The sequence below is a fragment of the Streptomyces sp. NBC_01497 genome (genome assembly GCF_036250695.1).
Classification (GTDB): domain Bacteria; phylum Actinomycetota; class Actinomycetes; order Streptomycetales; family Streptomycetaceae; genus Streptomyces.
On record NZ_CP109427.1, the window covers coordinates 7,305,626 to 7,420,968 of the forward strand.

Genomic DNA, 115,343 nt, shown 5'->3' on the forward strand with positions numbered 1-115,343 from the left:
GCGCCCGCGATGGCCGAGGCCGGGGGCGGCGCGATCGTCAACATCGGTTCGTGGGTCGTGCGCCTCGGGCTGCCCGCCGGTGTCGCCTACGCGGCGAGCAAGGGCGCGCTGGAGACGCTCACGCGCTCCTGGGCCGCCGAGTTCGGCCCGCGGGGCGTACGGGTGAACACGGTGTCCCCCGGAGTGATCCGCGAACAGGACGGCGCGGCGGACGGGTCAGGAGTGCTGATGAACGGCACCCCGGCGGGCCGTTCGGGCGCTCCGGACGCCATCGCGCACGCCGTGGTCTATCTCGCCTCCGAGGAGGCGGTGTTCGTGCACGGCGCGATCCTCGACGTCGACGGCGGCCGGGTCTCCGCGGCCGTGATCGCCGCGTAGCCGCCGCGCGGGCGGCCGGCCCGCCGGGCGCCGGGTGCGCGCGGAGCCGGTCGCCCGCGCCGGGAGCGGGAGGTGAGGGCGGGCGTCATCGGCGCCCTACCCACCGGTATGGTGAGGCGGCGGGCGAGCGCGGACGCCCGCCGCTCCGGTGTGTCCTGGCCACGCACCGCGTTCCCGATCAGGAACCAACTTTTTTCAACAGGTGTCCGGTATGCCTCGAACGGGCGTGATGGGGCGGTCAGTTGGCTTCCGTCCGGCGGAAAACGGGCACACTTCGATATCGCAATCGTCTGAAGTCTTGACACCGGACCGGTGTATTGGTGACATCTGTCGGGTCACGTTCGTTTGTGTTTTATTCGGAGCCCCGCGGGAGGGGTCATGAAGCTTTTCTCGACTGACGGTCGACGATCGGGACCCGGCATACCCATACCCGACATGCCGTCCATGTCCCGGCGGTCCGTGCTTCGTGGCGCCGCTCTGGGCGCCGGAGTGGTCGCCGCAGGACCGCTTCTCACCGCTTGCGGTGGCAGCAGCGGAAGTTCGGGCGGATCGGGTGGCAAGACGGTCACGTTCGGTTCCAACGCCGCGGTGCCGCAGCCGAAGGGGGCGTATGTCAACGTCTTCGCCGCCGCCAAGAAGGCCACCGGCCTGACGGTCAAGCCAAACTGGGTCGACCACAACACCTTCCAGCAGAACATCTCCAGCTATCTGCAGGGAAACCCGGACGATGTGTTCAACTGGTTCGCCGGTGAGCGCATGCAGTTCTTCGCGGGCCAGGGCCTCGCCAGCAACGTCGACGACGTCTGGAAGAACATCGGTGCCAACTACACCGACGCGATGAAGGCCCAGAGCAAGGCGCCGGACGGGCACTACTACCTCGTGCCCTTCGACTACTACCCGTGGGCCGTCTTCTACAGCAAGAGCCTGTTCAAGGCCAAGGGGTACACCGTCCCCACCACCTGGGACGAGTACATCGCGCTGGCGAAGAAGATGAAGGGCGACGGCATCACCCCCATCGCCTTCACCAACAAGGACGGCTGGCCGTCCATGGGTACGTTCGACTACCTGAACATGCGCATCAACGGGTTCGACTTCCACATCGACCTGATGCGCAAGGGCGACAAGTGGAACACCCCCCAGGTCAAGGCCACTTTCGACCACTGGAAGCAGCTGATCCCGTACTACTCCCCGGGGTTCGCCGGCCAGACCTGGCAGGAGGGCGCCCAGTCCCTCGTCAACCAGAAGGCCGGCATGATGGTGCTCGGCCTCGACCAGATCGGCACGATCTTCACCGGTGACAAGGCCGCGGACCTCGGTCTGTTCGCCTTCCCGGAGATCGACCCGCAGTACGGCCAGACCGCCGTCGAGGCGCCCATCGACGGCTTCATGGTGTCCAAGTCGCCCAAGAACAAGGACGGCGCGAGCAAGCTCCTGAGCTACCTCGGCACCGCCAAGGCGCAGCAGCTGTGGCTCGGCACCAACCCGGCGGACGTCGCGACCGCCAACGGAGTCGACACCTCGAAGTACACACAGCCGCAGAACGACGCGGTCAAGCTGATCACCGGGGCCAAGAGCCTGTCGCAGTTCATGGACCGCGACACGCGGCCCGACTTCGCGGACCCGGTCATGATCCCGGCGATCCAGAAGTTCCTGAACAGCCCGGGTGACATCGCCTCGATCCTGTCGAACGTGGACAAGCAGGCCAAGACCATCTGGGCGAGCGGCAACTGACCTGCCTGCTCACCCCTTTGGGCCGGATGCGGCGCTCACGAAACCGTGGGCGCCGCACCCGGCCCGTACGGCAGTGCCCGGTGTGAAAACGACGAGGAACACATGACTGTTGTGGACGGCGCGGCGGCGCCGCGGACCACGCCCCCCAAGACCAAGCGGCGCCATCTCAAACAGCTCACCGCGCGGGACCGGGTGAGCCTCAGCCTGATGGCCGGCATCCCGACCCTGCTCACCGTGGCGTTCGTGTGGGTGCCCGCCCTGGCATCGATCGTCCTGTCGTTCTCCAGCTGGACCGGGTTCGGCGACTTCTCCACGATCCAGTGGGTCGGCACCGAGAACTACAAGAACATCTTCACGATCTACCCGCCCTTCGACCCGGCCATCGAGCACAACCTCATCTGGCTCGCGGTCTTCTTCGTGCTGCCCGCGCCGTTCGGCCTCTTCCTCGCGGTCCAGCTGGACAAGCAGATCCGGTTCTCCCGGATCTACCAGTCCGTCCTGTTCCTGCCCGTGGTGCTGTCCCTCGCGCTGATCGGCTTCATGACCGAGCTGATCTTCTCGCCCACCCAGGGGCTGATCAACAACCTGACGGGGCACGCGGACCACCACGTCATCGACTGGATGGGCAATCCCCACCTGAACATCTGGGCCGTCATGATCATGGCCTGCTGGCGCCAGGCCGGCTATGTGATGGTGCTCTTCCTCGCGGGCCTCAAGAGCGTCGACCCCTCGCAGAAGGAAGCGGCGGCACTCGACGGCGCGAACGGCTCCCAGACCTTCCGGCACGTGGTCTGGCCGGCGCTGCGCCCCATCAATGTCGTGGTGCTGGTCATCACGGTCATCGAGTCGCTGCGCGCCTTCGACATCGTCTACGTCATCAACAAGGGCACGAACGGCCTTGAACTGCTGTCCGTGCTGGTGACCGACAACATCGTCGGAGAGGCCAGCCGTATCGGCTTCGGCTCGGCACTGGCGACGATCCTCCTGGTGATCTCGCTGGCCTTCATCGTGCCGTACCTGATCAGCATGTTCCGGAAGGACGAGCGAGAATGACGACGCTGACGACCGAGCGCACCGGGCCCCGCACCGCCGCGCCCGCCCCCCGGGGCGAGCGCCCCCCGCGAGCCGGCCGTGTCGCCCTGCACGTCTTCCTGATCGGCACGTGCGTCGTCTGGCTGCTGCCGCTGCTGTACGCCTTCTACACGGCGCTGCGGCCGTACGCCGACACCCAGCGCCTCGGATACGTGTCCGTCGGCGGCCACTACGGGTTCGGCAACTTCACCGCCGCCTGGGACCAGGCGCAGCTCCTGCACTACTTCTGGAACTCGGTCATCATCACGGTGCCCGCGCTGGTGATCACACTCTGGCTGTCGAGCATGGTCGCCTTCGTCGTGGCGCGGTTCAACTTCAAGGTGAACATCGCGCTGCTGATGCTGTTCACCGCCGGCAACCTGCTGCCGCAACAGGCTCTGATCACGCCGCTGTTCAAGATGTACCAGCTGATACCGCTGCCCGAGTGGCTGGCGGCGTCCGGCAAACTGGACGACTCCTTCCTCGGCCTCATCCTGATCCACGTCGCGTTCCAGACCGGTTTCTGCGCCTTCGTGCTCTCCAACTACATGCGCACGATCCCCAAGGAACTGGGCGAGGCCGCGCTCGTGGACGGTGCCTCCGCCTGGCGGCAGTACTGGCAGCTCGTCCTGCCGCTGTGCCGTCCGGTGCTCGCGGCGCTGGCGACGCTCGAATTCACCTGGATCTACAACGACTTCTTCTGGGCGACGGTACTGATGCAGACCGGCAGCAACCGGCCCATCACCGCGGCGCTGAACAACCTCCAGGGGCAGTTCTTCGTCAACAACAACCTCATCTCGGCGGCCGCCCTGATCGTGGCGGTCCCCACCCTCGTGGTGTTCTTCGCCCTGCAGAAGCAGTTCGTCTCCGGACTGACCCTCGGCGCGAACAAGGGCTAGCAGGTCACTGACTTGATCGATGCATCGGGAGTGCCGCGCGGTGTCGCGTGGCACTCCCGATGCGCGTAGCAGGGGCAGGACCCCGGCGGCCCCGGCGGAGCCGGGTGGGGAAAAGTGGGGAAACCGGTGCCGCGTCAGGCAGGCTTCGCCCCGTGGTCACGCCTCCTCCGGTCGCCGCGTGTACCGGTGCCGCGTGCCGAGGACGGGCGCCTGCGCGAAGTCGCCCACCGGGGGGACATCGGCTGACGCGGCAGAGGCCGTATCCCGGCGGAACAGCGCGGTCCACAGGAACGGCACACCGAAGAGCGCCGACTCGGGCGGCTCCGCGCGCATGCGGCGCAGCTGGACCTGCGCCAGGTCGGAGAAGATCCAGCGCAGTGACGCGGGCGTGTAGGCGAGACCGCCGCCCAACGTGCGTTCGCGGTAGAGCTCCGCATCGGAGAGCTCGGAGCCCATCCCCCTCTCGCCTGCGGCGAAGCAGGTGAGGGCGAGATGGCCGCCGGGGGCCAGGACGCGGTCGAGGAGAGCGAGGTAACCGGCGCGGCGGTGCGGCGGCAGGTGGTGGAAACAGCCTGAGTCGACGACCAGGTCGTAGGGGCCGCTCAACTCGTCCGCGGGGAGGGCGAAAGCGTCACCGCACAGGAAGCGGACCTCGACGCCGGCCGCGCGAGCCCGTTCCCCGGCCCAGGCGACGGCCACCGGGGAGAGGTCGACGGCGTCGACGTCAAAACCGTTCGCGGCGAGGTACAGGGCATTGCGGCCCGCCCCGCATCCCAGGTCCAGGGCCGTGCCGGTGGCGACCAGACCCTGGTCGAGACAGGCAGCCAGGTTCTCGTCGGGCTTCTCCACGAAGAACGGGACCGGCTGTGACCGGTCCGCGTAGAAGCGGTCCCAGAAACCCTCCCGGTCGCCGGTCGTCGAGCGGCCGGTCGCCGCATCAGATGTGAACAGCCCGTCCAGGAGCGCGAGAACATCCTCGACAGTGCGTACGTTCCGGTCCATACGGCCCCCCTCTCGACCGGGATCGAGCATACGAGCGAGGCGGGTGAAGGGCCAGGTCGGACAGTGTTTCGAGACGTCGGGAGCGGGCTGCCGCGGGCCCAGGACGAGAACAGTGGGCAACCCCGCCCCGGACCCTGCGCCGGCGTCCGGTCAAGCACCCCTCCAGGGCCCGGACGGGGCCGTCCTCAGCCCCGCGCGGCAGACGATCTCAGGCAATCTCCCACGGCGCTACGGGTCGAACGTCGTCCGACGCGTCAGCAGGTCACGCGCCCGCCGGTCAAGCTCGTGGGGATCGACCGCCCGCGGGTGCCCACGAAGCGGGCCCGGCCCCCGTCCGAGCCGGCGCGTCCCGGGTCCCCCGCGAACGGTCCTCCAGGGCGTGCCGGTGGTTCAGGAGTTCCGCCGCGCACTCCTCGGCGCGATGGTCCTCGCCGCACTCGCGTGCCTGCGCGCACTGGCGTACCAGGGCGGCACACACGGCACAGCCCTTCCCCGCCTCCCCGGCCCCCTCGGCCGCGCCGTCGGGCGCGTCGGGCCCTTCGGCGCCAGGCGGCTTCGACCGGGTTCTCACGCGCTCAGCACCCCCGTACCGAGCAGTCCGAGCAGCAGCACTCCCACGACGATCCGGTAGATCACGAAGGCGTTGAACGAGTGGCGGGCGACGAACCGCAGGAGCCAGGCGATGGACCCGTACGCCACGACGAACGAGACCGCGGTGCCGACGGCCAGCGGGGCCGCGCCCACCCCCGTGCCGAGCGCGTCCTTGAGCTCGTAGATCCCGGCGCCGGTCAGGGCCGGGATGCCGAGGAAGAACGAGAGCCGGGTGGCCGCCATCCGGTCGAGGTCGAGGACGAGGGCGGTGGACATGGTGGCGCCGGAGCGGGAGAAGCCTGGGAAGAGGAGCGCCAGGATCTGTGAACAGCCCACCAGCATCGCGTCCTTGAAGGACGTGTCGTCCTCGCCGCGCTTGTGGCGGCCCATCTGGTCGGCCGCCCACATCACGCCGCTGCCGGCGATGAGGGAGCCCGCGACCACCCACAGGGAGGCGAGCGGCCCGTCGATCAGGGGTTTGGCCGCCAGGCCCACGACCACGATCGGGACCGTCGCCGCGATCACCCACCACGCGAACTTGTAGTCGTGGTGGTAGCGCTCCTCCTTGTGCAGCAGGCCCCGGCCCCAGGCGCCGATGATGCGCACGAGGTCCTTGAAGAAGTACACGATGCAGGCGGCGATCGCGCCGACCTGGATGACCGCGGAGAAGCCCACCACCGAAGCGTTCTCGACGGGGATGTTCATCAGGCCCTCGGTGATCTTCAGGTGTCCGGTGGAGGAGACCGGGAGGAACTCGGTCACCCCTTCCACGACACCGAGCACGGCGGCCTGGCCAACGCTGATAGCACTCACGGAGCTGTCCTGGTGGAGAGGGGGACGGAGGTGGGAGGGGCGTGTGACAGACTCGGAAAACACGGCAGCTTCTACACCGCCGTAGAAGTTCTACACGACTGTAGAAGACAGGCGAGGAAACGACAAACCGATGGATGCGGGCGTACACGGACGGGGCCGGAAGCGGGCCAACGGCGAGCGGGAAGCCGAAGTTCTCGGCCTCCTCCTGCGCGCGGGGGAGGCGCTGACGGCGGGCGACGTCGCGGAGCGCCTCGGCGGTGCCCTCGCGTACAGCACGGTGGTGACCATCCTCACCCGGCTGTACGCCAAACAGCTGCTGACGAGGATGCCGCGCGGACGCGCCTACGCGTACGCCCCGGTCACCGACGACCCCGGGTTCGCGGCCCGCAGGATGAGCACCGTCCTCGACGGACGCCCTGACCGGGCGGCCGTGCTGGCCCGTTTCGCCGACGGCCTCACCACCGACGACGCGGAGCTGCTCCGCCACCTCCTCGACCAGGACACCGGCCGCTGACCGGGGGCCCACATCACGCACAGCTCCTACGCCACGCACAGCTCCCACGCCACGCACAACCCCCACGTCACGCACAGCCCCACACCACCGCCTTCAGGCCGGTGCCGTCCTCGTGCGTGCGGCGCGGGTCCGTGCCCTCCGCGCCCATGGCTCCCGCGTCCGCACCCGCGAACGGCCGCCCGCCCCTCCGATGGATGCCGTCGAACCCGATGAAGGCGGCGCCCACGGTTCCTGATCGGACATCAGTTCTTGGCCAGACATCAGATCACTGCCGGGGTCGACGAGTTCAAGGGTGTGTCCCTGCGGCGCCCGTCCGTCAGGACGCTCTTCACCACCGATGTGACGCAACTCGGCGACTCCGCGCCCGGTCCTCGAAGACCCGGGCGCCGCCGTTGTCCGGGACCGCCTTGGCGTCCAGCTTCCGACGGGGCGCGATGCCGCGGCCACGGGACCCGGTCACCGGCGACACCACTGACGTCACCACGTCCCACCCCGCCTCCGCGCGCGCCGGGCCAGGGCGCCGTCAGGTACGGGACGCACCCCGCCGGGCCCCGCGACGTCCCGCGGGCGGCAGCACCGGCGGTGGCCCCGACCCGTCGCGCTACGCCCGCTGGGTGCCTGTACCCAGCAGCCAGTCGTACGCGGCCTCGGCCGTGAACTCGCCGTGCCCGCCCGGGAACAGCAGCTCCGCGGTGGCGAACGCCCCCTCCGGCTCCGCGCCCGGCGCGAGCGGCACGGACGGCACCGCCAGGCAGCGCATGCCCGCCGCGTGCGCCGCCGCGACCCCGGGCGCCGAGTCCTCGATCACGGCGCACGCGCCGGGCGGCACGCCGAGGCGCCGTGCCGCCTCCAGGAAGACGTCGGGTTCCGGCTTGCCCGCCGCGACCTCCTCCGCCGACGCGGTCACCGTGAAGAAGCCCTCAAGGCCGCCGTGCGCGAGGGCCGCGTCGATGGCCTCACCCGAGGAACCCGACGCCACGGCCATCGGGACACCCGCTGTGTGCAGCCTCTCGACGAACTTCCGCATCTGCGGGAACACCTCGGCCGACGAGCGCAGTAGCTCCAGATACCGCGTGTTCTCCTCGGCCAGCAGCGCGTCCACCGGGGCGGCGAGAGCGAACCGGGCCGCCAGCACCTCCAGCGTCTCGCGGGTCCCGACACCGATGAAGCCCGCGTGCTGCTCCCAGGTGAAGTCCGCCACGCCGTGGTGCGCGAGCAGCCGACGGGTCGCCTCGTAGTACAGGGGCTCGGTGTCGACCAGGGTGCCGTCGAGGTCGAAGAGGACGGCCGTGGTCCGCGAAGTGCTCATGCCCCCAGCATGCCAAGGACCGTTCCGGCGGTGCGGGCCGGGCCGCACCCGACCTGCCGGTCGCGGCGGCTCGGCACGCGGCTGCCGCGTCGGGCCCGCCCTGCACGGCGACAGCCCGGCACCACGGTGTACCAGCGCAAACGTCCCTGCTACCGTCGCCGGGACCGCGCCGCCCGGCGCCACGCGCGCACGGTGGCCCGGCGGCAGCCGTCACAGCGGGCAGGGGCGGCCGGGCACGGCCGGCAGCAACGAGGAACAAGGGGAGTTGAGCGTGAGCGAGCACCACGGCGGACGCGCCTTCATCGGGTCGTACACGGGAGCGGGGGGCCGCGGCATCGTCGTCGCGGACGTGGCGGCGGACACCGGGGCGCTGACCGAGCGCTCGGTGCAGGACGCCCTGCCCGAGCCGTCGTACCTGAAGCTTTCCGATGACGCGGCAGTCCTCTACGCGGTCTCCGAGACGGACCACGGACTCGCCGCCGCCTTCCGGGTCGGCGCGGACGCGACGCTGGCGCCGCTCGGGGAGTTCCGCGAGCTCGGAGCCGCCGCCCCGGCGCACCTGACGCTCGCCGAGGGCCACCTGCTCGTCGCCAACTACGTCTCCGGCAGCGTCACCGTGCTCCCGGTGGGCGAGGACGGGGCCCTGGGCGCCGCGAGCAGCGTCCACGCGCACGAGGGCAGCGGCCCGAACGCCGAGCGGCAGGAAGGCCCGCACGCCCACCAGGTGCTGCCCGACCCGAGCGGCCGGTGGATCGTCGGCGTCGACCTGGGCACCGACTCGGTGCGCGTGTACCGGCTCGACGCGGCGGCCGGCACGCTCGCCGCGCACTCCGAGACGGTGCTGACCCGGGGCCGGGGCCCCCGGCACCTCGTGTTCCACCCGGACGGCCGGCACGCGTACGTCCTGCATGAACTGCACCCGTCACTGACGGTGTGCCGCTGGGACGCGGAGGCCGGGACGCTGGAAGCGCTGGGGGAGGCGCCGCTGCTGCCGGAGTCGGCCCCGGGGCGCGAGGAGAGCAACGCGTCCGCGATCGTGATGGACCACGGGGGACGCTTCGTGTGGGCCGCGAACCGCGGCCCCGACTCGATCTCCGTGCTGGCGCTCGACGACTCGGGCGAGAAGGCGGAACTCGTCACCACCGTGCCGTGCGGCGGCCGGTGGCCGCGCGACCTCGCACTGGACCCGGCGGGCCGCCGCCTGTACGCCGCCAACGAGCACTCCGGCGACGTGACCTGGTTCGATATCGACCCGGCTACGGGAGTCCCGGTGAAGGCGGGCGCGCTGGAACTGCCCGCGCCGGCCTGCGTGGTCTTCGACTGACCGTGGTGTTGACGCGGGATCGCCGCTCGTAGCGGCCGGTCCCCGCGCCTACGGCGGGACCCGTGCCGGAACCATCGGTTCCGGCACGGGTCCCGCACGGACGGCCACGGTCCGCGTACGCCGCCCGTCCGAGCACGTACGCCCCACTGGGAGGTGCGTACGACCCGGGAGCCGGCCTGCGCACCGGCTTCCCGCCACCCGCCCGCCCGTGCACCGCACCGGTGGACCGGCGGTTCACGGTGCGGGTGACTCCTGCGTCTGCGGGACGACACCCGTCGCCGCCACGTACCGCGCGAGTACCAGCTTGCCGATCGCCGGGTAGGCGCCCAGCGGCTCGGCCGACGCGCAGTCCGCCTCCTTCACCGCAGCGTCGAGCAGCCCCTCGGGCAGCTCGGGGCCCACGGCGTAGGGGGCGAGCGAGAGCTGGGCGGAGCCCGCGTCCCGCAGCTGCTGGGCGACGGCGGCCACCGCGCCCTCCTCGTCCAGCGCGGCCGCCATCACCGGCACCGCGAGGCGCGCGGCGAGCAGCATGCCCGTGATTCCGGCCGTCTGCACGGCCTCCTTGCCGCCCACGGAGGCGAGGATGATGCCGTCCGCCGCCGTGGCGACGGTGAACAGCCGGGCGCGGTCCGCGCGGGCGAGCCCCGCCTCCGACAGACGCACGTGCAGCGCCTCCGCGAGCAGGGGGTGCGGGCCGAGCACGTCGGTGACCTCGGCCTGGGCGCCGCTTCCCGCGACGGCCTCGCGTATCCGCGTGATCAGTGCGGCGTCGGCTGCCGCGAGGAGCGGTACCACCACGGCGGCGGGGCCCTCGGGCTCCGCGACCTCCCGCCCGGCGGCCTTGGCCAGCTCATGGCGCTCGTCGCGCAGTGCGGCCGCCCGTGCCACCGCACCGCCGACCGTCGGGTACTCCTGGTCGTCGCCGTCCAGGTAGGCGGCCGCGGCCTCCAGTCCCGGCAGTTCGGACCGGGTGATGCTCGCGAGTTCGTCGGCCAGCGCGCGGACCGCGGGGCCGGGCGTGCCGGGCACGGCCAGGACCAGCGTGGGCGCGCCCTGGGGAGCGGCCACGGTGTCCGGGCGTCGGTGGCGCCCCGACTGACGGGGGCGCGGCATTCGTACGGGCAGGCCGGGTGCGGGCCCAGTGGGGGTGCTCATGGCGCCGAATGCTACTGGTTTTGCCGGTGCGACTGTTCGGGGAGGGGCGGTATCCGAGCGAGCCGTCCGTATTTGTCGTTTAGGTGGCTTTCCGGTTATGCGCCCGGCGGTATCCCCGCACGCGGGGGGCGCCGTGCACGCCCCCGGTGGCGCGCCGCGGCGTACGCCGCAGCCCGGGCGTCAGGGGTGCGTTACGGACAACAGGCGCGGATCGAGCGGCAGAAGCGGCGCCCCGGCGGCCAGCGCGGCGGCCAGAGTCAGAGCCCCCGCGAGCGGGTCGCCCGCCGCGTCCGCGAGCGAAGCGTGCGGCAGGCGTGCCGCCAACCGGGCCCGTACGGGGGCCAGGAGCGGTGCGCCGATGCCGAACAGGCCACCGGTGAGCGCGACACGGCAGGCGCCGGAGGCCGGGCAGACCGCCGCGGCACAGTCCACGATGTGCCCGGCCGCCTCAGCGAGGATGCCGTCAGCCACCGGGTCGTCCCCGGCGCAGGCCGCCACCTCGGGAGCGAACGAGGCCAGCACGGCCGCCCGGTCCGTGCGCGGGTAGAGCAGCCCCGGCAGTTCGGGCGCGGGTCCAAGGACCGCCTCGGCGCGGGCCAGCAGCGCGGGGGAGCCGCCGCGCCTGCCGTCGTACGCGCGCATCGCCGCGTCCAGGCCGGCGCGGCCGATCCAGGCGCCGCCCCCGCTGTCGCCGAGGAGATGGCCCCAGCCGTCGGCCCTGCGCCACCGCACCAGGTCCGTGCCGAGGGCGATCATGCCGGTGCCGGCCGCGACGACGGCACCGGGACGCCGGCCGAGCGCACCCGCGTACGCGGTGACCGCGTCGGCAGCCAGAACGAGCCGGGGGACCCCCAGGGCGTCGAGGAGCGCACCGGGCAGCCGGGCCCGCAGGTCGTCGCCGAGCGTCGCCATCCCGGCCGCGCCGACGGCCACAGCCGCGAGCCGCCCGACCCGCTGCCCGCCGGCCGCCGAGGAGGGGGACGCCGCGTCCGCGTCCGCCAGCAGCTTCCGCGCGGCCGGGACCACCTGTTCGAGCAGGTGCTCCGCGTCGATGCCGCCGGCCCCCGTACGCACCGGCTCGGCCGTGGTGACGACGCCGGCCGTCCGTACGGCCGTCTCACCCGGCCCGCCCCGCGCGAGACCCAGCGCGATCCTGAGCCCCGATCCGCCGGAGTCGACGCCCAGCACGCGGTTCACGGCCGCCGCCGGTCCACGGGCTGCGCGCCCTGGAGGAGATCGTTGGCGCGGATGAACGGCCGTGAGCCGAGGAAGCCGCCGTCGGCCGACATCGGGGACGGGTGAAGCGACTCGATCGCCGGGCGGTCGCCGAGCGGTGGACGCGAACTGCGGGCGTCGCGGCCCCCGAGGATCGACACCCATGGCTTCCCGCACACGGCCGGCTTCCCGCGCGCAGCGAGGGCGCGGACGGCCTGCCCGGTGACCTCCTGCCGGCCCCTGCCCCGGTGCGCGGCGGTCCTGCGCGGCGCGGTCGTCAACGCCTTGTTGAGGAGCAGGACGCCGTGCCGGGTCCAGGGCGTGAGGTCACCGGTGGACGGCCTCGGCAGAACCAGATCGCTGCCCGGCTCCCCGTGGATGCTCTCCGGGCGGCCGGGCAGCGGGCGCACGTCGGGCGCGACGGAGAAACCGACCCCCACGGCGTGTGCGGGAGTTCCGGGACGCAGGTATGCGGGGCGAGAGGATGTCCTGGCGTGACGACGGCGAGTGAACGGACTGATCACTGGACGCACCGGACTCCTCCCGTCCCTCCTGAGCCGCCGCGCGCTCTGCTCGCGGCTTGATGATCTCGACGACGACGAAGGGTAGCGCCTTCGAGGTCGCCCCGTCCGGGAGGGCAACTGCTCCACCCGGCCCGACTGCTCCACCCGGCCCAGTAGAGTGATCGGCCGTGGCACCACGACCTTTGCACGAGCTTGTTGAACCCGGGTGGGCGAAGGCCCTCGAACCTGTCGCCGAACGGGTCGGCGCCATGGGGGACTTCCTCCGGGCCGAGATCGCGGCCGGCCGGACGTACCTTCCGGCCGGGCCGAACGTCCTGCGCGCGTTCCAGCAGCCCTTCGAGGATGTCCGGGTCCTGATCGTCGGACAGGACCCGTATCCCACCCCGGGGATGCCCATCGGACTCAGCTTCGCCGTGGCTCCCGACGTACGCAACGTCCCTGGCAGCCTGGAGAACATCTTCCTGGAGATGCATCACGACGTCGGTACGCCACGACCCTCCAACGGTGATCTGACGCCCTGGACACAACAAGGCGTTCTCCTTTTGAACAGGGTCCTGACGACGGCGCCCCGCCAACCGGGATCACACCGCGGCAAGGGATGGGAAACGGTGACGGAGCAGGCGATCCGCGCCCTCGTGGCCCGGGAGAAGCCACTCGTGTCGATCCTCTGGGGAAACGACGCCCGCAGCCTGCGACCGCACCTCGGCCGCTGCCCGGTCATCGAGTCCGCCCACCCGTCGCCCCGGTCGGCGGACCGCGGGTTCTTCGGCTCACGGCCCTTCAGCAGGGCCAACGACCTGCTCACACAGCAAGGGGCCCAGCCGGTCGACTGGCAACTCCCGTAACAGACACGCATTCTGCCCGCCCGGACGCGCCCGTGGGGGCGGAGGCCTCGACGTCGGCTCCGGCCTCTTCAACCTGTTCTCGATGACCCACCATGTCGAGTGCGTCGCGATCCTTGAACCTGTCGCAAAGGGCCGCTGACCTGCGGCTTTGATGGGTGTGCGTGATGTGCGCTATGTGCGTTACAGGCGATATCTTGAGCTGAAATGACGCTCTCGGAGGTATCTTGACGCTCGTCCGGATGGGCCGTCAGGGGCATTGCAGTGCTGGTCGGCACCTGTGGAACGAGAGCGCGGCGGCCGAACTCTTCGGAGAGTTCCAGGACGTCTGGGGGAAGAAGTACCCGGCGATCATCCGGCTCTGGGAGAGCGCCTGGGCCGAGTCCCTTACCTTCCTCTCCTTCGACGTTGAGATCCGCACGGCCGTCAGCTCGACGAACGCCATCGAGTCCGTCCACGCCCGGATACGCAAGGCGGTCCGGGCCCGCGGGCACTTCCCCACTGAGGCCGCCGCACTGAAGTGCGTCTACCTTGCACTGATGAGCCTCGCCCCGACCGGCAAGGGCCGCAAACGCTGGACGATTCGCTGGAAGGCGCCACTTAGACCGTGTCCTAGGTGGTGAGGCGGGCGAGTCGCTTGTAGCAGCAGAGGGCGGCGGCGAGTCCGAGGAAGGCCAGGTAGTTGCGGGGGTGGCGTTCGTATCGGTGGTTGAGGCGGCGGTAGCCGGTCAGCCGTGACATCGTCCGCTCGATGACCCAACGTCGACGCCCTAACCGTTCGCTGGACTCGACTCCCTTGCGGGCGATGCGTACGCCGATGTGCTTGCCCCATAGCCATTTCCGCAGGTGAGGGACGTCACATGCGCTGTCTGCATGCAGGCGTTGGGCTTGAAGTAGCGGCCGCGGTGAGGGTCGTGTCTCGTTTGGCGACTCTGAACCATGGGCTTCAGCGCGAGGCTGTCGTGGGTGTTCGCTGCGGAGACGCCGACAAGGAGGGGCAGCCCGTTCGCGTCCGACAAGACGTGCATCTTGGAACCCGACTTGCCCCGGTCCACGGGGTTCGGACCTGTGAGTTCGCCCCTTTATTAGCCCTCACGTGCGCGGAGTCGAGCACCGCCCGGGACAGGTCGAGCAGGCCGGCGTTGTCCAGGCGGTGCAGGATCTCCTCGTGGAGCCGGCCCCAGACACCGGCCCTCGACCAGATCAAGAACCTGCGGTGGGCCGTCGACTTCGATATCCCGAAGCATGGCGGCAAGGCCCGCCAGGCACAGCCGCTGACCAGGACGTAGATGTTCGCCGCGAACAGCGTCTCATCAGGCGTGTCCTGCGTCCCGCCGCCCTGCGGCCGCACCTTCGACGGCGGGATCAACGGCTCCGCGATCTCCCACAGACCGTCCGGAACAATCCAACTCCACGTACCTCGCCCCATGTTCAGCTCAACGAGACGCTTCCACATAGGACACGGTCTTGGCAGTCCCAGACGACGGCGTCGTCACCTTCCTCGACGAATGGGCTGACGAATGGGCCTACGCCTCCTACCGCCCTGGGACCGAACGACGCCAAACCCTCCCCCGGCCGGCTGCACACCTACGATAAACAGCTCGGACACACCGCGCTGGAGGGCCGACCACCGCCAGCCGCGTCCCCAACGTCCCGTGGGTTCGGCAGCTGTCTTGAACATCTCGCCGGGGCGGGGCCACAGTGCCGATCGGCCTGATCGAGCAGGTGGTCACCGCAGCTCTGATCGTCGTGCTGTTCGACAGTGGGCTGGGCACGGGGTGGCGTCGTTTCCACGAGGCAGCCGTACCTTTCGTCGCTCTCAGTGGGATGATCGCGACTACCGGTGCGGTGATGCTCATGGCTCACTATGACTGTGGCCTGTCGTGGCGCACCCCGCTGCCGTTGGATCGATCCTGACCCGGCTCCAGGTTCCAGACGGGGATGCGCATGGCCACGGAACCGGGTAGGCACACGCCCGGGCTCCGCGGCCGTGGCGCTCGGACTCGGACCAGCAGGCGGCGGTCGCATGCGCGGGAGGCGGGACAGTGGAACGCCTCTGGACGGGACTACTTGTCCGTGGCGGTGTCCTTCTCGGCCTGGGCGGCCGCGGACTCCGCCGCGTCCAGCTTCTTCTCCATCTCGGCCGCGCTACCACTGCCGGCAGACGACGAAGCGGTCGGTGACGCCTTGGTCCCACTCGTGGATTCGTGTCCTGAGCAGCCTGCGGTCAGCCCTGCGAGCAGGGCGAGTGCCGGTACGGCCGAGAACAGGGCGAGGCGCCGTCGGCGCGGGCCGCCGGGCAGCATCAGCTGCTCGTGTCGCTGCTGCCGGACGGGCTGGGACTCCCGTCCTTGGTGTTCTTCTTGCCGTTGTCGTGGGCCCCGCACCACGTCTTGACGTCCTTCAGGTCGTCCTGGCGCTGCTTGACGGTGGCGAGGAGGGATGTGCGGGTCGTGAGCCGGTGGCCGAGGTAAGTCGCGATCGCGGTGTCGCCCTGAGACTTCGCGTTGTCCACCCGCTTGTCCAGGCGCTGCACCGATCCGGCGACCTCGGGGCCCCCGTCCAGGCGCTTGAGCGCACGGTCCAGCCGCTTGTCGACCTTCGGCAGGCGCTTGCAGATCTGCCGATCCCCATCGCTCTTGGGAGCGTGTCCTGACGCAGGGGCAGCCGCGAGAGCGGTGGTGGTTGAGCCGGCCAGCAGGGCGGCCGCTGCCAGGCCGACGATGGCAGCCCGCTTGCGGTGTGCGGTGATGGGGAGCATGGATGCCTCCGGGCGCAGGGTGCGGCCTCCGCAGGCGCGGTGACCGATCAGGAGGCTAGAGGCGCTTCTTGGGAAAATCCTGTGACGGTGAGGACGGCGGTTTCGCACGCGGGCCACGAGGCGGCACGGACGGCCGTTCCGGGTCGGCTCTCAACCAGTTGAACCGCGCCGGGGCCGAGGAGATGCCCTGGCTCGTCGGAAGGCGGACGGTGACGCGGCAGCCATGCCCGCCGGGCCGTTCACCGGCCTCCGCCGTTCCGCGATGCAGTGCCGCCTGCTGGGCCACGAGCGTCAGCCCGAGGCCACTGCCCGAACTGCCGGGGCCCCGCCTGAATCGAGCGAACATCTCCTCGCGTACCCCGCTGGGTATTCCCGGACCGCGGTCGTCCACGGTAAGGATCAGCTCGTCGGTGTTCCGTTCGAGGACGACGTCCACCTCGACGGCGCCCGCGGGATCGCAGCCGTGGATCAATGCGTTGGCCAACAGGTTGTCCAGCATGAGCCGCAGGCCCGGCTCCCAGGCGTTCATGACGGTATCCGTGCCGGTCCGTAGACGCACGACGGCCTCGGGGGCTCGCCTGCGGGCCTCGGCGACGGCAGACTCGGCGATCTCCGCAACGTCTGTGTCATGGAAGGCGTTCGACTCCACCAGATCGGCGCGGCCCAGTGCCCGCAACTCGTCCAACAGGTTCCGCAACCGAGCATGTTCGGCGCGTAGCTCTCCGACGATCTCCGCGCGGTCCTGCGCGGGCAGGTCGGAATGGGCTTCGATGATGTCGAGATTGGTTCCCATCGACATCAGCGGTGTCCGCATCTCGTGGGACGCGGCGGAGGAGAACGAGCGGGCCGTGTCCAGGGCCTGGGCGATGCGCGCGGCCTGCTCGTCATAACGGTCCAGCACTGTAGCCATGGTGTCCGCCAGGTCGTCCACCTCACTGGTACCGGTCGGACGATGCTGGAACCGCACCGAGCTCGTCCGCGGATCGAGCCCGTTGGTGGCCTGTTGGAGTCTTCGCAGGGGGCGCGTCGCGCCGGTGGCGATCCCCCAGCCGACAGCACCGCCAAGAGGCGCGGCCACAAGTGCCGCCATGGCTACGCGCCGACGTACGAGACCCAGTTGAGTGCGAGCCGCGGTGTCGGGGGAGAACACCCACAGCGTGCCGGTGACCGAGGCTCTGCCCATGGTGAGGGACCGGGAGAGTACTCGCCACTGCCGCCCCCGGTCGCGGACGGTGACAGGCTGCCGGGCCTTCGCGGGCAGCCGCACGTCAGGGCCCGGCTGGGGGCCACCCGCGAACGTACCGTCCGGTCCGGTGACCCTGACCCCCACATCGAGCGCGTCAGCGTACAGCCGACGAGCCCGCGCCTGCTCGACAGTGTCGGGACGGTCGGCCGCGGCGGCCTTCAGTACGGTACTGGCCTCGGGGACCACGGCAGCGACTCGGTCCCGCAGGTGCTGGTCCTGTTCCCGGGACAGGTCTCGCGACACGAACTGCAGCACCAGCCAACCTGAAGCGAGGACGAGCAAGGGCAGTGTGAGGCCGACCGCGAGACCCAGACGGGTGGACAGCCTCACGACACACCGCCGTCCTGCTCCCGCAGGACGAATCCGACCCCACGCACAGTGTGCAGCAGTCTGGGACGGCCTTCCGACTCCAGCTTGCGCCGCAGATAACTGACGAACGTGTCGACAGCGTCGCTGCGCACTTCGGCGTCGTATCCCCAGACGCGTTCCAGCAACTGGCCGCGAGTGAGGACCAGACCAGCGTTGCGCGCAAGGCACACAAGCAGTTCGAACTCGCGCCGGGTCAGGTCGAGGGTGTGGCCATCGCGCCGCACGGTGTGCGCCGCCGGGTCGAGCACGAGATCCGCGACCCGTACGATCTCCTGGTCCGAGGGCGGTCTGCGGCGCAGCAGGGCGCGAAGTCGCAGTACCAGTTCCTGCAGGGCGAACGGCTTCACCAGGTAGTCGTCCCCGCCGGCCTGAAGACCGGCGATCCGGTCGGCCGCCTCGTCCAGCGCCGAGAGCATCAGAACCGGCAGTTCGACCCCGTCTGCCCGGAGCACGGCACACACCTCGATGCCGGAGAGACCGGGCATGGAGACGTCCAGCACGAGGACGTCTGGCGGTGCGGCCCTGATCACGGCGAGGGCGGCTTCGCCGTCGGGTGCGGTCCGCGTGCGGAAACCGTTGAGTCGCAGCCCGCGCTCCAGGGACCTGCGAGTCGCCGGGTCGTCGTCGACCACCAATACACCGCCGGAGGCCCCTTGGCGATCCATCCGTTCTCTCCGATCTGGCGGCCGTCCAGCGGCAGCCGACTTCGGACCGTATACCTCGTCCATGTGAGACCAGGCTTCGCCGATCACCGCCCCGACACCGCCGAGTATCTGCCCCCACCATGTCGAAGGCTCGCCGCAGTCACGGCAGTCTCCGGGCCGATGCACGGGATGCCCGACGTCGTCGGCCTTCACGAGACACCCGCACCTCCTGGACAGGCCACGGCCACGGTGGGCACACTCGTGGACGGTGGGGGCCATCGGCTACGTCGCAATTCCGGCATCATCAGTGACGGTCAGCCCGGCTGGTGGGCGTCTCGCCTGCCGTCGCCCGCCTTCCGCACGCGTTCTCGGTATCCGACAGTCCATTACCACCACGACTACAGGCCATCGCGAGGTTTCCACCAGGCCTTCGTGCCACGCCCGGATTCTTCGGAGTCTGCCTCTGCGGGCGTCCAGGCAACCCCGACCACGACGAGTTCGCATGGATCCTTGCCGGAAGATTCGGCCCGCCGATGTCACGTGCCTCCCGCCGCACCGCAGAGCCTCGACTGAAAGCCATCCACCGGACGCGGTCTTGTCCATAGACCACGGAGCACTGGACAGCTACCTGCGGTTTCCACACCAGGCGTGGGCCTCAGGCGGTGGCGAGGCAGCGGACCCGTTCGATCATGGCGTTCAGCACGGTTTCAAGCGAAACTTTGTCACGGCGGGCCTGATCCATGATCAAACCACCTTGCACGGCCGTGAGTAGGGCGAGGGCAAAGTATGCGGGGTCGGCGTCCGCCGTCAATTCACCCCGGTCCTGCATGACCTGCAGCCCTACGTGCAGGCCGTCCTCCCACGCGCCGTAAGCTGCGGCGAGTCGGGCGTGGGCCTGCAGGTCGCGATCGGACAGCTCTGCGGACAACGCCCCGATCGGACAGCCGCCCTGGCACCCGACGGCCCGCTGGGCAGCGATGATGGCATCGCGCCAGGCTTCGAGTGCCCGCAGGGCGCGGTATTGGGAGAGAGGTCGCGATCGCGCTCGCGGACGGGGGCGTGACGTCGGCCCTTGTAGCGAGGTCCGAACACGAACTGTCCGAGACCGCCCGCCTGGTGGAAGGCCGCGGTGGCAAAACCCTGGCTCTGGTCGCGGACCTCGCCGATTCCGCGGCGCTCGCCACGACCGTGGACCGCGCGGTCTCCGCGCTCGGCCCGATCGGCATGCTCGTCAACAACGCCGCGACCGTCGAGCCGCTCGGCCGCAGCGCCGGAATGGATCCCGCCACATGGGCCCCCTCGCTCGGCATCAACGTGATCGCACCGGCATCCCCGCCTTCGCCGTCCTCCCCGCCATGATCGAGGCCGGGTGGGGAAGGATCGTCAACGTATCCAGCATCGTGGTGGCCCACCCCGCAGCGATGATCGGCGGCAACGCGTACGCCACAACGAAGGCAGCCCTCGAGGCGCACACCACCAACCTGGCGGCCGAACTGGCCGGCACCGGAGTCACGGCCAACATCTACCGCCCCGGATCCGTGGACACCGCCATGCAGGAACTCGTCCGCACCAAGGGCTCGGGACGGGTGAGTGAGGAGACCCACGCCCGCTTTCTTCGAAACCACGAGCAGAGAATGCTGATCACACCTCAGACTTCAGCTGTCCCCTGGTCGCACGGCTCACCTCGGACGCCTCCGGCCAGATCTGGGACGCCTCGGATCCGCTCTGAGCCACTTCCACAGGGGTTCGTCAGCAACGACACACCCGCTGACCTCTCCTGCGGCCACAGGACGCGGGGGGCCGGCCGGCTCCCGGGCGGGACGCAGCCTGCCGGAGCTGCCTCGCGCAAGTCGGTCTGCGAAGCGCGAGCGACGCTCTGCAGGGGCAGGGAGAGTGCCGTGGAGCTGTCCCACGCCGATGTTCGGCCCGGGGGTACGGCACGGCGCCGCAAGTGATTGCCCGCAGTTCGCTGTCCCGCACGACCACTTTGGCAGCCGGGGCGAGAAACGAGGGGAACTGGGTCGGTCGGCACTGCGGCGATTCGGCTCGTTCGGCTGCCCGTCCAGCATGCCCTCGACGGTGGAGCGTTTGATCATTCGGAGCGCCGTGGGCGCAATGACATCGAGGTGTGTCCCGGCTGCGCCGATGGCGGCGGACTTGCACGTGGCCCTTTTCCCCTCCTCCGGAGGCGGGCCAGAGCCGCCCGGTGGCTGGGAAAGCCCTTCGACGGCCTAGCATCGATCACTCCAACCCGCCGATGTCGCCTGCGCAGCAGGAGAAGCAACTGAACGCCCTCCTGACGGACATGGGCTGACGGACCTCGCTAGTACTCCAGCAGCGGATTGTGTCCTGAGCTGCGTCTTTTGTAGTGGCAGTGGCGAGCGACAGCTTGTCGGTGCCGTCTCCAGGTCGACCAGTTCAGTGTGTGGGTGACCTGTCGAGGTCGGCTCGCGGGTGGGGCAGGAAAGCGTCCAGGAGTCTGCGGATCTCTGCCAGGGTGAGTGGGGCGAGGGGTGATTCGTTTCTGCACCCCCCTTTTCGGTCTGGCCTGCCTGCGCCGCCAGTGCGGCCAGGACGGCGTGGGCGAGCACGGCGAGGGTGATGTGCCGATACCAGCCGACGTAGCGGCGGACCTCGTATTCGTCCATGCCGCACTCGTTCTTCGCCGACTGGAAGCATTCCTCGATCGCCCAGCGCGCACCGGCCACCCGCGCAAGGTCGGCGACCGTGCAACTGGTGGGTGCGTAGGCGAAGTAGTAGCCGATCTCCTCAGGCCGAGCCAGACTGCGCCAGGCCAGGACCCAACGGTGATGGGTCGGCTGGTCGCCGTCGAAGATGCTGATCGACGGCACCCTCGCCCTCGCCCAGTCGTAGATCCGCGGGCCCTTCGCGCCGTCTGGGCACGAGAGCCGCTGCCAGGCATCTTCCGGCGCCTGGGCAATGAGCTCGTCGATCCGCCAGAACCCGGCCAGACTTTTGACCTGCTGCGACTTCGGGACAGCGACGACATAGCCGACGCCGAGCTCCTCCAGCAGGCGACGAAACTTCCACTCCTGCCCATATGCCTCGTCCGCCGTCACCCACTGCGCGGGCAGACCCGCAGCAAGACAGCGGGTGACCATGGCTTTCGCCATCTCGCCTTTGGTCGCGAACTCCCGCTCCTCAGGGATCTTCGCCGCCCGGCAACGCTCCCGGTCACCCATCCACGCCTTCGGGAGACACAACTCCCGGTCCACCAGGGCACGTCCACGAGGTGTGGCGTAGGCGGCGAACACTCCGATCTGACAGTTGTCGATCTTGCCGGATGCCCCGGGTGTACTGCCGGCCCACCCCTGCCGACGAAGCCCCCTTCTTGATGAAGCCGGTGTCATCAATGATCAACACGCCACCCTGACCGAGCGTGTCGGCCACGTGCTCCCGCACTCCCGCACGTCGTCCCGAAGGGCATCCGCATCCCAGACGCTTGAGTGCAACAGCCTCTGGAAGCCGTCAGGAGTACGGTGACCTGCCCACTCCGCGAGCTGCCAGCCATTCTTGCGCGCCGCACGTCCCAGCAGGCCACGGACGTAATCCCGCATCCGCCACCGCAGATCCGCCCGAGCGAACCGACCCGCGACCCGAGCGAGCACCAACTCCAACTCCGCTGACCAGGCAGCGACGTTACTCATGCCCTCCATACCAGAATAACGACAACAACCAGCTCAGGACACGATCCGCTGCTGGTGGAGTACCAGGGCCTGACCTGTCGGGGATCTTGGTTTCCGGGGTTTTCGATCATGATGAAGATGCCGGGCGAGCGATCCGTTTCCACTGCTCAGAGGCTCAGCGAGTAGGCCGTCAGCTCGATGGAGAACGGGGTGGCGACCTGGTGACCGTTGGGCGAACGCATCGTTCGTGCTCTCTCGTGTTGGAGTTGCTGTCGTGACGGGTGTGTCGATGGCGTTCACTCGTTCGTGGTAGCCGCTCCAGGAACCATGGCCCCCGTGATCCGGGCTAGTGGGACGGTTGGCGCCCACGATTTCGGAGGTTCGAGATGTGTGTCCGCAAGCAACCGCCTGTGGAGCGATGAGGACTTCGAGGAGGGGTTCCCGCGGGACGGCAAGCCGGGCCTGTCACCTGCCCAGTTGGCGACCGTGTCGGTCCTGCAGTTCCTGCTGGAGCTGTCCGACCGGCAGGCCGCCGAGTCCGTGCGCAATCGCATCGACTTCAAGTGCGCCCTGGCCATGGATCTGGAGGACCCCGGCTTCCACCACAGCGTGCTGGCCGACTTCCGCGAGCGTCTGGCCGTGGAGGGCCGGGTAGACAAGCTGCGCGACCTGGCGCTGGAGAAGATCAGGCTGTCGGCCTGGTGCGGCAGCGCGGCCGGCAGCGCGCCGACTCCACCCACGTCCCGGCGAGCGGTCCGCGATCTGACCCGCCTGGAGCTGGTCACCGAGGCCATGCGCGCCGCCCTGGAAGAGCTCGCCCGGCGGGCGCCACACGAACTGGTCGGCCTGGTGACCGAGGACTGGGGCAAGCGCTACGGCCGTGCGGCCCGGCTCGGTAAGAAACCCCTCCAAGCCCAAGACCCGGATCAAGGACACCGGCGAGGACGCCCGCCTGCTCCTGCGCTACGTCCACCGCTACCTGCCCGCCCTGCGCGACGGCGAGCAGGTTCAGGCCCTACGTCAGATCTTCGTGCAGAACTACATCCTCGCAGGACCGGCCGAAGTGGCGCGAGCCCGAGGAGGCCGGCCCTCGCCCTCAGCTCTCGCCATCGTCTCGCCCTACGACGTGAGCGCCCGCTACGCACGCCGCGGTGAGACCAGCTGGAAAGGCATCCTCGCGCACGTCACCGAGACCAGCGACCCCGACACCCCCAGCGTGATCACCGACGTGACCACCACCAAGGCCCCCGTCCACGACACCAAGGCCCTGCCCGGCATCCTGGCCAACCTCGATGATCGGAACCTGCTGTCGAAGGAGCACTTCGTCGACGGCGGCTACCTCTCCGTCGCGCTCAAACAGCAGGTCGCCCGCGAGCACGGCCTCGGCCTGGTCGGAGCCATCCGAGCCAGAAGCGCCCGCCATTCCCGCAAGGGCACCGTCTTCCACCGCGAAGCATTCACCATCGACTGGGACGCCCAGCAGGTCACCTGCCCGCAGGGCAAGGTCAGCCGCCGGTGGTCAACACCGCCCTCCCTCGCGCCCTACGTCAACGCCGAGTTCGCCTCCAGCGACTGCCGGCAGTGCCCGGTGGGGCCGCCTGCACCGACGCCCGCAAGGTCTCCTTCCTGGACTTTTCAAGATCCTCGACAGCGTCAGGCACTCACCGCGGCGGTCCTCGGCGTGCAGGGGCTTCCTTGCGGATTCACTCGTCGATCGGAGCAAGTTCCTGGGATGTGTACTTCGGCGCTCCGTGAACACGAGCGCGGTGCCCAGAAGGACAGCAAGCACGAGCAACACCAGGGGGACAACTGCAGTGAAGCCCTGCTGCTGTCCTTGGCTCAGTTCGTATGCCAAAGCGGTCAGCATCGGCGGCGCGAGCAGCGCCCCGCTGCCGCGGCCTGTTCTGTCGCGACTGCCTGGTGTGGCTTGTCAGTGGCAGGGAATCTGCCGGGCGGTGAAGATCTGGGCCGTGCCGTTGCGGGTGTCCGTCCATACCGGATGGAAGGACTGATCCGGCCCGGTGGTGAGCCCTTGGTAGTTACCGAGCCAGGGACTGTCGCCGGTATCCACCGCTTGAAGGGGGTCGAACGGGGTTGAGGTGAGCCCGACTGGAGGTCGAAACCGAAGGTCGAAAGTGGCGGCTCGTGGTGCCGGAGCCTGAAAAAGCAGGACGTCCATGAGACGTGTGCTCAGGCTCAGCGCGTAGACGGTGATGGCGATGTGTTCGTTGTTGCTGGCGATCTGGGGTTGCAGGTAGATCGTGTCCGAGCTGGTGGCAACATCTACTGCCGTCTCCTGTGACCTGTTGTTCAGGCCGCGGAAGGGGATGGCCATCAGGCGAGAGACGCCCGTCGCTTCATCGAACGCGGTCGTCACCGCACAAAACGCCCCACGCTCGTCCAGTGCGGCAAGCGCGGGCACGCTGCGTGCCGACAGCGGGCTGAGGTTGGGCACGGTCTCCTGGATCTCCACCAGCGTCTGCGCTGGCTGGAAAGTCGCACCGCGATCATGGGAGGTGGTCGCGCACACTGCCAGCGCACCAGTGGGGGAGGGGGTGGTGTAAAGCACGCACAAGGTCCCGGACTCGCCCACGGCCAATACGGGGGCGGATGCGGCGGGCCCGGTGAAAGGCAACGTGTGCGTCTCCTGGAACGTCTGTCCGCCGTCGTCGGATCGGGTGATGACCAGTCCGTCGGCGGCGGTGCCGAACAGTCGTGCTACGACATGGAGCGTGGCCGGGGCGCCAGGTTGACGGCCTGCGACGACCATCGAGGGGTGGTCTGCGAGCCCATCACCGCCGCTCACCGCTGTGACGGGCTGGGCAAATCGGTTCCGCGCGGAGTCAAATCGCCAGACCAGTGCATCGCCCTGCCGGGACGCCGCGGTGGCCTGCACTGCGCAAACATATCCACGACCCTCCTGGTCGAAGCCGACCGTGGGGTTCCCGCAGGCATCCGGCACCAGATTGGGCAACAGGCCCAGAGCCTGCCAGCGGAGGCCACCGTCATCCGAGTGGTAAGTAGCCACGCCGATCCGTGAGCCGATGAACACCCTGCAGGCCGCGAGCAAATGACGCGGATCAATCGGGTCCACGGCAACCACAGGTTCGACATGAGCGGTGAACTCATCGGATGTCACCCTTCTGGAAGCAGGCGACCCGGCGGAAGCCGGCGCAGCCGAGGCCAGGTTCGCCAACGCCACACCGGCGAAGCCGACTACCGTGCGTCGTGCCACATCGCCTCCCTGACCAGAAGCCATCGCGTCCTCCCGTGCGCTCCTACCAGGACACCCACCCCATCGGTGCGGAGACAGGTCCCGGTTGTGGGGAATCCTCGTCGGCGCCCTCACTTCTGTCATCCGCATGGAGTCGGAGCAACCCTCCTCTTCGAGGTGCACAGTCTCGAAGGATGTCCCCTACACCCGTGGAAGCGTTGAGCGCCGGCGGCCCAGGGCAGATGATCTCGTCGAAGTTCACTGGCCGATTGCGGATGCTGCCGCGGGGCCGATGGGGGTAGCCGGGAAGACCGTCAGCCGAGCGATGTCCTCGGCCAGGGTGGGCTGGCGCAGCGCTACGGCCGTTTCGGCATCGGTATCGCACCGCTCATCAGCGGGCACGAGAAACAACGCGAGCTGGCCTCGCGACTGATCACCCTGCTCCTCGAAGGCATCACCACGTCCGCACCGCACCGGCCCGTAACGCGGCCGAGGCCCGACCGCACGGGAGGCAGGCGCACCCCCGAACCCGCCGATCCGCCGCACGTCCACAAGGCGAACGAGGAGGCCGGACACGCCCGCGACAACGCTCCGGCGGCGCACCCGTGCATCCGCCCCCGGCCACGCGCACAGCTACGCGCCACCCGCATCATCGTCCTCGACCAAGGAAACCTCACCGAAGAGGGCGCCCACCCCACCCTCCTCCAGCAGGACGGCACATACGCAGCCATATGGCGCGCGCAGGCAGACACGTACACATAGCGCATGCGCCGCACCCGCGGATAGCGGCTGCCAGGGGCGAACCTGGCCTCCTTGCCTTCCCGGCCGGCCAGGAAGGCACCTCCTGACCGGATGGGCGCCCCGACCCGGGGGAGGCGCCCCGACCCGGGAGGCGCCGCGAGCCGGATGGGGCCTTTCGGGCCCCGCGCGCGGGCCATCCGGACGGGGCCGGGCCTTCCGGCGGGGGCACGGAGGCGGCCCTGGGGGTGCAGGGGCCTTTCGGGTACGCGCCACGGGCCCTTCCGGGCGTGCTGCCCGAGGCGCCGTGACGCACTCACATGGAGGGGAGCCAGGCGGCCGCGCCCGCCTCCAGCACCGGGCCGACGGGCCGTCCGCTCGTGCTCACCAGCAGCGGCGCCGGCCCCTCGGGCAACGGCACGGGCCGGGAACCGGTGTTGAGGACACACCGCAGGGAGCCCGCGGTGAAGTCCAGCACGCCCTCGGGCACGGAGCCGGCCCACTCGAGCCGGTTGCCACCGCCGAGCTCCCGACGCAGGCGCAGGGCGCTGCGGTACAGCGTCAGCGTGCTGTCCGGGTCTCCGTCCTGGGCCTCGACGGACAGCGCGCCGAAGGTGTCGGGCTGCGGCAGCCAGCCTGGCCCCGCGCCGAACCCGAGGGAGGGACCGGCCGTGGACCAGGGCAGCGGCACCCGGCAGCCGTCGCGGCCCCTGCGCGCGCCCCCCGAGCGCAGGTGCACGGGGTCCTGGAGGACCGCGTCGGGCAGGTCGGCGACCTCGGGCAGCCCGAGCTCCTCTCCCTGGTAGACGTAGGCACAGCCGGGCAGGGCGAGCAGCAGCAGGGCCGCGGCGCCGGCCTGCCGGCGGACGGCCTCGGGCGCGATCACGGGCCGCGTACCGCCGCCGGCCAGCCACGTGTCGCCGTCGGTGCCCTCCGGGAGGCTGAGCCTGGAGGCGTGGCGCACGACGTCGTGGTTGGACAGCACCCAGGTCGGCGCGGTGCCGGAGGCGGCCGCGAGGGCCAGGGATCGGTCGATGGTCGCGCGCAGCGCACCGGCCTCCCAGCGCGTGCCCAGGAAGTCGAAGTTGAACGCCTGGTGCAGCTCGTCCGCACGCGTGTACAGCGCCCGGCGGTCGAGCGCCGCCCAGGACTCCGCGACCGTCATCCGGGGCGGGTCGTAGGCGTCCGTGACGCGCCGGAACCCCCGCAGGATCGCGTGCACCTCGTCGCGGTCCCAGAACGGGTGCCGGCCCTCCCAGCCCTCGCCGACGATGGCGTGGTGGACCTGGCCGGGCCCGAGGTCGCGCAGGGGCTCGGCGAGGTCCTTCGCCATGCCGTGCGCCACGTCGAAGCGGAAGCCGTCGACCCCCCGCTCGAGCCAGAAGCGCAGCACGTCGTGGAACTCCGCGACGACGTCGGGGTGCGACCAGTCGAGGTCCGGCTGCTCGGGTGCGAACAGGTGCAGGTACCACTGCCCGTCGGGCACCCGCTGCCACGCGGGCCCCCCGAACACCGAGCGCCAGTCGGTGGGCGGCGCCGTGCCGCCCTCCCGGCCGTCCCGGAAGACGTAGCGCCCGCGTGCCGGCCCGGCCGGGTCGGCGAGCGCCTCCCGGAACCAGGCGTGCTGGTCCGAGGTGTGGTTGGGGACGAGATCGACGACGACCCGCAGCCCCAGCTCGTGGGCGCGTGCGAGGAGCGCGTCGGCGTCCTCCAGGGTGCCGAATCGCGGATCCACCCCGCGGAAGTCCGCGACGTCGTAGCCGCCGTCGACCATGGGGGACGGATAGAACGGGGTGATCCACACGGCGTCCGCGCCGAGCCGGGCGATGTGGTCGAGACGGGCGGTCAGGCCCGGCAGGTCGCCGACCCCGTCACCGTTCCCGTCGGCATAACTGCGCACGTAGATCTGGTAGATGACGGCGGTGCGCCACCAGGCGCGCTCGTCGGGCATGAGTGTTCGTCCCTACTTCGTCTCGGGGGTGAGTTCGGCGCGCATGCGCTCCGTCAATGCCCGTACCGGGCCGCGCGCCCCGACGAGCAGGTGCAGGGCCGCGCTCTCCTCCAGCTCGACGGCCGCGTCGACCGCCTCGTCCAGGTCGCGCCCGGTGGTGACCTGGCCGTGGTTCGCGAGGAGGAAGGCCCGCGTTCCGGGCGGCAGTTCGGACGCGGCCGCCGCGAGCCGCGCGCTGCCGGGAGGTGCGTACGGCAGGAGCGGCACCCGGCCGAGCCGCAGCTGTGCGTACGGCGTCAGCGGCGGCAGGGTGTCCGCCGGGTCGGGCGGTTCGAGGCAGGCCACGGCGACCGCGTGCCGGGAGTGCAGGTGCACGACGGCCCGTGCGTGCGGGAGGAGGGCGTACACGGCCAGGTGCAGCGGGACCTCCTTGGTCGGGGGCGGCCCGCAGCGGTGGCGGCCCCGGGCGTCGAGGACGCTCAGCCTCTCGGGGGCGCAGGCTGCGAGCGAACCGCCGGTCGGCGTGGTCAGGAATCCGGTGGCCGTGCGGACGCTGAGGTTGCCCGACCGGCCGGGGCTCAGCCCCAGGGCCGCGAGCGCCCGCGCGGCGGCGCTCAGCGCGCCGGCCTCCTCGGCGGGCGCAGTGCCGGGCGCGGACGGCGTGCTCACAGGTGTTCCTCCGTTGTGGTGAAGAGATCCTCGCCGCCGAAGTTCCCGGACTTCAGCACGAGGTTGAGCGTCCGCCCGCGCCGCCGCGCGGCCGTCCAGGGGACGCCGGGCGCGATGGCGGGGCCGATGCGCAGCAGCCGCACGCCGAGGGCCTCGACGACGGCGCCGGACGTCTCCCCGCCCGCGACGACGAACCGGCGCACCCCCGCGTCGGCCAGGCCCCGCGCGCACCGGGCGAGGGCCCGCTCCATGGCCTCGCCGGCCCGGCCGGCCCCGAAGTCCGCCTGCGCGCGCACGACATCGGCCCGCTCCCCGGCGCTGTGGATCAGCACGGAGCGGCGCGTGGCCAGGTGCGCACGCGCCCAGGACACGGTGCGCGCCACCGCCTGCTCGGGGGCCGCCAGCACCTCGGCGGGGTCGAGCCTGCGGTGCGGCATGCGCTCCCTGGCGTGCGCGATCTGGGCCAGGGTCGCCTGCGAGACGCTGCCCGCGAGGACGGCCGTCGGTCCCGGCGCCGCCTCGATGTCCGTGGCCGTGGCCGCCGCGCGGGCCCGGGGCAGTGCGAGGGCCAGCCCGGATCCGCCCGTGAGGAGCGGCAGGTGACGGGTCGCCCGCTCGACGGCCGACAGGTCCTGAGTGTCCAGGGTGTCGGTGACGACGATCCGCACGCCGTCGCGCGCCAGCCCCTCCAGGTGCCGACGCACCGCGTCCCCGCCCGCGCGCAGCGCCGCGTACGGCAGCAGGCCCACGCGGTGGGACGTCTGGGCCCCGAGCACGCGCAGGAGGTCGGAGTCTGTCATCGGGGTGAGCGGGTGCTCGCGCATGCCGCTCTCGCTCAGCAGCCGGTCCCCGACGAACAGGTGCCCCTGGTAGACGGTGCGGCCGGCGGCCGGGAATGCGGGGCAGGCGACGGTCCACGGCGCCCCCGTCGCCGCGAGCAGCGCGTCGGTGACCGGCCCGATGTTGCCGAGCGGCGTGGAGTCGAACGTGGAGCAGTACTTGAACCAGAACCGCGTGCACCCGAGAGCGGCCAGGGCCCGGTGTGCCCCGAGCGCCGCGGCCACCGCCGCGTCCGCCGCGACGGTACGGGTCTTGAGCGCGACGACGACGGCGTCCGTGTCGGGGACGGGGGCGTCGGGCGGCCCGACCGTGACGACGGTCCTGCGGCCCGTGGCCACCAGATTACCCGCGAGGTCGGTGGCGCCGGTGAAGTCGTCCGCGATGCAGCCGAGTTCCGTCATGGGGCGGGCTCCCGGCGGCGGACCGAGGCCAGTTGGGCGGTGCCGCTGCGTGGAGAGGAGAGCACCGGCACCGCGAGCGCCCCCGGAGGCAGCAGGTCCAGCGCCCCGGCCATCGACGCCTGGGCCAGTACGAGTACGTCGTGGTCGGCCGCGAGCCGCAGGGCCTCCTCGGCGATCAGGGCGTCGTGCCGGGCGGTGTCGCCGGCCGCCCTGGCTGCCCGGCTGCCCGGGCACACCGACGTGGTCACGCTGACGTCGCGGCCCGCGGCCCTGCGGCGTACGAGGTCCGCGGTGGGCCCGAGTGTCGAGTCCAGCGTGGCGAGCACCGCGATGCGGCGCCCCGTACGGACTGCCTCGTCCGCCATGGGCTCGTCGACGCGCAGCACCGGGATGCCGACGAGCGGACGTGCCTGCTCGGCGGCCGGGCCGATGGACGAGCAGGTCACGAGGACGGCGTCCGCGCCCGCCGCCTCGGCCTGCGTGACGTAGGCGGCCAGCCGCGCCGCGGTGCGGGGCAGCGGGCCGTGGGCGACGGTGTCGGCGAGCAGGCTCTCGTCGACGACGTGGTAGGGCCGGACATCAGGGGCGAGTTCGCGCAGCAGCGGGTCGAAGACGGCCGGAAGTGCCGCGACGGTGTGCAGGACGCACACGCGCGGGCCGACGGGCGCGGCGCTCACGCCGGCACCCGCTCGCCCGCGGCGGCAGCGTCCCACCAGGGGCGGCCGTGGGTGTCGACGATGTCGCCGAGGCGTCGCAGCCGGTCGGTGCAGACGTCGCGCAGCGTAGCGTCCCGGTTCCCGGCGAGGGCGTCGGTCCACAGTGCCCTTCCGGCGAGGAAGCCGGAAGCGCCTGCCCGGCAGGCGGCCTCGACCGCGTCCGGGAAGTCCGCCGCCCGCACGCCCTGGGACAGCACCACCCACGGCACGCCGACGACGGCGTCGATCCGCTCGGCCTCCCGCGCCAGCGCGGCCACCGAGCCCACGCCGCCGTCGGGCACCTGACACTTGTACAGGGACGGGCGCAGCGGGGCCAGTTCGCGGGCCGCCTCGACGACGGAGTCGGTCAGCCGGAACGTGCCGGCCGCCTCCTCCTCGGCGGTCGCACGCGCGACCGGCTCCAGTACCGAGGCCAGGCCGGCCCGCCGGCACATCTCCACGAAGCGGGCCGCCAGTGCGACGCGCCGGTCGCGGTGGCCGTCCCGGCGCCAGATGACCAGGAGCTTCAGGCCCTTGGTGCCGTCGGCGACGATCGCGGCGGTGTCCGCCGTCTCGTCCAGGGCCGTGTCCTCCACGGGGCCGCCCGTCTCCTGCTCCAGCAGGTCGACGGCGAGGATCGGCGCGCAGCCCGCGGGCAGGACACGCTCGTCGACGAGCCGCCGGTAGCCGTAGTCGCTGTCGATGAGGAGTGCGGACGCGTGAGGCCCGAGCGCCCGCGCGACCGCGAGCTTGAAGTCGGTGAGCCGGCTGTCCGGGATGCTGCTGCCCTCGACCCCGGCCTGCTCGGCCATCATCGAGCGCAGCGAATCGCGCTGGTCGGCGGCGACCATGGCGAAGGTCCCCGATGGGCGGGCGAGCGCCGCGGGGGCGGGGGAACCGCCGGCGAGGACGTCGGAGTGGGTGGTCACGAAGGGTTCTCCTTGTGGTTCGAGGGGAGCGGCGAGGGTGCTGTGACGAGCGGCAGGAACCGGTCCTGGTGGAGGGCGCGGTGCGCCCGGGCCGTCGACGGTTCGGGGGAGCGGGGGGAGACGGGGGCGAGGACGGCCGCCGGGTCGAGGCCGAGCGCGGCGCCCGCCCAGCCGGCCGCGCCGAGGCCGGGCGCCTCGGGCTCCTCGCACAGCAGCACCGGCCAGGGGCTGACGGCGGCCTTCAACCGCGTCCAGGCCTCCAGCCGGGTCGAGCCGCCGAGCAGGGTGACGGCCGAGGGGGCGCACCCCGTCAGCGCGGCCTGTGTGTCCGTCATCCACCGGGCGTGGTGGGACGCGCCCTCCAGCAAGGCACGGGCCAGGTGCGCGGGACCGTGACCCGCGCCCAGGCCGTGCACGGCGAGGCGCGCGTCGGCATACGGACGGGGCGAGGCCCGGCCGGACAGGTAGGGCTCGACGACCAGGCCGGTCGGCTCGCCGGGCAGCGTCTCGACGAGACGGGCGAAGGCCGCGTAGCGCTCGGGACCCGGCGCGCCTGCCAGGCCGAGGAAGCGGTCGCAGAACCATTCCACGAGGGCTCCGGAGCCCTGCATGCCCGCCAGCGCGACCCAGTGGCGGCCGTCGGCGTGCCGGCCGAAGGACATGCCTTCGCTGGCCGCGCCGGCGGCATCCGGCGCCCCGGCGCACACGGTGAGCACCGCCTCCGCCGTGCCCATGGAGTCGGCGACCTGCCCTGTGCGGCGCACGCCGGCCGCCCACGCGCCGACGAGGTGGTCGTGGCCCGCCACCACGACCGGGATGCCGGGCCGCAGGCCGGTCGCCGCGGCAGCCCCCCGGGTCAGGGTGCCGACCGGCTCGCCCGGGGCGAGCACCCGCGGCATGCACTGCTCGCCGATCCCCGGCTCGGCCAGCAACTCGCCGACCCAGCTCCACCCGGCCGGATCCCAGGCCATGGTGCGCTGGGCGAGCGTGGCGTCGGTCCCGACCCGGCCGGTCAGGGCGTGTCCCACGAGGTCGGCGGCGCCGGCCCAGGTACGCATCCGGGCGAGCGTGCCGGGGGACTGCTCGGCCATCGCGCACCACTTGGCCAGCGGCACCTTCGCGCTCGGCAGCACGCCGGTGCGCGCGTGCAGGGCCGCCGCTCCGTACGTCTGTCCGAGCCGCGCGGCGTACGGGGCGGGGGCCGGGTCGGACCACGCCTGCACGGGGCCGAGCGGCCGTCCGTCCGCGTCGAGGCCGACACCCGCCTCAGCCATGCCCGTCAGGCCCACGGCGTCCGGTGCGCGCCCCGCCGCCCGTACGCAGTCGGACAGCACGCCCAGGGCGGCGGCGACCAGGTCGTCGGCGGGGTGGGTGCGGCCGTCGTGGCTTCGGGGCGTGGGTCGCTGGGCGCGTGCCACGACGGCGCCGGACGCACGGCACAGCACCGCCTTGCAGTGGGTGCTGCCGATGTCCACACCGGCGAGCAGCAGCGGTCGTCCGCTCACCGGAGCGCCACCCCCGTGACGGGTCGGCGGCCCGGTACGAAACCCGCCGGCACTGGGCGCAGCGCCACGCGCCGACCGGCCTCCCGGCCGGCGAGCAGCGGGCCGAGCAGCCCGGCACGTCCTGCGCCGCCCGGGACGGTGAGCCAGGGCCGGCCGGCCTCCGTGAGTTCGCCGCCCGGCGAGGCGCCCTCGTCGGCGAGCAGCACCCGGCGGCCCGCGTCCGCCAGCGTGATGGCGGCCGCGACGCCCGCCAGCCCCGCGCCCAGCACCACGGCGTCCCTCTCGTAGAGCACGGGCAGGTCCCGGCCCGACAGCAGGACACCGCTCAACGGTGCGCACCCCCACGGGGCGGCAGGACGCCCGACGCGGCGAGACGCCCGTACCACAGGCCGCTGTCCTTGACGGTGCGCCGCTGCGTCGCGCGGTCGATGTGGACGAGGCCGAACCGGGGGCGGTAGCCCATCGCCCACTCGAAGTTGTCGATCAGCGACCAGTGGTAGTAGCCCTCAACCGGGGCGCCCGCGGCGATCGCCCGGTGCACCGCCCGCAGGTGCCCGTCGAGGAAGGCGATGCGCCGCTCGTCGTGGACGGCGCCGTCGTCGCCCGGCCCGTCGTCGTACACGGCGCCGTTCTCGGTGATCAGGAGCGGCACGCCCGGATAGTCCCGGTGCAGGCGTACCAGCAGGCGTTCGAGGTCGTCGGGGACGATCTCCCAGCCCAGTCCGGTGCGTTCGACGTCGTCGCGCCCCGGGCGCACGCTCCAGGGCCAGGGGCCGTCGCCGCCGCCGGCGCCGATGATGCGGCGGGTGTAGTAGTTGACACCGATGAAGTCGCTGCGCGACGCGATGGTGCCGAGGTCCCCGTCGCGCACGAAGTCCAGTTCCCCGACGGCCCTTTCCCAGTGCTCGCGCATGTCCTCGGGGTACCCGCGGCCGTGCACCGGGTCGAGGAACCACCGGTTGACGTACCCGTCGGAGCCCGCGGCCGCGGCGACGTCGGCCGGGTCGGCCGGGTCGTCGGGGACGCTCGGGAAGAGGCTGTAGGCGATGCCGGCGCGGGCATCGTCCCGGCCGCGGGCGTGCAGTTCCCCGGCGGCGAGGCCGTGTGCCAGCAGCAGGTGGTGCATGACGGTCACGGACGCCTTCAGGTCCTCCTCTCCCGGGGCGTGCAGCCCGAGCTGGTGTCCGAGCAGGCCCACGATCCACGGTTCGTTGATGGTGACCCAGTCGCGCACCCGGTCGCCGAACGCGTCGAAGCAGACCGCCGCGTACTCGGCGAAGCGCTTCGCGGTGTCCCGCTCACGCCAGCCGCCGGCGTCCTGGAGCGCGCTCGGCAGGTCCCAGTGGTACAGGGTCACGAGCGGGGTGATGCCCTCGGCGAGCAGCCCGTCGATGAAGCGGTCGTAGTGGTCGATCCCCCGCTTCTCGACACGTCCGCGGCCGTCCGGCTGGATGCGCGGCCAGGCGAGCGAGAAGCGGTGGGCGCCGGTGCCGAGCCGGGCCATCAGGGCGATGTCCTCGGCGCCGCGCCGGTACTGGTCGCACGCCACGTCGCCGGTGTCGCCGTTCTCCACGGCCCCCGGCACCCGGCAGAAGCGGTCCCAGATCGACTCGCCCCGGCCGTCCGCCGAGACGGCGCCCTCGACCTGGTAGGACGAGGTGGAGGTGCCCCAGCGGAATCGGTCGGGAAAGCGCAACGCGTCCGAGTCGGCGGGGGTCACATGTCCTCCTGGAGTTCGGGCAGTTCGAGGGCGCGTTCGCTCGCGTACAGCAGCACGCCGGCCGACCAGGCGTGGGAGAGCGTCAGCAGCATGCCCTTCGCCTGGAAGCACTCGGTCTGGTAGAAGCGTTCGCTGACCATGCCGCGATAGGCGTTGAAGTCCCCGTCCGCGCGCGCCACGAACTGGCGGAAGCAGTCGAAGTTCTCGCGAGCCGAGCGCAGGTAGTAGGGATCGCCGAGGTGGCGCGCGAGCCGCACCGTCTCCGGCAGGCAGATCAGCCCGAAGGCGTGCAGATGCTGGTTGGAGGGCGACGCCTGGTCGCCCCCGCGGGTGCGGAAGCCGTAGTGGCCGAGCAGGGTGTGCGGGCCGAACGACACGTCGTAGGTGTAGCGGAAGGTCAGCGTCCAGTCGGCGGCCCTGCGGGCCAGGTCCAGCCAGGGGCCCGCGGGTTCGGCCTCGTGCAGCAGGGTGTACGCGATGATCGCGTTGTAGCCGTCCTCGGAGGTCGGCGCGAGCGACACGTCCTCCGGCGCCCCGCACAGGAACTCCGAGCGCACGTCGCCCGCGAACGCCTCACCCGCCCGCCGCGCGGCGGCCAGCAGGCGCGCGTCGCCGAAGGCCTCCGCGGCCTCCACGAGGGCCCCGATCCAGGCGATGCCCGCCGCGCCGATGTGGTCGAGCGCGGCGCCCGTCAGGCTGTCGTGGGCCGCGGCGAGCCGGCCCGTGGCCGGGTCCTGCCCGGCGAGCGCGGCCTCCAGGTTGGAGCGCACGGCGGCCTCCCACAGCGGGTGCCCGATGCCGTGCTCCCGCTCGGCGCGCCACGCCCGCAGCAGGAACAGTGTCGCGTCGCCCAGGGTGCGGGCGTGCAGGCGCCGCGCGTCGCCCGTCCACCCCGCGGACCAGCCGCCGCCCGCCGACCACTGCCCCCAGAAGGTGCCGCCCGGTGCGAGGTTCGCGCAGATGTGGTCCAGTACGGACACCGCGGCCCGGGCCTTCTCCGCGTCGCCGACCCGGCGGGCGTGCAGGAGCAGCGCGTGCGCGTACGGCGTGCCGCTGACCCAGGACACGTGCATGGCATGCCGGTCGCCGCGCCCGCCCAGCGCCTCCCGGTCGAAGGCCGCCGTCTCCAGCAGCACCGGCGGGTCGCTGCGGTAGTGCCAGCGGTGCAGCCCCTCGGCGGACAGGGCCGCCGCGGTCCGCGCACCGACCCACGCGGCGGGGGCCCTCGCGCCGGCGGCCTCGTGCAGGGCGCGCAGGACAGGCGCGTAGGCGTGCGGGTCGGTGTCGAGGAGGTGGACGCAGAAGAGCACCGTGTGCTCCTCTCCGGGCGCCCATCGGTGCAAAGGCGCCTGGGCCGGGCGGGGCTCGGCCGAGCCGTAGTAGGAGACCGGCTCCTCCCGGTAGGGCGCGTGCAGCCGCAGTGCCGGCCGGCCGCCGTCGGACAGCGCGAAGCCGACGCCCTGCTCGCCCAGCGTGCCCTGCTCGGCGGTGGCGAGCGCGGCGCCGCCCAGCCGGTCACGCGCGAACACGGCCGGTGTGGCGCACCGGTCCGCCCGGAACGACCAGGCGTCCGCGGTCATCGACGCCGGGTCGCTCGCGCCGGCGAGGTAGCGCGGGTAGGGGCGCGTACAGCCGGCCAGGCGGTTCTCGCCGTAGAAGACCCCGGGCACGAGCCAGCCCGGGTCGTCGCTCGGGCCGAGCAGCACCTCGATGCGCAGGCCCGCGTCGAACGGCTCGTCACCGGTGCGGCGCACGGTGAGGGCCCCCTCGTACGCCTTCTCACCGTCGGGCACGAGCCGCAGGTCGGCGCTGAACCCGTGCGCCGTACCGCCGGCGCGCAGAGAGCCGTCCTTCGCGCGCTCCGTCGCGCCGAGCGGCACGGGCAGGCAGGCCCCGTCGCCGGCCATGACGGTCACGGCGTGGGGAAAGGCCACGATCCCCTCGGCCTCCTCGCGCAGCACCAGCTCTCGCATGCGCTCAGCCACATTCGCGGGCATGGACGTTCCAGCCTTCCAGTAGTACGGCTCTGCCCCGCTCGGGGGCGTCGCGCCAGGTGACGGTGATCTCCGTGCTCTCGCCGGGCATCAGGTCGAGCATCGAGTCGCCGAAGACGGCCCAGCCGTCGGCCTCGACGGGGCGGGCGTCGCTCAGGCACAGGCCGAGCGCCGCGGGCCCGCCCGTGTGGACGAGGCGCAGGCCGCCCGGCATACCGTGTACGGCGACCTCGGCGGGCGGCAGGTCGAGAAGGGGCGCGAGGTCGCCCGTCGCCGAGTGCACATAGCGGTTCGAGGACCGCAACTCACCGACCGAGTCGCGCTGTTCGAGGTCGAGCAGGAACAGCTCACCGGGTACGGCGGACAGCGGCACGCGGAGCACCGGGCCGGTGGTCGCCGCGACCACCTCCCCGGCCGGCGTCAGGAGCCGGGCGGACATCACGTCGCCCCGGGCCCCGCCCCACACCCGGACCCGTGCCTCGAACAGTTCCCGGCCCGCCCATGCCTGGGTGGCGAAGGACGCGCACACATGGGCCCTGCGGTAGGCGCGGCGCACCCCGTAGTAGGCCGGTTTCGGATCGCCGCGGTGGTCGACGGCCGACGTGCACCAGGCGTTCGGGAAGGGCTCGTTGAACTGCCACGGGATGGTGCCCGCGGCGCGCGGGGCCCGCCGCAGCCCTGCTTCCACGGCATAGCGCAGCCCGTCGTACTGGAGCTGCTGGCTGGCGCGGCGCACGGTGTCCGGGTCGGCCGGCCTGCCGCCGAACGCAGAGAGCACCAGCGGTGTGTTGTTCCACCAGGCGCCGAGGTGCTCCATGACCGGGTTGTCCCGGCCGGTCGGCCAGCGGGCCCCTGCCGGGACGACGGCCTCCCACGTGCGCCGGTTGGCCATGCCCTCCACACCGAACTCGGAGTGGAGCAGGGACGTGCCGGCGTCGTAGAGCGCGTAGTGGTCCGCGAGTCCCTGGTGCTCCCAGGGGCCGTGCACGTCGTGCTGGCCGTCCGGGTCGGCGGCGATCACGTCGGCGCGGTGCAGGAAGGAGCGCCCCGAGGGGGAGCCGGGCAGCCAGCACCGGTCGGGGTCCAGGTCCGCGACGGCCCGGGCCAAGGCCGCGACGACCGGCGAGCCCGCCTCGTCGAGCGGTGTGGCGCTGGCAGTGTCGTGCAACTCGTTGCCGGGGCCCCAGAGCGCGAGGGAGGGGTGGTGGTGCAGCAGCGGCACGATCGCCCGGGCCTCGCGGTCCATCAGGCCGAGGTATTCGGGATCCGCCGCGGGAACGCTGTCGATGCCCGAGCTGGACAGGCTGAACTCCTGCCAGACGAGCAGCCCGAGGCGGTCGCACAGCTCGTAGAACGCCTCGGTCTCGATCAGCCCGCCTCCCCACACCCGCAGGAGCGTGACGTGTGCGCCTGCGGCGAGGTGCAGCAGATGCGCGAGGCGGCCCGGCCGGTCCGCCCCGTACAGGGCGTCCTGCGGCACCCAGTTCCAGCCCTTCGTCGGGACGCGCCGCCCGTTGACCTCCAGGGTGTAGGGGAGTGCTCCCTCGGGCGCCCCCTCGCCATGGACGAGCCGGACTCGGCGGAAGCCGGTCGTCCGCTCGTACGAGCCGGCCGGCCTGCCCGCCTCGTCGTACGCGCTCACCGCGACCCGGTAGAGGGGCTGCTCGCCATGGCCGTTGGGCCACCACAACCGGGGGTGTGCGACGGGCACGGCAGCCTCGGCGCTCGCGCAGCCGGCCTCGAACGGCACCCGGACCGATCCCGCCGCCTCGCCATCGGGACCGGTCACGGAGACCTCCAGGGTGCCGGGCCCGGCCGCCTCCAGGTCCGCGCGCACGCGGACGGTGCCACCGGAATCGAGGTGGGCACCCACCACCACAGCCCGCAGGCGCACCGGTCCGGCCTTCTCCAGCCACACCGGCTTCCAGATCCCCTGGTGCACCATGCGCGGGCAGAAGTCCCAGCCGTATCCCATCCGCGACTTGTGGACACGGACCCGGTCGGTTCGCCCGACCTGCGGCTCGTTCGACGGTGCCGGATGCACGACCACCGCGAGCACATGGCGGGCGCCGTCGCGCACCTGTTCCGTCACGTCCGCCTCGAAGGGCAGGAACATGCCGTCGTGGTGGGCGACTTCGTGCCCGTCGACGAGGACCGTGGCCTCGTGGTCGACCCCCTCGAAGCGCAGCAGCGCGCGCTCGCCCGCCGCGAGCTGCACCTGTAGCGCCCTGCGGTGGAGCCAGGCGCGCTGCGGCACCCACTCGGCCTCCAGGCTGCCGGTCGCGACATAGGGATCGCCGATCAGCCCCTGTCCGCGCAGGTCGTCCAGGACCGACCCGGGCACCCGGGCGGGGAACCAGCCGGCCTCCCCGTCCGGGCGGCCAAGGCCGCACAGCCAGCGCCAGGTGTCGCCCAGGCAGCCGCGCAGCTCCCAGCCGTCGTCGAGCATCTCCACGGTCAGGCCCCGCCCCGGCCTGCCGCACCCGCCGCGTGCGCGGGCAGCTCCAGCAGGTCCGTCTCAACGACGGGCGAACGCGGGTCGCGCGGCACCCGGAACGTCTTGATCTCGAACGCCCCGAACCTCGCCTCGACCACCCGGTCGCCGAGCATCGGCAGGGCGATGCGCGCCTCCGCCGCCCGCCCCTGCGACTCGTAGGCGCGCACGACGAAGTCGCCCGAACCGTCCTCGTCGCCCTTGACCACCGTCACCAGGACGCTTCCCGCGCCGTCGTCGGCGTGCGCGGCGCGCTGCGCCAGCGGGCCCACGTGGAACGTCTCCAGCAGCGCGAACACCGGCTGGTTGAGCTCGGCCGCGCGTCGCACCGGGTCCGCTTCCCGCCAGTCGGCGCCGTGCGGCACGAGCAGGTACCTGAACTCCTGGCGGCCCTGGTCGAGGTAGTCGTACACGCCGTCCTCGTCCAGGGTCCGCGGCTCGTGCCAGGCGTACACCGGGCTGCGCAGGGCGGTCATGCCGATCTCGCCCCCGCGCACGTCGTGACCGTGCTTGGAGTCGTTGACCACGGCGAGACCGGCGCGCGCACCGCCGGGGAGCGTACCGGTCACGTCGACCCAGGCCTGGGTGGCCTCCTCAGTGCCGTCGGCGGGGCGCTCCAGGTGGCCGTAAGGGATCTCGTGCGTGGCCGTGGTGTCGTCGAGGGCGGTGGGGAAGCGCAGCTTGAGCAACTTCAGCTTCTCGTGCCAGTCCACCACCGTGCGCACCTCGACGTGGCGGGAGCCCGAGGACAGCACGAGTTCCTCGGCCATCTCGGAGCGTCCGTAGGCGCTCTCGATCCTCAGCACGGCCCGCACCGGGCCGGACTCGACCAGGCGCACGCGGGTGGGCGCGAAGGAGCCCGCCGCCTTGTCGTACGCGCGCACGCGGTGTCCCCACGTGTCGCTCGCGTCGTCGACGACGACCGCGTGCGGACCGGCCCCCGGGCCCACCAGTTCCGCACCGGTGGCCTTGTCGCGCAGCGAGCTGAGCCAGCCGGTGGCGGGGTCCACCTCGATCCGAAGGTGCTCGTTCTCCAGCGACGTGTCCGTCGCGGTGACCGTTTCCCCGCGGTCCGCGTCGGCGCCCGGCAGCAGGTGGTAGACCCGGTGACCGAGCGGCGGCACGCTCGCGCGGAAGGCTATTCGCCCGCGCGCCCCGGCGAGCGTCGCCTCCGACCGGGTCAACTGGACGGGCACGGGCGCGCCCGCCTCGTCCGTGAGCCGCACCTCGCTCGCGCGGCCGAACTCGGCCTCGACGTCGCTCTCCAGCTCCCACGGGTGCGGGTTGACGACGACGAGCGGCACCGTGCCCTCCCGCAGCGGGATGTCGATGCGCCGCGTGACGGCCTGGACCGCCTGGTTGAAGACCTCGGCCGCGACGGAGCGGGCCCGGCCGTAGTCGTCGCGAGCGTCCTCGTAGGCCGAGCGGATAGCCGTGCCGGCCAGGATGTCGTGGAACTGGTTGAACAGCACCAGCCTCCACGCCTCCGCCAGCTTGTGCGCCGGATAGGGTTCCTCGGCCACGGCCGCGGCCACGGCGGCCCACTTCTCCGCACGCTGCAGGTCGTTCTCGGCGCGCCGGTTCCAGGCCTTCACGCCGGAGTGGGCGGAGTAGCAGCCGGGACCGTGGTGCTGGAGCTCCCCGGCGTGCACGGGCACGTCCTGGCGGTCCCGCACCCGCTCGAAGAAGCGTTCCGGGTGGCTGAGCTCCAGGGTGGGCAGCCCCCCCAGCGCGTCCAGACGGCGGATCGAGTCGAGGTTGGCCCTGGTGGGACCTCCGCCGTGATTGCCGACACCGTAGAAGACCATCAGCTCCGGCTCGTCCGGCGGCATCATCGCCAGCGACTTGTCGAGGTGGTTGCCGATGTCCTTGCCCGGTGTGCAGTACTCGTTGGGGAGCCGGTACGCGGTGACGCGGGAGCCGTCGGGAGCCTCCCAGTGGAAGAACTGCCCCGGCAGCACCTGCTCGTGCGGTCCCGGCCGAAGGAAGACGTAACTGTCCATGCCGGACTTGCGCAGCAGCTGGGGCAGCATCGCGTTGTGGCCGAACGGGTCGAGGTTGCAGCCGACCGTCGCGGCCCTGCCGAACTTCTCCAGCAGGTAGCGCTGGCCGTACAGCGCCTGGCGCACGAAGGACTCGCCCGACGGGACGTTGCAGTCGGGCTCCACCCACCAGCCGCCCACGACCTGCCAGCGGCCGTCCGCCACGCGCTTGCGGATCGTCTCGAACAGAGCCGGGTCGTGTCGCTCGATCCACTCCAGGTACATCACGGAATCGCAGGTGAACACGAAATCCGGGTACTCCTCCATGCGGTCGACGGCGGACTGGAAGGTGGCGCGGATCTCCTGCAGCCCCTCGGGCCAGCGCCACAGCCACACCGGGTCGATGTGGGCGTTGCCCACGAGGTGCAGTTTCCGGTCGCGGGAGGCCGGGTTCACAGTGGTCATACGGTCTTCTCCTGCGGGAGGTCGTCGGATGCGGAAGGGGTGGGCGCCGTCCCCGCGGCCCACGCGTCGACGTGCTCGCTGAGCAGATGGAGCAGCGTGAGGTGCATCTCCTGGATGCGCGCGGTCGTGGTGGCGGGGGCGATCAGCGTGTACTCGGCGTGCTGGGCCGCCGGCATGCCGCCCTGCTCGCCCCCCGTGAACAGGACGGTGACGGCGCCCGCCTTGCGGGCCGCCTCCAGGCCGAGGACGACATTGGGGGAGCGGCCGGAGGTGGTGAAGGCCACGACCATGTCGCCGGGGCGCGCCAGCGCTTCCACCTGGCGGGCGAAGACCTCGTCGTAGGAGTAGTCGTTGCCGATGCAGGACGTCACCGACGGGTCGGTGACGAGCGAGACGGCGGGCAGGGGGCGCCGCTCGCGCAGATAGCGGCCGATGAACTCGCCGGCCAGGTGCTGGGCGTCGGCGGCGCTGCCGCCGTTGCCGAAGGTGTAGAGCCGGCCGCCGCCGCGGTACACGTCGATCAGCCGCTCGCCGACGGTGGCGAGTTCGGGCAGGAGATCGTGCAGCCGCTGCGCGGCGGCGACATGGTCGGCGAGCTGGCCGGCGGGCGCGATGCGGCCGGACGGTGGGGCTGACATGGGGCTCCTGGCGAAGAGGGGAGGAACAGGGTCGAAGGGTCGTGCGGGCCGGTCGGGGGCGGCCTAGCGGACGGGCAGGGTCGGCGGGTGCGGAGCGTTCTGCGCCCCGCGCTGCGGACGGCGCCCGGCGTGCGCCGGCCGCACCGGCGGGGCCGCGCCCAGGCGCTCGAAGGCGATGGCGGCGGCGCCCCGCACCCCGGCCAGGTCGCCGGCCTCTGCGGGCACGATGCGCGCGGCCCGCGCGGCCGGCCCCATCGCCAGCCGCGCCACCTTCTCGCGCACCGGCACGAGGAGCTGGTCCCCGCTGCGCACCACGCCGCCGCCGAGCACAACGACCTCCGGCTCCCACAGGTTGACGATGGAGCTCAGCCCCCCGGCGAGGGCGTCCATGGTCTCGTCCCAGATCCGCACGGCGAGCGCGTCGCCCGCCCGCGCGGCCCGCGCGACGTCGGCCGCGGTGGGCTGTGCGAGGTGTGCGAGGACGGAGGCCGCCCTCTGCTCCGGCTCCTCCCGGAGCGCCTCCAGGGCGCGTTCCGCGATGGACGTGCCGGACGCGTACGCCTCCAGGCAGCCGGTGCGGCCGCACCCGCGACAGCGCCTGCCGTCGGAGCGGACCGTGACATGGCCGGGCTCCCCGCCGTTGCCCGCGGCGCCGCGGTAGGTGCGGCCGTCGATGACAGTGCCGCCCCCGATCCCCGTCGACACGGTCAGGTAGAGGAGGTGGCGGCTGCCGCGGCCGGCGCCGAAGCGCCACTCGCCGGCCGCTCCCGCCGTTCCGTCGTTGTCGAGGACCGCGGACAGCCCGAAGGTCTCCTCGGCCAGCGCGGTGACCGGGACGTCCACCCAGCCCGGCAGGTGCGGCGGGCAGAGCAGGACGCCCGCGGCCGAGTCGAGCGGGCCGCCGCAGCCGATTCCGCAGCCGAGCAGCCGGCGGGACGCATCGGCCGCCTCGGCGCCCGCGTCGCGCAGCGCGCGGGCGCCGAGGGACCACAGCCGGCCGAGGACCGCGTCGGGGCCCTCCCGCACCCCGGTCGGGCAGGACACGAAGGACAGGGCCGTGCCGTCCTCCCGCACCACACCGGCCGCGAGCTTCGTGCCGCCGATGTCCAGTGCCAGGACGGTCCTCTCGGACGGGTCCCCGTGTTCGTACGACGTCATGTGGTGCTCAACCCTTGTTCCCTGTGGTGGCGATGCCCTCGGTGAAGTACCGCTGGCAGACGAAGAAGGCGACGATCATGGGCACCGTGACGACCACGCTCGCGGCGCAGACGATCTCCCACCGCATTTCGCCCCCGTCCCCGAACTGGTCGAGCACGGCCTTGAGTCCGCGTGGCACGGTGTAGAGCTTCGGGTCCCGCAGGTAGATCAGCGGCCGGACCAGGTCCGTCCACGAGGCCTGCACCTCGAAGATGAAGGTGACGATGAGCGCGGGACGGCACAGCGGCGCGGCGATGCGCCAGAACAGCGTCCAGTAGCTCGCCCCGTCGACCCGCGCCGCCTCGAACAGCTCCCGGGGCAGGCCGAGGAAGAACTGGCGCAGCAGGAAGATGTAGAAGGCGCTGCCGAAGAGGTTGGGTGCCCACAGGGGCACCTGCGAACTCGCCAGGTGCAGCCAGTTCCAGATGAGGTACTGCGGCACCATCGTGACGACGGACGGCAGCATCATCGTGCCGATCACCAGCGCGAACAGCACGTTGCGGCCGGGGAAGCGGAAGTACGCGAAGCCGAAGGCCACCAGGGCGCTGCTCACCGTCACCGTGACCGCGGCGGCCAGCGTCACCATGACGCTGTTGCCGATCCAGTTCAGCAGCGGGACGGCCCGCCAGATCTCGGCGTAGTTCCCGAACTGCCACACGTGCGGCACGAGGGCGTTGTCGAAGACGTCCTGGGTCGGCTTGAGGGAGGCGCTGACCAGCCAGAAGAACGGGTACAGGAAGACGACGGAGGCGAGCACCAGGCACACCAGCCGCACGGCGCGGTTCGCAGGCGTGGCAGCCCGGTGCGGGCCCGTCGGGCGGCGGTGCGGGCCATGGGCCCGCACCGGCGGCCCGGGTGGGGGAGCGTCGCGCTCCGTCCGGGCGCCGCCTGCGGGTGGTACGGAGAGCTGCGTCATCGCTGGTCTCCCTCGTAGTAGACGAACCGCTTGCTGACCTTGGCCTGGATGACGGTGATGAGCAGCACCACCAGGAAGAGCAGCCAGGCGAGAGCGGAGGCGTAGCCCATGTGCATGTACTGGAAGGCCTGCTGGAAGAGGTAGACGACGTAGAACAGGGCCGCGTCGTTGCTGTACGTCTGCGAGTTGGAGCTGCCGAAGAAGGCGGTGTACGCCTCGGTGAACGTCTGGAGCGACGCGATCGTGTTGACGATCAGTGTGAAGAACAGCGTGCCGGAGATCTGCGGGAAGGTGACGTGGCGGAAGGAGTTCCAGCGGCCGACCCCGTCGAGTTCTGCCGCCTCGTACAGGTCCTTCGGCACGTTCTTCAGCGCGGCCAGGTAGATGATGACGGTCGATCCCACGGACCACAGGCTGGTCAGGACGAGGCCAGGTTTGATCCACAGGCTGTCCGTGGTCCACGCGGGCCCCTGCACACCGAACAGCCCCAGCACGTGGTTGATCAGGCCGACGTTGCCGTTGAACAGCAGCAGGAAGAGGATGCCGACGGCCACCGACGGTGTCATCACCGGCAGGTAGAAGAGGGTGCGGAAGAAGCCCGACGCCCGGCCCACGCGCAGCAGGAGCATGGCGAGCAGCAGTGCGAGCGCCATCGACAGCGGCACCCGCATCACCGTGAACAGCAGGGTGTTCGCCAGTGACTTGGCGACGGCCGGATCCTGGAAGAGATGGCGGTAGTTGTCGAGCCCCACCGAGTGGGAGGCCCCGATCCCGTCGTAGTCGGTGAACGACAGCACGAAGCTGGCGATCATCGGGCCCGCGGTGAAGACGAGGAAACCCACGATCCACGGCGAGATGAAGCCGTAGGCGGCCCAGGTCTCGTGCCGGCGCCACCGGCCCGGCACCTTCGCGGAGCGACGGCGCGTGCTGTCGCCCAGCCGCGCGTGCTGTGTGGTGGTCATCGCGCTCATCCCCTGCCCTCGTTCGCGAGATCGAGGGCGCTCTGCGCCTCGTGCTGCGCCTGGTCGAGTGCCTGCTGCGGGGTCTGTTCACCGGACAGCACGCGGTTGATCGCGTTCTGCCAGGCGTCCTTGAACTCCGTGCCGGCCGCGTTGGAGGTGACGATGAACCCCTTGTTGGAGACGGAGTAGAGCATCCGGGTGGCCTTGTCGTAGGCGGCGTTGCCCGTCGGCTTCCACACGTCGCGCTCGATGATCCGGTCGGCCACGGCGTTGCCGGTGACGTCGCCGGTGTAGGGGCCGCCGGCCTTGCGCACCTGCGCCGCCTTGGCGCGGGCGGCGTGGACCCAGGTCTTCGTGGCGGTCATCGTCTTGATGAAGGTGCAGGCCGCTTCCGGGTGCGGGGAGCCCTTGGGGATCGCCCAGCCGTAGCCGGACGTCCAGTTCAGCGGTTTCCCGTCGCGCGCCTTGAACGTCTGCGTACCGAGGTCGAGGTGCGGGGAGAGTCCGGCGAGCGCGTTCACGTACCAGTCCTCCATGGGGTACATGCCGACCTGGTCGCGGGCGAACTGGTTCTTGGCGCCGAACGTGTCGAAGGAGTCGCGCAGGGACTTGAACTTCCCCCAGCCTCCCTGCTCGTTGACCAGGCTCACCGCGTAGGTCAGGGCCTCGACGACGCGTGGGTCGTTCAGGTGGGCCATGCGGCCGTCCGCGCTGATCAGGTCGGCCCCGTTGGCCTTGGCCCACAGCGGGAAGAACTCGGGGATCTTCGGGTCGAAGCCGATGCGGGTGAGCTTCCCGCCCTGCTGGCGCTGGAGCTTCTTCGTGAGGCTCTTGAGGCTCGTCCAGTCGGACGTGTTCACCGAGGAGGGCCGGACGCCGGCGTTCCTCAGCACGGTGTCGTCCATCAGCAGCAGCCGGCTGTCGTACGAGTCGGGCAGCGCGTAGACCGCGCCGTTCAGCGAACCCTCGTCGATGGCCGTCTTGTAGAAGTCACCCGTGTCGACGTGTGCCTGGCTCAGGCAGGAGGTGAGCGGCAGGAGGGCGCCCTGCGCGGCGTAGCCGCCGATCAGGGAGCGGTCCATGTGCACGACGTCCGGCGGGTCTCCGGCGGCTACGGCGGAAAGGAACTGCTGCTGGTCGAAGGCGCCTTCGGTGACGTTGATGTGCAGCGAGGGCAGCGCTGCCTTCGCCGTGTCGATCCGGTCGGTGGCGAGCGCGTCCCCCATGCCGTAGCCCATGGTGGTGAACGTGTCCGGGGCGCTTCCCGTCACGCTCACACCGCCGCAGCCCGTGAGCAGCAGCGGAAACAGTGCGAGGGCCGACGCGAGGGCCGTTGTGCGCCGGCGTGTTCGCCGAGGTGGTGGTGCCGCCATGGTCTCTCCTTCGAGCAGCTGGCTACGCAGGCGACCGACGCTGCTGACACATCCGGACAGGGGTGGGGGAATGTCTCGTCCCGCGTGTGGCATCGATCCCACGTGAGAACGTAACCACGTTGCGGGGACGCGTCAACGGGTTGAACGGACCGTTGTGCGAGGAGCGGCGGCACCGCGGCCTGCCCGGGGGTCGATCAGGAGAAAATTCGCAGGTGAGAGGCGTGCAGACGGAGGGCCGGCGTGCACATCGACCGGTTTCCTGGCAAGGCCACGGATCCCACCGGCCTCACGGTGGGCCGGGGTTGCGCAGCCGGACCCGCTTCCCGCGGAACATCGACGACGGGCGGACACAACGGTCCACGGGGCCTCGTACACCTGGTGGGACGGCGACAGACCGGGGGGTGGGTCCGCGAGACGCCGAACGTCCGGGCACACGGGCGCGCCACCTGTGGGCCGACGCTCCGCGCGGCGCCACGCCCCCACACCGACTCCGGCGCACGCCACGCCGGATGCCCGGCAGGCTGGTCGGTCGTGCGCGGACAGCCGGACGCCCGCAAGGCCGGAAGGAGGGAGGGCCCGGATGCCAGGAGCGAGGGCTCCGATCCCCCAATACCCGGGAAGTCCAGGCCAGGTCCGGAGCCGGGCTCCTCAGTGCCGGGGGGCCGCCGACGAGCCGCGCACCACCAGTTCTGGCTGGAGGACCTCGGTTCCCGTACGCCCGCCGCCGCGCCCCACGCGCTCCAGCAGCAACTCGGCCCCGCGGCTGCCCATCTCGAAGACGGGCTGGCGCACCGCGGTGACTCCCGGCTCGACCATCTTCATCCATCCGAGGTCGTCGAAGGAGACGACGGAGCAGTCAGCGGGCACGCGTCGGCCCCGCCGCTTGAGTTCCTGCCAGAGCAGCTGGGCGACGACGTTGTTCGCGGCGAAGACCGCCGTCACACCGGTGGCCCGGTCCAGGAAGCGGGCCAGCTCCTCCTCGGGGGCGGAGGTGCTCAGGCCCAGGTCGAGCACGTGCCGACGGATCGCGGGCAGGCCGGCCGCGCGCAGGGCGACCCGGTAGCCCTTGAGTCGCCCCCTGCCCGTCTCCCACTTGGTCTCGTCGATGACCACCGCGATCTCCCGGTGGCCCAGGGAGATCAGGTGCTCCACCGCGACCCTGGCCCCGTGCTCGCTGTCGATGGCGACGGCGTCGCAGCCGCGCACCCCCGATCTGCGGTCCACCTCCACCACCGGTGTGCCGTGTTCCACGAGGAGTTCGGTGGCCGCCCTCCCGACCGGCGCGAGCAGGACGCCGTCGGCGCGCATCGCGAGGAAGGCGCGCGCGCCGCTCTCGGCCAGGTGTTCGTCACCGTGGTCGTCGGCCAGCACCACCTGGTACCCGGCGGCGGACAGGGTGTGCTCGACCCCGGCCGCCAATTCCGCGTAGAACTGGTTGCGCAGGTCGGAGACGAGGAGCCCGACGAGTCCGCTGGAGCTGCCCTTCAGGGTGCGGGCCGACGCGTCCGGCACGTATCCGAGGCGGTCCGCCGCGGCGCGCACCCTCTCCTTGATGTGCTCGGCGACGTAGCCGTGCCCGCTGAGTGCCCGGGAGGCGGTGGAGCGGGAGGTCTGGGCCGCCTCGGCGACATCGCGCAGTGTCGCCCGGGCGCGTCTGTTCCTGGGAACGCGGACTCCGGCCTCTTCCTTGCCCATTCAGGTCTTCCCATCCCTGTCCCTGGTGCTCCCGCGCCCACGCCAGTGGGACCACAGCCGCCGTATCGAAGCGTAGTCGAACTCCTCCAGGGGTTCGCCCGTGCGGTCCAGGTGGGTCGCCAGATACAGGGCGGGGACGCCGAGTTCGTCCTTCATCGCCGTGTACGCGCGCCACTGCTCCCGGTCCGGGGCACACCAGTCGTCGGTGTCCACGGGCAGGCCCGGACAGCCGGCCGCGGCGACGGCGGCGCGCATCCGCATCTGCGGCACGACCTGCGCGTAGGGGTCGGGGTCGTCGAGCCGCAGCATGTCGTTGAGGCGGATCATGTCGGTGACGTCGGCGAACGCCGGATGCGGGGTGTGGGTCACGATGAGCGCGTCCGCCTTGGCGTCCTTGGCCGCCCGGTGGACCACCGCCAGGTACTCGTGCAGCAGGGCTATGCCCCACGCGCCGCCGTGGGATCGCAGACCCTCGCCTGTCGGTGTGTCCGCGGTGAAGTCGATCTTCAGCCCGTCGGCGTCCAGGCCGGCCGGGGAGAGCATCCGCCGGATGTTGTCGGCCAGCAGGTCACGGGCGCCCGGGTGACCGGGGTCGAGAGTGACCGGCCGTCCCGTGGCGGTGCGGACGCAGAACTCCTCCGGCACGCCGTCGGTGGCCCACGCCTTCCACCACAGCAGGACACGCTGCCCGCGCGCGTGGCGGTCCGCGATCCAGCCGCGCAGATCCGGCCACCTCTCCTCGTCCGGCTCCCAGCGACCGTACGCACGCTGCCAGTTGTCGTCCACCACCACGGTGCCCGGTACGATCCGCTGCCCGTGCAGATGCGCGAGATGGGCGTCGTACTCGGCGCGGCTTGAGAGCTGCGGCGCGGGACGCCCGGTGTCCCGCGCCCGGGCCATCTGCGCGCCCCAGCCGCAGAACATCGGTTCCGTCCACCACCGCGGGTGCGGGTCCCCGGCCGTGGCGGGCGCCCAGCCGCGCTCCTGCAGCCACTGCCGGTGGGCGCGCAGGCCGGAGTAGGGGTCCGGGTGGCCCGGCGAGACGAGGACCGAGGGCGTGCGGTAGATGCCGTCGACCCGGGTGTGGCCCTCGTGCGCGAAGAGGAGGTGGAAGCCTGAGTCCGAGGGCACGTACGCCATCTCGGTGAAGGTCAGTGCCGCGACCGGGGCGCCTGCCGACAGGGTCCACCAGCCGTGCGGCGCGGAGGCGGTGCCGGGGTCGGCGTCGTCGGGTAGCCGGTCCTCGGTGAGGGCGAGGCACAGCGGTCCGGGGGTGAAGAACCAGTGGCCGCGGCCCGGCCGCGCGTCACCGCAGGCACCGACGACGGCGCTTTCGCCGGCGCCGCGGGTGAGCCTTCGGGGCGGCCCCGGGTTGGGGGAGAACAGGGTCTGCCACGCGTGCCCGCTCGGGCGCAGCCCGCCGCCGCGGCCCCCGAGGGCCGCGCGTGCGGCCAGCGCGAGCGTCTGCCTCAGGTTGCCCTGTCCGCGCACCTCCCAGCTGATCTCGGGCCCCTGTGCCGTGCACGCGACACGGGTCAGTGCTCCGCTCCAGGCGCTGCTGCGGCGGCGCACGACGACGACGGGCCGATCGCCGGCGGTGTCGAGCTCGGGAGGATCGACGCCCAGCGTCTCGTCGGTCGTGTCGGTGCGATCCAGCGCCCCGGGAAGCTGGAGCAGGAGCGGACGGTGGCCGGCATCAGGGTGGCTCAGCAGCGCGCTCACACCGTCCGCGGCGATCGTCATCCGCCAGGTGTCCGCAGCCAACTCGACCGTGCCGTCGGGGCGCAGGGTCGCGCTCGGCCTTGTCATCGCACACTCACCAGGGCCTCCGCCTGCTGGCCGAAGGCCATGCCGCCGACCGTCGTCTCCACTGCCACGCGCTCCCTCACGACCGGTGTGGCGCCCGCCGGTATCCGCACCACGAACTCCACGTCGGCGGCCTGGCCCGCGCCGATCTCGGTCTTCACAACCGGCGGCTCGGCGCTCCAGCCCGGGGGCGCGACAAGGCTGAGCACCGCCTGTTCCGGCCGCGGGAAGGGGTTGCGCACCTCCACGCTCATCCGCACGGTGCCGCCGGGGCGGGCGGCGCTCCTGTAAGGGGTGATCCGCGCGCCGAAGCCCTCCGCGCCGAAGTCGACTCCGCGCGGCAGGACTGCGCGGTGCAGCTCGGCGAGGCGGGTTCCCTGGGCGAGGAGCATGTCCAGGTAGGCATTGGTGACGACGAGGGGCGGCCAGTGACCGCTGATCATCATCTCGGGCGCGAGGCTCCGGTAGAGCTCGGCGCTGCGGACGAAGTCGTCGATACGAAACCGGTTGCGGTACTGGTAGTTGAGCACTTCCGGCTCACCCGTCTCCGGGCTCCACTTGGTGTTCTGCTGGTCGCCCGTGGCGATGACCCGGCGGCCGTCCGCCACGAACGAGTACGCGGCGGCGTACAGCGTGTGCCCGGGCAGGTGGTGCACGCCGATCTCGTACTCGTGCCAGGTGAGCGTGGTCCGCGCCGGCAGAACCCGGTCGACCGGCACCGGGTCGTACCACAGGCACGGAAGGTCGTGGCTGGTGGGAGCGGTGAGGATGTCCGCGATGTGGTCGGGGGACCAGACCTGGGTGCCGTGCACCTCGCGGAGCAGGTTGAAGCCGGCGACGTGGTCGTCGTGGTAGTGGGTGGGCAGGGCCACTTCGACCCGGTCGACGCCGTGGTGGCGGCGCAGGGCGTCGATCGACGCGAGCAGCGGTCGACGGGAGGAGCGGTCGTGACCGCCCGGCAGGCCCGTCGTGAGGTCGTACCCGAAGTCGAACAGCAGCGCGCTGCCGCTGTCCGACAGCAGTGCGTAGGAGTTGGCCATGCTCGTGACGTTGCGCAGGAGGTGCGGGGTGACCTGCGTCCAGGGTTCCTGGAGGAGGCGGTCGGGATTCCACGGGGTGCGGCGGCGGCTGTCGAGGAGTTCCTGGAGGTGCGTGCGCAACCGTGCCACGGCGGCCGGCGGGTCGCTGACGGCCGCTCCGTGGGAGGGGTGCAGCACGTCGGGTTCCAGATCCAGCAGTTGCGCGCACGACAGGACGGTCGCCGCCACCCCCTCCATCCCGGCGTTCTCGTGGAAGCCGCTGTACGCCCACTGGGTGGCGGCGAGCGACCACACGCGGCCCTCCCCGTGGATGAGGTCGCCGGTGAACGCGAGGCGGCTGCCGTCGAGTTCGACGAGGTAGCCGACGGAACCGACAGTGTGTCCCGGCAGCGGGAGCGTGCGGACGTCGAAGGCGCCGTAGCGCGCGGTGCGGTACTCGGCGACCGTGCCGGTGACGGGGACCTGGCGCAGAAGCGAGTAGCGGTCCTGCCGCACGTCGTAGTCGTTGTCGAACGCCCGGGTGCGCCAGTGCTCGTCGACGGCGTCGATCAACTCGCGCTCGACGGGCGGCACCCAGATGCGGATGCCTGCCTCGGCGGCACGGGCGAGGCCCTGCACCTGGTCGCGGTGGTGGTGGGTGACGAGGACATCGGTGACGCGGTAGACGCCGATTTCCCCGAGATGGTCGAGGACGTCCCCCGAACCGAAGTCGATGAGGACCGCCTCGCGTCCGTGGCGCAGGACGTAGACGTGACAGGTGTCCTCGTAGCGGAAGGCGTCGGCGGCTATCGGGTGGCAGTGCACTGCCGCTCCTCGCTGAGCAGGCCGGGGCGGCGGTGTGGCATCGGTCCCATGTGGGAACGGTGCCATGCGCGGGGCGAGCACGTCAATGACCATGCACCGGGTCCTTGGGACGTCCCCGGCCCGTGGGCGCGCATGAGGGGCGCGCGGGGGCGGCCCGCCGTCGACGGCGTGGGTGCGAGGTCCGGCCGCGGGGCGGCGGACCGCCGGGGCCGTGCGCGAGCGGCCGCCGTACGGCGGCGCGTCCGGGGATCGTCCGGCGCGGAGGCCGTACGGCGGCGAACGCGGGGGCGTCCGGCAGGACGAGGAACCACCGGCGACCGCGCCGGTGTCGAGTGGGCGGGCTCGACCGAGCGGGCCGGGGCGACCGGTCGGACCCGGGGCGCGCCCGGCGTCAGGGGTGCCACGCCACCGGGGGCCGTTGCGCGTGCGCCCGCGCGAGACCTACGTGCGGGCCCCGCCGCGCTGGGCCGGCACTGCGCCGTGGTCCGTCCAGGCCGGAGCCGTCCCGGCGAGCCGGCAGACCATGAGGTAGAAGGGGATCGGTGGCGCGTACGGCGTCCGGTCGTCCGGCCAGTGGATCAGGCGCGGCCGTATCGCGTATGAGGCCCCGTCCTGGCATGCCCCAGCTCCCTCTCGCGCCCGCACTCAATGCCGTCGGGCAACCCGACCACCACGCCCTCCCAACTCAACCTCGGCTCCCATGTCCCTCGCGACCGCCAGTGGCAGGGCCCCGATTGAGGCCGGCTGGTCGACCACGACGAGCACGGCGTGCCCAGCGGATACTCGAAGAACTTCCGTCCTGGATCGCTCGTTCGACATCGAGTTCGCAGTCGAATCCAACGTGAGCGGCTCGGCTACAGGCCGGCGAAGAAAGCGGCGGTGTTCCGTGCCAGCGGAACGGGTTGCTCGGTCGCGGCGAAGTGGCCGCCGACGGGCATGGGCCACCAACACCGGACGTCGTAGGTGCGCTCCGCCCATTCGCGGGGCGGTGCGCCGTCGTCAAGGAACTGGTTGGCGAAGACGGACACCGCGGTCGGTACATCGACCCGGTCCTCAGGGCCCAGAGACTCGTGCGAGCGGTTGTCCACGTAGTCGCGCATGGACGGTGTGATGGTCTCGGTGCACCAGTAGAGCGTGACGACGGTGAGCAGGAAGTCCCGGGAGAAGCAACGTTCGATATCGCCCTCGCAGTCGGACCATGCCCGCCACTTCTCCAGCAGCCACGCGGCCAGTCCGGCCGGTGAGTCGTTCAGCGCGTAGCCGAGGGTCTGAGGCCGGGTGGACTGGATCGCACCGTAGCCACGGTCGTCCGAGCACCAACGACGATACTGGGCGAGGTAGGCGCGCTCCGCCGCGGACAGTGGGCGGGTGCCGGGACCGGTGTGGGGATGCAGGTCGAGGTTGCTCAGATGGATCCCGATCAGGCTTTCCGGGTGGTCGAGGGCCAGGTAGGTGGTGACCGCCGACCCGAAGTCGGCCCCTTGAGCGCCGTAGCGCCCGTACCCGAGGCGGCCCATGAGTTCATGCCACAGTCCGGCGACATAACGGGTGTTCACTCCCGTGCGGTCGGGGCGTTCCGAAAAGCCGTATCCGGGCAGTGAGGGAATGACGACGTCGAAGGCCGGGCCGTCGATGCCGTGCGCGGCCGGATCGGTCAGCAACGGTACCAACGGCAGATATTCGACGAACGAACTCGGCCAGCCATGAGTGAGGACCAAGGGGATGCCCTGTCCATTGACGGCCTTTTCCTGCACGTAGTGGATCTTCAGTCCATCGACCTCGGTACGGAACTGTTGGAAGCCGTTGAGCCGGCGCTCCTGTGCACGCCAGTCGAAGTCATCCGCCCAATAGGCCAGCACCTGCCGCAGGTAGTCCGCGTCCGTGCCCTGTTGCCAGGCGGGCGCCGGGGACCGCTGGGGCCACCGGGTGCGGTGAATACGGTCCCGCAGATCACCGAGAACCTCCTCAGCCACCGAGACGGTGAATGGCTCGATGGACGGCGTCGGACGCCGACCTCCTTTCGGAGTCTTCTCCTGGCACATGGCCCTCGGCCTCCTGATCTGTATGTCGCGGATTCGGCCGGCGGTGTCGCTGCCTCAGTCCGGTTCGGCCTCCCTCGGAAGCAACCTCACACCAGACAAGCACAGGCGCAAACGATTGACAACCGTTCTCTTGCTCGGGTGTGGCGAAGCTCGTCAGCCTTCTCCGGAAGTGGGGTATCCGATCATGTGACCGCGAGCAGGGGTGTTCACGGGCATCCTGGCCCAGGCGGTGTCCCTGCCGAAAGTCACAGGTGGATCGCCGCGTTCGAGGAGTTCGCCCGCCGCTGGATCGACCTGGTCAAGGGGCACGCAGGCACACGCCACGGCTCCTTCCTGCCCGGTGAGGGCGCCGGCGACAAGGCCCTCCCACTGTTCGGCTCCCCGGACGCCGCCTCCTACGAGCAGTACCGCTATCTGTTCGGCGGCGAACCGGAGTTCGTCGCCGCCGACTCCGTCCGCGACGACAGCGCATACGTCGTGCGGTACGAAGGCCCTTCATGCGGCCACTCCTGCCCGCAGATCGGCACCACGGGCGACGAGGGCCGTCGGCACAGCACGGCCGGCGCGGTCCCCGGCCGCTGCAGCCGCCCGGCCGGGCGTCTCAGCCCGCTTCGGGATCCGGCCACGCCGCAGCGCTTGACGCGCGCACTCGCAGGGTGGGCGCGAGCCGTGCCGACGCCACCTCTTCGCCCGCCATCCGACGCAGCAACATCCCCGCGGCGTGCCGGCCCACCTCCTGAAGTGGTGAGTGGACGCTGGTGAGCGGGATGCTGAGCTGCGCCGAGGTCGCCAGGTCGTGGTAGCCGACCAGCGCGAAATCCCGACCCACCGTCAATCCTCGGTCCCGACACGCACCGATCACGCCTATGGCGGAGTAGTCGGTCATCGCGAAGACTCCGGTCGGCGGCCGAGGGCTGTCCATCAACATCCTCGCTGCCGTGCCGCCGGCCTCTACGTCGAAGCCGCACCTGACCACCAGTTCCTCGGGGAGCGGCATGCCCGCCTCGGCGCAGGCGCGGGCGAAGCCCCGCTCACGATCGCGGCTGGTGCTGGTGAACCGAGGGCCCGCCACCACGGCGATCCGCCGGTGCCCCCGCTCGATCAGATGCCGCGCGGCCAAGTAGCCCCCCCATTCGTCGTCGACGGTCACCGCCGGGTGCTCGCCACAACTCCGCAGCGTCAGGACGTAGGGAACGTCCTGCTCCGCGAGTTGGCCGAGGAACGGGTCGTCGAGCCGTGACGCGCCCAGCAGCAACCCGTCGACCCGGCGGCCCAGCAGTCCGTCGACCCTGCGCTTCTGCGCCTCGGGTGTGTCGTTCGCGCCCACCAGCAGGGACTGCAGTCCGTTTTCGCTGAGGGTCTGCTCAATGGCTTCAAAGACCGCTGCCACGACCACGTCGCTCAGCCGGGACATCACCACGCCGACAGTGCGGGTACGGCCCGAACGTAGGCTCGCCGCCCACTGATCGGGCTCGAAACCCATCTCCTTGGCGATCTTACGGACTCGGACAGCCGTAGGGGTGCGGCTGGACGTCAGTGCCGGCTGGCTGAGCACGCGCGAGACGGTGGACATGTGCACACCCGCACGTTTCGCGATATCACGCATCGTGACCCGGCCGCCCGGCCCACCACGCGCCGCGGCCGGCCCGGTGCCTCCGTCGGCTTCCTGCATCCGGGGCCTCTCCTTGCTTCCATCCCTGACGGTTGCCTTGTGACTTCGCAGTATAAGCTTTCCTGCCGATTGCCAATCGATTGCATGCCGGATGGGGAGTGCGTCCGCAGACTGCGTGAGAACGGTGTCGCCGCCGCCTGACGCCACCGAACATCTCGTGTCGCGCCACGGGCGGGCCGGCAGGGCCGACGGACCGAAGGCCAGCTGTGCGGACGGTGGCGGCCACCGCCGTCGCGCGGTCCGGCGTGGTCGCGCATCCGATCCGATGCGGTCGGATCGGATGCCACCTCGATGGTGTTGCGCCATTCCGTGCCACCTGCGGGCAAATGCACTCTGCCGTGGCACATTGTGCCGTGACGCCGCTTTGGAGAGGTGAGCGCTGCGCCGGCAGGCAACTGCTTGCGGATGAGTCGAAATGCTGCCCGTACACGCGGGCTGGAGCGGAGGTGCGCTGCCGTGCCCGAGGGCGATGTAGTCATGCGAATTGCCGCCGACGGGCGGGTGATCGAGTGGTCTGCCCGAGCCCAGGAAGCCTTTGGCTGGTCTCCGCAGGAGGCGGCGGCCAGTTCCCTCGGGGCGTTGATGAGGCACATCGGCACCGCAGACACCTCTTCGGCCCTGCCGGCCGCCCTGGGCCCGGTGACGGTGCGACCGGTGCTTTCCGACGCGCTAATGGTGTGGGAGGTGCGGGCGAGCGCCGCCGACAGTCCTTCGGGGCGGGACCTGGCAGTCTTGCGGGCGCTGTTCACCCACTCGCCGGTGGACCTGCACATCCTCGACGAGGACCTGCGCATCATCCGGGTCAATGATGACGCCCGCGGGTCGCACCATCCTGCCGGTTCTCTTCTTGGCGGGGTGTTCCCGGGTGCCTTTGGGCTGGCCGCACCGGATGTGGAGGCGACAGCCGCGCGCCGCGTACTCGAGACCGGTGAACCTGCCCTCCGCCGGGTAGTGCGATCAACGCCGGATCCCGGCAGTTCCAGGCGCAGAATTTACTCGATCTCTTACGTACGCCTGGAAGACGAAGGGGGAGAAGTACTGGGTCTGGTCGCCTCAGCTCTGGACGTCACCGACAGTGAGCGGGCCATTCAACGTCTGCGGGTTCTCGAAGAGGTCCGCAGACGCGTGGGCGGCCTGCTGGAGGTCATGGCCGTATGCCAGGAACTGGCCGATGCTGTGGTGCCCGCGTTCACGGGCATCGTGGTGGTTGAGGTGATCGAGGATGTCGTCCGCGGCGAGGACCCGCCCCTCGCACCCGTGGACCGGCATGTGCCTCTACGTCGTGCCGCTTTCCGGGGGCAGGTGTCGGCGCATCCGGTGGGTGAAGCGCGACGACTGCCCGAGGGGACCCCCTTCTCACGGGTCCTGAGCGATCTGCGTCCACGGCTTGTCCCCATTGAGAGGGACAGCCTGTGGCTGTCGGCCGATCCGGCACGAGCGGAGGCGATCAGGGAATCGGCCGCCCACTCCCTGATCGTCGCTCCTTTGACCGTGCGAGGGCAGGCCCTCGGTGTCGTCAGCTTCTACCGCCACATGGACGAGGAGCCCTTCGACGAAGACGACATCGCACTGACGTCCGATGTGTGCGCGCATGCGGCGCTGTGTATTGAGAACGCCCGGCGCTACACCCGTGAGCGCACCATCTCCGCGACTCTCAAACGCAGACTGCTACCGCAGCGGCCGACAACACCGTCCACGGTCGATATCGCGCATCTCCACATCCCTGGTCCCGGCGGCGGAGGCGCATGGTTCGACGTGATCGAACTGGCCGGCGCCCGGACCGCGCTGATCCTTGGCGATGTCGCAGGACGGGGCCTGGTCACAGCCACCACGATGGGGCAGCTGCGGACCGTCATTCACTCCTTGGCCGCCCTGGATCTGGAACCGGATGAGCTGATGGCACGACTGGGCGACACCGCTGCGAGGCTGGCCGCCGAGCGGGCGTCCTTGCCCCTCGGAGACCCGCTGAACCAGGAGCCTCTCACCGCCAGTTGCCTGATCGCGGTCTACGACGCAGTGAACCAGATGTGCACCGTGGTGCGTGCGGGACTGGCGGAACCGTACGTGGTCCTCACCAACGGCAACTCGATGCTGATGCCCGTTCCGGCGGGTCCCGTCCTTGCCGGGGCCGATCATGCCCCGTTTCCCGCCACCACGTTTCCGCTGCCCGCCGACAGCATGCTGGCGGTCAGCAACGAAGGTCTGCTGGAGACATCAGCCCAGTTGCGTTCGCTCCTGGATGCCGGCGCCGACCGGCCTTTGGACGACGTGTGCGACACCGTCGCCTACGCGATGAGAGACCGCAACGAGAGGGAGATGATGCTGCTGCTGGCCCGCACCAAAGCGCTCCCCGCCGACAGAGTGCTGACTTTGCCGCTACCCGCCGAGCCACAAGCCGCATCCATGGCGCGGGAGGCGAGCCGCGCCCAGCTTGAGGCCTGGAACATCGACGAGGAGGTGGCGTTCACCACTCAGCTCATCGTCAGTGAGCTCGTCAGCAATGCGGTGCGCTACGGCGCCCCGCCCATTCGGTTGCGGCTCATCCTGGACAAACGCCTGACGGTGGAGGTCGGTGATACGGCCAACAGCGCACCGCACCTCAAGCATGCCCGCACCATCGATGAGGACGGGCGGGGGCTGTTCATCGTCGCCAGCATCGCCGATGACTGGGGGACCAGATACGTTCCCGACGGCAAGACCGTCTGGGCTCAGCTGCTCGCGGACACAACGTCAACTGACCTTCAACGCTTGGGCGGAGCCCGCGAGCGCAGCCGCTGAGACGGCCGCAGCGACGACCATGTCGTCCACGCGGACGCGGCCCTCACCGTCGCGGCCCTCCTTCTCTGCCCGTCGTCGGCCGGGCCGGCTCGCTGCCGTTGCCGCGTTGTGGAGAGCGGCCGGGTCAGGTCGCGCAGAGAGCCCGCTCCCCGTTGAAAGCGCTGGGCCGCCACGGCGGCAACTGACGGCCGCCTCGGATGCGTCGGCGGCCGGTCAGGCCCCGGATGTTGTACAGCAGGGTGAAATACGGCACCGCCAACGTGCCGGTGCTCGGGGTGAGCGTCACAGCGATGCGGGCCGAGGTGCGCGTGGGCGGAGCCCGGCAGTCACAGCATCAGCGCCTTCGGTGGGAACCTCCAACCCCGCGTCGCCGCCCGAGGACCACATGCTGCCACCGCTGAAGGCCAACGATCGCCCCTTCGCGGTGAGCGGAAGAGGGCGGTCACGGCCTGTCCCGTCGCGTCCTGATCGCAACCTCCGGCCGTGCGGGACGACGGGCACGATGAAGGCTTCGCCACGTCATATCGGTGTGTAACACGGATTTCGGCGTCTCCCGTAGGTAGTTTCGGACCGCCCTGACTGCCGACGTCCCTGTTCGTCCGTGCCCAGGGATTGCCGGACCGCTGGCGTGGGAGGTCTTCCGTGGTTGACGTGCCGTTCTGGCTGTGGGCAGCGTTTGCCGTCACGGTGGTGGTAGCGCTGGCGGTGGACCTGCTGGCGCACCGTGACGCGCATGTCATCGGGTTCCGGGAAGCCGCAGCCTGGAGCGGAGCGTGGGTCGGTCTCGCCGTCGTCTTCGGTGCGGTCGTCTTCCTCGTTCTGGGCACGACGCCGGGGGTGGAGTACACCACCGCGTGGCTGCTGGAGAAGAGCCTGTCCGTCGACAACCTCTTCGTCTTCGCGTTGATCTTCGCCTACTTCAAGGTGGAGCGTGCTCACCAGCACCGCGTGCTGTTCTTCGGAGTCATGGGCGCACTGGTGTTCCGCGGCCTCTTCCTGGCTGCCGGGGTGGCCGTGGTCAGCCGGTTCACCGCGGTGCTGTTCGTCTTCGCGGCCATCCTCTTCTACAGCACCTACAAGATCCTCAAGGGAGAGGACGAGAGCTTCGACCCGGGCAAGAGCATCGCCGTGCGGTTGCTGCGCAAGATCGTGCCTGTTCGGGACGAGTACGCGGGGATGAAGTTCTTCGTCAGGGAAGCCGGCAAACGGGTTGCCACTCCGCTGCTTGCGGTCGTTGCCGCGATCGAGGCGGCCGACCTGGTCTTCGCGGTGGACAGCGTGCCCGCCGTCCTCGCCGTCAGCGACAGCGCCTTCATCGTCTACACCAGCAACGCCTTCGCGATCCTCGGCCTGCGGGCGCTGTACTTCCTGCTCGCCGGGCTGCTGGACCGCTTCCAGTACCTCAGCAAGGGTCTTGCGGTGATCCTCTCCTTCATCGGCCTCAAGCTGATCCTTCAGGCGTCTCACAAGCTGTTCAGCACCAGCATTCCCGAGATCCCCTCGCCGCTCAGCCTGGCCGTCATCGTGCTTGTCCTGGCCCTCTCCGTCGTACTGAGTGTCCGGCATCCCCCGCCGGTCACCGGCGAAGGCAGCGCTCCCGGCGTACGGGACGAGAGCGGCGCGGGCCCGGGCCGGCCCGGCGAACAGCCCTCCATCCAGGAGACGCGGGAGACCCAGGACCGGGCCGACCCGCCGAGGGGCACCTGACCTGCCCACACTTCCCCGTTGTGTGCGGCCGCCCTCGAATGTCCCCGTCCCCGACCGCGGGATCGGCAGATGGCAAGGACCGGGACCGAACACCATCCCGTCTCACGCTGCTCGCGCCGAGGCGGCCGGGCTTCCCACGGCGAGCTCTCTCCGCTCGTCCCTCCGCCGTGATCGGCGAGGCAGGTGGCACGCGCTGCTACGCCTCTTGGCGCCGCCGGCGCAGTTGGCCGAGGACCACCCTGATGGGGACCAGAACGAGCCGGCACCACTTGGCGCCTGAGGGGGAGACGAAGGCCAGCGGGACGGAGGCGAGGAAGACGAGGGCCGTCGTGCCGAAGTCAGTGGCCAGCAACCGCACGCTGGGGGCCGACAGGGGACTGCTGACCAACTGGGGGCGGCGGGCGACATACAGCAGCAGGAACAGGTGCACGGCGTCGACCGCACCGACGGCGCCCGCGTAGATGCCGCCGCGCGGTACCTTTCGATGCCCTCAGTGGCGAGGGCTCCGCGACTGCTGCCGCACCTGGACAGCGAGTTGCTACCTCTCGCTCGCCCGCCGGCATCTGGGGCGGACGCGTGACTGCGCCGCCTTTGCACCAGCGCAGGACGGATCGCGAAGGAGATCGGTGGGTTGCGCGCGACGCCCGTACAACGGTCGGATGAGCCGGCCCGCGAGCTTTGCCGAGCAACTGCAGTGCGAGAGCGCGGAGTTATCGGATCTGTGGCCGCGTACGAGGTGGAGACGTGCGGCGCGGGGGGCGGGCGGGCGATGCCTGCGGCTTCGACGGGCGGTGGCCGGGCATGCCGACGGGGCGGCGTACGCCGGACACGGTGTCGGCGTACGCCGCCCCGAGGCGGGACGAGTGCGAAAGGCAGCCCGGCTTCAGGCGGTTACCTCGGGTCCCGGTTGAACTTCGAGGTCGACCAGAAGTAGCCGAGCACCGCGAGCCCCACGCACCACCCGATGGCGAGCCACCCGTTGTGGCCGATCGCACTGCCGAGCAGCAGGCCCCGCAGGGTCTCGATGGCGGGGGTGAACGGCTGGTACTCGGCGAACGGCTGGAACCAGCCGGGCATGGAGTGGATCGGTGTGAAGGCGCTGGACAGGAGCGGCAGCAGGATCAGGGGCAGCGCGTTGTTGCTGGCGGCCTCGGCGTTGGGGCTGATCAGGCCCATGCCGACCGCGATCCAGGTGAGCGCGGTGGCGAAGAGCACGAGCAGTCCGATGGCCGCGAGCCACTCCAGGACGGTGGCGTCCGTGGACCGGAAGCCGATGGCCACGCCGACGGCTCCGACGAGGACCACGCTCACGATCGACTGCAGCACACTGCCGATGACGTGCCCGACCAGCACCGAGGAGCGGTGGATCGCCATCGTGCGGAAGCGGGCGATGATGCCCTCGCTCATGTCGTTGGACACGGACACCGCGGTGCCGATCACGGTGCTGCCGACGGTCATCAGCAGCAGGCCGGGCACCACGTACGCGATGTACGCGGAGCGGTCCGGAGAGCCGCCGATGCCGGAGCTCATGGTGTCGCCGAAGATGTAGACGAAGAGCAACAGCAGCATGATCGGGGTGAGCAGCAGGTTCAGTGTGAGGGACGGATAGCGCCGCGCGTGCAGGAGGTTGCGGCGCAACATGGTGGACGAGTCACGTACGGCGAGGGCGAGGGCGCTCATCGGGAGGTCTCCTTCGGCTGGTGGGGGACGGTGGCGTCGCCGGTCAGGGCGAAGAACACGTCGTCGAGGTCGGGGGTGTGCACGGTCAGCTCGTCCGCCTCCACGCCGGCGGCGTCCAGCGCGTCCAGGACGGAACGCAACTCGCGCTGGCTGCCGCCGCTGGGGATCCGCAGCGACAGTGCCTCGTCGTCCCTGGTGCCCTGGCTCAGGGCGTCGGCGGCGGACCGGTAGGCGGCGGGGTCGGTGAAGCGCAGTCGCACGTGGCCGCCGGGGACGTGCCGCTTCAGCTCCTCGGCGGTGCCCTCGGCGGCGATCCTGCCGTCGTTGAGCACGGCGATGCGGTCGGCGAGTTCGTCGGCCTCGTCCAGGTACTGCGTGGTGAGGAACACGGTGACGCCGCCCGTGACCAGTTCGCGGATGATCTGCCACATGGTGTGGCGGCTGCGCGGGTCGAGGCCGGTGGTCGGCTCGTCGAGGAAGATGATCCGGGGGCCCCCGACGAGGGTCATGGCGATGTCGAGCCGCCGCTTCATGCCACCGGAGTAGGTGGAGGCGGGCTTCTTCGCCGCCTCCACGAGGTCGAAGCGCTGCAGCAGTTCGGCGGTGGTGCGGCGGCCCTCGCGCCGGTCGAGGTGGTGCAGATCCGCCATGAGCAGCATGTTCTCCTCACCGGTGATCAGGCCGTCGACGGCCGAGAACTGCCCGGTGACACCGATCGCGGCGCGCACGGCCTGCGGGTCGGCGGTGAGGTCGTGGCCGCCGACGTGGATGTCACCGGAGCCGGCGCCGGCGGAGACGAGGGTGGAGAGGATGTTCACGACGGTGGTCTTCCCGGCGCCGTTCGGGCCGAGCAGCGCGAAGACGGTGCCTGCCGGGATGCGCAGGTCGATTCCGTCGAGGACGAGCTGGTCGCCGTAGGACTTGCGCAGCCCGACGGCGGAGATCGCCGCGGGTGGCTGCTGGACGATGCCAGTCTTGGATGTGGGCATGACAGATGAAGGCACGGGGTACTCCCGGACGAGGATGCGGATGGCGCGAACGGTTGGGTGGTCAGGCGCGGGCGCGGCGGATGTCGATGTTGCCCCAGCGGGTCCGGGCGCGGACCTCGACCGTGTCCTCGCTCTGTCCGGGGGCCTCGGAGGCGTCGAGCGTGTTGCGTACCTGCCCGTGCTCGGAGCTGACGTCGAGCCAGGTGGCGACGCCCTCGCGGATGCCGACCTCGATGGCACCGTAGGAGGTCTCCAACTGGACTGTTCCACCGCTTACTTCGGAGACACGCAGCGCGCCGTGGGCCGTGGTGGCGACCACCGAACCCCCGGCGTCCGCGATGGTGATGTCGCCGTTGGCGCCACTCACCCGCAGGTCGCCGGTCGTGGCGCCGACGGTGGTGGTGCCGTGCGAGTTCTTCAGGACGGCGGGGCCGTCCACCGTGCCGACACGCAGGCTGCCGAAGCTGGAGGTGATCTCGGCTCTGCCCTCGACCCGGTCCACGGTGATCGAGCCGTGGGAGGCGGTCAGTTGGAGTGGCCCGGTCGTGTCAAGGCGGACATCGCCACCCGAGGTCTTGACCCGGACATCGCCGAGCCGGCCCTCGCCGAGCACCTGGGTCCAGGAGCCGGTGGCGTCGACGCGCGATCCCGTGGGCAGCTCGACCGTCACGTCGACCAGCCCGGTGGGCCCGAAGAGATAGCGCTCCTTGGTCCTGACCGTCAGGACGCCGTTGGTGCACGTGACCTCGGTCTGCTCGGCGGCACGCAGGTCCTTGTCCCGCTTCGGGTCGCGGGGCCGCACCTCCACGACGGTGTCGGGGCGGTCGGCCGCGACGAGGCGGACGGAACCGGCGCCCACGTGGGCGGTGACCGAAATCGGTTCGGGAGTGTCGAAAGAAGGCATGACTGTACCGTCCTCATGGGTCCGTTGCGCGTCCCCGCTGGTGGGACGTGGTGTGGGTGAAGTGGCGCAGATGGCGTGAGGTGGGGCGGGTGAAGCGGTGCGTGTGCGGTGGTACGGGTGAAGCGGTGTGCGTACGGGGCTGCTAGCGCACCCAGCCCGCGAAGCTCTGTCCGATGGTGCGGGTCTTCTCCGGCGTGCGCGGCTGCGTGCCGCCGTCGACCGCGGCCGACACGGCCCGCACCAGCCACGCGTTGACCGACAGGCCCTCACGGCTCGCGGCCTCCTCGGCGCGCGCCTTGAGGTGGGCCGGCAGGCGGAGATTGACCCGGGCGGTGCCGCCGTCGTCGCCCTCGGCCGGAGCCTGCGCCGTGAGCGGTTCGGCCGGCCCGGCGGGCGTCTGCTCCGGGACGGGGCCGGGCCCGCCGGGTGGCAGCGTCACCACGAAGTCGGGGTCCAGCCCGCGCAGCCGCACGTCCACCGAGCCGGGGGCGAGTTCACGGGTGACCTCGTCCATCGCGGCGGACAGCACATTGAGCAGGGTCAGACGCGTCGCCGACTCCAGTGGTGCGGTCAGCCGCGCCGCGAGCTCGCGGGCTTCGTCGCCCCCGGCTTCGGCGGCCACCGCCAGTTCCCTGTGGAGTGTTTCGACATACGGCGTGAGGTCCATGACGCCATAGTGGCACCACTATGGCGCCATTGGCAAGCGAACAGATGCGATCCCTGGTGCGAAGTGAGACTGTGGCCCGGCGATGAACTTGTTATGCCAGGTCAGAGCCCTAGGCGCAATCTGGCACCGTCGTGGTGTCGGGGTGTCGTGAGGTGGCGCCACGGTGATGCCGCTCGGATGGCGCGGGGTGGCTCACGGCTCGCGACGGTCCCCCGGGGTCGAATCCCCTCCACGGAACCGGATCCTCCGCCACGGTGTTCTGGCAGCATGAAAAACCTGTGGCGTCAGAAGGGGGTTCGCGTATGGGCCGGATGCGGATCAGGGCCGGGCGCGCGACATGGCCGGCGCCGCCGGTGCCGTTGTGGGGCGCCACCCGCACGGCGCTGCTCGCGCTCGGGATCGCCGTGGGTCTGGGCCTGGGAACGCTCGGCTGTTCCCACCCGGCGACCCCATCCGGTGGTTCCACCCCTTCCGATGGTTTAGCCGGGGGTGCCCGGAGCGCCACCCGTGCGCCGGGCTCCGGCTCTGCCTCCCCCACCTCCAGGGCTCTCCCCGCGACGCAGGTCACCGGGGACTGGCGCTCCTGGACGCAGTCGCTCTCCGGCCCGGTCGCGAGTGGTGCCTGCGATGCCACGGCGCACCAGGTCGTGTGCGGTGCCGGAGCCGACGGGTTCGCCGGACGATCCCGCGTCACCGGCGCCGTGACCTGGCAGATCCCCTCACTCGCCGCCGGCAGGTCCGTGGGCCTGGTCCTCTCGGCGTCCGACGAGCGCGCCGTGGCGGCGGGCGCCGACGCCCTGCACGCGGCGAACCTGCGGACGGGAACGAGCGCCTGGAGTCACCGGCTCCCCCCGGGGCGGACGTACGTCGCCCTCGCGCAGGGCGCGGGCACCGTGTACGCGACCGACGCGGCGGCGGGTTCCCCGGGAGGGAACAGCACGGTCGAACTCACCGCGTACCGTGCCGCCGACGGCACCGTCCTGTGGCACCGGGGCGGCGTCACCGCCGATCCGGCGGAGCCGCCCCGCGCGTCCGGTGGCCGGGTCTACACCACCGACGGATCGGTGGTGACGGCCCGCGACGCCCGTACCGGCGATGTCGTGGCCACCAGCCGCGCCGGGACCGAGTGCCCGCAACTCGTCGCGGGCGGCGGCTATCTGGTCTGCACCGGCGACGGGCTCTCCGCCTCCGACACCTTCCCGCCCGTCGTGCGGCTCGATCCGGTGACACTGCGGCCGCTGCGCACCCTGCGGGACAGCGGGATGAAGCCGGTGCGCGCACTGTTCTCGGACGACGGCGTGCTCGTCCTGTACGAGGAGAACGCGGAGGACGGCAGTACGGGCGACTGGACCGCGTTCGACCTGGACAGCGGCGCGGCGCTGTGGAGTTACCCGGCGACGAGCGAGCAGGGAGCCCTGGACGGCGGCAGGTTCGTCACGTTCACCCCCGGGAACGACAGCCACCAGGGCCGGCTGATCAGCATGGGCCTGCGCGCCGGGCCCGCAGGCAAGGGCACCGCCGCACCGCGCTTGTCCCCCGCGTACCCGGAGACGAGCGGCAGCAGATACCCGGCGGTGATCGTTCCCGGTGGGGGCGGGGGGCACCTGGTCGTACGGACCACGGTGCGCGGAGCGCTGCGGTCCGTTCCGGCTCCCTGAGGGCGGCGGGCCACCGACGGGGCGTGAGCGGATCCGGCGCGCCGCGGGCCGCGCGAGCCCCGTGCCTGAGTCGGTCCCGGCGGTGGCCCGGTGCCGCGCCGAGGAGTTCCCTCGCCCGGCCCGTGTGGGGCCCGAGCGGCTCCGTGGCAACGGCGCGCGCGTCCTGTCCGGCAGGTCGCTGTCCCGTCTTCCCGGCACGCCCGGCGCTCGCCCGGCCGAGCGCTGTTTCCGGTCCGGTCCGATCCGGACGTACGCCGAGATCGCCGTGTGGTGCACGCCTGCCGTGGCGGGGCCCCGCCCGGAACACACCGCTTCCATGATGGAAGTGCCATACTGTCCCGGCCGGACGATCGTGAGGACACCATGAAACACACCAGCTTCGCCGACATGCAGTGCCCGATCGCGCGCGCACTGGAACACGCCGGGGAGTGGTGGAGCATGCTCATCCTGCGCGACGCCTTCCTCGGGATGACCACCTTCGGCGAGTTCACCCGAAGTCTGGGTATCTCGGAGAACTCGCTGGCCCGCAGGCTGAACGCCCTGGTCGACACCGGCCTGCTGGAGCGTCGGCCGTACCAGGAGCGACCCGCCAGGTACGAGTACCTACTCACGGACGCCGGTCGCGACTTCCTCCCCGTCCTCGTTTCCCTCGCGCAGTGGGGGGAGAAGCACGACCGTCCCGAGCTCCCGTCGCCACGCGTCGCCGATGCCGCCAGCGGCCGGACGCTCAGGACGGTCCTCGTCGACCGGGCGACGGGCCGGGAGGTCACAGGACACAACGCGACCCTCGTACGCGAGGCAGGAGACACAGAGGAGGCAGGCGTGGAGGCGTGAAACGCGCCCGGGGCCTCCCACGACGGACGGCCGCCCCCGGCCGGACGGTCCGGCGGGGGCGGCCGACGTGACGCGGTGCTCGGTGTGGTCCGCTCGCCTCGGCGCCGTGCCCGGGGCGCCGGGCTGTCGTGTCCCGGGTCAGAACGCGCGCGCGTACTGCTGCGGCACGTGCGCCGTGTCGCCCAGCTCGGCCGCCGCGCGCTGCGCCCATGACGGGTTGCGCAGCAGTTCGCGGGCGAGCAGGACGGCATCCGCCTCGCCGTTCGCGAGGATCTTCTCGGCCTGCCCGGGCTCGGTGATCAGGCCCACGGCGGCCACCGGCATCCGCGTCGCCGCCTTGACCTGCGCGGCGAACGGCACCTGGTAGCCGGGACGGAGCGGAATGCGCGCGCCCGAGACATTGCCGCCGGTGGAGATGTCCATGAGGTCCACGCCGTGGGCGAGCAGCACGTCGGCGAGGCGCACGGTCTCCTCGGCCGTCCAGCCGTTCTCCTCCAGCCAGTCGGTGGCGGAGATCCGGAAGAACACCGGCAGGTCCTCGGGCCAGACGGAGCGCACCGCGTCGACGACCTCCAGTGCGAACCTGGCGCGGTTCTCGAACGAGCCGCCGTACGCGTCCGTGCGGTGGTTGCTGTGCGGCGAGAGGAACTGGTGGACCAGGTAGCCGTGCGCGCCGTGGACCTCCGCGACCTTGAACCCGGCGTCGAGCGCCCTGCGGGCCGCGTCGGCGAACTGCCCGACGATCTCGGCGATGCCGTCGGTCGTCAGCTCGGTGGGCACCGGGTGCCCGTCGGCGAACGGTACGGCGCTGGGCCCGACGACCTGCCAGCCGCCGTCCTCGGGGGCGACCGGGCCGCCGCCCGCCCACGGCACGTGGGTGCTCGCCTTGCGCCCCGCGTGCGCGATCTGGATGCCGGGGACGGAGCCCTGGGACGAGATGAAACGGGTGATCCGGCGGAACGCCTCCACCTGGGTGTCGTTCCAGATGCCGAGGTCGTTCGGGCTGATGCGGCCCTCCGGGCTGACGGCCGTGGCCTCGGTGATGATGAGCCCCGTGCCGCCGGCGGCGCGGGCCGCGAGGTGCGAGAAGTGCCAGTCTCCGGGGACACCCGCGCCGGGCCCCGTGGCATCGGCCGAGTACTGGCACATGGCTGCCATCCATACCCGGTTGGGAAGGGTGAGGGACCGAAGGGTGCAGGGCTCGAAGAGGGCGCTCACAGGAGCTCCAATCAGTGCGCGGTTCGACGGTCGACGTACGCTGGTACGGTACCTGTCGTACTACGGCATGTGTCAAACAACGGTCTCTCGTACTATGGGAGCCCTTCCTTCCCGCAGGCATCCAGACGAGGTTGGTGTCGCTGTGGCCGCCCCGACGAACCCACGTGAGCTCGCTCACCCCACCCGCGCCGAGATCCGCCTCGAAGCCGTGCTCCACGCCCTGTCCGATCCGCAGCGCCTGCGGATCGTCCGCGAGGTCGCGGAGATGGAGGGGGAGGAGATCGCATGCTCGCGCGTGGGCCTGCCGGTGTCCAAGTCGACCCTCACCCATCACTTCCGGGTGCTGCGGGAGAGCGGCGTGCTGCAGCAGGTGTATCGCGGGACGGCCAAGATGAACCGGCTGCGCCGCGAGGACCTGGACGCCCTTTTCCCCGGACTGCTGGACGGCGTCCTGCGGGCGGCGGAGGCGCAGGCGGTGCGCTGCGCCCCCTGAGGGCGGGCCCGGAGTCTCCCGTGGGTGCCGGCGGTGTCGCCCCATGGTGTGCCATGACGGCGCGTCATGACAATAAGGGCGGATTGCCTGATTAAGTTGTGAATGTGTCGGAACACAAGCTGATGACCGCCCGCACATGTGACGAGTACACCGTGCAGGGCCTGCCCGTCTGGGAAGTGCAGGGGTACGGAACGGTGACCGACGCCGGGCGCGATGTCCGTCCGCCGTGGCTCGACGTCCGCCTCACCCTGCCGGACGGGGCACGGGTGGACGTGCTGGCCGTGGTCCAGGGCGACACGATCGCCATCGAGGACGCCCAGGCGGATCCTCCGCTGCCCCTCGCGGGCCTCGCCGCTCTCGCCTCCGCCCTGGACGCACCCCTCCAGGCGGCCTGCGCCTCGGTGACGGGTTCCGTCCCGGTTCCGCCCGATGGGCCCACGGCCCCGATCGTGGACGGCGCGGGGGCCGGGGCGTTCGTGGCCCGGGCCGAGGAGCCGCCCGCCGCCGGGCAGGGGGCCCTCGCCGGGACGGCCGATGCGCCCCCTGAGCCGTCGTTCCTCCCCGCGGGGCCCGGCCCCTTCGCGGTGGGGCCCGCGCCGGACGCGCGGCAGGAGGCATCTCGGGAGGCTCCCGCGGACCGTCGCGCCGAGACGGCTGGACCGACGTTTCCCGGATCCTTGCCCGAGTCCGTCGCCCAGGGGTGCGATGCCGTCCGTCCGGAGGCGCCGCGCACGGCCGGGGCCGCACCGCCCCCGGCCGCCGGGCAGGGCGCCCTGACGAACGCTGGGCCCGAACCGGCTCCCGGCCCCGAACCGAGCCCCGACCCCGACCGGGCGCGGACGGCGGCGGAGGTATCGGCCGGCGCCACGGGACGCCATCGCGGCCGCGCGGTCGCCCCGTGGGGTGCCGCGCGGCGCCGGGACGTCGTCGGTGTCTACCGGGCAGCCCAGTCCCGTGGCCAGGACCCGGTCCTCGCCGTGATGGCGGCTACCGGATTCAGCAGGCGCCGCTCCCTGCGGCTGATCGCGGGCGCGCGCGACGAGGGGCAGTTGCCCTCCCGGCGCAGGCGCGCCTGACGCGCCGGCCCGCTCAGCCGGGTACGCGCGTTTCGCCCGGTGTCCCGTCCGGCGCTTTCCCGTCCGGGGCTTCCCCGGCCGGCGGGACGCCGAGCCGCCACTCCAGGCCGTAGCGCTGGAACAGGTCGGTCCGCAGTCGGACCAGGGGCATGGGCGCGCCGGGTATGAGGATCGCGAACACCGCACCCATCAACTGCGCCCGCAGCAGCGGGTAGTCCGAGTCCGGGTCGGGCGACCCGTAGCGGACGACGGTCTCGCGCAGCAGCTGTGCGAGCCGCTGCTGCTCGGGGCACCGCACGAACCCCTCGGCCTGAAGGATCCCCGCCATGTGGGTGCGCATGAGCGTCGGGTTGGACACCGTGAGCCCGAGGACGGCGTCCACCGCACGGGCCATCAGCTCGCGGCCGTCGTCCGTGCGCGGTTCCCGCTCCAGGCCGGCCTGCAGCGTACGGTGCATCAGCCGGTGCACGGCCGACTGGAGAAGCTGCCGTTTCCCGGGGAAGTAGTACGAGACCAGGCCGCGCGCGGATCCGGCCCGGTCGGCGATGCCCGCCAGCGTCGTCGCCTCGTACCCTGCCTCGGAGACCAGCTCGACGGTCGCGTCGAGGAGCCGCTCGCGGGAGCGTCTCCGCATTTCCTCGTTGACCTCTGGGCTTCGGGGGGACATGCTGTGACTCCTGCGTTGACTGGCTCTTGGCCAATATACTCAGTGCGTCCTGCCGCGTGCCCGTACGGGTCCGTTCGGCGGGGCTCGTCTGCCTTGGGCGACGCGGGGGATCGTCCAAGGCAGACACATACGCATATCCGCTCCGCGGCGGCGGAGCCGTCCGGCACGCCCGCCGTGGCGGGAGCGCCGGACGGGGACGGGTACCTACGGGTGCGCTCCGACGCCCGCGAGTGCGAGCACGGGCCGCAGCCCGGCCGGTCGCTCCTCCACCGGCAGGTGATCCACGAAGAAGACCCCGCAGCCGAGCGCCGCCGCCCCGCCGTCCGCCTCCCGGCTGTCGCCGACCATCAGCACGTCGTGCGGGTCCTGGCCGAGTTCGTCGCACGCCGCCTGGAACAGCCGGGCGTCCGGTTTCTGGATGCCGTGCTCGAACGACAGGACGTACGCGTCGATCAGCTCGTCCACCCCGTGCGCGCGGAACACCGGCCGCAGGTCCCAGCCGATGTTGCTGACCACCCCGACCGCGATCCCGGCGCGCCGCAGTCCGCCCAGCACCTCGGTCACGTCGGCGTACGGCCGCCAGGCGGCGGGCGCCATGTGACGTTCGTACAGGGCGTCGTAGAGACCGGGGTGCGGCAGCTCCACCTGGCGGGCGACCCCCGTGAAGGCGACCCGGTGCAGTTCGGCGCTCTCGTCCCGGGCCGCCCACGCGTGCGACAGGTGGGCCGGCACGCGTTCCGGTAGCGGTCCGCCGGGCAGCGCGCCCGCCACGGCGAGTCGCATCGCGCTCCGGCGCATCTCGTCGGCGGGCATGTCGACACCGCTCTGGGCGAGCGCCGCGCTCAGCCACGACTTGGCGGATTCGATACGGAACAGGGTCCCTGAGAAGTCGAAGAGGACTGCCTTGAACGTCATGGCACCGATCCTCGCGGGCTCACCGCCCCCGGGACAAGGCCAAACGCCCGTAACAGGCGACGGACCACGCCACAAGGAAGATCCCGAGCAGCCAGCCCCCCAGTACGTCGGACGCCCAGTGCACGCCCAGCCACAGCCGGGTGAACCCCACGCCGACGACGGACACCGCCGCCACCGCGCACGCCGCGGCCCAGCCGCCGCCCCGCACGCCGTAGCGGCGCAGCACCCACAGCAGCAGCCCGCACGCGACCGTGGCCGACATCGCGTGCCCCGACGGGAACGCCGCGAAGCGCGCCGAGTCCACCGGGTGCGTCCAGTGCGGCCGGCTCCGGTCCACCGCGGCCTTCACCGCCTGCTGGAGCCCCCAGCTCACCAGCGTCACGGCGACCAGCCCGCCCGCGAGCCACCGGTCGCGGCGGACCCATAGGACGATCACCGCCGCGGCCGTCAGCGCCCGCATCGTAGAGGGAGCCCACACCCGGTCCGTGAACACCCGGATCACGTGGGTGGGACCCGGTTCCGCCAGGGCGCGCCGGTGCAGCGCGACCGCCACCGTACGGTCGAACGACAGCAGCGGTCCCCAGCCGGCCGCCACGAGGGCGAGCAGCACCACAAAGGCGGCCGCCGTCACCACGGCGGTCCTGGCGGAGGGTGTCAGCGGTACGCGCATACGCCTGATCCTTGCCGAGAACATGGCGGGCACGACGCATCCGGCCGTGCGGCGGGGCAGCGGACCCGGTGGAGCGGCGCCCGGAAGGGCCCGGCCGGTGGCCCGTACGCGGTACGGGGTGTCTCAGCCCAGGGCGTGCAGTCCCGGCACCAGCGCCACGATCAGCGGCACTGCGGGGACCAGCGCCGCGGCGGCCGTCAGGCGCAGGCGACGGCCCGGCGCGAGCCTCGGCACCGGGGACAGCAGCCGGTTCACGCGCTGCGGCAGCTCCGCGTCCGCGGCCGGAGCCGGCCCGAACACGCCGCGCTCCTCGTTCAGTTCGACCAGGGCGAGAGCGATCGCCCGGTGCCCGTAGCGCCGCGAGGCCGAGTCGTCCGCCGCCAGCTCCACCAGCCGGTGGATCTCGTCGCGGAACGCGGCGAACACCGGGATCTGCGGGAACCCGTTCGCCAGCGCGCCGGAGCAGTGCCGCAACCAGTCGTGGCGGGCGCGCGCGTGGCCCTCCTCGTGCGCGAGGACGGCGTCGAGCTGGCGGTCCTTGAGCCGGCGCAGCGCCGCCGTCGTGATCACCAGCTGCGGCGCCGCGCCCGGCAGCCACCAGGCGTCCGGCTTGTCGCCCTCCAGGACCACGAGGGGCTCCTCACCCGGCACCTCGCCGGGCAGCACGGGGGAGCGGACCAGCAGCTCCCGGCGGCGCTGCACGCGCCGCCTGCGGGACCGGTGGATCTCCCGGGTCAGCATCGCGGCCGTCCACACCCCGCCGCTCGCCAGCACGATCGCGAGCGCCGCGGACCAGGGCCGGTGCCCGTCCAGCGCATAGGCCCTGGCCACACCCTCCGGAGCCGTCGCGAAGACATGTCCTCTGACGGAAGCCCAGGTGGCGGCGGCGCTGAAGAGCATCGACAGGGCGAAACTCAGCAGGACGGCGGCGACGACGCACTGCCAGACCCACAGCGCCACCACCGGCTCGCGCTCGCGCCAGTCGGCCCGCGACAGCAGCCGCGGTGCCACGACGGCGGCGAGCGCCCCGAGCAGCAACAGCGCCAGCGAGACCATCATGGCCCCAGCCTATGAGGATCAAGGCACCCCGGATAAGGGCCCGGAGGGCACGTGACGCAGGACACTCCGCCCGCCGTCGGTCAGCGGCGGCCCGGCAACTCCCCTCATGTGCGGGCCTGTCGGCCCCCGTACGGACCTCGCGGCCCGGTCGCGGACGAGGTCCGGCGGGGCCCGGCGCACGGGAGCAGGGGAAGGGGGGGCGGGATGACCCGGCGGACGGGGCGGGGGACCGGAAGGTGTTCCGCGCGGCCGGGACGGCCGTCCGGAGCCGGCCTCACAGCGTGAGGAGCATGGCCAGCATCGCCGTCCCCATGGAGAGCCGGCACGCGAGCGCCAGCTCAGGACGGTCGCCCCAGCGCACCCCCCGCACCGGGCCGGGGCCGCCGGACGTCCCGGCGCTCCCGGCGCCGGCGGTGAGCGTCCCCGGCATGAGCCGCGCACCCGCCCACAGCACGTAGCCCGCGAAGTAGAGCAGCAGCAGTCCGGTGACCGCCGGCGACCCGGCCGCGCGCTCCGCGCCCATCCCGGCCATGCCGCTCATCCCCGCGTGGCCGGCCGGGGCGGCCGCCATCACCCACGCCATGTAGACCATCGCCAGCATGCCGAGCAGATGGTGCAGGTGGTGGCCGGGACCCCCCCGGCGCAGCGCCATCGCCCCGCCCGCCGCGAGCGCGCCCGTCGCGAACACCGCCGCGTACGCCGTCCAGACCCAGCCGGGCGGGGCGATCACCGCGGCCGGCACCGCCATCGCGGCCATGCCGAAACCCATGAGGGCCTCGCCGCGCGCGGTGGCGCGCCGCTCCGGCGTCCTGCTGCGCGCGCGGAGCACGCAGTACGCCCCGGACGCCGCGCACAGCGCGACGAGCAGCCAACTCACCAACAACGGTGCGTGCATGGCGCGGCACTCTCCCCCGACGTGTCGGTACGGCCCAGCGGCGGCCTGCGCGGGGCAGTCGTTCCCAGGAAAGGGCTGCCCGGCCTGCTCGGCGCGCATACGAGCGCACGGGGACATCAGGGGGCGTGCCGGGCGGCGCTCGCGCCCCCGACGCTCTTTCCGTACCGGCGGTCAGGCTGCGAAGCCCGGCTCGTCCCGGGGCCTGGCGAGTGTCGACCCAGGCTTCCCGTGGACGCAGCGGAACAGCCTCGACACGGCGGTCTGCCGCGGTTCGACCCCCGCGACGCCGAGGGTTCCACGCGTGGCGGCACACACCGGGCTCGGCCCGGCGCGAGGGGCCCGCACGAGGCACGCGGCGCCGCCGCCGCCGGCCCTACCCGGAGGGAAGAACGGTGGGGAGGCATCGGCTCCCCACCGTTCCCGGGCCGCCCGCCCCAAGCGTTCACGCGGTACGTACGGGCTCCGGACGCTCGCAGGTACTGCTGACCCGCAGAGTGCGTTCTTGTTCCGCCGCGTCGAGCAGCGTGAGCATCACATCCAGTACGTGGCGCGCGAGTTCGGCGGACGCGCGGTGCGGCCGCCCGGCCGCGAGGGCGTCCGACAGGTCGGCGAGGCCCGTCCCGCGGCCGCCGCCGGGGCAGCCGGCCGACACTGGAAGCGTCTCCCAGTCGCCGCCCGCCGCGAACAGGTCGACGGGCCCCTCGAAGCCGTTCGGGTCCGGGACGGACAGGGACCCCTCGGTGCCGTGCACCTCGATGCGCGGCAGCCGGGCGGCGTGGATGTCGAAGCTCATCACCAGGGTCGACAGGGCGCCGTCCGCGTGCTCCAGCACCCCGGTGACGTGGGTCTCCACCTCGACCGGGAAGACCGATCCCGCACGCGGCCCGCTGCCGACGACACGCTCCGCGCGCGGTCGCGAGGAGGCGCCGGTCACCCTGGTGACCGGGCCCAGCAGATGGACGAGCGCCGAGAGGTAGTAGGGACCCATGTCGAGTAGCGGGCCGCCGCCCGGCCGGTAGTAGAACTCCGGGTCCGGGTGCCAGTGTTCGTGCCCTGCCGTGGTCATGAACGCGGTCGCGGCGACGGGCCTGCCGATGCGCCCGTCGTCCACGGCCCTGCGCGCGGTCTGGGTGCCGGTGCCGAGCACCGTGTCGGGCGCGCAGCCGACCCGCAGGCCGGCCGCCGCGGCGGTGCGCAGTATCGCGTCCGCCTCCTCACGGGTCGCGGCGAGGGGCTTCTCGCCGTACACGTGCTTGCCCGCGGCCAGTGCGGCGGTCGCGACCTCGGCGTGCACGGCGGGGATCGTCAGGTTGAGCACGGCGTCGACGTCGTCCCGTACGAGCAGGTCGGCGAGCGAGTCGGCGACCGCGGCACCGGGGGCCCGGTCGGCCACGGATGTCGCGCGGGCCGCGTCCAGATCCGTGACCGCCCTGAGGACGACGTTGTCCAGACGGGCCAGCGTGTCGAGGTAGGCGCCGCTGATCTTGCCCGCGCCCACCATGCCGATCCTCAGCGGCCGGCCCACAGCAACCCCCTCTCCGTGAGGGTGCGTACCTCGGGCACGTCGAAGTCGTCCGGTTTGTGGCCGATGGTGGAGACGAAGACGCGCCCCGCCTCGACCGTCCTGGTCCACACGGCGGGCATGGTGACCGCGTGCGGACGCCGCTCGTCCGGCTCGAACTCGGTGGTCGCGAGCACGTCGATGTCCCCGTCGGTGGCCATCCAGTACTTCTCGGTGTGCACCCGGAAGTCACTGAGCCCGGCGATCACGGGGTGCTCGGAGCGCTCCTTGACCAGCTTCACCGTGTGGTCCGAGAAGCCGGAGGGGTGCATCAGGAACTGGCCGCCCGTCAGCAGGGTGTAGTCGACGTCGCCGCGGAACGCGTCCACGATCCCGCCGTGCCATCCGGCGAAACCGGTGCCGGCGCGCACAGCCGTGACCAGCCCCTCGCGCTGTTGCGGCGTGATCTCACCCATCGTCCAGCACTGGATGATCAGGTCGGACGCGGCGAGGCGCCCGGCGTCCTCGTAGACGGCGAGGGTGTCGCTGACCTCGACCTCGTAGCCGTTGTCGCGGAGGAAGGGCAGGAACAGGTCGGTGATCGCCACCGGCTCGTGTCCCGGCCAGCCGCCACGGACGACCAGGGCACGTTTCTGTTCGCTCGTCATGCGCGTTGCACGCTCCCATCGGTGTTGCGCGGCAGGGCCCAGCAGTCGTGCTGGAGCGGTTCGGGCACGGGGTACTTCGCGGCGGAGGCCCCGTCGAAGTCCACTCCGTGCCCCGGTTTCTCGTGGGGGGCGGGACCGCCCTCCGAAGCGATGATCGTACCGGGAAAGACCTCGTGGACGGGGGGTTGGCCGACGGTGGTCTCCTTCCCCCCGAAGGCGAGCGAGCTGGCGTCCCGCGCGTGGGGCGCCCGGGGGAGGCTCGCATGTCCCGGGGGCCGGAGCCCCGGAGGCGGGCTCGCACCGGGCGGGCCGGGCGGGGCGTTGTCAGCTGTGCGGCGCGGTACACCGTTCGCAGCGTCGTCAACGCACGGGCCCCGCCGTCCCTCCTGTTGATGGCCGGGGCCTTGCGGCCCGGCCCGTGGGGGCCGCGGGATCGCGCGTGAGCGGACGGCGCGGGCGGTCCGCGCGTCAGGGCCCGGGCCATCTCCCCTTCGCCCGAACCCCGTTGATCGCGACGACGCCGCTCACGGCGTTTGCCGGCCCGGAGCGAACTCCGGCCGGCCATCGCCCGCCGGAGGACCGGTCGGACTTCACCCCGCCACTGGGTCCGCGGGCCCCGCCGTCGGAGAATGGGCCGCACTACAACAACCGGATGGCGGGTGCTCTGATCGTGGTGAACGCGGTGATGGATCTCTTCCAGTGCGTCCAGAGGTACTGCGCGGGCAGCCCGGCCGGGGCGGTGGGGGTCTGATGCGTGTCCTGGTCACCGGCGCCGCGGGCCACATCGGCGGGCATGTGCTCGACGAACTCCTCGGCGCGGGCCACGACGTGGTCGCCACCGACCTCGTACCCGTCGAGGACCCGCGCCCGGAGCGCGTGCACACCGGAGACCTCCGGGACGCGGAGCTTGTCGCCCGGGCCATGGAGGGTGCCGAGGCCGTCGTGCACCTGGGAGCGATCCCGCACCCCCATCTGCCCGACGCGGGGGCGCTGTTCGCCAACAACTGCCTCACCGCGTACCGGGTGCTGGACGAGGCGGGCCGCACAGGGGTGCGCCGGGTGGTCGCCGCCTCCAGTCTGTCCGCGCTCGGATTCGCCTGGGCGCCCACCCCGCAGTCCCCGAGCCATGTGCCCGTCGACGAGGAACACCCCCTCGTCGTCCAGGACCCCTACGGGCTGTCGAAGGTCGTGCTGGAGGAGATCGCGCGCGCCACCCACCGGCGTTACGGCACCGGCATCGTGTGCATGCGCTTCCCGTTCGTCGGGGCGGGCGAGCGCCTCGCGGACCACCTCGCCGCTGTCGCGGCCGACCCCGGTGGCCGGCACTCCGCCGAGCTGTGGGGCTGGCTCGACACCAGGGACGCCGCGGAGGCCGTACGGCACGCCCTGGAGGCGGATATCCACGGCTGCCACGTCGTCAACGTCGCCGCGAAGGACACCTCGTCCCCGGTGCCCACCGCCGAGCTCCTGACCCGGCACCACCCCGGTGTCCCGGCGCTCACCGAACTCCCCGGGCACGCGGGCCTGTTCGACGTCAGTGCCTGCGCCGAGCTGATCGGCTTCACCGCGCGGCGCGGGTGGCGCGAAGCGTAAGGCCGCGTCGCCGCACGGGGCCACGGCCCGCCGGAGGCACGCGAGGATCCGGCCCTGCGCCCGTCGGAAGGCGGGACGGCCGTGGAGCTTTGGCGCAGGCACGTGGCCAGGACCGGGTGCCCCGGCCGCCGCGTCCGGGAGCGGCCGGGGGCCGCGTTACGCTCGGACTCCCGCCGTATCCCGCCCGCAGGAAGGACCCCGCCGTATGGACCCGCAGACCGGCCCGCTCACCTACCGCGACGCCACGCCGGCCGACGTGGACGCCCTGGTCGATCTGGTGCAGTCCGCCTACCGCGGCGATGCGAGCCGGGGCGGCTGGACCACCGAGGCGGACATCCTCGAAGGGCAGCGGACCGACCCGCGGGGTGTCCTCGACGTGATCGAGGCGCCGGACAGCCGCCTGATCGTCGCGGAGCGCGACGGAGGCATCGTCGCCTGCTGCCAGCTGGAGGACCGGGGCGAGGCCGCCGCCTACTTCGGCATGTTCGCGGTGCGTCCCGGCCTGCAGGGAGCGGGTGTCGGCCGGCGGGTCATCACCGACGTGGAGCGCATCGCCCGTGACGAACTGGGCGCGCGCGAGATGCAGATGACGGTCATCTCCGTACGGGAGGAGCTGATCGCCTGGTACGAGCGGCGCGGTTACCGGCGCACGGGCGTGATGACGCCCTTCCCGTACGGGGACGAGCGGTTCGGCAAGCCCACCAGGGACGATCTGCGCTTCGAGCTGCTCGTCAAGGGGCTCACCGACGCCGCGCCGCTCTCCGACGCCGCGACGGAGGGCCGGCCGAGCCCGGCGGACGCGTTCCCCGCGAACCGCTGAGCGACGGCGCGTCGCCGGTGAAGCGCTGACGGGGAGCCCCGCCCGGCGGGCGCGGCCCCGCTCGCGTCGTGGCGGGGACGCGGGCCCCGCCGGGTCCAGGCCCTGGGGCGGCGGTCACGGCCGGGCCCGCCGCGAGGCACGGACCGTTCTCCGAACCTCATGCCCGATGCCCGATGCCCGATGCGCGGGGCCCGGTGCCCGGGCCCGATGCGCCCGGTGCCGTCAGGCGCCGGTGCGGGTGGCCTCGCGGATCTCCGGCCGGTCCGTGGTCACCCCGTCCAGCCGGAACGCCCGCGCGAGCCGCAGGTGGTCCTCCGTGTTGACGACCCAGCCGAGCACCCGCAGCCCCTCGGCGTGCGCGCGCTCCACCACCTCCAGGGTCAGCCGCCGGATGTTGAGTGCGAGGGTCGCGACGCCCGCGGCCTTCGCCCGGTCGACGATGTCCCCGCCCCAGCGGCTCGCGATCAGCACCGTCCGCACGCCGGGCACCAGCCGGGCGATCTCGGCGACCGCCTCGTCGTGGAACGAGGACACCTCCACCCGCTCCACCAGAGAACGCTCGTGCATCACCGCCGCCAGCGCCCGCGCCGCCGCGGCGTCCTTGATCTCGGCCTGGATCGGCGAGGCGACAGCGTCCAGCACCTCCTCGAAGACGGGCACGCGCTCGCCGCCGCCGGCGTCCAGTTCCTTCAGTTCGGCGAGGGTCAGCTCCGCGATCGGGCCGCTCCCGTCCGTGGTGCGGTCCACGGCCGTGTCGTGCATGACGACGAGTGCGCCGTCCTTGCTGAGGTGGAGGTCCAGTTCGATCGCGTCCATCCCCGCCCGCTCGGCGTGCCGGAACGACCGCAGGGTGTTCTCGGGCTCGACGCCCATCACACCCCGGTGACCAATCGTGGGGATCGTCAAGGCTCTCTCGCTTCCGTCGAGGGTGCCGCGCCCCGCTCCGGCCGGGGCCGCGTGATCGGCAGCCTAACGGGCACATGCCCTTTGTTCGATCGTTTCCGCTCGCAGGCCCCCGAATGAACGCCTCTGCGGCCCCGCAGGCCGCAAAATCCACGGCGAGAAGGGGGGTCGGGCAGGATAATTTGCGAGGCTGGCCTTGTGGTGGAGAACCGTTCACTTATACGCTGTCTTTACGCGAGGTTCTCCCGTGGAGGAAGTGACATGACGGAAATTCTTGTGCCGGGCACCGCCCAGACGACCACATCCGACGCAGCGAGGGTGGTCGATCACCCGGCGTGGCCCGAACTCAAGAGCGCCGTCGAAGAGATCAGGCCCTGGCAGTCCAAGGACGGCTCCATCGACTTCGACGCCGAGGGCGCCCCCGCCCGGGAGGCCGCCGAGACGGCACTCCAGCGTGTCGTGGCGGCCGTCGAGCGGCTCTCGCCGCTCCTGCCGCACGACGCCGCGTACCACCGGGCGCTCGTCGCCGACCTGCGCAAGTGGGCCGACGGCGCGTTCGACGTGCCGGACTTCCTCGACTCCCTGCTCGCCTTCCAGCCCGCGGCGCACCGCGCCGACGGCCTGCAGCACCTCGCGGTCTTCCCCATGTACACGCAGAACGGCAACCCCGACCGCAACCTCGAAGCCGTGGTGCTGCGCATGGTCTGGCCCGAGTGGCTGGCCGAGCTGGAGCGCACCCGCTACGACAACCCGCTGTTCTGCGGGATCACCTTCGAGGGCTTCACGGCCGGCTACGACACGAACTCCGCGGTGTTCTTCCCGGAGACGATCGCCGTGCGCGAGGTCCCCGACCGCTTCAGCTGGGGCGGCATCTTCTGCGACCGTGAGGCCGCCCGCTTCCGCCGCGTGTCCACCGCGGCCGTCGACCTGCTCGGCATCGAGCTGCCGGACGACGTGCGCGCCATGCTCTCGGACCAGGAGCGCTGCATGCAGGCGTTCGTCCTGTGGGACATGGTCCACGACCGTACGCACAGCCATGGCGACCTGCCGTTCGACCCCTTCATGATCAAGCAGCGCCAGCCGTTCTGGATGTACGGCCTGGAGGAGCTGCGCTGCGACCTCAACGCGTTCCGCGAGGCGGTCGCCCTGGAGGCAGAGGGCCTCCCGCAGGGACGCGACGTGCAGATCGCGGTCCTCTTCGACCGGCTGTTCCGCTTCCCCGTCACCGGTTCGCGCGTCAAGAACTACGACGGTCTCGGCGGCCAGCTCCTCTTCGCGTACCTGCACAAGCACGACGTCGTGCGCTGGACGGACAACACACTGCGCATCGACTGGGACCGCGCCCCCGAGGTCACCAAGATGCTGTGCACCGAGATCGAGGACCTGTACCGCGCCGGCATCGACCGCCCCAAGCTGGTCCACTGGTTCGCCGCGTACGAGCTGGTCTCCACGTACCTCTCCCCGCACCCCGGCTCGCGCTGGAACAAGGGTCCCGACGCGCTCGACCTCACCCAGCCGCCGCGCAAACTCGTCGACGAGGTGCTGCCGGACGAGTTTCCGCTCAGCATGTTCTACGAGGCCCTCTCCAAGAAGCTGAAGAACGTGGTGGCGTCCACGAGGGGCATCACGGCAACGACGCCGGAGCACGACACGGCCGGCCAGGACGAGCGGGCCGCCGCGTGAGCGACGGCGCCCGGGCGGCGGCGGACAGCGGCACGGACGGCGAGAACCAGGGGAGCGCGCGATGACCAGCGAGAGCACACCGGCCGGCGAGAACGCGGGCCCGGCGGCGGAGAGCGTCGACGCTCCGCACGTCCCCTCACTCGACGGCACGGTGATCGCGGTCGCGGGGGCGGCGGGTCCCGCGGGGCGCGCCGCCGTGCTGCGGCTCGCGGTCGCCGGCGCGACGGTGGTGGCGGCGGACGCCGACCAAAAACGCCTCGACGAGGTCGTCGAGGCCGCCGCGTACGCGGGCAGCACCAAGGTCACCGGCGCGACGGTGGACCTGCTCGACGCCGCAGCGACCCGCGCCTGGGCCGAGCGCGTCGAGAAGGAGCACGGCGGTGTCGACGGCCTTGTCCACCTCGTGGGCGGCTGGCGCGGCGCCGCGTCCTTCGCCGAGAGCGACCTCGCCGACTGGGACCTGCTGGACAAACTCCTCATCCGAACCGTCCAGCACACCAGCCTCGCCTTCCACGACGGCCTCCTGCGCAGTGGCAGAGGACGGTTCGCCCTGGTCAGCGCCTCGGGCGCGACCAAGCCCACGGCGGGAAACGCGGCCTACGGCGCGGCCAAGGCCGCCGCTGAGGCCTGGACGCTGGCCCTTGGCGACTCCTTCCGCAGGGCCGCCAAGGCGGGGGGCGACGCCGAGCCGCGCGCGGCGGCTGCGATCCTGGTGATCAAGGCACTGGTGCACGACGCGCTGCGCGCCGAGCGCCCGGATGCGAAGTTCGCGGGCTACACGGACGTCAGGGATCTGGCCGAGGCCATCGCCGGGCTCTGGGACCGGCCCGCACAGGAAGTGAATGGACACCGTCTGTGGCTGACGCCCGAACCGAATCGACCCTGAACCCGGCGACGGCGGGCGGCACCGACGCCCGCCGGCACCACGACCCCGCGGTGCGGGGCTTCGCCAGCGACAACTACGCCGGCGCCCACCCGGAGGTCCTCGCGGCCCTCACCCTCGCCAACGGCGGCCACCAGGTCGCCTACGGCGAGGACGACTACACCGCCCACCTCCAGGACCTCGTGCGCGGCCACTTCGGCCCGGCGGCGGAGACCTTCCCGGTCTTCAACGGCACCGGCTCCAACGTCGTCGCCCTGCAGTCCATGGTGGACCGGTGGGGCGGTGTCATCTGCGCCGAGAGCGCCCACATCAACACCGACGAGGGCGGCGCCCCCGAACGGGTCGGCGCGCTCAAGCTCCTCACGGTGCCGACGCCCGACGGCAAGCTCACCCCCGCGCTCGTGGACCGGCAGGCGTTCGGCTTCGACGACGAGCACCGCGCCATGCCGCAGGTCGTGTCGATCACCCAGTCCACCGAGTACGGCACGCTCTACACGCCCGACGAGATCAGGGCGCTGTGCGCGCACGCCCATGAGCGCGGCATGACGGTCCACCTCGACGGCGCCCGCATCGCCAACGCCGCCGCCGCACTCGGTGTACCGGTCCGGGAGTTCACCACCGACGCGGGCGTGGACGTCGTCTCCTTCGGCGGCACGAAGAACGGCATGGTCTTCGGCGAGGCCGTCATCGTGCTCAACCCGGACGCGGCGCGGGCCGTGAAGCGACTGCGCAAGCTGTCGCTGCAGCTGCCCTCCAAGATGCGGTTCGTCTCCGTGCAGTTGGAGGCGCTGCTCGCCGGCGATCTCTGGCTGCGCGGTGCGCGGCACGCCAACGCGATGGCGCAGCGCCTCGCGGACGGGGTGCGGGCCGTGGACGGGGTGGAGATCATCTACCCGGTGCAGGCCAACGGCGTCTTCGCGCGACTGCCGCACGACGTGGCCCTGCGGCTGCAGAAGCAGTTCCGGTTCTACTTCTGGGACGAGGCCGCCTGCGAGGTCCGCTGGATGTGTTCCTTCGATACCAGTGAGGACGACATCGACGCGTTCGTGCGGGCGATCACCGAGGAGATGGCCCGCGAGGCCTGATCCGGCTCGACCGCGTCCCGCCGTGCCCGCGGGCGGCCCGTCCGCGGGCACGGCGGGACGCGTCGGCAGCACCTCGGGGCCCTCCCGTGGCGGGCCGACGCCCGCGTCCCGCCACCGGGCCCCCGGCGCGGTGTGCGGGGCGTACGCAGGACACGTGGGGAACGCACGCACGCGGCACGAAAGCCATGACAGGGGGGCGGCGGACCACTCGGTCCGCCGCCCCCCTGCCATGCCGTGCCGCTGTCATGCCGTGCCGCGCGGGCGATCCTCCCGGCGGCGCCCGCTCAGGCGCCGGCTTCGCGCACCTCGGCGGCGGTCGGCGCGGTGCCGCCCAGATGGGCGGGCAGCCACCATGTGTCGCCCGCGTCCTTGGGACGGCCGGGGTAGGCGCGCTGCGCCGCCTCCAGCATCTCCTGGACGCGCTCCCGCAGCCGTCGGGTGATCGGCCCCGCGTACTGGCCCTCGGGCGCCTCCAGACGCTCACCCACGCGCACGGTCACCGGAATGTGGCTGCGCCGGAAGTTGCGGGGCCTGCCCTTGGTCCAGATTCGCTGGGAGCCCCACAGCCCCATCGGGATCAGCGGCACCCCTGCCTCCTGCGCCATGCGCACCGCGCCGGTCTTGAAGCTCTTGAGCGTGAACGACGGCGAGATGGTGGACTCGGGGAAGATCCCGATGATCTCGCCGGCCCGCAGACACGCCAGCGCGTCCGCGTACGCCTTCTCGCCCTGGTCACGGTCGACGGGGATGTGTTTCATGCCGCGCATCAGCGGGCCCGACACCCTGTGCCGGAAGACCGAGTCCTTCGCCATGAAGCGCACGAGGCGCTTCTGCGGCAGCGCGGTCAGACCCGCGAAGACGAAGTCGAGGTAGCTGATGTGATTGCTGACCAGGACGGCGCCGCCGGTACGCGGGATGTTTTCGCTGCCCTCCAGGTCGATCTTCACATCCAGCGCAGCGAAAACCGACCGGACGAAGCCGATGACCGGCCGATAGACGAGCTCTGGCATGTGGTGGGACCCTTCATTCTTCGGCATGTCGGCCCGATCGTGCCCGATGTGCGGGGTCATGACCAGCCTCCTCGGTGGCGGGGCGGGAGATACTTGTCACGTCCGCCCCATGACTGCCCCCTACACGGAATAATCGCAGGCCGCGTGCGCGCTGCGGTGCGGTGGGTAGGTATCTGCCGTCCGGGTGGGCCGGGCGGCGATCAGCTTCGGGCGGGAGGCCACGGTGGACGGGCAGCACGGCGTACGGGCGCTCGGCGCCGCCGAGCTCGGCGCCGGGCTGGGGGAGCGGGCCACCCTCGTGCACTTCTCCAGCGCCTTCTGCCGCCCCTGTGTCGCGACGCGGCGCACCCTCGCCGAGGTCGCGGACATGGTCGACGGTGTGCGGCACGTGGAGGTCGACGCGGAGCGCAACCTCGCCCTCGTGCGGGAGCTGGAGGTGCGGTCCACCCCGACCGTGCTGGTGCTCGACGCCCGGGGCCGTATCGTCCGCCGGGCGGTGGGTCTGCCCCGCCGGGTCGATGTGATCGCCGCGATCGGCGAGGCCGTCAGGTGAGCGCCGCGTACGGTCTCGGCGCGCCGCGCGCGGAACAGCGGCCCGCCTCCGGGGAGCTTCTGAGAGCGGTCTTCCGGCGGCACGCGGCCGGCGTCGCCGTGATCACGGCGCACCGCTCGGGACGGCCCGTGGGATTCACCGCCACCTCCCTCACCTCGGTGGCCGCCGACCCCCCGATGGTCTCCTTCGGTGTGTCCTCCACGTCGTCGTGCTGGCCGGTGCTCGCCGAGACCACGTACGTCGGCGTGCATGTCCTCGGCGAGCACCAGCGCGAACTGGCGGCGACCTTCGCGCGCAGCGGCGCTGACCGCTTCGCCCCGCCGACCTCCTGGCGCCCGGGGCCCGAGGGGGTGCCGCTGCTCGACGGTGTGCTCGCCTGGCTGGTGTGCCGGGTGGAGGCCCGGGTGCCCGCGGGCGACCACCGGATCGTCGTCGCACGCGTCGTGACGGGGGATCCGGCCGGCTCGGGTACCCCGCTGCTGTACCACCAGGGCGGCTTCCACAGCCTCGGTCCTGTACGCGACTGAGGTCACAGTCACCAGTGCTTGCCCAGCGGGAACGAGGTGGGTGAGCATGGCTCGTACTGGCGAGTAATATTTACGCCGTGGCGGCCGGTCGCCGAGGCCGGACCACGGTGTGAACGGGCGCCTATGGTTGTCTTCAACCAAGGCAGCCCGTTAAGGACGACGGACAGACGTGCAAGGGAGCTGGCGTGAGCTTGAGGATCGTTGTCTGTGTGAAGTACGTGCCCGACGCCGCCGGCGACCGGCATTTCGCGGACGACCTCACGGTCGACCGCGAGGATGCGGACGGTCTGCTGTCGGAGCTGGACGAGTATGCCGTCGAGCAGGCGCTGCAGATCGCCGATGATGCCGACGACGCCGAGATCACCGTGGTGACGGTCGGTCCCGAGGATGCCAAGGACGCGCTGCGCAAGGCCCTTTCGATGGGTGCGGACAAGGCCGTCCACGTCGAGGACGACGACCTGCACGGCACCGACGTGGTCGGTACCTCGCTGGTCCTCGCCAAGGCGATCGAGAAGACCGGCTACGACCTCGTCGTGTGCGGCATGGCCTCCACCGACGGCACCATGGGCGTCCTGCCCGCGATGCTCGCGGAGCGCCTGGGCGTCCCGCAGGTGACGCTGCTGTCCGAGGTTTCCGTCGAGGGCGGCACCGTCAAGGGCCGCAGGGACGGCGACGCGGCCACCGAGCGGCTTGAAGCCTCGCTGCCCGCCGTCGTGTCGGTGACGGACCAGTCGGGCGAGGCCCGCTACCCGTCCTTCAAGGGCATCATGGCGGCGAAGAAGAAGCCGGTCGAGTCGCTGGACCTGGGCGACCTCGACATCGACGCGGACGAGGTCGGTCTCGGCGGCGCCTGGACCGCCGTCGACGCGGTGACCGAGCGCCCCGCCCGCACGCAGGGCACGATCGTCAAGGACGAGGGCGAGGGCGGCAAGCAGCTCGCTGCCTACCTGGCGGAGCAGAAGTTCATCTGACCCCGCCCCGTGGCCGCCGGGCCCACTGTCCGGCGCCGCGGTCCCCACGCGCCCACCAGCCCCCGTACTTCACTTTCGCAGGAGAGCAGTCCCATGGCTGAAGTTCTCGTCTATGTCGACCACGTGGACGGTGCCGTCCGCAAGCCCACCCTCGAACTGCTGACGCTGGCCCGCCGCCTCGGCGAGCCCGTCGCCCTCGCGCTGGGTGCCGGCGCCGAGGCCACCGCCGCGACGCTGGGCGAGCACGGTGCGGTACGCGTTCTGACCGCCGACGCCCCCGAGTTCACCGACTACCTCGTCGTGCCGAAGGTGGACGCGCTGCAGGCCGCGTACGACAGTGTGTCGCCCGTGGCCGTGCTGCTGCCCTCGTCGGGCGAGGCCAAGGAGATCGCCGCGCGGCTCGCCGTGCGCATCGGCTCCGGCCTGATCACGGACGCCGTCGACCTGGAGGCAGGCGACCAGGGCCCGGTGGCCACCCAGTCCGCCTTCGCCGCCGCGTACTCCACCAAGTCCCGTATCTCCAAGGGGACTCCGGTCATCACCGTGAAGCCGAACTCGGCCCCGGTCGAGCCGTCGGCGGCCGCCGGTACGGTCGAGGCGCTGGCGGTGTCCTTCGGCGACACCGCCACCGGCACCAAGGTCGTCTCGCGGGAGCCCCGCGAGTCGACGGGCCGCCCGGAGCTGACGGAGGCCGCCATCGTGGTCTCCGGCGGCCGCGGTGTGAACGGCGCGGAGAACTTCGCGGTCATCGAGGCGCTCGCCGACTCGCTCGGCGCGGCCGTCGGCGCCTCGCGCGCCGCCGTGGACGCCGGCTGGTACCCGCACTCCAACCAGGTCGGCCAGACCGGCAAGTCGGTCTCCCCGCAGCTCTACATCGCCTCCGGCATCTCGGGCGCGATCCAGCACCGGGCCGGCATGCAGACCTCGAAGACGATCGTGGCCGTCAACAAGGACGCCGAGGCGCCGATCTTCGACCTGGTCGACTTCGGCATCGTCGGCGACCTGTTCGCCGTCGTGCCGCAGCTGACCGACGAGGTCAAGGCCCGCAAGGGCTGACCGTTTCGCCGATCCCAGGGGCCCGGGGCCGCGCGGTGCACGTACCGCGCGGTCCCGGGCCCCTGTCGTGCGCGGGCGCACCGTTGACGGGTGCGCCCGCCGCGCACTACCGTCGGAGCGTTGTTCAACAGAATGTTGAAGTCGGGCGCGGCGGCGACACAGGGAGCGGGTTCATGGCACAGCAGGCGGAGCACGTCGTCACCAGCCTTCCGGACACCGTGCGCGGGGAGATCGACACCGCCCTCGCACCCGTCGACGCGGAACTCGCCCACCGCTACCCCGGCGACCCCGGCACCCGCAGGCCCGTGCACACCGTCTACGTGCCCGCCGACGTGCTCACGGCCGCCACACCGCGCGCATGGGGCGACGCCGCGCTGGCCGCGCTCGACGAACACGCCCCGGACGCCGACGCGTTCGCGCGCGCCGTCGGCCTTGGCGAGGACCTCGCGCAGCCGGTGTACGACCGCGTCCGGGCCAAACTCGCCCGCGAACCCGTCGAGGACCTGCGCGTCGACTTCGAGGACGGCTACGGCACCCGGGCCGACGCCGAGGAGGACCAGGCCGCCGCCCGCGCCGCGCGCCTCGTCCAGGAGGCGTACGGCACGGGCGGGGCCGCGCCGTGGACGGGCATCCGGATGAAGTGCCTGGAGGCGCCGGTACGCGACCGGGCCCTGCGCACCCTCGACATCTTCCTCAGCGGGCTGATGGCGGCCGGCGCGCTGCCCGACGGCCTGTGCCTCACCCTGCCCAAGGTGACCTACCCCGAACAGGTCACCGCGATGGCGCGTGTCCTCGCCGCCTTCGAGGAGGCCCACGGACTCCCCGCGCGCCGGCTCGGGTTCGAGATCCAGATCGAGACCAGCCAGTCCATCCTGGCCGCCGACGGCACCGCCACCGTCGCCCGGATGATCCACGCGGCGGACGGCCGCGCCACCGGGCTCCACTACGGCACCTTCGACTACAGCGCCTGCCTCGGCGTCAGCGCAGCCGACCAGTCGAGCGACCACCCCGCCGCCGACCACGCCAAGGCGGTCATGCAGGTGGCCGCCGCGGGCACCGGCGTCCGGGTCTGCGACGGCTCCACCAACGTCCTGCCCGTCGGCACCCGCGCCCAGGTCCACGAGGCCTGGCGGCTGCACTACGAACTGACCCGGCGCGCGCTGTCCCGGGCGTACTACCAGGGCTGGGACATGCACCCCGGCCACCTGCCCACCCGGTACGCGGCCGTGTTCGCCTTCTACCGCGAGGGCATGGCGGCCGCCGCCGCGCGGCTCGCGGCCTACGCCGCGCGCACGACGGGCGGTGTGCTGGACGAACCCGCCACCGCGAAGGCCCTCAGCGGCCACCTGCTGCGCGGCCTGGACTGCGGGGCGCTCGACCTCGCCGAGGTCACGACGGCGACCGGGCTGGACCGCGCCCGTCTGGAGGGTTACGCGGCACCCCGGCGCGGCGACCTCACCGGCGTGGCGCCCTGAGCAAGGGGCCGCGCCGCCGGGCGCCAGGGCTCGAACGCTCAGTCGGACGGCGTCAGTTCGCCCGATCCGCGGGTGATCAGCCGGGTCGGCAGCACCACTCTCGACGGCGCTTCGGCCGCGCCGTCAAGGCGCTGGAACAGCCGCTCCGCCGCCGTGCGCCCGAGGGCCGCCGCGTCCTGTGCGACCACCGTCACGCCCGGGTCGAGCAGGTCGGCGAGCTCGATGTCGTCGAAGCCGACCAGTGCCACCGAACGGGAGCGCCCCGCCAGTACCCGTACGGCCGTCACCGTCACACGGTTGTTGCCCGCGAAGATCGCGGTGACGGGGTCGGGGGCGTCGAGCATCGTCACGACCGCCTCCCGTACCCGGTCGGGGTCGGTGGTGCCGAGCGAGATCCAGCCGGGCTCGATGACGAGACCCGCGTCCGCCATCGCCGCACGGTAGCCGCGCAGCCGTTCGGCGGCGGTGTGGATGGTCGACTGGTCGCCGATGAAACCGATCCGGCGGTGTCCGTGTTCCACCAGGTGCGTGGTGCCCGAGCGGGAGCCGCCGAAGCTGTCGGACAGCACGGTGTCCACGTCGATCCGGCCGGCCGGGCGGTCCACGAAGACCGTGGCGACGCCCGCTTTGATCTCCGGCTCCAGATAGCGGTGGTCGTGCCCCGCGGGCACCAGGATCAGGCCGTCGACCCGGCGCGCGCACAGGGCGAGCACCAGTTCCTGCTCGCGCTCGGGATCCTCGGCGCTCGACCCGTTGATGAGCAGCGCGCCGTGTGCGCGGGCGACCTCCTCGACCGCGCGGTTCAGCGGCCCGTAGAAGGGGTCGGCCAGGTCCTCGATCACCAGTCCGATGCTCGCGGTGCGGCCCTTGCGCAGCACCCGCGCGGAGTCGTTGCGCCGGAAGCCCAGCGCCTCGATGGCCTCCTGCACACGCCGCTCGGTGTCGGGGGTGACACCGGGCTCGCCGTTGACGACGCGGGACACCGTCTTGAGTCCCACACCGGCGCGGGCCGCGACATCCTTCATGGTGGGCCTGGTGCCGTAGCGCGGTTCAGGGCGGGGTCGGCGGGAGGATTCGGCCACAGTGTGCTGTCCTGTCGTCGGGTCGGTTTGCCTTGAACGGCTGTGGCGACGAGCATAGGCCCTGGACAACGTTGTCAGGTGAATGGAGACTGTTCACCTGAGTTTGCAGGTCTACCCCCGTCCCCCAAGCGGCGGGACCCGTATCGATCCCTGGAGACCACACACCGATGCATACCGACCACGTCGCCGCGCTCGACATCGGCGGCACCAAGATCGCCGGCGCGTTGGTGGACGGCCAGGGCGGCATCCTCGTGCGCGCGCAGCGGCCGACCCCCGCGACGGAGAGCGGCGAGCGGATCATGGGCGCGGTCGAGGAGGTCTTCCACGAGCTGATGGCCCACCCGCTCTGGGGCAGGGCCACGGCGGTCGGTATCGGCAGCGCGGGCCCCGTCGACGCGGCGGCGGGCACCGTCAGCCCCGTCAACGTGCCGGGCTGGCGCGGCTTCCCCCTCGTCGAGCGGGTGCGCGCGGTCGCGGGCGGCCTGCCGGTGACCCTCGTCGGTGACGGCGTCGCCATCGCGGCGGCCGAGCACTGGCAGGGCGCGGCACGCGGCCACGACAACGCGCTGTGCATGGTGGTCTCCACCGGCGTCGGGGGCGGACTCATCCTGGGCGGAGCGCTGCACCCCGGCCCGACCGGCAACGCGGGCCACATCGGCCACATCAGCGTCGACCTCGACGGCGACCTCTGCCCGTGCGGCTGCCGGGGCTGCGTGGAGCGGATCGCGAGCGGGCCCAACATCGCACGCTGGGCCGCCGGTGCGGGCTGGCGGCCGGGCCCGGACGGCGACACGACCGCCGCCGCCGTGGCCGCCGCCGCGACGGCCGGGCATCCGATCGCGATCGCCGCGTTCGAACGGGCCGCGCAGGCCCTCGCCGCGGGCATCGCAGCGACCGCCACGCTGGTCGAGATCGACATCGTGGTGATCGGCGGCGGGGTCGGCAAGGCGGGCGACGTGCTGTTCGGCCCGCTGCGCCGCCGGCTGCGTGAGTACGCGACGCTCTCCTTCGTCCAGGGCATCCAGGTCGTGCCCGCGATGACCGGCACGGACGCGGGCCTCGTGGGCGCCGCCGCCGCGACGGGCCTCGGCAGCAGCAGGGACGACGACACGGCGGTGGTCGCCGGCTGAAGCGGCTCGGGGCCGCACCGGTCCCGGCCGCGGAGCCCGGGCCCGGTTTTCGGGCCCCGGCTCCCCGGGCGCGGCTTTCGTGGACCGGGGTCCCGGGCTCGGCCTGTCCGGTTCCCGCGGTGAGGGACCTCGCCGCGGGGGGCCTCGCCGTGCGGACCCCGCCGTACGCATCCCGCGCTACGGATCCCGCCGTACGGACCCCGCCCCACGGACCCCGCCCCACGGACCCCGTCCTACGGATCCCGACGTACGGGCGGTCCGGGCGGCGGTCCGCGACGGCGACACGCTGCTCCGGCTGCTTCAGCCGGTCGTCTGGCACGCCGCTCGGGCGCTGCCGCGGAACGTCACGCACACCCTCGTGCCGCTGCCGAGGTTCCGGGTCGGCCAGGTGTGGATGAGGGCCTTTCCCGAGAGGGTGGCCGTGGCCGTGGACACGAGCCGGCCGCCGAGGTGGAGCGAGACGGTCCTGGACGTCGTCCCGGCGGGCGGGTTGGTCCAGATACCGGTGACCGCGTTCGTGGCGCCCTGGCCGTCGAGCCGTACGCAGATCTGCGGCCCGGAGAAGTCATGGGTGCAGGCGCTGCTGTCGGCGGTCGCGGGCACGGCCGTCACCGACAGCGCGCCGCCCGCCAGTGCCACGACGAGAGCGGCGGGCACGCCTCTCACGCGTCCACCCCGGCGCCGGACGCCCGCCGCGGTACGACCACGAGGAACAGATCGTGGTCGAGGTCCATCACGACCTCGGCCGGGGTCCCCTCGTCACGGCGGGCGCGCGCGAACTCCTCGGCGGGCAGGCTGCCGCGCGGTCCGCCTGCGGGAAACCTCTGCAGCACCGTTCTGGGGGCCCTGCGAGCCCTTGTCACACTTGTCACATCGGTATCCAACGACGCCCCAGGGCAAAGCGTTACGGTGCGCGTTGGTGTGTGAGGTTCGGGCCAAGGGTTTCCGTGGGAGGTAGTTGGGGGGAATCCACTGGGGGTTACGCAGCGGGCAACCGGCTGAGAAAGAGGGGGATCGATCCGTGATCGTATGGATCAACGGAGCGTTCGGAGCGGGCAAGACCTCCGTGGCGCGCGAACTGGTCGACCTGATTCCGAACAGCACCCTGTACGACCCCGACGTGGTCGGCGCGGGACTCGGCCGTCTGCTGCCGCAGAAGCGGCTCGCGGAGGTTGACGACTACCAGGACCTGCCGATCTGGCGGCGGTTGGTGGTCGACGCGGCGGCCGCCCTGCTGGCGGAGGTGGGCGGCGTGCTCGTGGTGCCGATGACCCTGCTGAGACAGGACTACCGCGACGAGATGTTCGGCGGGCTCGCGGCGCGGCGCATACCCGTCCGGCATGTGCTGCTGACGGCGGATGAAACGATCCTGCGCGAGCGGATAGCGCGGCGTGAGGAGTACGGGGACGACCCCGGCCGGGGCAGGAGCACACGGCGCTGGTGCTACGAGCACATCGAGCCCTACCGCTCGGCCCTGGGCGGCTGGCTGGCGCAGGACGCGCACCAGGTCGACACGACGGAGCTGACACCGGGACAGGCGGCGGCGCGGCTCGCGGAGGCCGTCCACACCGGTGCCGCCCCCGTCCGCGACATCGTGATGACGCCGGAACCCACGGGGGAGACCCTCGCGTCCGGCGTGCTGCTCTTCGACGACGCGGGCCGCGTACTGCTGGTCGACCCGACGTACAAGCCGGGCTGGGAGTTCCCGGGCGGCGTCGTGGAGCGCGGCGAGGCACCGGCCCGGGCCGGCATCCGGGAGGTCGCGGAGGAGATCGGCATCGAGCTCGGCGAGGTCCCCCGCCTGCTGGTGGTGGACTGGGAACCGCCCCGGCCGCCCGGCTACGGGGGCCTGCGGCTGCTGTTCGACGGGGGGGTCCTGCCCGCCGGCTCGCGGATCCTGCTGCCGGGTTCGGAGTTGCGGGCCTGGCGCTTCGTCACGGAGGCGGAGGCGGCGGAGCTGCTGCCGCCCGCGCGTTTCGCCCGCCTGCGCTGGGCGCTGCGGGCTCGGGAGCGGGGCGGGGTGCTGAACCTGGAGTCGGGTGTGCCGGTCGGCTGAGGCCCCCTCCGGGGCCTTCCTGGGCGTCGCGTGGGAGCCCGGCCCGGTCGCTGGGCGGACGATCCGGCGGCCGCGGGGGTGCGACCGGGGCTGAACGCCCCTGCGCCGCCGCCGTGTTCGCGCGCGCCGCCGTTGCCGTAGCGCTGCCGTACAGCCGCCCCGGTCCCGCCGTACGCCCTCCCGGCCGCGTCGCCCGGTCGCCGGGCGACCCGTCGGGCGGAGGGCCGGGAGTGGGGTGGGTCGGCCGTCGTCGTCGGTGGCGGACGGGGCGGTCGGGTGGCCGGTACGCGGGGCATGCGCGTACCGATGCCTGGGGACCACGTACGGGACGGGCCGGCACGTGGGCCTCTACGCGGCCGTGCGGGCGGGAGCGGACCACAAGCGGCCGCCCGCACGCTGGTGACCGCCGTGCGGGCCAGGTGACGCGGCCCGCACGGCGGCCGATGCGTCAGGCCTGCCGGGACGCCGTGTACCGGCGCAGGAAGTGGGCCTCCGCCACCGAAAGGCGGCGCATCTCCTCGGGATCCACGCTCTCGTTCACCGCGTGGATGCGGGCCTCCGGCTCGCTCAGGCCGATCAGCAGGATCTCCGCCTGCGGGTACAGGCCCGCCAGCGTGTTCGTCAGGGGGATCGAACCGCCCTGCCCCGCCGTCTGCATCTCCTGGCCCGGGTACGCCACCGCCATCGCCTCGGACATGGCGGTGTACGCGGGACTCGACGTGTCCGCGCTGAACGCCTGGCCCCGGCCCATGTCCTCGATCGCGACCCGTGCGCCCCACGGGACGTGCCGCTCGATGTGGGCCGTCAGCAGCTTCGTGGCCTCCACGGCGTCCTGGCCCGGCGGCACCCGCAGGCTGATCAGCGCACGGGCGCCGGCCTGGACCGACGGGGTCGCGCCGACGACCGGCGGGCAGTCGATGCCGAGCACCGTCACGGCGGGACGGGCCCAGATGCGGTCGCCGACCGAACCGGAGCCGATCAGAGCGACCCCGTCCAGTACCCCGGCGTCGGCCCGAAAATCGGCTTCCTCGTAGGTGAGTCCCGGCCAGTCCGCCTCCGCCGCGAGGCCGTCGACGGTCGTCGAACCGTCCTCGGCGCGCAGCGAGTCCAGCACCCTGACGAGCGCGGCGAGCGCGTCCGGCGCGGCACCGCCGAACTGGCCGGAGTGCAGGTTGCCCGCCAGCGTGTCGACGCGGACGGCGAGCATCGTCATGCCGCGCAGCGTCGCCGTGACCGTGGGGACACCCGCGCGGAAGTTGCCCGTGTCGCCGATCACGACGGCGTCCGCCGCGAGCAGTTCGGGGTGCTGCTCCGCGTACCGTTCGAGCCCGGCCCCGCCCTGCTCCTCGGAGCCCTCGGCGATGAACTTCACCGTCACCGGCACCCCACCGTCGGCCTTGAGCGCGCGGAGCGCGAGCAGGTGCATCAGCACACCGCCCTTGCAGTCGGCCGTGCCGCGCCCGTACCAGCGTCCGTTCCGCTCGGTCAGGGTGAACGGCGGCGAGATCCAGGCCGCCTCGTCCAGCGGCGGCTGTACGTCGTAGTGCGCGTACAGCAGGACCGTCGGTGCGCCCTCCGGGCCGGCGAGCCGGCCGTACACCGACTGGGTGCCGTCCGGCGTGTCCAGCAGCGCGACATCCTCGAAACCCTCCGCGCGCAACGCCTCCGCGATCCAGCCGGCGGCCGCCTCGCACTCGCTCACCGGGTACTGCTCGGGGTCGGCGACCGAGGCGAACGCGACGAGTTCCGCCAGTTCCGCCTTCGCCTTCGGCATGAGGGAAGCGACTGTCTGTGCGATCGGATCGATTTCCGGGATCGGATCCGTGGTCATGGGCACGCTCCTGAGAGATGACACGTTGTACTGGTGGCTGCGGTCGGTTCACATGGGCCGATGGCAGGATGATCCTCCCACAGCGGGTCCGGAGCGCCCGCGCCGTAGGATGCCGTTCGTCAACAGTGCAACACGCCAAGTCGGGAGCAGAAGCACACCGTGAGCAGCGAGAACGCAGACGCCGGCCTGGAGAACGACGAAACGGTCTGGGATGTCGTCGTGGTCGGCGCAGGACCTGGCGGAGCATCCGCGGCCTACGCCGCCGCGGTCGCGGGCCGACGGGTGCTGCTCCTGGACAAGGCGGAGTTCCCCCGTTACAAGACCTGCGGCGGCGGAATCATCGGACCTTCGCGCGACGCACTGCCCCCCGGCTTCGAACTGCCGTTCAAGGACCGGGTGCACGCGGTGACGTTCTCACTGAACGGCCGGCTGACCCGCACGCGCCGTTCCAAGCGCATGCTCTTCGGGCTCATCAACCGTCCCGAGTTCGACGCGGGCCTGGTCGAGCACGCGGAGAAGGCGGGTGCCGTCCTGCGTACGGGCGTCACGGTCTCCCGCGTCGAGCAGCACGGCCCGGCCGTGCCCGACCGCCGCACGGTCGCCGTGGTGCTCAACGACGGCGAGACGGTGCTGGCGCACGCGGTCGTCGGCGCCGACGGCAGTGCCAGCCGGATAGGCGCTCACGTCGGTGTGAAGCTCGACCAGGTCGACCTGGGCCTGGAGGCCGAGATCCCGGTGCCGCCCACGGTCGCCGAGGACTGGAAGGGCCGTATCCACCTCGACTGGGGCCCGCTTCCCGGCAGTTACGGATGGGTGTTCCCCAAGGGCGACACCCTCACCGTCGGCGTGATCTCCGCGCGCGGCGAGGGCGCCGCGACCAAGCGGTACATGGAGGACTTCGTCGCGCGCCTCGGCCTGGCCGGGTTCGAGCCGGCGGTCTCCTCGGGCCACCTGACCCGGTGCCGCGCCGACGACTCCCCGCTCTCCCGCGGCCGGGTCCTGGTCTGCGGTGACGCGGCCGGCCTGCTGGAGCCGTGGACGCGCGAGGGCATCTCGTTCGCACTGCGCTCGGGACGTCTCGCGGGGGAGTGGGCCGTGCGGATCGCGGAGGCCCACGACGCGGTGGACGCGCGCCGCCAGGCGCTGAACTACGCCTTCGCCATCAAGGCGGGCCTCGGTGTGGAGATGGCGATCGGGCGGCGGATGCTCTCCATCTTCGAGCGGCGCCCCGCGGTGATCCACGGTGCGATCACCTCCATCAGGCCCGCGTGGAACGCCTTCGCGGACATCGTGCGCGGCTCCACCACCCTGGCCGGCCTCGTCCGCACGCACCCGCTCGCACGCCGCGCGCTCAACATGATGGACCGCAGGCAGGAGGCGGCCCGTACGACGGACGTGACGGCGGCGCCGGAGCCCGCCGACGGCGAGACGCCGGTCATCGGTGTGCACGAGACGGACGAGCGCAGGGCCGGATCCCCGGAGTGACGCGCCGCGTCTGAGCCGGTCCCGGAGGCGGGACCGGACACGGGACCGAAGGCGGGCCGTCGACGGCCGGGGTGAACGGCCGGTGGACCGCACGACCGGGTGCACGGCGGGAGACCGGGCGACGTCGGACCGGCCGTCGGTGTCGGCCGGCCGGGTGTCGGACGGCCGGGGCGCGGCACGCCCGGCTGCCGGACGGCCGGGGAGTACCGCGCGTGGGATGTCGAGGTGTACCGCCGGGCACCGGCCGCCGGCCGAACGAGGGCGGGCGGATCGCCGTCTCCGGGCGCTGCTTCCCGGGGCCCCGGGCCCGACCGGCGAGCGTGCCCCGGATCGCCGCGCGCCGGGCGAGCCGGAGTGCCCCGGGGTCCGGTTCGCCTGCTCTCCCCGTCCGCCGGGTGCGGCGCCCGTCCGGTCCGGGTCCGCCGGGTCCCGGCGCCCGCCGCGTGAGCCGGCAGTTCGCCGGCCGGGGCCCGGTGCGTGCCGGGCCACGCGGCGCCGCCCGCCGGCTGTCCGCCGGCACCGTCACGAGGTGATCGTGATGCGGAAGACCGGGTGGTCGGGGGCGGCCGCGAGCAGTTCCTCGTCCGTCGACTTCACCGTCACGCCGTTGAAGAACCGGCCGACCTCCCAGCCCCACTTCTTCAGGTAGCCGCGCAGGATCTCGGGCCGCTCCGCGTCGGTCACCTCGGTCGCCGTGAACGCCCTGACCCTCTTGCCGACGCGCAGTTCACCGCCGCCGGCCGCCCGCATGTTGCGCACCCACTGGGAGTGGCCGCGTGCGGAGACCAGGTACTGGGTGCCGTGGTACGAGAACGGGTTGACCGGCAGCCGGCGCAGCTCGCCGGACGTGCGGCCGCGCACGGACAGCTCCGCCGTGCCCATGAAGCTCAGCCCGTGACGGCTCAGCCAGCCGATGGCCGCGTTCATCCGGGCGTCGAACGCGCTGACCCTGATGTAGTGCTGGTCCTGGTCACCGCGCCGCTCCGGCCGGCCCGACTGCTCCTGCTGCTGTGCCCTCTGCTCCTGCTGCTGTTCGTGGTCCGTGTGCGGCATGGTGATCCTCCGGCGTACTGGCGGGACGTTTTGGAGAGCAGTGCTCTCGCTTGAGATCAGTGTGCACGTATCGCTGCTCCAAAGCAAGAGCAGTGCTCTCCTATGTGATCGATGATCCGTATATGGCACACTGATCCGCATGACGGTCATCCGAGGAGCCAGGGAACGCGCCCGCATCGAGGTCACGCAGGCGATCAAGGACGAGGCCCGCAGGCAGCTCGCCGCCGAGGGTGCGGCCAGGCTGTCGCTGCGCGCGATCTCCCGTGAACTCGGCATGGTCTCCTCCGCCCTCTACCGCTACTTCCCGAGCCGCGACGACCTGCTCACCGAGCTGATCATCGACGCGTACGACGCCCTGGGCGCCGAGGGCGAACGCGCACTCACCGCCGAGACCGGGGACGCCACCGCCCGCTGGACCGCCGTCTGCGAAGCCGTGCGCGCCTGGGCGCTGGCCCACCCGCACGAGTACGCCCTGATCTACGGCTCGCCCGTGCCGGGCTACACCGCGCCCGAAGCCACCATCGGCCCCGCGTCCCGCGTCGGACTCGCCCTGCTCTCCATCGTGCGGGACACCCACAGGTCCGGACAGCTCGCGCTGACCCCGCTCGTGGCCGTCGCCCGCCCCGAGGCGGAGCGGATGGCGACCGCCCTCGCGGACGACCTGCCGCCGGAGGCCGTGGCCGCTCTCGTCGCCGCCTGGGCGCAGCTGTCGGGACTGGTCTCCTTCGAGCTGTTCGGCCAGTTCCACAACGTGGTCGAGGACCGTGACGCGTTCTTCGCGCAGGCGGCACGGCGCCTCGCGTACGAGGCGGGGCTGCGTACCACCGCCTGATCCCGGGGGCCCGGCAGCCGGCCCGGCGATTGGGGGGCGGAGGCGGACGGCGCGTCGGCGCTCGATCGGGTAGCGCGTCGACGGCGGCAGCCGCGCCGAGGCGGTGTGTCGCCGCCGAGCTGGCGGCGCCGTGGCGTGTACCGCGTACTCCGCGTGGAGTACGTCCGAGCCCGCCGGGCGGTGGACGCCGTGGTGGCGGGCGCGGTCTAGCGTGACCGTATGGAAGCGCAGCGCGCCCCGCGACGGGGCAGGGGACCGCGTCGCGGGGACGGGCGCCGGCCGCACCGGGCGCGCCGCGTCCGGGGCGGCGGTCCGCGTTTCGTGCGGGGCTGGGCGGCGGACGATCTGGCCGCCACGCGGCCGGTGCGTTCGACCGTGGCGGTCACCGCGCTCGTGGTGGCCGGCACCGTCGTCTCGGCGCACGGGCAGCCGCACCGCACAGGCCTCGACCCCCTGTCCTGGTCGCTGGTCCTCCTCGCGTGTCTGCCGCTCGTGCTGCGGTTCCGCCATCCGGTCGCGGTCGTCTACGTGGTCGTCGGCGCGGTCCTCGCCTACGCGGGGGCCGGTTTCCCGTTCGGGCCGATCTTCCTTGCCTGTGCCGTCGCCGTGTTCGCCGCGGTCGTCACCGGTCACCGGTATCCCGCCTGGGGCGCGGCGGCGGCACTCTGGGCCGGGCACGCCCTCGTCGCGCACTGGCTCTACCGGTGGCTGCCGCCGACCGGGGACCATCCGGCCGGCTGGCTCGGGGAGACGGCCATCGCCGCCTGGACCCTCGTCCTGCTCGCCCTCTCCGAACTGCTGCGTTCCCGGCGTGAGCAGTGGACCCGCGAGCGGCGGGCACGGGCGGAGGCCGAGGTGCGCCGCAGGGACGAGGAACGGCTGCGCATCGCACAGGAACTGCACGACGTCCTCGCGCACTCCATCTCCGTGATCAACGTGCAGGCCGGGGTGGGGCTCGCGCTGCTCGACTCCGACCCCGAACAGGCGCGCACCGCACTGTCGACGATCAAGACGGCGAGCAAGGAGGCGCTCGGCGAGGTCCGGCAGGTGCTGGACGCGCTGCGGACACCGGGCGACGCGCCGCGCGCCCCCGCGCCCGGCCTCGACCGGCTGCCCGAACTCGCCCAGCAGGCGGGGAGCGCCGGGCTCACGGTGGACACGGAGGTCGTCGGCACACCGTTCCGGCTGCCGCCGGGCGCGGACCTCGCCGCTTTCCGCATCGTGCAGGAGGCGCTCACGAACGTGGTCCGCCATTCGGGGTCCCGCACGGCCGCCGTACGGATCGGCTACCGGCCCGGGGCCGTCGACCTGCGGGTGGACGACGAGGGCCCGGCCACGGGTGCGGACGCGGGCGGCAGCGGCAACGGCCTCACCGGTATGCGGGAGCGGGCCGCGGCGCTCGGCGGCACCGTCGAGGCGGCGGAACGGCCCGACGGCGGCTTCCGTGTCCGTGTCGTGCTGCCCGTGGAGCGGTCGTCTGCGGACGGACCGGTACCGACAACCCCTTGCCGGACCGGTACCGACAACCCCTTGACGGACCGATACCGACAACCTCTGGAGGAGAACGCGTGATCCGGGTCCTGCTCGCCGATGACCAGTCCCTCGTACGGGCGGGCTTCCGCGCCCTGCTGGACGCCCAGCGGGACATCGAGGTGCTGGGGGAGGCAGCGGACGGCGAGGCGGCCCTGCGCCAGGTGCGCGAGATCCGGCCCGACGTCGTCCTGATGGACATCCGGATGCCGTTGCTCGACGGGCTCGCCGCGACCCGCGGGATCACCTCGGACGCGGCGCTCGACGGGGTGAAGGTCGTCATGCTGACCACCTTCGAACTCGACGAGTACGTCTTCGAGGCGATCCGCTCCGGCGCCTCCGGGTTCCTGGTCAAGGACACCGAGCCCGCGGAACTCCTGCGCGCCGTACGGGCGGTGGTCGCGGGGGACGCGCTGCTCTCGCCCGGTGTGACCCGCCGGCTCATCGCGGAGTTCGCCTCGCGCTCCAAGGCGCCCGTGAACGCCGGGGGACTGGAGAACCTCACCGACCGGGAGCGCGAGGTGATGGCGCTCGTCGGCATCGGCCTGACGAACGACGAGATCGCCCGTCGCCTCGTGGTCAGCCCGCTCACGGCGAAGACCCATGTGAGCCGGACGATGGTGAAGCTCGGCGCGCGGGACCGTGCCCAGCTCGTCGTGCTGGCCTACGAGACGGGGCTGGTGCGCCCCGGGTGGCTGGGCTGAACCAGGCCCCTGCCGTCCCCGCCGCCGCTGTGGGTGCGGCCGCGCCGCCGCCAGGCGGTCAGGAGTTGGACGATCCGCGCCGCGAACACGGACGCGGCGAGTCCCGCACCGACGGTCAACGCCCCGGCGGGCAGATGGAGGACCACCGTCGCTGCGACGGCCGCGCCGCCGACAGCCGCGGCCAGGAGTACGGCGCTCAGCAGCGCGAAGACGATCTCGACGGTCGCCGCGTCACGCTCCGCGGAGGTTCGTGTCCCCATGCGGCGATTCTCCCGGCCGACGTGCCCTGGCGGCAAGAGGGTTCAACCACGGGCACGGCGGTGGCCGGCGTCGCGGGCGGCGTGGCCGAGCACGGCGGCGATCGCCGCGAGGAGGCTGACCGTGGTGAGCGCGACGGGCATCGACAGCCAGTCGGCGAGGAAGCCGATCGCGGGCGGGCCGATCAGCAGTCCCCCGTACCCGAGCGTGGACGCCACGGCGACGCCGTTCGGGCCGGCGAGCGCGCCGGCCCGCCCGATGGCGACCGGGAAGATGTTGGAGAGGCCGAGCCCCATCACCACGAAGCCGGCGAACACCAGCCAGGTGACGGGCGCGAGCGCGCCGACCAGCATGCCGACGGCGGCCGTCAGGCCGCCGACGACCAGCGTGCCGCGCTGGCCGAAGCGTTCCTGCACGGCGGTGCCCGACAGCCGGCCGAGGGTCATGGCCAGCGCGAAGGCCGAGTAGCCGAAGGCCGCGAGGCCCGGCGCGGCTCCCAGGTCCTGCGTCAGGTGCAGCGCGCTCCAGTCGGACATCGAGCCCTCCCCGTACGCGGTGCACCCGGCGATCACACCGAACAGCACCACCGCGCCGGTGCCGGCCCTGACCGCGGTCCCTGCCCCACCGGGTGCGGGGGGCGGCGCGCCCCTGCGTACGGTCCCGGGTGCCGACGGCTCGGGCCCGCGCAGCAGGAACGGAGCCATGACGGCGGTGGCGACCAGCCCGATCGCCGCGAGGACGTCGAGGTGGACGCTGGGGGAGAGGTGGCTCGCGACGAGCCCGCCGAGCGCCGCGCCCAGCATGCCGCCGAGGCTGTAGACGGCGTGGAAGCTGGAGATGACGGGCCGTCGCAGGGCGGCCACCAGATCCACCGCCACCGCGTTCATCGCCACGTTCTGTCCCCCGTACCCCACCCCGAACACCACGAGCACCAGGCCCAGGGTGAGCGCCGAGTGCGTGTACGCGGGCAGGGCCACGGCCAGTGACATCAGGGCCGAGCAGCCCACCGTCACCGGTCGGGCGCCGAAGACCTTGCACAGCCGGCCGGTCAGCGTCATCGTGACGACGGCGCCCGCGGAGACCCCCAGCAGCGCGAGCCCGAGCGCGCTCGCCGAGGCGTCGGCCTGGGCCTTCACCGCCGGAATGCGCACGACCCAGCCCGCGAAGACGAAGCCGTCGAGTCCGAAGAACAGGGTCACCGCCACACGCAGCCGGGACAGATGGTGCCGCTCGTCGTCCGCCGCGTGCAGGGGGGTGGTCGCGGTGGTGGGGCCTATGGCGTTCGTCACGGGTTTGTTTATATCCGGCACAAAATCAGCATAGGGACCCTTGTGGAAGGCGACAAGACGATGGGCGGCGCAAGGGATCATGGGAGACTCGGCCTCATGAACGGCAAGGCGGCCCCGATCCGCGCGCGGCTGGAGCGCGGCAGGAGCGCACTCGGCCCGGCGCTCGAACTCGTGCACACCGGGCGGGCGCCCACGCGTGCCGTGCTCACCTCCGAACTGGGTGTCACCCGGGCCACCGCGGGTGCCGTCGCCGCGGAACTCGAAGCGCTCGGGCTGATCAGCGTCGACTCACGGCCGGGCGCCGGGGCCGGCTCGCAGGGGCGCCCCTCGCACCGGCTGTCCGTCGACGAGGCGGGCCCGGTGGCACTCGCCGCGCAGGTGCACGCGGACGGCTTCCGGGTCGCGCTCGTCGGGCTCGGCGGCCGGATCGTCGCCACCGCGGCGGGCCGCGGCGTGGTCGAGGCGGACCCGGCGCAGACGCTCGGTGAGGCCGTCGCGGCGGGCGAGGCGCTGCTGCGCGAGAGCGGCAGGCGCTGCGTCGGCGCCGGGCTCGCCGTTCCGTCGGCAGTCGCGGAGCCCGAGGGCACCGCCCTCAACCCGCTGCACCTCGCGTGGCCCGCGGGCGCCCCCGTCCAGCGGATCTTCACCGAGCGGGTACGGGCCGTCGGCGTCGAGGGACCGGTGTTCACGGGCAACGACGTGAACCTGGCCGCGCTGGCCGAGCACCGGCACGGGGCCGGTCGCGGCGCGGACAACCTGCTCTGCGTGGCGACCGGGCATCGCGGCGTGGGCGGCGCACTCGTACTCAACGGACGCCTGCACACCGGAAGTTCGGGTCTCGCTCTGGAGGTGGGGCATCTCACCGTCAACCCGGAGGGGCGGCCCTGCTACTGCGGCGGGCGGGGATGCCTTGACGTCGAGGCCGACCCGCTGGCCCTTCTCACCGCGGCGGGACGCGAACCGGGGCCGGAGACCAACCTGCTCCAGCAGGCCGTCGCCCTGCTGCGCTCCGAGTACGGCGACCCGGTGGTGCGCTCCGCCACCGAGCGGCTGATCGACCGTCTGGGACTGGGGCTCGCCGGGCTCGTGAACATCCTCAGCCCCGATCGCATCATCCTCGGCGGCCTGCACGGTGAACTGCTGGCGGCCGACCCCGACCGGCTGCGTGCCGTCGTCGCCGACCGCAGCCTGTGGGGCCGCAGCAGCAGCGTCCCGGTGCTCGCCTGCGCGCTGGACCACAACAGCCTGGTGGGGGCGGCCGAGATGGCCTGGCAGCCCGTCCTCGACGATCCGCTCGGAGCCCTCACCGCCTGACGCGCCCGCTCCCTCGTGCCCCCGCCTGCCGGGGTCTTGCGTCGTCACCCCGGATTCGGCCGACGTGCGAGGACGGACCGGGTGGCGCTGCCTCGCCGCGGTCCTCAGGGTGTGCGCCACCGCACAGCGAACGCGCGCGCCGGGTTCGCGGTCAGGATGCGGTCCACCGCCTCCGCACCCAGCGTCTGTTCGAGCCGCGGGCGGACCCGGCGCAGCAGATGCGGCATGCCCGGCGTCTCGGGCATCGTGGTGTCCCCGCCGAGCAGCAGCCGGTCCCCGAATCCGCGTCGGCCAGGGCCGCGAGCTGGTCCGCCAGCTGCCAGTCCGTGGCGTGATGGGCCCGTGCGGGGCCGTCGAAGGCCAGCCAGGTCCCGTACGCGGTGACCTGACGCTGCGTCACCTGATCGGGCAGCCGGCCGAGATGGCCGAGGATCACGTGCTCCGACGCCACGCCCTCCCGTTCGCACAGCAGCTCCGCCACGTCCAACGCGCCGGTCCCGAGCTCCAGATGGACCGCGACCGGCGCGCCGGTCGCGTGGTGCGCCTCGGCCGCGGCCGCCATCCTCCTGCGCGCGTGCGGGTCGAGGCCGTGGAACGATCCGGCCACCCCGATCAGGCCCGCACGTACGCCCGTACCGCGTATGCCCTCGGTCAGTTCGGCCGTGAACAGCGTGGCGAGGTCCCTCCCGGCGGTCTCCGCCAGGAACTCGGGCGGGCAGTGGGCCTCCTGGTGCAGCCCGGTGGCCGCGACCACATGCACGTCCGCCGCCCGGGACATCGCCGCCAGGTCGGCGGCCCGCCGGCCATCCCGTACGGGGTCCACTGGACGACGGCCCGGCCGCCGACGTCCCGGTACTCCCGCAGCCGGGCGGCGGCGAACACGGGGTCGTCCCGTTCCTGCCCCGGCAGTCGCGGGCTGCGGATGAACAGGTGGTCGTGCGCGTCGCACAGTCCGAGTCCGGCGGGTTCGATGTCGCCCAGCACCGTCCGCACGGCGGCGGCAGGCGGCCGGGCCTCGGGGACGGCGGTGGACGCCTCCGGTTCGAGGCCCGCCCGGACGGAGCCGGAGGACGCGCGGATGTCACTCACCGTGTCCAGCCGCCGTTGCTCCCTCGGGGTGAAACGTCGGTCCCTGGCGCCGGGCGCGGGAGGGACGGCAGAGATCACCGCACGGCGACGGCGCCGAGAGCCTGCCGAGCCGGGCTCCGGCGGCGGTGCTCACGCCTGCGGGCGCCCGTGCGACGGCCGGCGGCGCGAGATCCGGCATGGTGCGGGCCCGGCGGCTGCCGTTCCGGCCGCTGCCCTCGCGGTGCCGGACGGGCCGGGCCCGGTGCCCACGCGGGCTGCCTCCCCGCACCACCCGCGGCAGCGCGCGGGACGCTGCGACGGGCCGTTCCCGAGTGGTCAGGCGCGGCACACTACCCACGCGCGGGTATCCGAAGCAGGTACGGAAGGCCGGCGCGGAGGGCGCGGCACGGGAGCCCGGGGGCAGGACGGCGGGGACCCCGTACTCCCGGGGAGGTACGCGGGATGCCGCTGGCCGTACGACGACGCGGACGCGCCCGCGCGGGAGGCTCGCAGGGATCAGGAAACCCGCGATCCCGCGGCGACAGATGGAGTTGAGCCCCATGAACACGTCGGCATTCCAGGGCGGCGGACCCGGCCCGTGGATACTCTTCGTCCCGCTCGTCTGGGCAGCGGTCCTCGCGACCGTCTTCACCATCGTCCGCCATGCCCGGCGCGGCCGGTGGAGCGTGGGCCCTGTCGGGCCCCGGCAGACCATGGGCGCCCGTGGCGGCTACGACGAGCGGTCGCCGATCGCGATCGTCGGCCGCAGGTTCGCCGCCGGCGAGATCGACGAGGACGAGTACTGGCGCAGGGTGTCCGTACTGGACGAGCAGTTCGGCCGGCCCGGTGGCAGGAGCGCCGCGCTGTGACGCCGGGCCGGGCGGCGTGAGTCGCCGCCCGGCCCGTGTCCCGTACGAGGCCCGTGTCCCGTACGGGAGGCGCCGCGTCCCCCGGGCGGGGGGCCCGGCGAATCCGCCGGACCCGGTGCCGTCGGGGGCGCGATGCGCTGCCGCGCGTGTTGTCAGCCCATGACGGCCGAGCGGGCCGTGGCGTGCCCGTACTCCAGGACGACCGCGGCGAGGTCGGCCGTGTCGAACGGGCCGTCCGTCGCCGCGCCGTACACCGGGCAGTGCGACGAGAGCGAGGCGATCGTGCCGGCCGGGGCCGGGAGAGTGAACCACACGCTCTTGCCGCCCACGCTCTGGCTCACCCCCCAGCTCTGGCACACGGCCGCGATCAGGGCGAGACCGCGCCCGCCCGTGTCGTAGGTCGCCGCGGCCGTGAGGTTCGGCAGCCGCGGATCGTGGTCACTGACGGAGACCGTGAGACGGTCGAGGAGCAGCTCGACGTCGACGGTGCACCGCTTGTCCGGCTGCGCGTGCCGGAGGACATTGGTCAGCAGCTCGGTCACTCCGAGTGCCGCGTGGTCGATCAACGGATCGAGGCGCCAGTAACGCAACTGCGCCGAGATGATTCTGCGGACCTGTCCGATCCGCGACGGCAGGGCATGGAGCTCCACCGTGCAGTGCCTGCTGTGCTGGCTGGTCACGGCTGCGACTCCCCGAATTGAAGGTCCGGAAGAAGCGTGGTTCTTGCGCCAGCTGCCGGCTCGCGATCCGGCGGCCGTTGTGGGCCCGGCGGGTGCTGGTTCGCAGTGTCACCGCCATCTCACCCTGAGTGAGGTGGGACCAGCCTCGCCCAGCGGGGTGTCCCGCGCAACTCGCGCGGAGCCGAGGACCGGACGACGGCCCGGCTTATGGCTACCCAAAGTGAGCGTTTGGCGGAACACTGCGGTTGACTTGAGGGCATGTCCGAGCACCGCACGCCGCCCGTTCCGCACCGCGGGGACCCCCTGGGGGGCACACCCGCCGCCCCCGCGCCGCACCCCGCCGAGGGCGGGCCGGCCCCCGCGCCGCTCTCCGCCGGCGCAGGGGCACCCCCCGGGCCCGGCCCGGCCGGTTTGGAGGGCGGGCGCCCGGAGCACGCCCCGTTCCAGGGGGCGCGGGGCACCGTCGATGTGGACCGCAGCGACCGTGCGTACAGGGACTGGCTCAAGGAGGCCGTACGCCGGGTGAAAGCGGACGCCAACCGGTCCGCGGACACCCACCTGCTGCGTTTCCCGCTGCCGGACCGGTGGGGCATCGACCTGTACCTGAAGGACGAGTCCACCCACCCCACAGGAAGCCTCAAACACCGCCTCGCCCGCTCGCTGTTCCTGTACGGGCTGTGCAACGGCTGGATCCGGCCCGGCCGTCCGGTCATCGAGGCCTCCAGCGGCTCGACCGCCGTGTCCGAGGCCTACTTCGCGAAGCTGATCGGGGTGCCGTTCATCGCGGTCATGCCCCGTACGACCAGCGCCGAGAAGTGCCGGCTGATCGAATTCCACGGCGGCAGCTGCCACTTCGTCGACGACCCCCGAACCATGTACGAGCAGGCCGCACGTCTCGCCGCGACGGGCGGCGGCCACTACATGGACCAGTTCACCTACGCGGAACGGGCCACCGACTGGCGCGGGAACAACAACATCGCCGAGTCGATCTACGAGCAACTCCGGCTGGAGCGCTACCCGGAGCCCGCCTGGATTGTCGCGACCGCAGGGACCGGCGGCACCTCCGCGACCATCGCGCGGTACGCGCACTACATGCAGTACGACACGCGCGTGTGCGTGCCCGACCCGGAGAACTCCTGTTTCTTCGACGGGTGGACGCAGGGTGATCCGGGCGCCTGCAGCGACCGGGGCTCACGGATCGAGGGCATCGGCCGGCCCCGCATGGAGCCGAGCTTCATCACCGGAGCGGTCGACCGGATGATGAAGGTGCCGGACGCGGCGACCGTCGCCGCGGTGCGCGCCCTGGAGCGGCTCGTCGGCCGCAGGGCGGGCGGCTCCACCGGAACCGGGCTGTGGAGCGCCCTGCGGATCGTCGCCGAGATGATCGAACGCGGCGAACGCGGCAGCGTCGTCACCCTCATCTGCGATTCGGGCGACCGCTACCTCGACAAGTACTACTCGGACAGCTGGCTCGCGGCCCAGGGACTCGACATCGGCCCGTACACGGCGACGCTCGACCACTTCCTGCTGCACGGCAGTTGGCCGGGCGGGGCGGCCGCCTGACCGTCGGACGGCGCGTTCCTGACCTGACCCGCCCTGACCATCCCCGTCCCGGCGCGGCCGGGCACCGGCCCGGCTGCCCGGCGCCGGGCAGCCGGCGTGCTCAGCGCTTGGGCAGGACCAGCCGCCGGTCCAGCGCGCGCATCGAGGTGCGGAAGGTACGGGCGAGCGCCGGGCGGGCCGCCCGCACGAGCGCCCGGTACAGCGCCGCGCCGTCCGTGGCGATCGTCCACCGCACCCGTGTCCCCGGTGCGGCGGGGGTGAGGTGCCAGTCCTCGACGAGCGCGGAGACCCCCGGCGCGTTGGTGTGGTCCGTGCGGTACGCGTAGCGCACGGACGGGTGTGCGGCGAGCACCGTCTCCCAGAACTGACCGCCGCCCGACAGCCGCACCTGCCTGCCCTCGGGGGTACGCGACGCCACCACCAGCCCCGAGAACCAGTCGGGCCAGTCCTCGGTGTGCTCCGCCAGTTCCCGGTACACGGCGTCGGGCGGCGCGACGAGTGCGGCGCCGAAGGTGAGGCGCACCGGCGCCGATTCCAGGAAATCCAGTTCCACAGGGTGTATTGGTCGGACCACGGCCCCTCACATCCCACCGGTCGGACAGGTGGCCGCGCGCCCGGTGGACGGGCAGCGCGCTTCTAAGGGACGGATTCCACCGAAGCGACCCCTTGAAGCCTCCCGCCGCTCGCCAGTCGCGCCGAGAGGTCCACCGTCCCGGTCCTGGGCGCGCGCACCGCCAGGGTCGCCGCCTTCGCGCCCGCCCGCACCCCGCCCGTCGCGGTGATCGACGTGACGGCCCGGCTGCCGGCCGCGAGCAGGTACCAGTGTCCGGCGGGCGAGCGCCACCGCGTTCCCGCCATCACATGCTGACCGAACCGGCTGCACAGTGCGGTGTTCTCCGCCTTCGCGACGAACGTGCCGGGGGAGGCCGGCGAGGGGGCCGGCTGCTGGAACTGCACCAGCACCCGGCCGGGGCCGCTCCAGGTGTCGGCGCGCGAGCACACCCAGGTGGCCCGGCCGCCGTGCTCGGGCAGGTTCTGCTGGGCGAAGGCCCAGTTGTTGACGCTCCTGGCGCCCGCGCCGCGCAGGTCGGGCAGGCTGCACGCGGTACGTGCCCAGCTCACCAGCGCGGGCCCCGACGTCGCCTCGCGCGGCGGGCGCGCGGGCGCGCCCCGACCGGGCGGCGGCGTGTACGTGAGATGGACGGGCGAGAGGTCGCCGAGGTCGGTGACGAGGAACGCGTGTTTCTCCACGATCTTCGGCGACGACCTCAGCTGGAGCGCGGGCCACGACCCGCAGGAGGCGCCCGCCGCAGGTGCGGCCACCGGGCCGGTGACGCCGTCCGGGGCGACGTTCACCGTCCGCGCCGGGGTGTCGGGGCGCAGCAGGTCCCTGCTGGTGGTCTCCGTGACCCACGGCGCGAGCAGGTAGCGCACCGAGTCCGCCGTGCGGCTCACCACGAGCGCCGCCGCCGTCGTCACGTCGCCGTCATCGGCCCGCGACACGTCGAGCGCCGCCGCGCCGCCGGGTGCGGCGACGGATTCCGCGTAGCGTGCCACCCGGCTCCCGTCGAACAGCAACACCACCGCCGCCTGCCCGGCGTTCGCCGCGTAGAGCAGTTGCGGGGGCCGCTGCGGCGGGGCCGCGTCCGTGCCGGGCGTCGCCGAGACCGCGAGCCGCCCCTGGCCCCCGCCAGGGGCGGTGCCCCACGCGGCGAGCGCGCGGCCGATCAGCGCCGTGTCGCGGACCCTGGCGCCGCGCGCGGGCCACACGGTGAAGTCGACCCTCGACGAGTGCGACCAGGCACCGGCCGGTGCCCGGAGCACCTGACGCGGGTCGAGCGCGCCGCTGGCGGCGTTGCCGGCGGGGCCCGCCGCGACCACGGCCGGATCGGGTCCCGCGCTGTCCGAGAGGGCCGCCGCCACCACGACGCCCAGGGCGGCGAAGGCCAGTGCGGTCGAGGCGAGGCGCCTGCGCTGCCTGCGGCGCAGCAGGTCCGTCGGCCGGGTCTGGACCGTGCACGGGTCGAACTCCCCGGTCCCGAGCAGTTCCTCCGCCCTGCCCTCCTGCTCGGCCGCCAGCCGGTCCGCCGCACGCACCGCCTCGTCGGGGGCCGCGGCGCCCGCCTCGGTGAGCAGCGAGAGCACCGCGGACGGCGGCAGTTCCTCCAGCACCCGCAGCGCCAGCGCCGCCCTGGCCGCCGCGTCGAGCGTCGACAGAGCCTGGTCCAGTCGCAGTTCGTCCCTGCCGCCCGCCCGGGGGAACAGGCGCAGGCCCGCCACGAACGGCAGCCCGCCGCCCACCGCGCGCAGTGCGCCGTCGCGCAGTGAGCGCCGTTCCCGGGCCAGCGAAGCCCGCAGGACGTCCGCCCGCACCCATGCGTAGGCCCGCTCCCGCCCGACCGTGACGCCGGGGGCCGAGGAGTGCGCGCGCGGCAGGGCGCGCTGGACGGCGCGGTGCGCGGCCAGCACCCTGCGGTGTCTGCCGAGCGCGGGCGGAAGGGTCAGATAGGCCAGGCGGACCAGGCGCGGATAGTGCTCCACGAGGGCGGCCTCGGCCTCGTCGCTGCCGGGAACGGGGCCCGTGTGCGCCGTGTCGGTGCGAGGTGTCGGCATCGGGACTCCGCCTTCCGCAGGTACTTCCGTGGCCACGCGGAAGGTGCAACGAAGGGATCATGCGAAGGTCGCACAACGGAGGGAGGAGACGTCAGTTCGGCCGTACCCGCACGAGGGAGGCCGCGGCCGGCTCGGCCGTGCGCACAAGGGGGCGCCGCCGCTCCGGCCGTGCCCGCGACCGGGTCGCCTGCCCGGGGCCCGCGCTGACCCCTGACGTCAGGTCGTCCCTCAGCGCAGGAGGTGGTCGACCTCCCGGCCGAACAGGAGCCGTCCCGCGTCCGCCGTCACCCCGTCGAACAGCCTCGGCGCGGCGGCGATCCGGACGTCCTCCAGCCACGCCACCCGGGTCCGCCCGGCTTCCGCGCGCACCCCGATCTCCGCCCAGCCCAGGACGACCCGGCCGCGCTTCTCCAGCCGGCAGCGGCCCATCCGCCCGTCGGACGGGGGCCGCCACACCACGACCTCCATCGGATCGTCGAACCCGGCGGGCCCCAGGCCCGTGCGCGCCACGATCACCGTGCCCTCGCGGGTCGGCCCGGGGGTCCGCACCGACATGCGCGTCAGCGGCACCCGGGCGGCGTGCGAGGACCAGTTGGTCATCCGCCGCCAGGTCTCCTCGACGCCGAGATGCGAGGTGCGCTCCACCCGGAAGGCCGTCATCCGGACTCCGGTGCCTCACCGGCGGCCCCCGCCACCACCAGCTCGGACAGCCGCTCACCGATCTCGTCCCGTGCCGCGCCCGACAGGCCCGCGTCCGTGACCAGCGTGTCGACCTGCTCCAGCGTCGCGAACGAACTGAGCCCGACCGTACCCCACTTGGTGTGATCCGCGATCACCACCACGCGCCGCGCCGCCTGCACGAAGTGCCGGTTGGTCTCCGCCTCGGCGAGGTTCGGCGTCGAGAGTCCGGCCTCCACCGAGATGCCGTGCACACCGAGGAACAGCACGTCGAAGTGGAGCGAGCGGATCGCCTGGTCGGCGACCGGCCCCACCAGTGAGTCCGACGGGGTGCGCACCCCGCCGGTCAGTACCACCGTCGCGGCGCCCGCCCGGTGGCCGCCGAGCGGCATCGCCGGCTGCGCCGCGTGGAAGACGTCCGCGACGCGCACCGAGTTGGTCACGACCGTCAGGTCCGGCACGTCGACGAGGTGCTGCGCGAGCGCGTACGTCGTCGTGCCGCCGGACAGCGCGATCGCGCTGCCGGGCACCACGAACTCGGCCGCCGTCCGCGCGATGTCCTCCTTCGCGGTCAGCTCCAGCGCCGACTTGGCCTCGAACCCCGGCTCGTGCGTACTCGCGTCGACGACCGGCACGGCGCCGCCGTGCACCTTCGCGACGACGCCTTGCCGGGCCAGGATGTCGAGGTCCCGTCGGACCGTCATGTCAGAGACGCGGAGCGTACGCGTGAGCTCGTTGACGCGGACACCGCCACGCCTGCGTACCTCGTCCAGAATCAGCGCGCGCCGCTGCTCGGCGAGGAGGTTCCGGCTGTCGCCCACCGCCCGACCTCGTCCTTCCCCTTCGGTTCCCTGGTGTCGCTTGGCCCTGCTGGGTCCTGCTTGTTTCCTGCATGCCGCCGTGCGGTCCCCGTGCCGTTCGCGTGCCGTCGTGCGGACGTCACGCCACCCCACCGCCCCGGGGCGCCACGGGTTCCCACATCCTCGCACGTGCCGAGCGGTGTGGAACGGCGGGCAGCGGGAAACGATTCGGCACGGGCGGGGGATTTTCCGTGGATACGGGGCCGAAGCGGCGCGGGGTTCCGCGATGCTTGGCTCCGCCCCTGCCCCGTGCCCACGCGCACCGGCGCGCGATACCCGCGTGCCGTCCCGTTCGCCCTTCCTCCCGCCCTTCCCTCCGCCCTCCGTCGTCGGCCCCCGAGTCGCCGGACCCGTCCCCGTCAGCGTTCCCGTCCCCGAGAGCGAGTAGCCCCCCCGTGACCCCACCTCCACCGTCCACGGAACCCGTTCCGCCGCCGCTGCCCGCGGCGCCCCTCGCCCCGCAGCCGGACGCCACGCTCGAACTCCTCGTCCACGGCGTCGGCGGACACACCCCGCAGGAGATGCTCGACAGCGCCCGCACGGTACGGGTCAGCGGGGACGACACGGCCGCCCTTCACCGCCGGGTCGACGACACCGACGCCGAGCGGCGCACCGATCCCGCCGCCGCCCGCACCGGGCCCGCCCAGGAGGCGTACTGCTGGTCCGGCCTGACCTCCGGCGGCGGCACCCGCGCCCTGTGGCTGCTCCTGCTGCCGTTCATGGTGGTCAACCTCGCGCACTGGATGCGCCCCGACACCCACGGACTCCCGCGCCTGCGACGGCTGTACGGGGCACTCGTACGCCTTCTCGCCCTCACGCTGACCGTGCTGTTCACCGCCGCCGCGTGCGAGGTCGCCCTCGATCTGACGGCCTGGCAGTGCGCGGGCTCCGCCGTCTGCTCGGCCCACCGGTCCTGGCTGGCCTTCCTCTCGCCCGTCCACCACGGCTGGTGGTCCCTGCCGGGGCGCCGGCTCGCGCTCGCCGCCACGGTGCCCACGGGGCTCGTCGCTCTCCTGTGGTTCCTCTCCCACCGCACGTGGGCGATGTACGAGACCCAGCGGCCGCCCGGCGACGATCAGGAGGGCGTCCCGGACACCGACCCCGCCTCGCCGCGGCCCGCCCTCGCCCGCCCCGGCTTCTGGTACGGCCGCAGGATCGTCGCCAGGCTGCGCGGCGCGCACACCGCCGCCGGGTTCCTCACCGTCGCCGGTGCCCTCGCCCAGGCGGTCGGCCATCACGACGCCGCGTCCGGCGGCACGCCCGCGCTGATCGGACGGCTGCTCCTGGCGGCCGTCGGGGTCTGCGCGCTGGCCGCCGTGTGGGTGGTGTGCCGCAGCGGGCGCAGCGAATCCGTCCGCGACATGCGGCTCAACGGCGCCCTGAGCACGGCCCTGCCCTGGACGAGTCTGGCCCTGCTCGCCGTGACCGTGCTGTACGCCGGGTGGGCCCGCGCCGGTTGGCGCTCCTCCGGCTCCCTCAGCGGCGACGGCGCCTTCCGCGTCCTCGCGCTCGCCCAGGCCCTGCTGGTGGTGGCGCTCGCCTGCTGCGCCCTCGTGCTGCACCGCACCACCCGCAGGTCCGGCACCGCGCTCGGGGGCCTCGGCGGGCCCGCCGTCGGGATGCTCGCCTGCGGCGTCGCGGGCGTCATGACCGGCGGGGTGGCCCAGCGGGTCGCCGACTGGCTGGACGGCGGCGCGACGCCCGGCATGGGCACCGCCGCCGCGCCCGCGCCGCCCGGCCTGCTGAGCTGGCAGGCGTCCGTCATCCCCGTCCTGGTGGTGCTCCTGCTCGTACCCGTCGCCGCGCTCGCCGTACGGACCGCCCGCGCGGCGCGCGCCGAACGGCCGCGCGTCGAGGCCGACTACGGTGTGGGCAGGGGCTCGGGGGAGCGTGCCGACGCGCTGCGTACCCGGCAGATCGCGGACCGCCGCGCCCTGGCCCGCGTCACCGACACCGCGCCCCGGCTCGTGGGCGTCCTCGCGGGCGCGGCCCTGCTGCTCGGCGCCGCCGCGGTGGTGCTGTCGTGGATCTCGGGCGAGGTGCCGGGCCGAGCCGCCGAGGACGCCGGGCCGTTCGTGCAGGCCGTCGCCGACACCGCGCAGGGGCTCGGGTCCTGGTTCGTGGGATTCGGCTTCCTCGCCTTCGTCACCCTCGGCAGGCTCGCCTACAGCCGGCCGGCCATCCGGCAGACCATCGGGATCCTGTGGGACGTCGGCACGTTCTGGCCGCGCGCCGCCCACCCGTTCGCGCCGCCCTGCTACGCGGAGCGCGCGGTGCCCGACCTGACCTGGCGTATCCGCACCTGGACCCGGGCCACCGGCGGCAGGCTGGTGCTGTCCGCGCACTCCCAGGGCACCGTTCTGGCCGCCGCCACCCTCTGGCAACTCGACCCCGCCACCCGCAGGAGGACCGCGCTCCTCACCTACGGCGCACCGCTGAAACGGCTGTACGGGCGCTGGTTCCCCGCCTACTTCGGCGAGCCCCAACTGTCCGAACTCCACCGCGAGACGCGCTGCTGGCGCAACCTGTGGCGCGACACCGACGCGATCGGCGGGCCCGTCGGGGCGCGTGAGGGCGGGGCGCTCCCCGGCGTGGACCGAGGGCCCCTGCGGGACCCGCTCGCGTACGGGCGGAGCACCCAGCGGCCGCTGCCCGAGGCCATCAACGGCCACGGCGACTACCAGGCGGACCCCGCCTTCGCCGAGGAACGCGCCGCCCTGCTGCAGGCGTTGCTGCCGGTCCTCCCCGGGCAGCAGCGGCGCCCCGGGCCCCCGGACGGCGACGCCGGCCGCGGCACGGACGCCGGCCACGGTACGGAAGTGCCGCCCGCCGAGCGCGGCGGCCCTCAGGGCAGGACGGGCAGGTCGTCCGCGTAGAGCAGGGTCAGGTCGTCCGTGCTGACCTCGGTCAGCTGGGCGACCCGGCCCGCGTGCCGTTCCACCATCGACTCGAACGTCTGGCGCGCGGTGCGGCCGTTGCCGAACGCGGGACCCTTCGGCAGCACCGTGAAGTACTTCAGCAGCGCCTCCGACGCGCCGTCGCCGAGCCGGTACTCGTGCTCGTCGGCCTGCTGCTCCACGATCCGCAGCAGTTGCTCGGGCGCGTAGTCGCCGAAGGTGATGGTGCGTGAGAAACGGGACGCCACACCGGGGTTGACGGAGAGGAAGCGCTCCATCTCCGCCGTGTACCCGGCGACGATCACCACGACCGCTTCCCGGTGGTCCTCCATCAGCTTCACCAGCGTGTCGATGGCCTCCTTGCCGAAGTCACGGCCCGAGTCCTCCGGTGAGAGCGCGTAGGCCTCGTCGATGAACAGCACTCCGCCCCGCGCCCTCTCGAACGCCTCCTGGGTACGGATGGCGGTCGAGCCGATGTGCTCGCCGACCAGATCCACCCGGGACACCTCCACGAGGTGGCCGCGCTCCAGCACACCGAGGGACGCCAGGATCTCGCCGTACAGCCGGGCCACGGTCGTCTTGCCGGTGCCGGGGGAACCGGTGAAGACCAGGTGGCGGCGGACGGACGCCGCCTTCAGGCCGGCCTCCTTGCGCCGTCTGCCGACCTCGATCATGTCGGTCAGCGCCCGTACCTCGCGCTTGACGCTCTCCAGGCCCACCAGGGTGTCCAGTTCGGCCAGTACGTCGTCCGACGCCCGGGCGGGCTCAGCCGCCGTGTCCTGTGCGGCGGGGGCCGGGGCGGTCGCCGGGACCTGCGCGGGCACCGTGCCGGGCGG

The 115,343-nt window shown here is 72.4% G+C and carries 98 protein-coding genes and 5 pseudogenes (2 of these 103 running past the window's edge); 38 read left to right on the plus strand and 65 right to left on the minus strand.

Annotated features, from left to right (window positions below; all coding sequences use genetic code 11):
- The 4 genes from OG310_RS30950 to OG310_RS30965 form a co-directional block, all read left to right on the plus strand.
- Positions 1–378, plus strand: partial view of an SDR family NAD(P)-dependent oxidoreductase gene (locus OG310_RS30950; RefSeq protein WP_329459137.1) — the end only. 384 nt of this gene lie to the left of the window's left edge; 378 of the gene's 762 nt are visible here — the last part of the coding sequence; the start codon falls outside the window, past its left edge; it ends in the stop codon at positions 376–378.
- A 435-nt stretch (positions 379–813) separates the two neighbouring features.
- The gene (locus tag OG310_RS30955; RefSeq protein WP_329459138.1) at positions 814–2,109 is read left to right on the plus strand and encodes an ABC transporter substrate-binding protein; all 1,296 of its coding nucleotides are present in this window, start codon (positions 814–816) and stop codon (positions 2,107–2,109) included.
- Between the two features lie 102 nt (positions 2,110–2,211).
- Positions 2,212–3,162: a carbohydrate ABC transporter permease gene (locus tag OG310_RS30960; RefSeq protein ID WP_329459139.1), complete on the plus strand. Its 951-nt coding sequence runs from the start codon at positions 2,212–2,214 to the stop codon at positions 3,160–3,162.
- Complete coding sequence (locus tag OG310_RS30965; protein ID WP_329459140.1) at positions 3,159–4,079, plus strand: carbohydrate ABC transporter permease; 921 nt, start codon at positions 3,159–3,161, stop codon at positions 4,077–4,079. The genes OG310_RS30960 and OG310_RS30965 overlap by 4 nt, the downstream gene beginning before the upstream one ends.
- Before the next feature lie 156 nt (positions 4,080–4,235).
- Here the strand turns inward: OG310_RS30965 and OG310_RS30970 are convergent, their stop codons facing one another.
- A complete protein-coding gene (locus OG310_RS30970) occupies positions 4,236–5,081 on the minus strand; it encodes a class I SAM-dependent methyltransferase (RefSeq protein WP_329459141.1) in 846 nt (281 codons plus the stop codon).
- Positions 5,082–5,648: 567 nt separating this feature from the next.
- Positions 5,649–6,485 (minus strand): undecaprenyl-diphosphate phosphatase, encoded by an 837-nt coding sequence (locus tag OG310_RS30975; RefSeq protein WP_329459142.1) that lies wholly within the window; start codon positions 6,483–6,485, stop codon positions 5,649–5,651.
- Between the two features lie 130 nt (positions 6,486–6,615).
- Between OG310_RS30975 and OG310_RS30980 the strand changes: the two genes are divergently transcribed.
- On the plus strand, positions 6,616–6,999 hold the full coding sequence (locus tag OG310_RS30980; protein WP_329459143.1) for a BlaI/MecI/CopY family transcriptional regulator: 384 nt from the start codon (positions 6,616–6,618) through the stop codon (positions 6,997–6,999).
- Positions 7,000–7,066: 67 nt separating this feature from the next.
- Here the strand turns inward: OG310_RS30980 and OG310_RS30985 are convergent, their stop codons facing one another.
- Positions 7,067–7,225 (minus strand): hypothetical protein, encoded by a 159-nt coding sequence (locus OG310_RS30985; RefSeq protein WP_329459144.1) that lies wholly within the window; start codon positions 7,223–7,225, stop codon positions 7,067–7,069.
- A 375-nt stretch (positions 7,226–7,600) separates the two neighbouring features.
- Complete coding sequence (locus OG310_RS30990) at positions 7,601–8,308, minus strand: HAD family hydrolase (RefSeq protein WP_329459145.1); 708 nt, start codon at positions 8,306–8,308, stop codon at positions 7,601–7,603.
- A 271-nt stretch (positions 8,309–8,579) separates the two neighbouring features.
- On the opposite strand from OG310_RS30990, the gene OG310_RS30995 reads away from it, so the two are divergent.
- Positions 8,580–9,632, plus strand: coding sequence for a lactonase family protein (locus OG310_RS30995; RefSeq protein ID WP_329459146.1), 1,053 nt, complete (start codon positions 8,580–8,582; stop codon positions 9,630–9,632).
- Positions 9,633–9,866: 234 nt separating this feature from the next.
- On the opposite strand, the gene OG310_RS31000 is transcribed toward OG310_RS30995, so the two are convergent.
- From OG310_RS31000 to OG310_RS31010, 3 genes and pseudogenes are all read right to left on the minus strand, one after another.
- The gene (locus OG310_RS31000) at positions 9,867–10,787 is read right to left on the minus strand and encodes a sirohydrochlorin chelatase (RefSeq protein WP_329459147.1); all 921 of its coding nucleotides are present in this window, start codon (positions 10,785–10,787) and stop codon (positions 9,867–9,869) included.
- 180 nt (positions 10,788–10,967) lie between these two features.
- Positions 10,968–11,984, minus strand: a complete 1,017-nt coding sequence (locus OG310_RS31005) for an N-acetylglucosamine kinase (protein WP_329459148.1) — start codon at positions 11,982–11,984, stop codon at positions 10,968–10,970.
- A pseudogene (locus OG310_RS31010) lies at positions 11,981–12,457 on the minus strand (uracil-DNA glycosylase); the annotation flags it as partial. The pseudogene OG310_RS31010 and the gene OG310_RS31005, both read right to left, overlap by 4 nt.
- A gap of 236 nt (positions 12,458–12,693) precedes the next feature.
- Here OG310_RS31010 and OG310_RS31015 point away from each other — a divergent pair.
- Both OG310_RS31015 and OG310_RS31020 read left to right on the plus strand, forming a co-directional pair.
- Positions 12,694–13,371, plus strand: coding sequence for a uracil-DNA glycosylase (locus tag OG310_RS31015; protein ID WP_329459149.1), 678 nt, complete (start codon positions 12,694–12,696; stop codon positions 13,369–13,371).
- Between the two features lie 281 nt (positions 13,372–13,652).
- Positions 13,653–13,991, plus strand: a pseudogene (locus tag OG310_RS31020) (transposase); the annotation flags it as partial.
- Here OG310_RS31020 and OG310_RS31025 read toward each other — a convergent pair.
- Positions 13,981–14,797, minus strand: a pseudogene (locus tag OG310_RS31025) (IS5 family transposase). The pseudogenes OG310_RS31020 and OG310_RS31025 overlap by 11 nt on opposite strands.
- Positions 14,798–15,069: 272 nt before the next feature.
- Here OG310_RS31025 and OG310_RS31030 point away from each other — a divergent pair.
- Entirely contained in the window at positions 15,070–15,285 is a 216-nt protein-coding gene (locus tag OG310_RS31030; protein ID WP_329459150.1) for a hypothetical protein, read from the plus strand.
- Positions 15,286–15,434: 149 nt separating this feature from the next.
- Here the strand turns inward: OG310_RS31030 and OG310_RS31035 are convergent, their stop codons facing one another.
- The 5 genes from OG310_RS31035 to OG310_RS31055 all read right to left on the minus strand — a co-directional run bounded on the left by OG310_RS31035 (position 15,435) and on the right by OG310_RS31055 (position 19,400).
- Positions 15,435–15,674 (minus strand): hypothetical protein, encoded by a 240-nt coding sequence (locus OG310_RS31035; RefSeq protein ID WP_329459151.1) that lies wholly within the window; start codon positions 15,672–15,674, stop codon positions 15,435–15,437.
- Positions 15,674–16,129 carry a hypothetical protein gene (locus tag OG310_RS31040; protein ID WP_329459152.1) on the minus strand — a complete coding sequence of 152 codons (456 nt, stop codon included), beginning with the start codon at positions 16,127–16,129 and terminating at the stop codon, positions 15,674–15,676. Before OG310_RS31040 ends, OG310_RS31035 begins: the two co-directional genes overlap by 1 nt.
- Positions 16,130–16,184: 55 nt before the next feature.
- On the minus strand, positions 16,185–17,705 hold the full coding sequence (locus tag OG310_RS31045) for a sensor histidine kinase (protein WP_329459153.1): 1,521 nt from the start codon (positions 17,703–17,705) through the stop codon (positions 16,185–16,187).
- On the minus strand, positions 17,702–18,409 hold the full coding sequence (locus OG310_RS31050) for a response regulator transcription factor (RefSeq protein WP_329459154.1): 708 nt from the start codon (positions 18,407–18,409) through the stop codon (positions 17,702–17,704). The genes OG310_RS31045 and OG310_RS31050 overlap by 4 nt, the downstream gene beginning before the upstream one ends.
- Positions 18,410–19,043: 634 nt before the next feature.
- Positions 19,044–19,400, minus strand: a complete 357-nt coding sequence (locus tag OG310_RS31055) for a TetR family transcriptional regulator C-terminal domain-containing protein (RefSeq protein ID WP_329460471.1) — start codon at positions 19,398–19,400, stop codon at positions 19,044–19,046.
- On the opposite strand from OG310_RS31055, the gene OG310_RS31060 reads away from it, so the two are divergent.
- Entirely contained in the window at positions 19,391–19,747 is a 357-nt protein-coding gene (locus tag OG310_RS31060) for an SDR family NAD(P)-dependent oxidoreductase (protein WP_329459155.1), read from the plus strand. The genes OG310_RS31055 and OG310_RS31060 overlap by 10 nt on opposite strands.
- Complete coding sequence (locus OG310_RS38620; RefSeq protein ID WP_443078772.1) at positions 19,744–20,343, plus strand: SDR family NAD(P)-dependent oxidoreductase; 600 nt, start codon at positions 19,744–19,746, stop codon at positions 20,341–20,343. Before OG310_RS31060 ends, OG310_RS38620 begins: the two co-directional genes overlap by 4 nt.
- A gap of 582 nt (positions 20,344–20,925) precedes the next feature.
- Here the strand turns inward: OG310_RS38620 and OG310_RS31065 are convergent.
- Positions 20,926–22,056, minus strand: a pseudogene (locus OG310_RS31065) (IS701 family transposase); the annotation flags it as partial.
- 369 nt (positions 22,057–22,425) lie between these two features.
- Here OG310_RS31065 and OG310_RS31070 point away from each other — a divergent pair.
- The gene (locus OG310_RS31070; RefSeq protein WP_329459156.1) at positions 22,426–23,190 is read left to right on the plus strand and encodes a transposase; all 765 of its coding nucleotides are present in this window, start codon (positions 22,426–22,428) and stop codon (positions 23,188–23,190) included.
- 775 nt (positions 23,191–23,965) lie between these two features.
- On the opposite strand, the gene OG310_RS31075 is transcribed toward OG310_RS31070, so the two are convergent.
- The 22 genes from OG310_RS31075 to OG310_RS31180 form a co-directional block, all read right to left on the minus strand.
- Entirely contained in the window at positions 23,966–25,270 is a 1,305-nt protein-coding gene (locus tag OG310_RS31075; protein ID WP_329459157.1) for a sialidase family protein, read from the minus strand.
- A 1,033-nt stretch (positions 25,271–26,303) separates the two neighbouring features.
- Positions 26,304–27,938, minus strand: coding sequence for a glycoside hydrolase family 13 protein (locus OG310_RS31080; protein ID WP_329459158.1), 1,635 nt, complete (start codon positions 27,936–27,938; stop codon positions 26,304–26,306).
- A gap of 12 nt (positions 27,939–27,950) precedes the next feature.
- A complete protein-coding gene (locus OG310_RS31085; protein ID WP_329459159.1) occupies positions 27,951–28,607 on the minus strand; it encodes a class II aldolase/adducin family protein in 657 nt (218 codons plus the stop codon).
- Positions 28,604–29,848, minus strand: coding sequence for a 3-oxo-tetronate kinase (gene otnK, locus OG310_RS31090; protein ID WP_329459160.1), 1,245 nt, complete (start codon positions 29,846–29,848; stop codon positions 28,604–28,606). The genes OG310_RS31085 and otnK overlap by 4 nt, the downstream gene beginning before the upstream one ends.
- Entirely contained in the window at positions 29,845–30,525 is a 681-nt protein-coding gene (locus OG310_RS31095) for an aspartate/glutamate racemase family protein (RefSeq protein ID WP_329459161.1), read from the minus strand. The genes otnK and OG310_RS31095 overlap by 4 nt, the downstream gene beginning before the upstream one ends.
- On the minus strand, positions 30,522–31,472 hold the full coding sequence (locus OG310_RS31100) for a hypothetical protein (RefSeq protein WP_329459162.1): 951 nt from the start codon (positions 31,470–31,472) through the stop codon (positions 30,522–30,524). The genes OG310_RS31095 and OG310_RS31100 overlap by 4 nt, the downstream gene beginning before the upstream one ends.
- Positions 31,469–32,977, minus strand: coding sequence for an FGGY-family carbohydrate kinase (locus tag OG310_RS31105; protein ID WP_329459163.1), 1,509 nt, complete (start codon positions 32,975–32,977; stop codon positions 31,469–31,471). The genes OG310_RS31100 and OG310_RS31105 overlap by 4 nt, the downstream gene beginning before the upstream one ends.
- Positions 32,974–33,306, minus strand: a complete 333-nt coding sequence (locus tag OG310_RS31110) for an FAD-dependent oxidoreductase (RefSeq protein WP_329459164.1) — start codon at positions 33,304–33,306, stop codon at positions 32,974–32,976. Before OG310_RS31110 ends, OG310_RS31105 begins: the two co-directional genes overlap by 4 nt.
- On the minus strand, positions 33,303–34,697 hold the full coding sequence (locus OG310_RS31115) for a GH1 family beta-glucosidase (protein WP_329459165.1): 1,395 nt from the start codon (positions 34,695–34,697) through the stop codon (positions 33,303–33,305). Before OG310_RS31115 ends, OG310_RS31110 begins: the two co-directional genes overlap by 4 nt.
- Positions 34,694–36,694: a hypothetical protein gene (locus OG310_RS31120; protein WP_329459166.1), complete on the minus strand. Its 2,001-nt coding sequence runs from the start codon at positions 36,692–36,694 to the stop codon at positions 34,694–34,696. Before OG310_RS31120 ends, OG310_RS31115 begins: the two co-directional genes overlap by 4 nt.
- Positions 36,675–39,140 carry a glycoside hydrolase family 2 protein gene (locus OG310_RS31125; RefSeq protein ID WP_329460472.1) on the minus strand — a complete coding sequence of 822 codons (2,466 nt, stop codon included), beginning with the start codon at positions 39,138–39,140 and terminating at the stop codon, positions 36,675–36,677. Before OG310_RS31125 ends, OG310_RS31120 begins: the two co-directional genes overlap by 20 nt.
- A gap of 8 nt (positions 39,141–39,148) precedes the next feature.
- Positions 39,149–41,632, minus strand: coding sequence for an alpha-mannosidase (locus tag OG310_RS31130; RefSeq protein WP_329459167.1), 2,484 nt, complete (start codon positions 41,630–41,632; stop codon positions 39,149–39,151).
- The gene (locus OG310_RS31135) at positions 41,629–42,270 is read right to left on the minus strand and encodes a D-sedoheptulose-7-phosphate isomerase (RefSeq protein ID WP_329459168.1); all 642 of its coding nucleotides are present in this window, start codon (positions 42,268–42,270) and stop codon (positions 41,629–41,631) included. Before OG310_RS31135 ends, OG310_RS31130 begins: the two co-directional genes overlap by 4 nt.
- A gap of 63 nt (positions 42,271–42,333) precedes the next feature.
- The gene (locus tag OG310_RS31140) at positions 42,334–43,428 is read right to left on the minus strand and encodes an ROK family protein (RefSeq protein WP_329459169.1); all 1,095 of its coding nucleotides are present in this window, start codon (positions 43,426–43,428) and stop codon (positions 42,334–42,336) included.
- A gap of 7 nt (positions 43,429–43,435) precedes the next feature.
- Positions 43,436–44,383, minus strand: coding sequence for a carbohydrate ABC transporter permease (locus OG310_RS31145; RefSeq protein WP_329459170.1), 948 nt, complete (start codon positions 44,381–44,383; stop codon positions 43,436–43,438).
- A complete protein-coding gene (locus OG310_RS31150; protein ID WP_329459171.1) occupies positions 44,380–45,345 on the minus strand; it encodes a carbohydrate ABC transporter permease in 966 nt (321 codons plus the stop codon). Before OG310_RS31150 ends, OG310_RS31145 begins: the two co-directional genes overlap by 4 nt.
- Before the next feature lie 5 nt (positions 45,346–45,350).
- On the minus strand, positions 45,351–46,718 hold the full coding sequence (locus OG310_RS31155; protein ID WP_329459172.1) for an extracellular solute-binding protein: 1,368 nt from the start codon (positions 46,716–46,718) through the stop codon (positions 45,351–45,353).
- 648 nt (positions 46,719–47,366) lie between these two features.
- Positions 47,367–48,413 (minus strand): LacI family DNA-binding transcriptional regulator, encoded by a 1,047-nt coding sequence (locus OG310_RS31160; protein WP_329459173.1) that lies wholly within the window; start codon positions 48,411–48,413, stop codon positions 47,367–47,369.
- Positions 48,414–50,222, minus strand: coding sequence for a hypothetical protein (locus OG310_RS31165; RefSeq protein ID WP_329459174.1), 1,809 nt, complete (start codon positions 50,220–50,222; stop codon positions 48,414–48,416).
- On the minus strand, positions 50,219–52,063 hold the full coding sequence (locus OG310_RS31170) for an MBL fold metallo-hydrolase (RefSeq protein WP_329459175.1): 1,845 nt from the start codon (positions 52,061–52,063) through the stop codon (positions 50,219–50,221). Before OG310_RS31170 ends, OG310_RS31165 begins: the two co-directional genes overlap by 4 nt.
- An 854-nt stretch (positions 52,064–52,917) precedes the next feature.
- Positions 52,918–54,105, minus strand: coding sequence for an epoxide hydrolase family protein (locus tag OG310_RS31175; RefSeq protein ID WP_329459176.1), 1,188 nt, complete (start codon positions 54,103–54,105; stop codon positions 52,918–52,920).
- A gap of 601 nt (positions 54,106–54,706) precedes the next feature.
- Complete coding sequence (locus tag OG310_RS31180; protein ID WP_329459177.1) at positions 54,707–55,777, minus strand: LacI family DNA-binding transcriptional regulator; 1,071 nt, start codon at positions 55,775–55,777, stop codon at positions 54,707–54,709.
- Positions 55,778–56,233: 456 nt separating this feature from the next.
- Here OG310_RS31180 and OG310_RS31185 point away from each other — a divergent pair, with 456 nt between their 5' ends.
- Both OG310_RS31185 and OG310_RS31190 read left to right on the plus strand, forming a co-directional pair.
- Positions 56,234–58,555, plus strand: coding sequence for a SpoIIE family protein phosphatase (locus tag OG310_RS31185; protein ID WP_329459178.1), 2,322 nt, complete (start codon positions 56,234–56,236; stop codon positions 58,553–58,555).
- Between the two features lie 642 nt (positions 58,556–59,197).
- Positions 59,198–60,262 carry a TerC family protein gene (locus OG310_RS31190; protein ID WP_329459179.1) on the plus strand — a complete coding sequence of 355 codons (1,065 nt, stop codon included), beginning with the start codon at positions 59,198–59,200 and terminating at the stop codon, positions 60,260–60,262.
- A gap of 196 nt (positions 60,263–60,458) precedes the next feature.
- On the opposite strand, the gene OG310_RS31195 is transcribed toward OG310_RS31190, so the two are convergent.
- From OG310_RS31195 to OG310_RS31215, 5 genes are all read right to left on the minus strand, one after another.
- Positions 60,459–60,692, minus strand: a complete 234-nt coding sequence (locus OG310_RS31195; protein WP_329459180.1) for a hypothetical protein — start codon at positions 60,690–60,692, stop codon at positions 60,459–60,461.
- A gap of 461 nt (positions 60,693–61,153) precedes the next feature.
- Positions 61,154–61,942: an ABC transporter permease gene (locus OG310_RS31200; protein WP_329459181.1), complete on the minus strand. Its 789-nt coding sequence runs from the start codon at positions 61,940–61,942 to the stop codon at positions 61,154–61,156.
- Complete coding sequence (locus OG310_RS31205) at positions 61,939–62,931, minus strand: ATP-binding cassette domain-containing protein (RefSeq protein WP_329459182.1); 993 nt, start codon at positions 62,929–62,931, stop codon at positions 61,939–61,941. The genes OG310_RS31200 and OG310_RS31205 overlap by 4 nt, the downstream gene beginning before the upstream one ends.
- Before the next feature lie 61 nt (positions 62,932–62,992).
- Positions 62,993–63,835 (minus strand): DUF4097 family beta strand repeat-containing protein, encoded by an 843-nt coding sequence (locus OG310_RS31210; RefSeq protein WP_329459183.1) that lies wholly within the window; start codon positions 63,833–63,835, stop codon positions 62,993–62,995.
- 142 nt (positions 63,836–63,977) lie between these two features.
- A complete protein-coding gene (locus OG310_RS31215) occupies positions 63,978–64,502 on the minus strand; it encodes a hypothetical protein (RefSeq protein WP_329459184.1) in 525 nt (174 codons plus the stop codon).
- 302 nt (positions 64,503–64,804) lie between these two features.
- Here OG310_RS31215 and OG310_RS31220 point away from each other — a divergent pair, with 302 nt between their 5' ends.
- Both OG310_RS31220 and OG310_RS31225 read left to right on the plus strand, forming a co-directional pair.
- Entirely contained in the window at positions 64,805–66,160 is a 1,356-nt protein-coding gene (locus OG310_RS31220) for an outer membrane protein assembly factor BamB family protein (RefSeq protein WP_329459185.1), read from the plus strand.
- A gap of 363 nt (positions 66,161–66,523) precedes the next feature.
- Positions 66,524–66,994 carry a winged helix-turn-helix transcriptional regulator gene (locus OG310_RS31225; RefSeq protein ID WP_329459186.1) on the plus strand — a complete coding sequence of 157 codons (471 nt, stop codon included), beginning with the start codon at positions 66,524–66,526 and terminating at the stop codon, positions 66,992–66,994.
- Between the two features lie 138 nt (positions 66,995–67,132).
- Here OG310_RS31225 and OG310_RS31230 read toward each other — a convergent pair whose 3' ends face one another.
- Positions 67,133–68,212, minus strand: a complete 1,080-nt coding sequence (locus OG310_RS31230; RefSeq protein ID WP_329459187.1) for an NADH:flavin oxidoreductase/NADH oxidase — start codon at positions 68,210–68,212, stop codon at positions 67,133–67,135.
- 142 nt (positions 68,213–68,354) lie between these two features.
- Here OG310_RS31230 and OG310_RS31235 point away from each other — a divergent pair, with 142 nt between their 5' ends.
- On the plus strand, positions 68,355–68,705 hold the full coding sequence (locus tag OG310_RS31235; protein WP_329459188.1) for an ArsR/SmtB family transcription factor: 351 nt from the start codon (positions 68,355–68,357) through the stop codon (positions 68,703–68,705).
- A 104-nt stretch (positions 68,706–68,809) separates the two neighbouring features.
- Entirely contained in the window at positions 68,810–69,781 is a 972-nt protein-coding gene (locus OG310_RS38625) for a DUF6214 family protein (RefSeq protein ID WP_443078773.1), read from the plus strand.
- Positions 69,782–69,794: 13 nt separating this feature from the next.
- Here OG310_RS38625 and OG310_RS31250 read toward each other — a convergent pair whose 3' ends face one another.
- The 7 genes from OG310_RS31250 to OG310_RS31280 all read right to left on the minus strand — a co-directional run bounded on the left by OG310_RS31250 (position 69,795) and on the right by OG310_RS31280 (position 76,156).
- Complete coding sequence (locus tag OG310_RS31250) at positions 69,795–70,448, minus strand: TetR/AcrR family transcriptional regulator (protein ID WP_329459189.1); 654 nt, start codon at positions 70,446–70,448, stop codon at positions 69,795–69,797.
- A 204-nt stretch (positions 70,449–70,652) separates the two neighbouring features.
- The gene (locus OG310_RS31255) at positions 70,653–71,363 is read right to left on the minus strand and encodes an HAD family hydrolase (RefSeq protein WP_329459190.1); all 711 of its coding nucleotides are present in this window, start codon (positions 71,361–71,363) and stop codon (positions 70,653–70,655) included.
- 19 nt (positions 71,364–71,382) lie between these two features.
- A complete protein-coding gene (locus tag OG310_RS31260) occupies positions 71,383–72,033 on the minus strand; it encodes a phosphatase PAP2 family protein (RefSeq protein WP_329459191.1) in 651 nt (216 codons plus the stop codon).
- A 123-nt stretch (positions 72,034–72,156) separates the two neighbouring features.
- The gene (locus OG310_RS31265) at positions 72,157–73,092 is read right to left on the minus strand and encodes a M56 family metallopeptidase (RefSeq protein WP_329459192.1); all 936 of its coding nucleotides are present in this window, start codon (positions 73,090–73,092) and stop codon (positions 72,157–72,159) included.
- A 274-nt stretch (positions 73,093–73,366) separates the two neighbouring features.
- A complete protein-coding gene (locus OG310_RS31270) occupies positions 73,367–73,987 on the minus strand; it encodes a DUF5134 domain-containing protein (RefSeq protein WP_329459193.1) in 621 nt (206 codons plus the stop codon).
- Positions 73,988–74,429: 442 nt separating this feature from the next.
- Positions 74,430–75,512: a Gfo/Idh/MocA family protein gene (locus OG310_RS31275; protein ID WP_329459194.1), complete on the minus strand. Its 1,083-nt coding sequence runs from the start codon at positions 75,510–75,512 to the stop codon at positions 74,430–74,432.
- The gene (locus OG310_RS31280) at positions 75,497–76,156 is read right to left on the minus strand and encodes a ThuA domain-containing protein (RefSeq protein ID WP_329459195.1); all 660 of its coding nucleotides are present in this window, start codon (positions 76,154–76,156) and stop codon (positions 75,497–75,499) included. The genes OG310_RS31275 and OG310_RS31280 overlap by 16 nt, the downstream gene beginning before the upstream one ends.
- A 750-nt stretch (positions 76,157–76,906) precedes the next feature.
- Here OG310_RS31280 and OG310_RS31285 point away from each other — a divergent pair.
- Both OG310_RS31285 and OG310_RS31290 read left to right on the plus strand, forming a co-directional pair.
- On the plus strand, positions 76,907–77,749 hold the full coding sequence (locus OG310_RS31285; protein WP_329459196.1) for an NAD-dependent epimerase/dehydratase family protein: 843 nt from the start codon (positions 76,907–76,909) through the stop codon (positions 77,747–77,749).
- 205 nt (positions 77,750–77,954) lie between these two features.
- Complete coding sequence (locus OG310_RS31290; RefSeq protein ID WP_329459197.1) at positions 77,955–78,569, plus strand: GNAT family N-acetyltransferase; 615 nt, start codon at positions 77,955–77,957, stop codon at positions 78,567–78,569.
- A 222-nt stretch (positions 78,570–78,791) separates the two neighbouring features.
- Here OG310_RS31290 and OG310_RS31295 read toward each other — a convergent pair whose 3' ends face one another.
- Entirely contained in the window at positions 78,792–79,442 is a 651-nt protein-coding gene (locus OG310_RS31295; RefSeq protein WP_329460475.1) for a glycerophosphodiester phosphodiesterase, read from the minus strand.
- Between the two features lie 291 nt (positions 79,443–79,733).
- Here OG310_RS31295 and OG310_RS31300 point away from each other — a divergent pair, with 291 nt between their 5' ends.
- The 3 genes from OG310_RS31300 to OG310_RS31310 all read left to right on the plus strand — a co-directional run bounded on the left by OG310_RS31300 (position 79,734) and on the right by OG310_RS31310 (position 83,123).
- Positions 79,734–81,155 (plus strand): DUF6421 family protein, encoded by a 1,422-nt coding sequence (locus OG310_RS31300; protein WP_329459198.1) that lies wholly within the window; start codon positions 79,734–79,736, stop codon positions 81,153–81,155.
- Positions 81,156–81,216: 61 nt separating this feature from the next.
- Positions 81,217–82,041 (plus strand): SDR family NAD(P)-dependent oxidoreductase, encoded by an 825-nt coding sequence (locus OG310_RS31305; protein WP_329459199.1) that lies wholly within the window; start codon positions 81,217–81,219, stop codon positions 82,039–82,041.
- A complete protein-coding gene (locus OG310_RS31310) occupies positions 82,038–83,123 on the plus strand; it encodes a threonine aldolase family protein (RefSeq protein ID WP_329460476.1) in 1,086 nt (361 codons plus the stop codon). Before OG310_RS31305 ends, OG310_RS31310 begins: the two co-directional genes overlap by 4 nt.
- 284 nt (positions 83,124–83,407) lie before the next feature.
- Here the strand turns inward: OG310_RS31310 and OG310_RS31315 are convergent, their stop codons facing one another.
- Positions 83,408–84,133: a lysophospholipid acyltransferase family protein gene (locus OG310_RS31315; RefSeq protein WP_329460477.1), complete on the minus strand. Its 726-nt coding sequence runs from the start codon at positions 84,131–84,133 to the stop codon at positions 83,408–83,410.
- Positions 84,134–84,356: 223 nt separating this feature from the next.
- Here OG310_RS31315 and OG310_RS31320 point away from each other — a divergent pair, with 223 nt between their 5' ends.
- From OG310_RS31320 to OG310_RS31340, 5 genes are all read left to right on the plus strand, one after another.
- Positions 84,357–84,686 (plus strand): thioredoxin family protein, encoded by a 330-nt coding sequence (locus OG310_RS31320; protein WP_329459200.1) that lies wholly within the window; start codon positions 84,357–84,359, stop codon positions 84,684–84,686.
- Positions 84,683–85,213 (plus strand): flavin reductase family protein, encoded by a 531-nt coding sequence (locus tag OG310_RS31325; protein ID WP_329459201.1) that lies wholly within the window; start codon positions 84,683–84,685, stop codon positions 85,211–85,213. Before OG310_RS31320 ends, OG310_RS31325 begins: the two co-directional genes overlap by 4 nt.
- Positions 85,214–85,398: 185 nt before the next feature.
- Positions 85,399–86,184 (plus strand): electron transfer flavoprotein subunit beta/FixA family protein, encoded by a 786-nt coding sequence (locus tag OG310_RS31330; RefSeq protein ID WP_329459202.1) that lies wholly within the window; start codon positions 85,399–85,401, stop codon positions 86,182–86,184.
- Between the two features lie 93 nt (positions 86,185–86,277).
- Positions 86,278–87,240, plus strand: coding sequence for an electron transfer flavoprotein subunit alpha/FixB family protein (locus OG310_RS31335; protein WP_329459203.1), 963 nt, complete (start codon positions 86,278–86,280; stop codon positions 87,238–87,240).
- Positions 87,241–87,413: 173 nt separating this feature from the next.
- On the plus strand, positions 87,414–88,715 hold the full coding sequence (locus tag OG310_RS31340) for a DUF6986 family protein (RefSeq protein WP_329459204.1): 1,302 nt from the start codon (positions 87,414–87,416) through the stop codon (positions 88,713–88,715).
- Between the two features lie 38 nt (positions 88,716–88,753).
- Here the strand turns inward: OG310_RS31340 and OG310_RS31345 are convergent, their stop codons facing one another.
- Complete coding sequence (locus OG310_RS31345) at positions 88,754–89,740, minus strand: LacI family DNA-binding transcriptional regulator (RefSeq protein ID WP_329459205.1); 987 nt, start codon at positions 89,738–89,740, stop codon at positions 88,754–88,756.
- Positions 89,741–89,964: 224 nt separating this feature from the next.
- Between OG310_RS31345 and OG310_RS31350 the strand changes: the two genes are divergently transcribed.
- A complete protein-coding gene (locus tag OG310_RS31350; RefSeq protein WP_329459206.1) occupies positions 89,965–90,927 on the plus strand; it encodes an ROK family protein in 963 nt (320 codons plus the stop codon).
- Between the two features lie 300 nt (positions 90,928–91,227).
- On the opposite strand, the gene OG310_RS31355 is transcribed toward OG310_RS31350, so the two are convergent.
- Both OG310_RS31355 and OG310_RS31360 read right to left on the minus strand, forming a co-directional pair.
- Positions 91,228–91,593 carry a hypothetical protein gene (locus tag OG310_RS31355; protein ID WP_329459207.1) on the minus strand — a complete coding sequence of 122 codons (366 nt, stop codon included), beginning with the start codon at positions 91,591–91,593 and terminating at the stop codon, positions 91,228–91,230.
- A complete protein-coding gene (locus tag OG310_RS31360) occupies positions 91,590–91,760 on the minus strand; it encodes a hypothetical protein (RefSeq protein ID WP_329459208.1) in 171 nt (56 codons plus the stop codon). The genes OG310_RS31355 and OG310_RS31360 overlap by 4 nt, the downstream gene beginning before the upstream one ends.
- A 188-nt stretch (positions 91,761–91,948) precedes the next feature.
- On the opposite strand from OG310_RS31360, the gene OG310_RS31365 reads away from it, so the two are divergent.
- Positions 91,949–92,983 carry an NUDIX hydrolase gene (locus OG310_RS31365; protein ID WP_329459209.1) on the plus strand — a complete coding sequence of 345 codons (1,035 nt, stop codon included), beginning with the start codon at positions 91,949–91,951 and terminating at the stop codon, positions 92,981–92,983.
- A 448-nt stretch (positions 92,984–93,431) separates the two neighbouring features.
- Here OG310_RS31365 and OG310_RS31370 read toward each other — a convergent pair whose 3' ends face one another.
- The gene (locus OG310_RS31370; protein ID WP_329459210.1) at positions 93,432–94,814 is read right to left on the minus strand and encodes a dipeptidase; all 1,383 of its coding nucleotides are present in this window, start codon (positions 94,812–94,814) and stop codon (positions 93,432–93,434) included.
- Between the two features lie 159 nt (positions 94,815–94,973).
- On the opposite strand from OG310_RS31370, the gene OG310_RS31375 reads away from it, so the two are divergent.
- Positions 94,974–96,299: a geranylgeranyl reductase family protein gene (locus OG310_RS31375; RefSeq protein WP_329459211.1), complete on the plus strand. Its 1,326-nt coding sequence runs from the start codon at positions 94,974–94,976 to the stop codon at positions 96,297–96,299.
- Positions 96,300–96,821: 522 nt separating this feature from the next.
- Here the strand turns inward: OG310_RS31375 and OG310_RS31380 are convergent.
- Complete coding sequence (locus OG310_RS31380) at positions 96,822–97,226, minus strand: nitroreductase family deazaflavin-dependent oxidoreductase (protein WP_329460478.1); 405 nt, start codon at positions 97,224–97,226, stop codon at positions 96,822–96,824.
- A 265-nt stretch (positions 97,227–97,491) separates the two neighbouring features.
- Between OG310_RS31380 and OG310_RS31385 the strand changes: the two genes are divergently transcribed.
- From OG310_RS31385 to OG310_RS31395, 3 genes are all read left to right on the plus strand, one after another.
- On the plus strand, positions 97,492–98,184 hold the full coding sequence (locus tag OG310_RS31385) for a TetR/AcrR family transcriptional regulator (RefSeq protein ID WP_329459212.1): 693 nt from the start codon (positions 97,492–97,494) through the stop codon (positions 98,182–98,184).
- Positions 98,185–98,403: 219 nt separating this feature from the next.
- Positions 98,404–99,756, plus strand: coding sequence for a sensor histidine kinase (locus OG310_RS31390; protein ID WP_329459213.1), 1,353 nt, complete (start codon positions 98,404–98,406; stop codon positions 99,754–99,756).
- On the plus strand, positions 99,753–100,418 hold the full coding sequence (locus tag OG310_RS31395; RefSeq protein ID WP_329459214.1) for a response regulator transcription factor: 666 nt from the start codon (positions 99,753–99,755) through the stop codon (positions 100,416–100,418). The genes OG310_RS31390 and OG310_RS31395 overlap by 4 nt, the downstream gene beginning before the upstream one ends.
- Here OG310_RS31395 and OG310_RS31400 read toward each other — a convergent pair.
- Positions 100,379–100,678: a DUF6332 family protein gene (locus OG310_RS31400; RefSeq protein ID WP_329459215.1), complete on the minus strand. Its 300-nt coding sequence runs from the start codon at positions 100,676–100,678 to the stop codon at positions 100,379–100,381. The two genes, OG310_RS31395 and OG310_RS31400, sit on opposite strands and share 40 nt — an antisense overlap.
- Before the next feature lie 42 nt (positions 100,679–100,720).
- Positions 100,721–101,986: an MFS transporter gene (locus OG310_RS31405; RefSeq protein WP_329459216.1), complete on the minus strand. Its 1,266-nt coding sequence runs from the start codon at positions 101,984–101,986 to the stop codon at positions 100,721–100,723.
- Between the two features lie 75 nt (positions 101,987–102,061).
- Here OG310_RS31405 and OG310_RS31410 point away from each other — a divergent pair, with 75 nt between their 5' ends.
- Positions 102,062–103,279: an ROK family protein gene (locus OG310_RS31410; RefSeq protein ID WP_329459217.1), complete on the plus strand. Its 1,218-nt coding sequence runs from the start codon at positions 102,062–102,064 to the stop codon at positions 103,277–103,279.
- Between the two features lie 104 nt (positions 103,280–103,383).
- On the opposite strand, the pseudogene OG310_RS31415 reads toward OG310_RS31410, so the two are convergent.
- A pseudogene (locus OG310_RS31415) lies at positions 103,384–104,272 on the minus strand (phosphotriesterase family protein).
- A gap of 635 nt (positions 104,273–104,907) precedes the next feature.
- Here OG310_RS31415 and OG310_RS31420 point away from each other — a divergent pair.
- The gene (locus tag OG310_RS31420) at positions 104,908–105,216 is read left to right on the plus strand and encodes an SHOCT domain-containing protein (RefSeq protein WP_329459218.1); all 309 of its coding nucleotides are present in this window, start codon (positions 104,908–104,910) and stop codon (positions 105,214–105,216) included.
- A gap of 152 nt (positions 105,217–105,368) precedes the next feature.
- On the opposite strand, the gene OG310_RS31425 is transcribed toward OG310_RS31420, so the two are convergent.
- Positions 105,369–105,896: an ATP-binding protein gene (locus OG310_RS31425; RefSeq protein WP_329459219.1), complete on the minus strand. Its 528-nt coding sequence runs from the start codon at positions 105,894–105,896 to the stop codon at positions 105,369–105,371.
- Between the two features lie 258 nt (positions 105,897–106,154).
- Here OG310_RS31425 and OG310_RS31430 point away from each other — a divergent pair, with 258 nt between their 5' ends.
- Positions 106,155–107,459 carry a PLP-dependent cysteine synthase family protein gene (locus OG310_RS31430; RefSeq protein WP_329459220.1) on the plus strand — a complete coding sequence of 435 codons (1,305 nt, stop codon included), beginning with the start codon at positions 106,155–106,157 and terminating at the stop codon, positions 107,457–107,459.
- Positions 107,460–107,559: 100 nt separating this feature from the next.
- Here OG310_RS31430 and OG310_RS31435 read toward each other — a convergent pair whose 3' ends face one another.
- The 4 genes from OG310_RS31435 to OG310_RS31450 all read right to left on the minus strand — a co-directional run bounded on the left by OG310_RS31435 (position 107,560) and on the right by OG310_RS31450 (position 111,571).
- Positions 107,560–108,012, minus strand: coding sequence for an SRPBCC family protein (locus OG310_RS31435; protein WP_443078778.1), 453 nt, complete (start codon positions 108,010–108,012; stop codon positions 107,560–107,562).
- An 83-nt stretch (positions 108,013–108,095) separates the two neighbouring features.
- Positions 108,096–110,072, minus strand: a complete 1,977-nt coding sequence (locus OG310_RS31440; protein ID WP_329459222.1) for a hypothetical protein — start codon at positions 110,070–110,072, stop codon at positions 108,096–108,098.
- A 228-nt stretch (positions 110,073–110,300) separates the two neighbouring features.
- Positions 110,301–110,732 carry an SRPBCC family protein gene (locus tag OG310_RS31445; protein ID WP_329459223.1) on the minus strand — a complete coding sequence of 144 codons (432 nt, stop codon included), beginning with the start codon at positions 110,730–110,732 and terminating at the stop codon, positions 110,301–110,303.
- A complete protein-coding gene (locus tag OG310_RS31450) occupies positions 110,729–111,571 on the minus strand; it encodes a DeoR/GlpR family DNA-binding transcription regulator (RefSeq protein WP_329459224.1) in 843 nt (280 codons plus the stop codon). Before OG310_RS31450 ends, OG310_RS31445 begins: the two co-directional genes overlap by 4 nt.
- A 560-nt stretch (positions 111,572–112,131) precedes the next feature.
- On the opposite strand from OG310_RS31450, the gene OG310_RS31455 reads away from it, so the two are divergent.
- Positions 112,132–114,486 (plus strand): hypothetical protein, encoded by a 2,355-nt coding sequence (locus OG310_RS31455; protein WP_329460479.1) that lies wholly within the window; start codon positions 112,132–112,134, stop codon positions 114,484–114,486.
- Here the strand turns inward: OG310_RS31455 and OG310_RS31460 are convergent.
- Positions 114,456–115,343 carry the 3' portion of a right-handed parallel beta-helix repeat-containing protein gene (locus OG310_RS31460; RefSeq protein WP_329459225.1) on the minus strand. The gene runs 1,524 nt beyond the window's last position, so only the last 888 of its 2,412 coding nucleotides appear in the window; its start codon lies off the right edge, out of view; it ends in the stop codon at positions 114,456–114,458. The two genes, OG310_RS31455 and OG310_RS31460, sit on opposite strands and share 31 nt — an antisense overlap.

Coding starts and splice junctions, on each gene's coding strand:
- OG310_RS30955 (WP_329459138.1), top strand. CDS start 814: ATGCCGTCCATGTCCCGGCGGTCCGTGCTTCGTGGCGCCGCTCTGGGC.
- OG310_RS30960 (WP_329459139.1), top strand. CDS start 2,212: ATGACTGTTGTGGACGGCGCGGCGGCGCCGCGGACCACGCCCCCCAAG.
- OG310_RS30965 (WP_329459140.1), top strand. CDS start 3,159: ATGACGACGCTGACGACCGAGCGCACCGGGCCCCGCACCGCCGCGCCC.
- OG310_RS30970 (WP_329459141.1), bottom strand. CDS start 5,081: ATGGACCGGAACGTACGCACTGTCGAGGATGTTCTCGCGCTCCTGGAC.
- OG310_RS30980 (WP_329459143.1), top strand. CDS start 6,616: ATGGATGCGGGCGTACACGGACGGGGCCGGAAGCGGGCCAACGGCGAG.
- OG310_RS30990 (WP_329459145.1), bottom strand. CDS start 8,308: ATGAGCACTTCGCGGACCACGGCCGTCCTCTTCGACCTCGACGGCACC.
- OG310_RS31000 (WP_329459147.1), bottom strand. CDS start 10,787: ATGAGCACCCCCACTGGGCCCGCACCCGGCCTGCCCGTACGAATGCCG.
- OG310_RS31035 (WP_329459151.1), bottom strand. CDS start 15,674: ATGCTGCCCGGCGGCCCGCGCCGACGGCGCCTCGCCCTGTTCTCGGCC.
- OG310_RS31040 (WP_329459152.1), bottom strand. CDS start 16,129: ATGCTCCCCATCACCGCACACCGCAAGCGGGCTGCCATCGTCGGCCTG.
- OG310_RS31050 (WP_329459154.1), bottom strand. CDS start 18,409: ATGGATCGCCAAGGGGCCTCCGGCGGTGTATTGGTGGTCGACGACGAC.
- OG310_RS38620 (WP_443078772.1), top strand. CDS start 19,744: ATGATCGAGGCCGGGTGGGGAAGGATCGTCAACGTATCCAGCATCGTG.
- OG310_RS31080 (WP_329459158.1), bottom strand. CDS start 27,938: ATGCCCGACGAGCGCGCCTGGTGGCGCACCGCCGTCATCTACCAGATC.
- otnK (WP_329459160.1), bottom strand. CDS start 29,848: ATGACGGAACTCGGCTGCATCGCGGACGACTTCACCGGCGCCACCGAC.
- OG310_RS31120 (WP_329459166.1), bottom strand. CDS start 36,694: ATGCCCGCGAATGTGGCTGAGCGCATGCGAGAGCTGGTGCTGCGCGAG.
- OG310_RS31125 (WP_329460472.1), bottom strand. CDS start 39,140: ATGCTCGACGACGGCTGGGAGCTGCGCGGCTGCCTGGGCGACACCTGG.
- OG310_RS31130 (WP_329459167.1), bottom strand. CDS start 41,632: ATGACCACTGTGAACCCGGCCTCCCGCGACCGGAAACTGCACCTCGTG.
- OG310_RS31135 (WP_329459168.1), bottom strand. CDS start 42,270: ATGTCAGCCCCACCGTCCGGCCGCATCGCGCCCGCCGGCCAGCTCGCC.
- OG310_RS31140 (WP_329459169.1), bottom strand. CDS start 43,428: ATGACGTCGTACGAACACGGGGACCCGTCCGAGAGGACCGTCCTGGCA.
- OG310_RS31145 (WP_329459170.1), bottom strand. CDS start 44,383: ATGACGCAGCTCTCCGTACCACCCGCAGGCGGCGCCCGGACGGAGCGC.
- OG310_RS31150 (WP_329459171.1), bottom strand. CDS start 45,345: ATGACCACCACACAGCACGCGCGGCTGGGCGACAGCACGCGCCGTCGC.
- OG310_RS31155 (WP_329459172.1), bottom strand. CDS start 46,718: ATGGCGGCACCACCACCTCGGCGAACACGCCGGCGCACAACGGCCCTC.
- OG310_RS31160 (WP_329459173.1), bottom strand. CDS start 48,413: ATGGGCAAGGAAGAGGCCGGAGTCCGCGTTCCCAGGAACAGACGCGCC.
- OG310_RS31165 (WP_329459174.1), bottom strand. CDS start 50,222: ATGACAAGGCCGAGCGCGACCCTGCGCCCCGACGGCACGGTCGAGTTG.
- OG310_RS31175 (WP_329459176.1), bottom strand. CDS start 54,105: ATGTGCCAGGAGAAGACTCCGAAAGGAGGTCGGCGTCCGACGCCGTCC.
- OG310_RS31180 (WP_329459177.1), bottom strand. CDS start 55,777: ATGCAGGAAGCCGACGGAGGCACCGGGCCGGCCGCGGCGCGTGGTGGG.
- OG310_RS31200 (WP_329459181.1), bottom strand. CDS start 61,942: ATGAGCGCCCTCGCCCTCGCCGTACGTGACTCGTCCACCATGTTGCGC.
- OG310_RS31205 (WP_329459182.1), bottom strand. CDS start 62,931: ATGCCCACATCCAAGACTGGCATCGTCCAGCAGCCACCCGCGGCGATC.
- OG310_RS31210 (WP_329459183.1), bottom strand. CDS start 63,835: ATGCCTTCTTTCGACACTCCCGAACCGATTTCGGTCACCGCCCACGTG.
- OG310_RS31215 (WP_329459184.1), bottom strand. CDS start 64,502: ATGGACCTCACGCCGTATGTCGAAACACTCCACAGGGAACTGGCGGTG.
- OG310_RS31220 (WP_329459185.1), top strand. CDS start 64,805: ATGGGCCGGATGCGGATCAGGGCCGGGCGCGCGACATGGCCGGCGCCG.
- OG310_RS31225 (WP_329459186.1), top strand. CDS start 66,524: ATGAAACACACCAGCTTCGCCGACATGCAGTGCCCGATCGCGCGCGCA.
- OG310_RS31250 (WP_329459189.1), bottom strand. CDS start 70,448: ATGTCCCCCCGAAGCCCAGAGGTCAACGAGGAAATGCGGAGACGCTCC.
- OG310_RS31255 (WP_329459190.1), bottom strand. CDS start 71,363: ATGACGTTCAAGGCAGTCCTCTTCGACTTCTCAGGGACCCTGTTCCGT.
- OG310_RS31260 (WP_329459191.1), bottom strand. CDS start 72,033: ATGCGCGTACCGCTGACACCCTCCGCCAGGACCGCCGTGGTGACGGCG.
- OG310_RS31265 (WP_329459192.1), bottom strand. CDS start 73,092: ATGATGGTCTCGCTGGCGCTGTTGCTGCTCGGGGCGCTCGCCGCCGTC.
- OG310_RS31270 (WP_329459193.1), bottom strand. CDS start 73,987: ATGCACGCACCGTTGTTGGTGAGTTGGCTGCTCGTCGCGCTGTGCGCG.
- OG310_RS31280 (WP_329459195.1), bottom strand. CDS start 76,156: ATGACGAGCGAACAGAAACGTGCCCTGGTCGTCCGTGGCGGCTGGCCG.
- OG310_RS31285 (WP_329459196.1), top strand. CDS start 76,907: ATGCGTGTCCTGGTCACCGGCGCCGCGGGCCACATCGGCGGGCATGTG.
- OG310_RS31290 (WP_329459197.1), top strand. CDS start 77,955: ATGGACCCGCAGACCGGCCCGCTCACCTACCGCGACGCCACGCCGGCC.
- OG310_RS31295 (WP_329460475.1), bottom strand. CDS start 79,442: ATGGGCGTCGAGCCCGAGAACACCCTGCGGTCGTTCCGGCACGCCGAG.
- OG310_RS31300 (WP_329459198.1), top strand. CDS start 79,734: ATGACGGAAATTCTTGTGCCGGGCACCGCCCAGACGACCACATCCGAC.
- OG310_RS31305 (WP_329459199.1), top strand. CDS start 81,217: ATGACCAGCGAGAGCACACCGGCCGGCGAGAACGCGGGCCCGGCGGCG.
- OG310_RS31315 (WP_329460477.1), bottom strand. CDS start 84,133: ATGCCAGAGCTCGTCTATCGGCCGGTCATCGGCTTCGTCCGGTCGGTT.
- OG310_RS31335 (WP_329459203.1), top strand. CDS start 86,278: ATGGCTGAAGTTCTCGTCTATGTCGACCACGTGGACGGTGCCGTCCGC.
- OG310_RS31340 (WP_329459204.1), top strand. CDS start 87,414: ATGGCACAGCAGGCGGAGCACGTCGTCACCAGCCTTCCGGACACCGTG.
- OG310_RS31345 (WP_329459205.1), bottom strand. CDS start 89,740: ATGAAGGATGTCGCGGCCCGCGCCGGTGTGGGACTCAAGACGGTGTCC.
- OG310_RS31350 (WP_329459206.1), top strand. CDS start 89,965: ATGCATACCGACCACGTCGCCGCGCTCGACATCGGCGGCACCAAGATC.
- OG310_RS31370 (WP_329459210.1), bottom strand. CDS start 94,814: ATGACCACGGATCCGATCCCGGAAATCGATCCGATCGCACAGACAGTC.
- OG310_RS31380 (WP_329460478.1), bottom strand. CDS start 97,226: ATGAACGCGGCCATCGGCTGGCTGAGCCGTCACGGGCTGAGCTTCATG.
- OG310_RS31385 (WP_329459212.1), top strand. CDS start 97,492: ATGACGGTCATCCGAGGAGCCAGGGAACGCGCCCGCATCGAGGTCACG.
- OG310_RS31390 (WP_329459213.1), top strand. CDS start 98,404: ATGGAAGCGCAGCGCGCCCCGCGACGGGGCAGGGGACCGCGTCGCGGG.
- OG310_RS31400 (WP_329459215.1), bottom strand. CDS start 100,678: ATGGGGACACGAACCTCCGCGGAGCGTGACGCGGCGACCGTCGAGATC.
- OG310_RS31410 (WP_329459217.1), top strand. CDS start 102,062: ATGAACGGCAAGGCGGCCCCGATCCGCGCGCGGCTGGAGCGCGGCAGG.
- OG310_RS31420 (WP_329459218.1), top strand. CDS start 104,908: ATGAACACGTCGGCATTCCAGGGCGGCGGACCCGGCCCGTGGATACTC.
- OG310_RS31430 (WP_329459220.1), top strand. CDS start 106,155: ATGTCCGAGCACCGCACGCCGCCCGTTCCGCACCGCGGGGACCCCCTG.
- OG310_RS31440 (WP_329459222.1), bottom strand. CDS start 110,072: ATGCCGACACCTCGCACCGACACGGCGCACACGGGCCCCGTTCCCGGC.
- OG310_RS31445 (WP_329459223.1), bottom strand. CDS start 110,732: ATGACGGCCTTCCGGGTGGAGCGCACCTCGCATCTCGGCGTCGAGGAG.
- OG310_RS31455 (WP_329460479.1), top strand. CDS start 112,132: ATGCTCGACAGCGCCCGCACGGTACGGGTCAGCGGGGACGACACGGCC.